Raw genomic sequence first — 110940 nt, 5'->3', positions numbered from 1 at the left:
ATATGCAGAGTCTGAGATTAAGAAATACTGTGCTGCTCTCGTTGATGCCACCCGGAATCCTGACAGATACGGACTTGATGCCGGAAATTATATCTCATGCGGTGCATCCCCGCGGGCCTCAATCTATCTTGTACTGGGTGCAAAGGCGTATGCTCTGCTTAAGGGCAGGGGTTATGTCACCCCGCAGGATGTAAAGTCAATAGCCGCTGACGTGCTCAGGCACAGAATCCTGCTGACATATGAGGCCGAAGCCGAAGAGGTCACAACTGACGACCTGATTGAGAAGATTCTTCAGTCAGTGCCTGTGCCATGAATATCTCTGTGATTATCCGTTTTCGTGGGAGGTCAGAAATGTATGAAATTTAAAATTCCCGGATTTAAAAGAGAGGCTGTTTCAGAGACGGTGGCTGCTCCCGGGAGGGATGTCAGGGACCTGATAAAGAAGATCTCAGATGTGGAGTTATATACAAAAATATATGTTGAAGGCCTCCAGTCCGGGCAGCACAGATCTGTATTTAAGGGCCAGGGTATTGAGTTCACTGATATAAGGGAGTATGTGCCTGGTGATGACGTCCGGGCTATTGACTGGAATGTCACTGCGAGGCTCAACCATCCATATATCAAGGAGTTTACCGAGGAGAGGGATCAGACCTTCTACCTCGTGCCGGACTATTCAGGTTCCGGAAGTTTTGGTTTGGTTGTTCCGAAATATGAACGTATGATTGAGATCTGCGCCTCGATTGGATTTGCGGCAATTAAAAACAATGACCGTGTGGGCCTCTGCATATTCACTGACAGGGTGGAGAAGTTCATCCCGGCAGGGCGGGGGCGAAAGCATCTGATAAAGATACTTAATACAATGACTGAATTTGTCCCCGAATCTAAGGGTACTGATATATCACCGGCCATCTCCTTCCTCTCAAAGACTGTTAAGAGGAAGAGTTCGGTCATTCTGATCTCTGACTTTTATGCCGAAGGCTATCGGAAACCGCTTAAGATTATGAAAGGACGGCATGAGGTTATTGCAATCCGGCTTACTGATCCGAGGGAGTCAGAACTGCCGGATGTCGGCCTTATTGAGCTGGAGGACCCTGAAACCGGTGAACAGATTCTCATTGACACCTCGGACGAGTCTGTAAGAATTCGGTTTGAGGAATCTGTCAGGGAAGCGGATGAGAAGGTTTTTAATTCTTTTAAGAGGTGCAGAATCGGCTGTGTTGACCTTAAAACCACCGACAGGTATGATATAGTTTTAAAGAAATTTTTCTCCGGTGAAATTAAGAGAGGTGTGTGATATATGGCAGGTTTTTACAGCCCGGAATGGTTACTCGGCCTTCTGATTCTTCCGGTGTGCTGGTATTATATTGAAATTTCGGCGAGGAAGAGAAAGCAGGAGGCTATGGCTTTTTCCCGGGTGAGTTTTTTAAAGAGCACTCTTGGTGATCTCTCTAAGTCAAGGAAGCCGAAAATTCTTGTTATTCTGATTCTTGCGGCAATAGGATGTATATTTATCGGGCTTGCCGATCCGCATATCCCGCTTGAGCAGACTAAGGAGGGTGTAAGCGTTGTCCTTGTGATGGACAATTCCGGAAGTATGCAGGCGACCGATTATTCCCCAAACCGTCTTGAGGCTGCAAAGGGAGCTGCTGAAGAGCTGATTAAGGATCTCGATCCAAAGGACTATGCCGGAATTGTGGTCTTTGAATCCGGAGCTTCGACTGCGAGTTATCTTACGCCGGATAAAGAGAGGGTTATTGAAAATCTGAATGACATTATGTCAAAGGACGGCGCCACTGCTATAGGTGACGGACTTGCCCTTGGCATAAATATGGCAGATTCGATTCCAAATCAGAAGAAGGTTGTAATTCTTTTGTCTGACGGTGTCAATAACGCCGGAGTCATCTCACCGCAGGAGGCGGAAGCTTATGCAAAGGAGAGCAATATTCAGGTCTTCACTATCGGAATGGGATCTAATCAGCCTGTAGTGCTTGGATATGACTGGTTTGGCAACCCGCAGTATGCCGAACTTGATGAGGCCACTTTACAGGAGATTGCGGACTCTACAGGCGGAAAATATTTCAAATCGGTGGATGACAGGACACTTTCGGATATATATTCGAGCCTGAATTCTGAGATTAAGCGTGAGAAAGAGGATACAAGCATAGCCTTTGTATTTTATATCATCTCGGCAGTTCTTCTCCTGGGTGAGATTTACATCAGATATGGAAGGGGGCGTATTATACAGTGAAAACGGATTTAAGTGCTGAATCATCCGGTAATTGTCGGATTTCCGGGTCTAAAAAATCCATCATTCTTTTTCTGCTCTTAATCTCCCTCCTTGCAGTGCCCGTACTTGCGGATGAGATTACCTTTCAGAGTGGTCAGAAGGATTATTATTTCAGCACCGGAAGTGAGGCAGAGATTCCGATAGCATACGAAAACAGTCTTGGAAATGCAGTCTCCGGGCAGATGGTTTACAGGACGACTGAAAAGGTTCAGTCCGGTGGATTTTCATATTCGTCCTCCAATTCCCAAAGTACTCCGCTGACACTCCCTGCCGGAGACGGGAAGTTCACCTTAAACGGACTTGTATCTGAGAGCCAAAAGACCATTGACGTGGATATTTCATTTCAGTATTCAGACGACAGCACTTCAAAGACTGTGACGCTCGGCACAATAACGGTACACTTCACTGATGATACTTCAGGTAAGAACCAAAAGAATCCTCAGACCAGTACTGAATCGCAGTCTTCTTCCTCAGGTCAGCAGAGTTCATCTTCCGCTCAGCAGATGGCGAATCAGATGCAGCAGCAACAGCAGAGCCTGATCAATCAGATGATGAACAGTCAGGCGCAGCAGCCGGTTTCATCTCAGCAGGCACTGCAGAATTCTCAGCAGTCCTACAATCCAGAGTCTTTAAAGAGACAGATGGAAGAGAAGACGGAGGAGATTGGCAGAGAGATGGAAGCCCTCTCTGAGGCGATTTCCGGTGATGAACTGCTTAGCAGTGCTGAGGAGAAACTTTCAGAGGAAGGTTATGAACTCTCGGCAGAATCAGTAAACCCTGAGAGTATGGATGAAGGCTCTTTTAGAAGGGAGTATAAGAATCAGGCAGGGGATTTGGTAACACTTTCAGGCAATGTGAATGATGGTGAGGTTTCATCTGTAGAAGAGATTTTTAACCCTGAAGAGCAGGAAAGCCTCATTCCTGAGAGCCTCCTGAATAATGAGACATATCAGAACTACCTGGTTACTCTTCAGAATGATGGTTTTGCCCCGGTTTCTGCCTCGGTCAATTACACTAAGGACGGGGCATTATTTGAGCAGATTTTCAACCCCTCTTACGGAGATCCGGGTGCTCAGAATGAGGACGAATCTGATAACAGTCCAAAGATTACTGCGGATTTAAGTGCTGATCTCGAGGTGGTACATGAGGTCAGGCTGATTCGTGCTGATGATTATTCGTGGCTTTTCCCGTTTATGTTGGTTCTGCTGATTGCAGTTCTGGCTGTAATTGGATGGTTTGTCTATAAGAAATACTGTTCAGGCACTGCGGAGGGCGGATCTGTTATGGCTGATGTGGTTAAGGTTCCTTTTGATTACCGGAAATATGCCTTAGGGCTGCTTGATGAAGCTGAATCAGCTTTTGCAGAAGGTGATTATGTCTCTGCATATGGAAAGGCCGGGCAGGCTTTGAGGATATATCTCTCGCACAGTTATTATGACGGAAGTGAGGTTACAAATGAGGAGCTTATGGATATTATAGGTCACACCGGCAGTTATTCCGGTGATAAACTTTATCTTGGAAATCTGCTTGAAGCCTGCTCGGCGGTTGAATTTGCAAAGGGCAGTGCCGATAAGGAACAGTTTGATGATTTCGTCCGGTATATCCGGAATATTATTGCGGAGAAGAAGGTGTGACCACTGCACCGGACATATATCTTTTCCCTAATCTCCTATGAAACAGTGCACTGTTTCATTCATTATCTGTGAACCGGCTGGTTCATGAATGACTATTTTTATTTTTGTTTAAAAAAAAGTTTGAATCTGCCGGAATTTCCGGATTACTTGACCATCGGAATTATCTCTTTATGGGGAATAAGACTGTCGTAGATTACATATGATCCAATAGATCCGTCATATGTTACTGTAACCTTTATTCTGTCCTGTGTCTTCTGGCCGCCGTTAAATGTTACCGTATCTCCAACTTTGTCTGCACTAAGTTCTTTTGTCTCGTGGCTGCCGTCTGCAAAGTAACAGTCCACAACAATGTTGTTAACAAAGTTCTGGCCCATGCCACCCCTGAATTCTACAGAGATTGTGCCATATACCGAGTCCTTGTCAACACCTACTGCTACCTGATATTTGCCCTCCGGCTGGTTGGTAGGTCCGGGGATAAGATCAGGGCTGACTGTCGGTTCTGCTGCCGCAGTTGCTGTTGCGGTTGGCTGAGATGTTGCTGCCGGGGTTGTACTGCTGCTGTCTGATCCTGTGCACCCTGCACAGAGTATAAGGGCTGTTGCCATAAATATAACCAGAATGGCTGTCCATTTTTTCATAATACTCTGTTAATTGCTATGAAGGTATTTAATATTTTAGCGTAAATCCCCTTTGTCTTTAGCCCGGAGGTAGTTTACAATATGAACATAATCCTGACAGCTCCGGGAAGTATTTCATCAGGGAAAAATTCTCCGGATAAAAAGTCTGTGAAAAAAAGTGTATTTATTGCGGGTTTTGCCCCGTGTTCTTTCCTCTGTTCAGTCCCAGGTGAGATCAGGTTTTGTCTTGAGAGCCTTTACAAGAAGTTTTACTGAGGCTTCAACGTCTTTCATATCAACTACCTCAACAGGGGAATGGATGTACCTTGCCGGAACTGAGAGCGGAATGCTTGGAATTCCGTCCCTGACAAGATGGATGATTGTTGCATCGGTGTTTCCGCCTTCTCCGACTTCAAGCTGGTATGGTATTTCATTCTCCTCAGCGGTTTTTCTCAGCCAGTCTGATACCCGCCAGTCTGCCATAAGTCCTCTGCCGGCGGCGCTTGCAAGGACAAGAACAGGCCCTTTGCCCATCTCTACGGTTGCGTCCTTCTTTGTTATGCCGGGGTGGTCACCAGGTATTGTCACGTCAGTTGCAATGGCACAGTCCGGAGCAAGTGCAAATGCACTGACCTTTGCACCCTTAAGTCCAAGCTCTTCCTGCACTGTAAAGACACCATATATAGTATGCGGCGAGTCTGTCTTTTTTAGAGCCTCGATGAGAACTGCAACGCCCACCCTGTTGTCCATAGCCTTTCCGGTGACGCGGCTGTTTGCAAGGTCAGTAAATTCACGGTCAATCGTAACCGGGGATCCGATCTCAATACCGAGTTCTTTTACTTCCTCCTCACTGACAGCACCTGCATCGATGAACATATCCTCGGTTTTGATCTCTTTTTTCCGGTCCTCCGGACTCATCTTGTGGGGAGGTTTTGCTCCGGTTACGCCGGTAACCGGTCCTTTTTTACCGTGAATTATTACCCTCTGTGTGTACAGGACAGGGTTGAACCACCCTCCGACATGGACGAATTTTATAAAACCCTTCTCGTCTATATGCTGGACCATCAGTCCGATTTCATCCATGTGGGATGCTATCATGAATTTAAAGTCATCTCCGGATTTTACAGCAATGAGATTGCCCATCTTGTCTGTATAGATGTCATCGACATGGCCGGCAAGTTCCTTCTTAATTATCTCCCTGATATTTCCTTCATAGCTTGATACACCGTGTGCATCTGAAAGTCTCTTTAACAGCTCTTTTACCATATTATTCTCCTCTGATAAAATTTTTGAATTATTTTTATGGGGTTGTTATTTAATCGATCTGATTTTTATTTCAGATCATCTGATGCCGGACTTAAAGCCCGGATTTTTTTAAATCTCAGATTATATTTTTCATTCTGAGCAGTGCCTCTTTTATATTCTCTTCTGAGGCTGCATAGCTGAACCTTGCATAATTTTTTGAATTTTCACCGAATGCATCGCCCGGAATTGCGATAACTCCTGCATCAATGATCTTTTTGAACGTCTCTTCATTCATCGGGACAAACAGATAAAATGCACCGCCGGGTTTCTTAAAGTCAAAGCCGAGATTGGTAAGTCCGTCATAAAGCAGGTTTCTCCGGGCTTCATATTCGTCCCTCATCTCCCATACACAGTCCATACTGCCGGTGTACCCTGCAATTGCGGCATACTGGGAGATTGAGGTTGCGCAGGTCTGGCAGTACTGGTGCACCTTGACACTCTGCTCGATGAAATCCTCACTTCCGGCGATGAACCCAAGTCTCCACCCTGTCATTGAGAAGGTCTTGCTTGCAGCATTTATTGTTACGACATTATCCCCGAATGCTGCGGCACTGACATGTTTATCCCCGTCATAGATGAAATGTTCATATACCTCATCAGATATGACAGTTACTCCTTTGTCATCCGCATATTCGACCACTGCTCTGATGGTATCAACGCTTTCAACTGTCCCGGTCGGATTTCCGGGTGAATTGAGCACAATTACCTTTGCATCATCGATCATCGACTTTAGAGCTTCAGGATCTATTTCAAGGTCTTCTGTAAGTGCAAAAGGCTCTGGAATTCCTCCGGCGAGGACAGCACATTCCCGGTATGATACAAAACCGGGATCAGGGAATAATACTTTATCTCCCTCATCCACAAGGGTCTGCATTGCAATATGCAGAGCTTCACCAGCGCCTGCGGTGACAATTATCTGATCTGCACTGTATGAGAGGTTATTCTCTCTCTTAAACTTCTTTGAGAGTGCCTCTCTTAACTCCGGTACACCGTAATTGAAGGTGTACCCGGTGAGGTTATTCTCAATCGCCTCAATGCCGGCTTTTTTTATATGTTTTGGGGTTGGAAAATCAGGCTGTCCGATTCCAAGATTGACCGAATCCGGTTTTGCCTTCTGGAAGAATTTTCTTATGCCGGACATCTCAATTCCGGTCACCCTTCTGGAATATTCTGTCATATTTGTACCATTACCTGTATTTTACGGTTTGATCTGTATGATAGTAATCTTTTCCAAAAAAGTTACACCTCCGGGAATTGTCATATAAATTCAGTGGGGCTGTGCTGCCGGAGATGAGCCTGAAAAAATATTATTTTGACTCTTCTCCAATTTTCAGAAAGGGTATTTTTTATCTGTTATGCCCGGAAGTCTGGATTTATTTATTCATTCGATATTTGCGTGCCGGCATTTCAGGTCAGACTCTTCACATTCGATAATTTCCATAACTGCGGAGATTATTGAGTCTGCAAATACCATTGAGCCTGTCTCGAAGAGTGTGCCAAGCGGTGCAAAGGATTTGTGATCGCCCATCATCTGCCTGATCTCATACTCTGCTGATTCATCGTCCACCTGATCCCTGTGACTCTCGATGACCACTGTAGAGTTGGCAATCTTTCCAATTCTTGAGTCCTTCTTTGATGTGACAAGACATATTCTGCCGTTGAGTGCCTTTGCGGTCTCACAGAGTTCTGCGATTGTCTTTGTTTCTCCTGACCCTGAAAAGGCGACCACGGTATCTCCGTCCTTCATCGCCGGAGTTATAGTCTCACCTATCACATATGACTTCAGTCCGAGATGCATAAGCCTCATTGCAAAAGATTTTGCAACAAGGCCTGATCTTCCGGCGCCCATTACATAGATGCTCCTTGCACCCAGAATCTCGTCTATAAACTGTTTGACCTCCTTATCTGAGAGAGAGTCTGCCATCTCTTCCAGTTTGGATGCCATGAGGCGGATCATGTCCTGCACATTTTCACATTCTGTCATAAAAACCATCCTTATCTATGGTGATCAATTATGATTAGGATGCCGATCGTTACGAAAAAAAGTAATGCGTCTGTAATATGTATTTCCGGTATGCTCTGTTTTTTGTAGATATTTCCGGACCTAAAAATCCGGTGAAAAAAAGTTCTGGTTTATTTTTTCATCTTCTCAATCTCTTCTTCAACTTCCCCGTAACCTTCGTCATAGAACTTCTGCTCGTCAGGTGCGAGGTGGTGGAGAAGTCTTAAGAATTCGCCTGCATGGACTCTCTCTTCATCTGCAATATCTTTTAATACTTCTTTTGCAAGTTCATTGTCTGTTGACTCTGCAAGCTGCATATAAAGCTGAATTGCCTCATACTCTGCTGAGACCATGAAGCGCACAGCCCTGATTAGTTCCTCATCTGTCAGTTTTCTGTCGTTTGCAAGACCTGAGAATGGTGATCCAAATTCCGGCATATTTTCTTAAACTCCTTATATCTTTAATTACGTTTCTTGGTTGAATTTATTTATATTTTAATATTCCGGATGATTTTAGTATACATTATCACTCACTTTTTTAATTCCCAAAAATCATAAATTACCCTGATTATTGTGGCTAAGAAAAATTTTACAGACCTGCCCGGCGATACGACAGAGGAGAAGTTCTCTTCAATGGGCATTATAAAAGGTAAAAGTTACGATGTTCTTGATCTCAGAAAATGGGGGAAATTGTTCTCTGTTGAGGTTGTTCTATATTTTGAGCCGGAACTTGCAGTAAATTCATCCTATGGAAAGGATCTCGCTGATTTTGCAGATGAACCGGTGGAGGGCAGACCTTTTGTTCCGGTTGATTTCTTCCTGAATTTTGGGGAGGAGAATGATCCCACATTCAAAGGGCGGCTGAAGGAATTCCCTCTTATGATAAAAGTGGTTGATTTTGGCGCAGTCAAAAGTCCGGGCGGCGATTCATATTATATCAAGGGCGTCATGCCATTCCTCGATGAATTTGATGTTGATGTGGAGCCACAGTCCGGCCCTGTGTTCCGGTAAAATGACCTGATTTTGCAGGTGGTATTTTTCACTTTGAAATTATCCGCCGGAGAAATAATCCGGCGGAATGATTCTTATTCTTCCCTGATCAGGTCTTTTTTCTTTTCAGTACCGGAAGTTTGCCGGCAGCCTTCAGGAAATTGAGGACTAAAAAGCGGTCTTTGATACCGGGACTCTCCTCAACACCTGAGCAGACGTCAACGGCATAGGGGCTGAGTTTCCGTATCGCCTCACCTACATTTTCCGGATTAAGCCCTCCTGCAAGTATTACCGGAACATCTGAATTTTTTATGACTTTTTCTGCAAAATCCCGGCTGAATAAACTCCCCTCCCCCCTGCTTGAATCTATGATTATGGCATCACAGTTTTTGGGAAGTTCTTCAGGATTATGCTTTTTATCAGATACAACGCGGATAATCTTTCCCCGGTATGAATCAGGAATCCTGACATCTGTTGAAACCTGTATTGCAGACGGGTTTACCTCTGCAATCTCTCTCATCTCATCTTCTGATTCTGTATGGGTCACAATCACGGTTGAGACAAACGGTCCAAGTACTGAAAAGATCTCTTTTGCCTCACCGGCTGTGACATTTCTCTTCGATTCCCCTGATATTACTACCCCTACTGCATCCGCGCCTGATGTTTCTGCAAATAACGCATCGTTTTTATCTGTAATTCCGCAAATCTTGACTCTCATTGGATATTTCCTGTTAATTACTATTTATTCTGACCAATAAAGATTATCTGAAATGTTATGTTATCTATTTACAGGAGGTTTTTGTCCTGATAAAAAGGCTTGTCTCATGGAATGTTAATGGAATACGTGCTGTGCATAAGAAGGGTTTTTTAGATTTTGTAAAGGAATACAGTCCTGATATACTCTGTATTCAGGAGACGAAGGCGCATGAGGATCAGCTGCCCTCAGAGCTCAGGCATCCTGAGGGTTATTTCTCTTACTTCTCCTCAGCAGAAAAGAAGGGCTACAGCGGGGTTGCACTTTATTCAAAGGATGAACCGGAATCTGTCAGATTCGGATTCGGCTCTGATCGATTTGATACCGAGGGGCGCATAATCATAGCTGATTATCCTGATTTTTCACTCTTTAACATATATTTCCCTAACGGAAAAGCATCTGCTGAAAGGCTTGATTTTAAACTTGATTTTTATAATGAATGCCTGAACCAGGCAGAGAAGCTTCTTGCTGACGGCAGAAATGTCATCATCTGCGGTGATGTCAATACTGCTCATAAGGAGATTGATCTCGCAAGGCCGAAGGCAAATGAAAATGTTTCGGGTTTTCTTCCGGTGGAGAGGGCCTGGATTGATAAGCTTCTTGATGCCGGTTTTGCCGATTCGTTCCGGATGTTTACAAAAGAGGGCGGCTACTATTCCTGGTATGATTTAAAGAGCCGTGCAAGGGAGAGGAATGTCGGCTGGCGGATAGATTATTTCTTTGTCAGTAAAAAATTTTTGGAGCATGCTGTAAGTGCTGAAATTCTTGCACATATTTACGGTTCGGACCACTGTCCTGTAACGCTTGAGATTGAGTTGTAATCCGGAGTTTTGACCTGAAAAAAAAGATTTTTGGGTTGTTTTTCTGTTCTCTGTTTATGATCAGTTTCCGTTGTAGATCTTAAGGGCAGCTTCGACATCTGCGTTGTCAATTGTTATTGCAGAGATGGCATTGCACATTCTTACGGCTTCTTCCAGTGATTTCTGGTGGATGTTTCTTCCGGTTGCGTTTCCGGATGCTCCGCCGGTGTGGATCTGGTCGTATAACTGCTTCAGGAAATCTTCGGCTGAGGTGCTTGAACCGCCTGCGCATACAACCTTTGTTCTTCCGGCTGCGACAGTTGCCTCCTTTAAAATCTCAGCAGAGTTGAATCCTTCCTTTTTGGGAGCGTTTACCTTGACAAAGTCGGCGCCAATTGTTGCTGCCACTCCTGCTGCGCCTGCGATTAGATGCGGGTCCTTCTCGTCTGCAACTGCTTTTCCTCTTGGGTATATCCAGAGAACAACGATAAGGCCGTGGATGTGTGCTTCAAAGATGATGTTTGCCGCTTCAGCGAGCATTTTGTCCTCATATTCGCTGCCCAGGTAGATTGTATAGCCTACTGCTGCGATATCAAGGCCTGAGATTTCCCTGAATTTTGCTACCTGACCGACTGTGTAGAGCTGCGGGCTGTAAGGGTCCTTCTGTTTTGTCTTTACGAGGTTTGTCTTTGAATTCAGTTTTACCAGATATGGTATGTCACTGTAATCTCTGCCGTACCTTGCGATAAGGCCGAGCTGTGTTGCAAAGACTCCGATTTTGCCCTGTGAAGCAATCCTGAAGAGGTGTTCGGGGTCAGCATCGTCTTCGTGAATGTCCTCGCCGTAAAAGTCGCTGTTTAAGTGCTCTACCTTCTGATCGCCTGCAAAGAGCATGAGTTTGCCGCTTGCGTGGGTGATCATCTCATAGTTTTTGATATAAGTCGCTTTTGCGCTCTCCGGCACATCTGCCGGAACTTCGATATCGTATGTAAAAGACATACATATTCCTGTATTTAATAAATAAAAAACCTTGCTAATAACCAAAAAGTACCTCCCGGAAATGTCCAGGAAGGCGTATATTTTTCCGGCAATGTTTTAGCCTATCTTAAAAGATGGCGGGATAACTGATCAATACAAAACCGAGAAGAAAACCACCCATACTATTTTTTAGTCCGGCAGATTATATACTGTTAATATATCGACGGCAGGTGATAAGATGAAGATAAAAATAAATTTTCTGATGCTGATAATCGCATCCGCACTATTAGTGTCCGGAGCAAGCGCATTTGATTCGCACGATCTGAATATAGATGTTCAGGCGGACGGCAGTGCAGTAATTAATTACGATTATTCACTCTCGTGGGGTGAATCTATAGCTTTTGCATTATTCCCTAATAAGGAGGGTATCTTAAAGGGCGGGCTTACCGATGCATTCGGAGATGGTGCCGAAGTGCTTGATTTGAGTTCAAAAGAGGTCTCGTTTAAGATTCCGGGTTTTGCAAAAGTAATATCCGGAAATTTGACTGCATATAAGACTCCTTCACTTCCGTATGATAAGGTAGAGAGTTATACAAAGAAATTTTCAGGCAATAATGCTGTAATTGGCGCCTATATTCCTGAATCCGACAGACTTGTTCCTGATAAGACAACAATCACATTCCCTGACGGATTTACAGAGACATATAATAAGCCGTATCCGGATGGAAAGCTTCCGTCTGTAACCCATACGGTCTGAATATCTTTTTTTGAATTTTGATCCGGTTTATAGTGCATGCCGGAATCATAACAGTCATTCATGAACCAGCCGGTTCACAGATAATGAATGAAACAGTGCACTGTTTCATATGAGTCTGATAAGTATTGCCTGACAGACTGAAAGTTTAAGGGCCTGTGCTTAATCTCTCCGGAATATTTTCCCGGAAAAAAAGAAGAAATCTGAATCTAATCAGCTGAAGTGTGCTTCATTGACTCTTTTGTGTCGTATTCAAGATAGCCGGTCTCAGATTTTATTGCCCCTCTTCCGTAGATTGTTATCTTCATCATCTTTCCTTCATATCCGGGGTACTTCTCTTCAATTGACTTTGAGTCAAATACAGGCCCCATCTGTTCAAATGAGTTATCTTTTAAGAGGTATGGTTCGCCGTTTTCCGGTGGAAGGATCAGGTTTCTGAAGTAGTATTTGTTCTGTTTATGATCAACTTTTGTGATTATTCCTTTCGATTCGCCTTTTGCATCTGACAGTATTGTTCCGGCCGGCCAGATTGGTCTGTATTCTACAGGAGTTATGTTTTCACAGACTACAACCGGAAGATAGGGGTTGCTCTCTGATGAGTTGGATAATTCTCCTGCGGCAGGTTCTTCTAATCCGGAATTATCGTTGGTTTCTTCTGATTCAGTTTCATCTTCTGCTGTGGCAGTTGATTCCGGAGTGTTTTCAGGGTTTACAGTCTCCTCTGCTGTAGCAGTTGATTCCGGAGTGTTTTCAGGGTTTACAGTCTCCTCTGCTGCGGCAGTTGATTCCGGAGTGTTTGCAGGTTTTACAGTCTCTTCTGCTGCCGGGGTTGTCGGCTCTGCATTGTTCTCCATTGCCTGTGACTGCAGGCATCCGGCGCACATGATTATGGCTGCGGATAAAAGGAGCATAAGAATAAGTATTGTATGCCTTTTTTGCATGAATATATTTTAATTCGTAGATATAAATCTCTTCTCACTGTTGCATTGCAGATTAGTCTGTTCATTTTTTGTGTCTGCCGGCCAGAATTCATTTATTGACCTTTTTGCCTGATTATCCTTTTATATCTCTCAAATTGCGGCAGAGTGTCAAGACAAAATTGCTTTAAACATACAAATCCCAATATTATTCATTAATGTGGGGCGATAAGAAGAAACTGACTCTTTTGGTTCTGTCTGTATGGCTGGCTATAGTGGTAATTTTTATGGCCCTCGCGAATATACTGAATGTTGAGATACTTTTTGTGCTCTGGCTTATAGGCATTCTTGTAATAATTGAACTGATTGACTCACCGTATCTGAGCACGTCATATATCAGGAATCTGAAGGTAGTTATCTCGGCAGGGGTCGGAGTGTTTGGACTGATTGTTGCATTTAAGGTTCTGGAGATTATCAGCAGATGAAGAGGTTTCATTCTGCACTTATTCTTGCTGTGCTTGCTCTCTTTTTCATATCTGTTCTGTTAAGTACTGTTGACTCAGCAGAACTTTTCACCCCAAAGGACATCCCCGGAACGGATATGCATAATAATCCGGATGCACTGCGGCAGATCTCAAGGGAGGAGTCTGCCAATGCCTTTGGCATGATGCAGGATTTCATCGATCTCTCTGATTCCATTGTGATTAATCTTAAGATTAAAAATCTTGATGATGCAAAAGAGGACTTAGAGGAGTATGCACGCCTGGCCTCAAGATATGACAATCTTATAATAAACCTGGATATGGATGACTCTGAGATTGAGGAGTTCAGGCGGAATAATAAGGAGCAGCTTGAAGCCTTAAAGGAGACTGTGCAGGATTCTGAACTGCTGGAGGATTTAAAGACGCTCCAGATCCAGTACCGTGAGTCCGGAGATTCCAATAAGTTTTACTCTGTCACTTATGAGATTGAGGCTTTAAAGAAGAAGATGGGCATCGATACGGCAAGGCTTGAAAAAAGCACCAGGGATCTGACTGAGTCTTCAAAGAAGTATGAAGTTGAAACATCACATCTTGAGGAGAGTTCCAAAAGCATTCATGAGATTGGCGGTGATGATGAACTGAATCCGGAGGATTTCGTACCTGATGATGTAAGACCTGATGATGTAAGACCTGATGATGTAAGACCTGAGGATGTAAGACCTGAGGATATTTCTATAGATGTATCTCCTTTGGTTGTTCATTATGGAGATCTTCTTAATATCTCAGGAGCAGTTGAGTGGGTATATGATGAAAAGGCAGTTGAAATATTCATAGACAGCAAAAAGGCTGGTGAGACTGGTGCTGAACCGGATGGTGGATATATATTCAAATATCCTGTCAGGAGTATTAAGACCGGAAAGCATACTGTATATTCAAAAACAGGAATTTCATATTCTGATGTTTTTGAATTTGAGGTCAAAAGCCTTCCGGGCCTCTTAAGTCTTGATTATTGTGAGGCAACAGATGAATCAGGCAATAATATTTATCGGCTTTTTGGAAATCTGACTGCCGATGGCATTCCTGTTTCAGGTGCAGCTGTCGGACTTCTCTCCGGTAATAAAAAGATTAAAGATGCAGTTACAGGTTATGATGGTAATTTCAGTGCAGATATTTCTCTTAGAGAAGGTCTGCACATTATAAATGCTGTATTTGATAATCCTGCATATCCGGTTGATAAATCAGAGAGCCGGGAGATTCAGATATATATCCCCGGTTCGTTTTCTATAGAGATCATTGTTATTGTGGTCTTCTTCTCATTGTTCTTTGGCTATGCCGGATATTATATATTAAATCACAGAAAAGATCTTCCTAAGCTGTCAAAGTTTTCTGAACTGTCTTTACTAAAGATCAGAAAAGATTCCGGAAGAGAAGATGAGGATAATACTGAAGAAGATCTGAAGAAATCTCCTGCAACAAAGAAAACAATTCATCTGGTGGAAAAGAGAGATAAGTCCGTTAAAAAGCGATATCTGGATGTCATTTCACAATCGGGGTATTTTGAAGGATATCACTTCCTTATTTCAGTGCTCTTTGGTGTGATTGCCGGAAAATATAATATTTCCTATAAAAAATCAATGACTGCAAATGAGTTTATGCACAGGTTATGTGGCATATGTGAGAGAGAAAGCGGCGGTTCATCTCCGGAAGTTATGGCCGGAATTTCTGTGAAGGTTCATGAATCTGTAATCAGTGATACTGAAAGCTTCATCAGGCTTTATGAAAAACTGGTTTATCAGGGAGTTTATGACAAAGGTGATGAATTGTCATTATATCATATATTTGATAAAATCACTGATGATCTGGATGCCGGTGAAAATTTCAGAGAGTTCTATGCTGAGGGTGAATCATGAGATCATGGCATATTGCATTCTTCGGTCTGCTGATTTTAGCCCTTCTTGTTGCTGATGTACATTTCTCCGGCAATGACACTGAATTCAGCCATTACAACTACAACTGGAACGGGACATCGCAGTTTTATGACGATGCCGGTTCCAAGATCATTACTGATTATTCAAATCTATATGGGCGAAAGAACAGCACCCTCCTGATGATAGAGCCGGACGGCAAATTTACTTCGTCTGAGATTACTGCTCTGATGAGATTTCTAAGGGATGGGAATAAGATCTTTATATCGGATGAACCAGGAAATTCCAATACTCTCCTTGGTATCCTTGGAACCGGGCTGAGTGTCACTCCCGGAAATCTTTCCAGTGCTGATATGGAGTACAACAATAAGCGTTTCATCATCTGCTACCCATATAAAGAGGACGGGATCACAGCCGGAGTTGAAAGTGTGGCACTGAACAGTCCGTCGGTTGCAGAAGGCGGTATAAGCCTGATGAGGTCTTCTTTTCTCTCCTGGATTGATACGAACGGAAACGGTAAGGCAGATGCCACAGAACCACTTGGGAAGAGATCTGTTATGGTGCGGGACGAGGCAGGGCAGGTTTATCTGTTATCTGATTCAAGTCTTTTTATCAACCGGATGTACGGGTACAAGAGACTGAGGGATAATGACAGATTTATTCAGAACATTATGGGTCTGTCAGATAATCTGCTTGTTGAGTACAGGCACTCTGCCGCAGCATCTGCTGACGGCCTCTCCGGAATACTTGGTGCACTTAAAAGCACAGATTTTATAAAAATATCAGTCATAATTATTGTAACGCTGCTGACAATATTAGCCCTTGCAAGGAAAGAGAAATGAATAAAGAATCAATAGAAGAAGGAATAAAAGATATCGCATCCGTCTGTGCTCAGGTACGTGAAATTACCGGTTCATATATTGTAGGCAACCAGAACCTTGTCGAGACTATCCTCATCGGAGTTTTAAGCGACGGGCATGTCTTAATCGAGGGTGTGCCGGGCACAGCCAAAACAACGATTGTAAAACTGGTATCAATAATGCTTGGATGTGAGAGCAAAAGGCTTCAGTGTGCGGTCGATACCCAGCCGTCAGATATTATCGGTATCAGGATCTGGAACCAGAGGGAGAATGAGTTTGAGTTTAAGAGAGGGCCTGTATTCACCAATATTCTGCTCATTGATGAGATAAACCGTCTTCCGCCACGGAGTCAGAGTGCATTTATTGAGGCGATGAGCGAGAGGCAGGTCACTGTTGACGGCCGTGGTGTAAAGCTCAATAAACCGTTCTTTACAATTGCTACACAAAATCCCTTTGAGCAGGAGGGGACATTCCCGCTCATTGAAGCGCAGAAGGACAGGTTCATGTTCTCAATCAATTCAAAGTATCTTGATGCGGACGATGAACTTGAAATTATCTCACGTGAGCAGAAAGGATCTCTTAACTGGAGCTTTATTTCAGGTAAGGTAAAGCCGCTGCTGTCCGCAGAGAAGATAGACAGGGGCGCTGAAACTGTAAAGGAGATCACGGTTGAACCTCCTGTTCTTGGGTATATCCGTGATATTATAATTGCCACCAGGAATCATGGCGATGTCAGGCTTGGTGCAAGTTCGAGAGGTTCCATTGCACTTCTGAGAGGTTCTAAAGCCCTTGCAGCAATAAACGGGCGGACATATGTCACTCCGGATGATGTCAAGGCAGTTGCCCACCGTGTCCTTCAGCACAGGGTTATTCTTAAGTATGAATCTGAGATCAGCAGTATAACCACGGCTGATGTCATTGATCAGATCCTTGGAACTATAGAGGTGCCCTGAGTTTGAGAATTAAAAATCCCGGACTGACTGTTGTACTGTCGGCAGTTATCTTAGCTGCGGCAGGTGTTTTCTTCCGGGATTTTAATTACACCATTTCCGGATTTTTCATATCCGGAATTCTGCTCCTGAATTATCACTATCTTCTTTTTAATCTGAAGAGGGCTGCATCGGCTGCTGAGATAAGCCGCAGTCTGGATAAGAAGTTTGTCCGCCGGGGTGAGGTTGTAGAAATATCGGCAGATATTACTGTTCCGGGAGATTATCCTTTTGACATAAGTGCGGAGGATGTAATTCCGGTGGGAACTGAGATGTTTACGGGCAGTAACACCTGCTTTGTGAGAGGTTCTGGTTCTGTCAGATATAATGTCACATGCCTTGCACACGGCAGTATATCTCCTGTAGGGATGAGGCTTATTCTTGATGGATATTTCTTCTCAGCCGGAATTTTAATTCCTGAAAGTGGTCTTGATGACATCACGGTATTTCCCTCACTTAAATTTTCGGATGCCAAATCCCGGCTCTTCGGTGAGAAGGAGGTTGACAGGATACGTCCAATTAAGGGTTCGGGTATCAGGGACTATCGTGAATACACATACACCGACGATATACGAAGCATTGACTGGAAGGTATCTGCCAAGCAGGGCAAACTCTTCATCCGGGAATATACCGGAATTGAGGGTGAGGGTGATATGTTCATTGTGGACCTCCCTGATGTTGAGGAGTCTGGCCGGGATATTGAACCCTTAAAAGGTGTTGTGGGTTCGGTTCTCTCATCCGGAGATTACAGGGACAAAATACTGGTCAGAATTTCCGGCTGCAACCTCGTGGGCATCCGCAGGATCAGGTCGGGTGCAGTTCCGGTTAAGAACATCTTAAATGACATCGGCCCTTCTGTCAGGGATGTCCATATGTACAGGTACAGAACCGGCAATATCCGGGGCGATCTGACTGAGAGATATTCTGAGGTTAAATCTGCATTTTCTGGTTATGAGCGGGCATATTCCTTTGAGGAGGAGGTCTTTGCACTCTTTGAGAAGAATAATCCGGGCGGGATTAAGATTATGACCGGAGGTTGTGGTGATATGAGTCATATCGGGGTTATTGCAAAGGCTGCATCCAAAAGAGGCATAAAAACGCATTGCTGCATTCCGAAATCTGCCGGGTTTGAGGAGAATCTCAAAATTCTCAGGCAGTTTAAATTCGATATTCTGGAGGCATTATGAATATTATCTCAAAGGATTATGCTGATTATCTGATTGTCGGAATTTCCGTAATTATCTTTGCGGTTTCTGCATATCTTTCAGGAAATATGATTTATCCTCTGCTGACGCTGGCCCTTTTTGCCGGTCTGTTGTTTTATATGCGGAGCGGTTATTATTCCGGTATTGTAAGTCCTTTTTTTGTGATTCTTGCCGGGCAGCCGTTTGTATTCTCACTTGCAGAATCCGGGGTTTTTTACAGTTTTTTTATGGAATTTGCTCTCGGATTGTATTATATCTTCATGGTAGTCGGGGAGAGGAAGGATATTGCTGTTTTTTCAGCCGGAATTTTTGTCTTTCTTGCGGTTGGGTATCTTCCTGCCGGGTTTTTGAATATTTATCTGTTTACGCTGTTTGCCGGCGGAATTCTGGCTGCGGTTTTTGCAGCCGGAATTTTCATTGAGCATGGTGCGGGGAAGAATATAAAGGGCAGGAGTTAATTATGGGTATTTTTGGTGATGTTTCAGGGATTGTATCAGGTATTGCGGATGATATTAAGAAGAAGTCTGTGAGAAGAAAGGACTCACTTTCCGGTTGGTTTTCGTCTTCCGGTGAGCTTAATTCATACTTTTATGCAGCAGTTGTTCTTGTAGTTTCATCCCTTGTAATGCTTGTTCTTGGGCTTTTAACAGACCGTGGCGATATGACCTCATCAATGATGATTGTTCTCTCTGTTGTTTTGTTCCTCTCAGGTGTTGTCTTTGCGACTTTTACTAAAGATGAAGGGGTTGAACCCGGTATGGCGGCTATGCTCTATCCGGACTCTTCGGTAAATTTATCCAGAATTTTTGCTGACCTGAGGGTGCATGGTGATGCACATTTTATTCCGGCTGAAGATGGATTTGTCCAGTTCAGTCCGGTTGCGGCCTTTAAGGGATATCCTGAGGGCGGGTCTGATGTCTTCAGGGTTTCTGGTGAGTCTGCCGGAATTTCAGTACGGCCTGCATGCTCTTCACTGTATGAGGCATTGTGTGAGGATTACGGGTTTATAGTTCCGGATGAGATGACACCTGATGTATATTCCGAGATTTTAGGGAATGTTTTTGTGGATCATCTGAGGGTTGCCGGAAAGGTTAGTGCTAAAAAGGCCGGGGATGACTATGAGATTACTGTTGAGGATTTCATGCTGAAGGATGCCTGCAAAAAAATCCGTGAAGAGTCTCCAAAATGCTGCACTTCTTCGCCATGTCCGGTATGCAGTCTTTTTGCATGTGTGCTCTGTAAGGGCCTTTTAAAACCTGTTGTTATTCTGCATGTCTCTTTGGAGAAGAATAATCTGAAGGTTGTTCTGGGTGCTGTTGGTTCAGATATTTCGGGTGATAATAATGGATTATAAAATCTCAGTTTATGAGGAAAACGGGGTATATGTTGCCAGATGCTTAAAACCGGAGATTGCCAGTTGTGGTGACAGCCGGAAAGAGGCTCTGTACAATATCAGGGAGGCAATAGATCTGTACCTGATCAATGCCCGTGAACTGGGAATTATTGATGAAGAATGAATCTTCATATGCTAACAGGGTTTAAAATTTCAGGCTTGAAAGTTTTTTTCTGTAAATGAGGGTGTTTCCAGATATTTATCCGGTTTTTATCGGTTCTCTTACATCAACCCAGAGGTGCAGATCTCTGTAGCTCTCGTTTATTCTTTCGAATTTTGTGACTGAACTGTTTGGGTATGAGTCTGCAAAGAGGAGGAACTGTATTTTGTTTACATCCGGATCTTTGACTGTGAAGGTGTAGTCGAATTCTTCTGTGGTGTTGTCTGCAACTGTTATCTCTTTTCGTCCCAGAAGTTCCATTGTATTTATCTTTGATGTGTTTGTCTTTTCATTGAATGTCTGGTTTACTGCGAAAAGTTCAACAAAGTAGTTTATATCTCTGTATTCGTGGTTGCCGACTCCGATTGTGATATTCTGAGGTGTACTGGCGTAGAATTTGGTCGGGTAATCGGCTGCCATGCCTTCTTCTCCGAGTATGTAGAATTCTGTGAACTTCTCGCCCTCTTTTGGAACAACTATTACAAAGATTGTTGTTCCTATTGCGGCTATAATTGATATTATCAGGACTATTGAGAGTATCCTGTCCAGTTTTGTGCTCTCCTCCGGAAAAAGCTCTCCTTTAGCCTCTTCTATCATCGGCTTTAAGGGTACATGGAACTGCTCTTCGTTTGGAATTATGGATCTTCTGTACTGGGCAATGAGAAGCATTGCGGTTGTAAAGATCACAAGGGAGGTTACAATCGGGTCAAGCCTGATGCCCCAGGGGGTGTAGTTGAGGCCGAGGCCAATGAGCGGTACTACTGCAATTGACAGTCCGAATGAGAGTGCTGTTCTTTCGATTCCGTCTATGTCTCTGTTGCCCGGAAAAAGGGCTGCTATTAGTGCATATCCCGGGATGAATAAGACTACCGGAAGTGCAAATACGACTCTTAGTGGTGTCTGGTTCAGGATTGGTACATAGATGAATATTACTGCAAGTATCAGCCAGACGAATATGACAATTATGTCTTTGAATATTTTATCCGGCGAGAAGGCTGTTATTATATTGTCAAGTCTTTCGTCTTCGTTCATTGTATTTTTCCGGTAAAGTTTTCAATTGGTTGATCCTGGATTATCTTTAAAGATGCTATTTAAGAAATTCTGAGATCCTGCTCTGATATCTTTTTAGTTCTTCAGTGTTCATTCGTTCTATTGTCCATGAAATATCAGAGTTGAATGATTCAGCATCTTTTATCATTTCGCAGACATCATGTGAACTTATTGTAAAATCCACGTAGTATTGTTTGTCTATTCTCTCTTTTTTTGCCTCGAAAATTTTAGAATTATCAATCTGAAATACTCTGTTTAGTAATATTATTGATGCTGAATGGTTTTCACATTTTATTCCGGTTTTAAAGAGCAGTGCCATAAGCATGTAATACATACTGTAATATGCCATTGAAACCGTTTCTTCAAGTTTTCCGTTTTCAAAGAGAATTTTTGCAGAAATCAGATAACTTTCTGATTTATTTTTATATGATAATGATACATTATCGTTTGATTCAACGATCTGAATTTTGCCTTCATGAAATAATTTATTTAAAAAAGCCTCTTCTCTCGTAATATTTTTCCACACCCTTAATTATTATATGATCCTTAATAATCTCCTGTATCAGGAGATTATTCTCGTCCCAAAGGCCAATTTTTATACTTAATTTAGAATTTAATCTTTCAAGTTCTTTTTTAATTAATCTGTCTTCTGTTTCAATATAAATATCTATATCGCTTTCTGAATTGCAGGTTCCTTTTGCATAACTTCCAAACAATATTGCAAGTTCGACATCTTCATTATCCTGTATTTTATTGATTATCGGCCTTAGTATTGGATAATTTAAAACAACCCTTTCAAGTTTAGAATATTCGGCCTGGTAAATATTTATCCGGCTTTCTATAGTATTTTTGAGATGATATACTTTATTTTTACCAACATTCCGGTAATCAACGACATTTTCATCAAGTAGATTTTTCAGCCTTCTGATTATTGTTGTATGAGATACTCCAAGCCTTTTTGCCATCTCTCTTGGATAGGCCGGAGATTTTAATAGTTCTGATATTATCTGGCTGGTCTGAAACTGTTCCACATGGAACATATTTGTTCCAATCAGTAATAGATTTTTCCGCAGGAAGTCCACAAATTCTGCATGAACTGGAAGATGGAATAAAATTAATAACTTATGGCCGAATATAATTTCAGAGTAAATGTTATGGGCATGTCTGAAGATGTAAAGAAAAGGCGTGAAGAGATCCTTGAGATAGCAGCATCTCATGGAGTGCGCAAAACGAGGATTTTCGGCTCGGTTGCCCGGGGAGAAGACACTCCTGAAAGCGATATTGATTTTCTTGTTGAATTTGAACCGGATAGATCGCTTATTGATCAGGTTGCGTTAATTAATGATCTTGAGGAACTTCTTGGAAGAAAAGTTGATGTCGTAACTGAAAAGAGTCTTCACTGGTTCATCAGGGATGATGTATTAAGGGAGGCAATATCACTTTGAATAGCGATAAATTATATCTGTTCCACATATTATAATCTATAGATTACATAATCTAATCTGATATGGCGTTGTATTTAATTATTTCCTGTTAAGCACCAGTTTTTTCTTAGATAGTTGTCTTATCTTTTCTTCCCTTTCTGCAGAGGATTTAGACTTCATTTCGAGATATTTTTCCGGTGTCAGTGCATAATTAGCTGCGTTTTGCATGAATGAATTAATTATTACTGCCTGTTGGCTGCTCCATACTTCATTTGGAACACTTCTGACCCACTCTGCATATTCTCTGACAGATTTAAGTCTTTCCTGCCTGTTTTTTTCCCTGTCAAACTTCAATTCCATATTATTCTACCTTTTCTCCCGGAATTTGTAAGGACAGGAATAACACAACATCTCATTGGTCTATTATTTATGACCTGCTCTAAGAAATATTATGATCCCTCAATTACTTCAGCTTAAATCCTGTCCCTGACAAAATTCCGGATTGGGTTTTTATATTTTTCAGTCGAAAAGTTATCAATGATTTGCATTATTCTTGGGACAAGACCGGAGATTATTAAGATGTCACCTCTGATTAGGGAGTGTGAGAAGAGGGGACTTGATTATTTTGTCATACATTCCGGTCAGCACTACTCATTTGAGATGGACAGGGCTTTTTTTAATGATCTGAATCTGCCTGAACCGGAATATAACCTTGATGTCGGATCGGGGACGCAGGGGGAGCAGACTGCAAAGATTCTCACTGGCATTGAAAATGTCTTAATGGCTGAGCAGCCTGACGTGGTTCTTGTTCAGGGAGATACAAATACTGTCATGGCAGGTGCCCTTGCGGCTTCAAAGCTTCATATCAAAGTCGGGCATGTGGAAGCGGGCCTTCGGAGTTTTGACCGGAGGATGCCTGAGGAGATCAACCGGGTGGTTGCAGATCACATCTCGGATTATCTCTTTGCACCGACCGGAGAATCTGAGAAGAACCTTATTTTAGAAGGAATTCCGGGGGAGAAGGTTTTCGTCACCGGAAATACAGTCGTTGATGCTGTGTACCAGAACCGTGAGATTTCAAATGAGAAGTCTGAGATTATGAATACTCTTGGACTTAAGTCTGGAAAATATCTGCTTGTAACTGCACACCGTGCTGAGAATGTGGATGATAGGGTCAGGCTGTCCGGTATTATTAATGGCATAAATGCTGTATCTGAAAAATATCGCCTGCCTGTAATCTTCCCGATGCACCCAAGAACTGAGAAGATGATGAAGGAGTTTGGGATAAGTCCGGGTAATATCAGGATTATCAAACCGGCAGGTTATCTTGACTTTCTTCAGCTTGAGGCACATGCCAGGCTTATTCTGACTGATTCAGGTGGTCTTCAGGAGGAGTCATGTATTCTTGGAGTGCCGTGTGTGACACTCAGGGATAATACCGAGAGGCCGGAGACTGTTGAGTGTGGCGGGAATGTTCTGGCCGGAACTGAGAGTGCGGAGATCCAAAAAGCGGCTGACAGGATGATTAATTTTATGGACTATAGGAAGACGGATGATTCAGCTAAGCCTGAAAGTCCGGATAATAAACTATGGCAGAATCCTTTCGGTGATGGCAGGACTTCTGAGAGGATTATTGAGATCTGCCTTAAGGACTGAATTTTTTCTTTTTTTTGCCGGAAATTGCTTTATTTCTGCTTAGGGTATGCTAAAACAACGACCAGTAACACACATAAATATATATCATATTAACTAGGATAGTCTATTCAGATGAAATTTAATGTTGTTATCGAAAAGGATGAAGAAGGAGGATATATTGCTGAATGTCCCACTCTCCCTGGCTGCATTACTGAAGGAGACACTCCGGATGAAGCCATTGAAAATCTTAATGAGGCGATTATCGGCTGTCTCAGATCAAGGTTAACTTAAAAGGATAATCAAAATGGCCGGAATGACAAATGAAGAATATTGTAACCTCTTTAAAAGCAGATGATAACTTACACTTCGATTTATACTGATGTTTGTCCTGTTCATCTCTGACTGTGTTATTCGGAATTTTTTCGCTCATATTTTTAACTGACGGATTGGGAGTATCATATGCAGAAAAATAATTATATCTATAATGATTGTAAATATAATCATTGTGATTTTTTACGGCAGAGAAAAAGAGCTGAAACTTCTGCAGAAATTATATGATAAACTTCCCGGCATGGTTGTCATTAACGGCAGAAGGCGGGTAGGGAAGACTTCAATAATCAGGGAATTTATTAAAGATAAAAAATCCCTGTATTTCTTTGTTGACAACAACAAAACCATCGATATTCTTATTCAGGATTTTTATCACCAGATCAGCGATACTCTTGATCTTCCCGGTTATGTAAAAATTAACTCGCCGGAGGATCTTCTTGATTTTCTTTTTTCCTATGGTGAGGACCTGATTGTTGTCTTTGATGAGTTCCAGAGATTTTATGATATTTATCCTGCTTTTATAACGCAATTGCAGAATAAATGGGATATGATGGGAGAATCATCCCGGCTTTATATTATCGCCTCCGGATCTTCAGTCGGTATGATGAATAAGATATTTATTGACGGAGGTGCACCGCTTTTTAAGCGTGCAGATAACATTCTGACCATTAAGCCTTTTACTCCAAAAGAGATCTGGAATTATCTTGATGAAATCGGGATAATTAAAAGAGAAGAGAAGTTAAAGCTGTATCTTCTCTTTGGCGGGATGATATATTATTACAGGCTGGCTGAAAAATATGGCTGCACTGATTTTGATTCAGCACTTAAAAATCTTGTATTTGATGAATTCGGACCATTAAAGAACGAGGTTAAGGATGTGCTTGTTGAGGAATTCGGCCGTCTTCATCCGACATATTATGAAATTATATCTGCACTTGCCAGGGGAAGGTCAACACAGAAAGAGATTGCTGATATGACACATATAGCGCCCGGTTCTCTTACTGTATATCTGCATAATCTGATAAATCTCTTAGGCATTGTTGAGTACAGAATTCCGGCTACTGATGATCCAAACCGCTCTAAAAAAGGCAGATATGTACTGAAAGATAATTTTTTCAGATTTTATGCATATTTCATATATCCCAATCTGAGCATATTTATGAGAGATGGGAATAAAGGCACCATAGAAAGCCTTGTACATAAGGAATGGCAGCCCTATTCCGGACTTATGTTTGAAGATCTTGCCGGAACACTTCTTTTAAACCGCTTCTCCGGGCAGTATGAGAAAATGGGTGGCTGGTGGAACAGAAGAGGTGATGAGATTGATTTCATTGCAATTGGGAGATCTGAGATTCCGGTTGCGGTTGAAGTTAAGAGCAGGGATATGACAGCAGAAGATGCTCTGTCGGTCCTTAAAAGGCTTGACAATAAGATAAGCCTTATCCCTGAATTCTTTGGTTCTGCCGGTGATTTTCTCACTTTGGAAAAGTCCGGAAATGTCGTTTCCGGAGATTTGGTTGCGAAAGTTTCCGGGGATTTCACTCCCGGAATTTCAGAGGCAGCAATAAAAAGAGGGTATATATCCGGAATTGTGGCAAAAGGCATGGATGTGTCTGACAGGAGATTACTTGAAGATGAAGGATATTTATTTTATGACATATTTGAAATGACTGAAAATTATGGCTGATGCAGATAACGGTTCAACTGAACATTGTGACCTGATTGTCTGATTTGCTGCATTTCCCTACCTCATTTCCGGACCACATTTCCCAACCACAAAGGAATTGAATCTGCCGGATAAAAATAAGATATGAATTCTCCGGGTGAAAACAATGGCGACAACTCCGATGATGACGATTACCCTTCAGTAAAAATCTGGTCGTATATTGTTGTGGAGGGTTACTGTATGCTCAATCTCCGGTACTCGTCCTGTAAGGATCCTCATATGTACAGACTTAAGGACAACTTTTCTTCCGGAGATGATGATCTATTGGATTCTTTTGAGGAAGTCCCGAATAAAGACTATGACCCTGGTGCAGTGCCTGAACCATATCCTGACGGCTGCCCGAAAAGAGTATCTCCTGACTGCATCAGATGCCCCCACTTTGGATGGTGTAGTCCGGACGATGATATTGCTGAAAAGATAGATGCTGTAATCAGTCAGCATACTGAAGAAGATGAAATTCCGGATGAGTGAAGGATTTACAGAGTACGAATAATTCCGGATTTGAAATCCTTTCTGTTACTCCTTCACTCTTCTTTTCTGTATAATATTGTCTTTAAGTAATCCTCAGTGTTCTCAAAGAGAGGCTTAGTTCCGTTTATCTTTTTCATAAGCGGGATTACCTTTGTCCTGATACCCATACCACGGTAGTCTACATAGCCGTAATCTCTTAAAACTTCCACAATTATGGTGTTTCGCGGGGACCTCTGACCTGCGATCATCTTCTCTATTGTCATTGAATTGGGAAGGCTTCCGGGGCTTATCAGTTCAAATCTGTCTGAATATATCCCAACCTCAATTTCTACAAAGCGTGTCCAGTCACGGTGTGCAAGTGCATTAATTACAACTTCACGTATAGCATCATATGGCCAGAGCCATTGTTTTGTCCTCCGGAAATTTTCATCAATTCCGGGTTCTTCTTTTGATATGAATGGTTTTATGGCTTCTGTAAACCGTTCAATCAGTCCACGGTCAAGGAGTGTTTTTCCGGAGTCATCAAAATCAAACCTGCCGACAAGAGGGCCATCAAGAATATCATCCATCAGTGCATCATATTCCTTATCTCTCCCTTTAAAGGCAAAGACCCTAATCCCTGCCTGTTTAAGATATTTTCTTGGTGTTTTACCAAATAGAACAAGGCCTGCAATTGTACAGTATATGCTGCCGGATGCTTCGGTCAGAAATCCAAGACCAAGGAGTCTTGAATGCCATTCTTCTTCTGTCTGTGGAATATCAGGATCATGGATGATCTCTTTTAGGTAGTTCACGATACGGACCTGATCAAGGCAGGACATATCAGTGCCGGGTACAGGCATTGTCTCCGTATGAAGTATTCCTCCGAGTTCAAACAGACGCATCTGCTGCTCTCTTGTTGCAGGACGTGACGTTGAGCCGACACGGATGAATATCTTCTCATTCCCACCTTCACGGACAACATAAGGCTTTGAAATTCCGGGGGGAAACGTAATGACTGCCACTCTTTTGCCATTGACTGTGATTTCCTCGTAGTAGGGAAGGATTACCGGGTGGACCTTATGGCTTATTACATTCATAACCCACTCTTCGGTATCTCCTCTTTTAAGCCCGGAAATACTGCCGTCGTCCTCAACTCCGAGAATTACATGGCCGCCCTGAAAATTTGCCATGGCTGCTATCTCTTTTGCAAGTGATTCCGGCCTTACATCATCACGCTTAAATTCCACTCCGGAATTTTCTCCGTTTTTTATTATCTCCAGAAGTTCTCCAGACAGCATGATTATCTTTTGTTGGCGTTATGTTGTCTTATTATTATGGGATTTATTTTGTTGTGCAGTAAATGTTCAGTCTTCTGAAGCAATATCCTAATTTCCCATTTTTTTGAATCACTTTTCTGGAAATATCGCTATTTTGATTCAAATCGTAAGTTATATATACTTTAGATATCTAATAGATATCTGTGAAAAAAGTACCAATTGTTGCAGAAACTGAACTTAATGTCAAAAACATTGAGGGGTTCTACATTCGAAAAGTTACACCCTTTGGAACAAGTGCGAAGGTTGATTGTCCAAAGGAACACCTTGGAAAGAAAGTCTATCTTGTAATTGTAGGGCCTGAAGACTGATATCAGATGAATTGCGAAAGTATCCGTAATTACAACAAAACATACAGGTACAAGAAAGAAATAGCCAAATTATCTCATGATATTATTCAACTGAAGGTCGAAAACGAGAAGTTGAATAAAAAATTGAGTCAGGCTAATTCCACCAACATAGAGTTACTCTACGAAAATGAAAAGCTGAAAAAAGAATTCAATGAGTACAAATTCAGGCATCCACCAACTACAGGAGAAAAAGGTGGCAAACCATATGCCATAAAAAAAGAGTCAAAAAAAAGCACAACTAAAGATTCCAAGGATCCAGATAATAATAAAACAGAGAAGAAAAAGAAGAGAGGGGCACAACCTGGACATAAGGGTAATTTTAGGCCAAAACCGGAGAAGGTTGACATACATAAGACAATTGATGTGGCTGAATGCCCTTACTGCGGCAATACCAAATTGAGCAAAGTGCAGGAAGAAAGGACAAGAATTGTTGAGGATATCCCCATAGTTAAACCAATTGTTACAATGTATCATATCCCTCGGAGATATTGCTCAAAATGTAAAAAAATGGTTGAAGGAGAAGTTTTAGATGCTCTTCCAAACGCAAGGATAGGTTTAAGGGCTATGCTTACTGCGGTCTGGATGGATGTTGTAATGAAAGGTACTGCAGTTGGAATACCTAAAATATTTAAGAACTTTACCGGTTTAAAAATCAGCACTGGTGAAGTCAAAAAAATGGGTGAATTGATTGCAAAGGAATTCTCTGAATATTATGAGGTTCTCAAAGAGATGGTCAGAGAAGCCGATGTCAGATACATGGATGAAACTTCCTGGAGAGAGAGTGGAATTAACAAATGGTTGTGGGTTTTTGTTGCGGAAGGTGTAGCACTATACATGATTGCAAAAACCCGCAGTCACAAGGAACCACTTTCTATTCTTGGAGAAAACCCAAAAGGAATAGATGTTCATGACCGATTCTCTGCGTATAATACATTGGCAAGAAAAACCGGAAACAGAGCACAACAGATTTGCTGGTTTCATCTTCTTGTAGATTCTAAAGATCTTTCAAAACTTTATGGTGAAGAGGGCAAACATATCCATGAAACAATGAAGTACATCCATGCTAAAGCAAAATCATTCGAGGGAAAAGGCCGCCCGGAGGATGTTGAAAATTTAATCTCAGAATTGCAGGATAAATTAGACCGACCTTATAAAAATTTAAAATGCAGGAAATTTGGGGAGAGTTTAAAGAGAGTTAAGGAAAAATTATTTCAGTTTGTGATTAATCCGAAAGTAGAGAGTACTAACAATAAAGCTGAAAGAGCTGTTAGGCCAATGACTGTAAAAAGGAAAATTTCCGGAGGAACGAGATCACCAGAAGGTTCTCGGACATTAGAAATACTTGCATCTGTACTTTTTACCAGTCAGAACAATGGTGCAGATTTAATTGAAGATTTGCTTAATTTGATTCATCCTTCACAACACTGAATATATACGTTGTGCAAAAACTATTCATCTTCTTTTATGCTCTCCTGTCCGGCTGATCTGATGTTAAATCTGATTCTTCTTCAATGAGCCGTTTATACCTAAGCCACCCGAAGTCCATCTTTTCATCCATAATGGCAATTTTGTTAAAGCCCTCATATAGTTCATAACAGAAATCTTCACGGACCAGCTCAAAATATGAGTATTCGCCTTCTGATTCCTCCCATTTCTGAGTTATTTCTTCAACGTAAACTGGTCTTTTTCTGACTTTTATATCCTCAAAGAACTTCTTTAGGTCTGATTCTTCTCCTTCAGCTACGACTTCAACTGCATGTGGGTAACTGTTGTTAGCCGGAATTTTGTTATGTTGCTTTTCTGGATTATTTTCCGCATTCTCATCATAGTGTGAAGACTTGGTTTCAGGCTGCTTCTTAATTCCTGATTCCGGATCACCTTTTTCAGGTACGCACCCGTCAGGACGAAAATCAATGTATTTTACATAGCCGTGTATGTTATTTTGGTAAGCTGCATCATCCACGATATTTCTGTAACCGACATCACACACCCTGCCGGTTATCTTTGCAGTGACCTTCTTCATAATTGATAATCAGCATTCCGGGTGATAATTCTGTTCGTTGAAAGGGATTGCTGTTATGACAGGTAAATGCACTGGAACATAAACTGCCTCTTATTAGAAGAAGAGATATTTTGGAGTAGATTAGGAATAATTTTGGGCGTTTTGAGGCAGTTAGGAATTATACACGGCAATAACCTATATAACTCCCCGGCATTTAAGCAGGAATTCATCCGCCATTTCGTATGCTTCCTCCGGCGGGGTTTTTGGGAGGGGTGAATTCTCCAGTGCATTGTCAAGCTCTTTCCAGAGTTTTGAGATTAGGGATTCTGCTTCTTCTGCGGAGTAGAGAAGTTCTTTTTCACTGCCGGATTTTTTTATGGCTATCAGGTTGTCTACAACCGGAAATTTGAGACAGGAGTTTAGTACAGTTATGTCGGGTTCTATTTTTCCCTTTTCAAGGGCATATATTCCGGCCATCTGGCTCCTTAGGACATAGAGATATTTTTTTACAGTGGGGCTTCTGCCATTTTCTGTATTTCTGTCTGCCTTCTCTGGAATGTGTTCTTCAGATGTCTGTCTTTCTTCGGAATTTCTGAGTATGTATTTCTCATAATTGTGCACTGCAAGGCCGTGATAGGGTTCATATATCTTTTTGGATAAGGAGATTTCCGCAATTCTCCTTAGTTCCTTAAATTCAGGCCCTTCTGTCAGGGGTTTTGCAAAGATGTGCTCAAGGACGTTTGAATTGTTCTTTAGGAGGAGCAAAAGCTCTTTTTTTATGTCAAATGAGACAAAATCAAAGTCACCGTCCATCTTTTCGATAACATCGCGCTCTTCTTTAAGCCTGCAGATGTCTTTTAGGCTTAGGATATGGCAGCCCCTGATGTCATAATCCGAGTCTTTTGATGGAAAGCCGTAGAGGTGTGCACCGGAAAGAGTATAGAATATGAATTTTCTTCCTGAAAGCTCCTCTTTAATTCTGTCGATCATATATTGTGGTATATTCATGATGGTTTCACCGGCAAATGTTGTAATAAATGTTTTATCCGGAATTTTCCTGCCTGTTTTGGGCAATTAAGATGATATTATCACTCCCGGCTGTACTTCCTGTGGATAATCACTTTAAAGAGGCTGTTTTCACGGTCATCAGTGAAATCTATGTCGGGCCATTCTTCAACTGCACGTTTTATTCCGGAGCCAAGACCCCTGTATGGTAAAAGCCCTTTCGCAGCAAATGATGTCAGAACCGGATTTCTGATATTTGAGTTTCCGGTTTTAATCTTTGCAACAGTGAGGTTGCCCGGCAGATTTCCGGGACTGATGATCTCAATTCTGTTGTCAAATATAAATATCCTGACCGGAGCACTGATGAAGTAATCCCTGTGAATAAGTGCATTTACCAGGAGTTCTTCAAATACAATCTCCGGGACTTCAGGTATTCCGGGTGTATTAATACCTCTTCCGGCCTGGATTTTATGCAGGTTCCGCATGATAAACGATAATGCCTTTTCAAATATCTCAGGAAGTGTCCCTGAGAAGTCTTCCATATCATGATAACTGCTGATATGGAGATCATTGCCGGGATAACAGACGCCCTTAACTATGAATTCCGGTTTAATCCATTCGGGATTTTCTGCGAAGAGCAAAACCCCTGCAAGGTTTAGCTTCCCGGAATCTGTTGCAAGGTTCATATTCTGGAGAATTCTGAGCAGCTCATCATCAGATTCAGGATATGGGATGTCATATTTTTTTTCAAGAAACATTCTGAGACGCAGCCTGTCAATTCTGTCAGTTCCTGCTTTGGTTGGCAGTTCATCTGCATGAAACTGATCGGCACTCTGAAAGAGTCTGCATAATTCCTCTTTTGTATTTACACGCCTTTTATCTGCCCCGGTCTTTAGCCAGATAACTCCGTTTTTATCAAAGTATGGTTTGTCTATGCCTTTTGGGACTGTAAGGACTATTACAATCCTGTTCTTTTCCATACAGACATTCTCTGTCCTGACATTAAGCGGGCTTTTTACATGCTGCGAAGCTGAATTGCTTATTAGCTGATTTAATCTTCCGACATCCTTTAGGGTCAGTCCGGGCACTGTTCCGTCATCTGCAACACCTAAGAATATTGTTCCCCCTTCACTGTTGGCAAAGGCTGCCATCTCTGCTGCAAGTGCATCTGCATTGGTTATATCCTGCTTAAACTGCTTTTGAATGTCTTCGCCTGCAGATATTGCAGTGATTAATTCTTCGGGTGTCATTATTTCTCCGGTTTATTGACCTGCTTTTATTGTTGCTATTTTAAGTCTCAGATCTCTGAGAATATATCCGTTTGTTACAACATTGTATTTTGGTTATGAAATTCTTTTGCTGTATTTTAGCCGGAGTTATTGTCCGGTGTTAGTAACTCCGGGAATTATACCAGAATATTTTATATCTCAGTTATATTATTGCTGCATTCTGCCGGAAATATTGATTAAATTCCGCAGAACCATTTCCATAACGGATAGTATTCTATTTTTATACCGTCTGCTTCTGTGGTATCCTGGTAGTCTTCAGTCAGAATCAGTCCGCTTTTTAGGTTAAATTCTGTGCATGCCTTTACAATTGATCTCTCTTCGCGGGATTTTGTTTTATCATTTTTGGGGTCCCAGCAGACCTGAATAATCTTTGATATATCCATTCCTTCTTTTATCAGGAAGTCGGCTTCAAATCCGCCTTTGTCCTTCCAGTAATAAATATCATGACCTCTTCTTTTAAGCTCAATAAATACTGCATTTTCTGCAAGTTTTCCAATATCAGACGAAAAACTGAATGAAACTTCATTTCTAAGCCCGGTATCTGTTGCATATATTTTTTTATTCTGCTTATACTGCACTTTCAGCTTGTATGAGAATAATGGAAGTTGTAGAATCATTAGTGAGTCTAACAGGTATCCTGTATATTTTTCAGCCGTTTCTACAGTTACATCTGTATTTTTGGAAATTCTGCTGTATGAATATTCTGATGTTGTGTTTGTAAGCATGAAATGGGAAATTCTTTTGGTGATATTGTAATCCGCACCAAACCTGGAGGCTATATCTCTTGCAATGATATCATTGTAAAGAGAGGTTAGAATCATTTTATGGATGTAATCTTCTGTTCCTGCGGATTCAGGAAATCCTCCTTCTTTGAGGTATTTAGTGAGGTGATAAAGGAGTCTTTCTCTGTTGTTTAGAAGGTAGTCCTGATCTAATCCTTTAAGGCCGGATATTTTAAGATATTCCGGAAATGATAATGGAAAAACTTCAGATGTAATGTGTCTTCCGGATAAAACTCTTCCGGTTTCCTGTGACAGCAGGCTTGCAGATGAGCCTGACAGGAATATCTGTGAGAATTTTTTTGTATCATACAGCATTCTTATCCAGTTTTCAAAGCCTTTCTTCTGCTGAATTTCATCAAGGAATATGTGTGATATTTCAGGGTTTATTTTGTATATTTCTTTTAGGATTTCATCAAAAGAGGCTGCATTTATTGTCGGATCGTCAAAATTGATGAATATTATGTTCTTTGGGTCAGTCCCTGTTTTGATCAGGTAATCTGCTGTCTGATAGAGTACTGTTGTCTTGCCGGAACGCCTTACGCCTATGATGTCTTTTATATGCGGTGTTTTCAGTGTCTTAATTATTGAATCTGTAATATCACGATGTATTCCTAAGATTTGGTCCGGGATTTTTTTCTCAGCCCACCAGGGGTTCCATCTGCGTACAGCCTCATCTATCATTACAGATAATGTTTCTGCAGACTATTTAATATGTTCTTATGTTGACTACAAAATGTATCATTTATTGTCTATGACTGAAGATAATAATTAAAAATAATCCTATTGTTTAGCCGAATGAATGTTGCTGTGGCTTCGTATTAATGTTATTGTTTCAGTAATTATTTTGTATTCAACAAAACTGATATAATAATGATAACATGGCAAAGGATAAGGAAGCGGTAAAGGAGAAGACTGAACAGCTCATTGAGATGACAGCCGGGTTCTGCGATGAATGCCTGGATGAGGAGTACAAAGAACTCTGTGAGAAGCTGATCCGTAAGATGTCGAGGAAGAGGACTGTTCCTTTCATGACCGGAAGAATGGATATATGGGCTGCATCTGTTATTTATGCACTGGGGAGCATTAATTTTCTCTTTGATAAAAATACACAGCCGTATGCGACTGCGGATGATATATGCGATTATTTCGGGACAAAGAAGAGCACGACCTCACAGAAGTCCAAAGTAATCCGTGATCTGTTTAAGATGTCTTATTTTGATGATGAGTTCTCCACCGGAAGAATGCGTGAGAAGAATCCGTTTAACAGCTTTGTGATGATAGACGGCATGATTGTTCCAAAGAGTGTGCTTCCGCCTGAACTCCGGGAAGAGATTGAGATTATTGAGGAGCTAAAAAGGAAGTAACATGGAGAATAATCTCCATGAAGCTTTTAAGTGGCTAAAACAGGCTGAAGGAGATCTTAAAAGTGCAGGGAACAGTGTCAGCACATCTGATTTCAACTGGGCATGTTTTCAGGCACAGCAAAGTGCTGAGAAGGCCTTAAAATCTGTTCTTTACGGGAGAGGGTACAGGAAAATTCTGACCTATTCAGTATTTGATCTCATTAAAAAGACCGGAAAACTGGATGAATCTTTTTTAGATCTCAGAAAAGAGGGCAAAGTTCTTGATGGTTATTATATGAGTACCAGATATCCCGATAGTATAGTCAGTGATTTGACACCGTCAGAATATTTTGAGGAGGAGGATGCAGAAGAATGTATCAGATGTGCAGAATTAATATTGAAGAAAGTGAAGGAAGTTTTGAAAGCCTGAAACTGGAAATAAAGAGACTTGCAGGAAAAATTCGCTTAAGGTGGAATGTTGAGAGAATAATACTTTACGGCTCTGTTGCACGGGGGGACTATAATGAGGCAAGTGATGTCGATCTCCTTGTAGTTGCAGACTTTAAGGAGCGTTTTCATAAAAGGCCCGGTGAGATTATGGAGATGACCGAACTTCCGGTTGAGGCCATATGCTATACAAAGGAAGAGTTTGGTGAGATGCTAAAGCGACAGAACTCTTTTGTCTGTACAATCCTTGATGAGGGTATTCTTATCTGAGTCATCCGGAAAAATACCTGCATCATGACCATTATCTCTGTGTTGATATATAGCAGACAGGACCTGTAATCACAGCCATGAAAGTTATAATCTCTCACAGGTTTTTGTAATATTACTGCTAAAAGCTGAGGGAATTTCCTGGAATGAGATTTAACATCGATAATGAAGTTATTGCGATAATTGGAAATAGTTATTTTCTGGCAGAGTCAAAATTAATAATTATGGCCGGAAAAAAGAAGACTGCCTCAACACCCCTGCTTGATTCCCTTGACCTGTCAGGGAGGAGCACTGTTCTTTATAACATAATCCGTGAATATCCTGATATCAGAGCTTATGCTGAAGAGATTGCAGAAGGTCTGTTATGTGATGTTGATATTGATGATATTGCAGAGTCTCTTGCTGATGAACTTGACTACCTGAAGGTTGAAGAGGTCTGGGACAGTTCCGGGAGAACACGTGATGGTTATGTTGATCCTGGTGAGAGGGCATATGAGATGCTTGAGGAGATAACTGATGAATATGTTATGGAGATGAATAAATACATTGAGAGGGGAATGCCCGATCAGTCCCGTGATTACTGTGCCGGAATTCTTTATGGGCTGTATAAATTTGAAAAAGATTACCATTCAGATGTTCTTGAGGAGACTCCTGATTATTGTCATGACAGGTTTTCATGGATTAGAAAAGAGTGGGAGAAAAAGATTGGCGATGATAAACAGGTAAAACTTCTGGCAGATATTTTAGAGGAGAAGGGAATGGCAGAATGGTGAGATGAACATAATCTTTCACATGAAATATTAGACCGGCAGGGATTACGGCAGATATTTGATTTTATGATAAATTATAAGTTCCCGGAATTATAATTACTATCATGAATCTTCGTGTCATTCTTGAGCCAGGTGATGAAGGAGGATATACTGTTTATGTGCCATCTCTGCCAGGCTGCATAAGTGAGGGAGATACAAGAGAAGAGGCACTTAAAAATATCAGGGAGGCCATTGCATTATATCTCGAACCTGTTCCTGATGATATGTTATTGAATGATAATGCAGAACAGGTAGAGATCGCTGTGTAAATCAGGGAATTATCATTCCATTCAGGCATTAGATAATTGTAGGTGCATTGCCCCTTGATTTTTAATTTTTCCGGTATTTCCAATGGATAAAGTACCTTCAGTTAATTATGACAGACTAATTGTTGCTCTTCAGAGATATGGTTTTGTTGTTGTCAGACAAAGAGGCAGTCACATGCGTCTGCAAAAACATCTGCATAATAAAACTCTGAAAATAACTGTTCCTGCACACAAACCATTGAAACGTTCAACTCTTTCACATATTCTAAAACAGGCCGGTTTAACTGTTGAAGAATTCAACGATCTTCTCTAATCAATTGCTCAAATGGATTCACCCCACATTACATTAAATTTCCTTCTTTAGCTTTTCTGCTTCTTCCTCTAAGAGATGATACTTTGCTTTTCTGAGAACTTCACCAGCTTCACTATATTTGGGAGAATGCACCGGAGCATCCTGAGTCTGTTACTTCTGGCTAAAAGTGGATCAGTTTTCATGACCATTTGCATGCCAGTCTGATTTTTTGAAAATGAATATATTCTGTCGGAGTTAAAACTAATTATTATGGCCGGAAAAAAGAAGACTGCCTCAACACCTCTCCTTGATTCCCTTGACCTGTCCGGGAGGAGCACTGTACTTTATAATATAATCCGTGAATATCCTGATATAAGAGCTTATGCTGAAGAGATTGCAGAAGGTCTGTTATGTGATGTTGATACTGATGATATTGCAGAGTCTCTTGCAGATGAACTTGACTGCCTGAATGTTGAAGAGGTCTGGGACAGTTCCGGGAGAACACGTGACGGTTATATTTACCCCGGTGAGAGGGCATATGAGATGCTTGAGGAGATAACTGACGAATATGTTATGGAGATGAATAAATACATTGAGAGGGGAATGCCCGATCAGTCCCGTGATTACTGTGCCGGAATTCTTTATGGACTGTATAAATTTGAAAAGGAATACAGTTCAGATGTTCTTGAGGAGATTCCTGATTTCTGTCATGACAAGTTTTTCTGGATAAAGAAAGAGTGGGAGAAAAAGATTAGTGATGAGAAACAGGTAAAACTTCTTGCAGATATTTTAGAGGAGAAGGGGCCTTCTGAATGGTGAGAGTAATATTATTTTTTTTACCGGAATTTCTGTACTTCTTTTGTAGTCTCTTTGCTTTCGCTCATTTCAAAAGGTAAATGATCAAATTGAACCTTAAATCCTCACATTTGGATTATTTTATACATTAAGACTATATGCATTGATTATTTTTGAACGTATCCTTAGCATATTTATCTGCCCTGGTCATGCATAGTATTTCATTGTTTATGGACGATATAATTAATGATTGTGTAGTTTATATTTGATAAATCTTAAACAATTTGTCGTTTATATTCGATAAATCTCAAACATTTGTCGTTTGTATCCGATAAATCTTAAACATTTTGTCGTTTGTATCCGATAAATCTTAAACAATTTGTCGTTTATATTCGATAAATCTCAAACATTTGTCGTTTGTATCCGATAAATCTTAAACATTTTGTCGTTTGTATCCGATAAATCTCAAACATTTTGTCGTTTATATTCCGGGAAGAACTGAACAGTTAGTCCGGTCAAACTGAACACCCTTTCCGGAGATATTGAACAGTTCAGGTCTTAAAGTGGAGTTTCCTGAAAGTTATATGCTTACCGGTGTCTTATAATGATATTTGTGCTTACAGGGTGAAATGCGGCCGATTTGATAGAGTGCCTACTGTGGTCGGCCTTTGACAGTTGACTTATGATACAGGATATATCCGTTGTGGCAGGTGTTCAATGTCAGCAAAAGACTGTTTCGGTACTGCCGGACTTTGGTGTTCAGTGTCAAACTGAATTAATGTTCAAATGAGGCAGGATATACACACAATATTGCCGGTTAGGAAAATATGAATTTCCTGAAGAGATTTTCCAGATGCCTTTATAGCTCAACTTCAGACCTTAGCCTGGCTATTTTTTCTGCCGGAAGTTCTGTGATCTTCATTATAATGTCATCATCCATCCCAAGTGAAATCATTTTTTTTGCGTCATGGATAATTCCTTCTTCTCTCCCTTTTATTTCTCCTCTCTCCTCAGCTGCCTGCATCCTGAGATCAACCTCGATTATCTCGGTTATTCTCTCTTCATATGCCCTTCTGCTCTCTTCATCTTCACTCATATCACGTAAGCGGTCATATGCCTTCGCGACTTTGGGTTTTCCTTCTGCGGCCATTATTAATTCCTCCTTTGTTGCTGCATTAAGAAACATCATTCAAAGGTACTTCGGGATTGTCTTTATTAGCCCTATATGAATATCTGGAAATCTAAAAGGTCATAGGATACGCAAAGGACAATGGAATCTTTAAAAAAATATATTTCCTGAGGATTCTGGATTAATTCCGGGTTCTCACTCAGACTTTTCTTCAGACCTTAGCCGGGCTATTTTTTCTGCCGGAAGTTCTGTGATCTTCATTATGAAATCATCATCCACTCCAAGTGAAATCATTTTTCTTGCGTTATGGATTATTCCTTCTTCTCTCCCTTCTTCCCTTCCTTTTATTTCTCCTCTGATTTCTCCTCTCTCCTCAGCTGCCTGCATCCTGAGATCAACCTCGATTATCTCGGTTATTCTCTCTTCATATGCCCTTCTGCTCTCTTCATCTTCACTCATATCACGTAAGCGGTCATATGCCTTCGCGACTTTGGGTTCAGCTTCTGCGGCCATTATTAATTCCTCCTTTGAGGCTGTTGCGTGAATAAAATTTGATGGACTGATGATAAATTATTTGTATTTATTGGTTAAAAATTGTCAAAAAAATATCCGTTTGCCAAATAAAATTATCTTATTATCTACAAAAAATAACCGTGCAACAGCCTCCTTTGTTGCTGCATTAAGAAACATCATTCAAAGGTACTTCGGGATTGTCTTTATTAGCCCTATATGAATATCTGGAAATCTAAAAGGTCATAGGGTACGCAAAGGACAATGGAATCTTTAAAAAAATATATTTCCTGAGGATTCTGGATTAATTCCGGTTTCTCACTCAGACTCTTCTTCGGACCTTAGCCGGGCTATTTTTTCTGCCGGAAGTTCTGTGATTTTCATTATAATGTCATCATCCATCCCAAGTGAGATCATTTTTTTTGCGTCATGGATAATTCCTTCTTCTCTCCCTTCTTCTCTCCCTTCTTCCCTTCCTTTTATTTCTCCTCTGATTTCTCCTCTCTCCTCAGCTGCCTGCATCCTGAGATCAACCTCGATTATCTCGGTTATTCTCTCTTCATATGCCCTTCTGCTCTCTTCATCTTCACTCATATCACGTAAGCGGTCATATGCCTTCGCGACTTTGGGTTCAGCTTCTGCGGCCATTATTAATTCCTCCTTTGTTGCTGCGTTTAAAAACATTAGCCACGGGATTTCCGGATCGTCCTTATTATGTTCCTGATGATATTTAAGTTTTGGTAGTTCGACAATGTGCACTTCCTGGGCATCTGCCAGTTCTATCCCGTACCTCAGGTCAGAAGGCCTGAAAATAGTATGCATATATTCAATATCAAGGAGGTTATAATCGAGAATAACCAGAGATATAGTCTTATTAAGCAGGTGATACCCGTCTCCTGCTGAGATCTGTGATGTATACAGCTTTGAATTATAATACAGAATTCTCCTCCTTATTGCCGGATGATCCCTCAACTGAATTTCCACATCCACCTGAACCCCTGAATCCAGGACTATCCTGATGTCCAGTATTCCGGTTTTATCTCCGGCCTTCTGCTTAAGAAGAAAGGGATCTTTAATTTTGATGTCTTCAATTGGGATCTGAAGCATGGCCCTTAGAAAGGCTATTGTGATCTCTTTGTTCTTCTCATCTCCAAATAACAGCCTAAAGGCAAAGTCGTTTTTTGGAGACATGATGAAGGAGCCATCCGGTGTGGCTATTTTAGGTGGGAAGTTACGTTTTGTCATGATAAAAATGGGTGCCTGGCCTGCTATTCTGTGACCATATTTCAAATGGAGTGCGTAGAAGGGAAGGGTCCTTCCCTTCTCTTGTCATCAATTGCTTTGTGTATTTCACAGGTTTAAGCAGGTAATATTGCCGGTTAGAAAAATATAAGTCCCGAAAGGGATTTTGCAGATGGCTTTATGGCCCAACTTCAGATCTAAGTTGAGAAATCTTTTCCGGAGATAACTTAGTTGCTTTTATTATAATATCATCGTTCATTCCAAGCAGTATCAGGTTCTTTGCAGTATTAATAATCCCTTCTTCTCTTCCTTTTATTTCTCCTCTGATTTCTCCTCTCTCCTCAGCTGCCTGCATCCTGAGATCAACCTCGATTATCTCGGTTATTCTCTCTTCATATGCCCTTCTGCTCTCTTCATCTTCACTCATATCACGTAAGCGGTCATATGCCTTCGCGACTTTGGGTTCAGCTTCTGCGGCCATTATTAATTCCTCCTTTGTTGCTGCGTTTAAAAACATTAGCCACGGGATTTCCGGATTGTTCTTATGTTGAACCATCCATATGATATGCCTGTCATGGATGGTGTGGGTAATACGGGGATAACGAAAAGTATTTGGATAAGATATTTTTCAGAAAGTTAAAGGTTAATCGCCGCTTTTTATTTTGATTCAACTTCAGATCTTAGCTGAGCTATTTTTTCTGCCGGAAGTTCTGTAACTTTCATTATGATCTCATCATCCATCCCAAGTAAGATCATGTTTTTAGCATCACGATTACCTTTATTTTCCTCTCCTCTCTCCTCAGCTGCCTGCATCCTGAGATCAACCTCGATTATCTCGGTTATTCTCTCTTCATATGCCCTTCTGCTCTCTTCATCTTCACTCATATCACGTAAGCGGTCATATGCCTTCGCGACTTTGGGTTCAGCTTCTGCGGCCATTATTAATTCCTCCTTTGTTGCTGCGTTTAAAAACATTAGCCACGGGATTTCCGGATCGTCCTTATGTTGTTGTCGATAATATTTAAGTTTTGGTAGTTCAACAATATGCACTTCCTGGGCATCTGCCAGTTCTATCCCGTACCTCAGGTCAGAAGGCCTGAAAATAGTATGCATATATTCAATATCAAGGAGGTTATAATCGAGAATAACCAGAGATATAGTCTTATTAAGCAGGTGATACCCATCTCCTGCTGAGATCTGTGATGTATACAGCTTTGAGTTATAATACAGAATTCTCCTCCTTATTGCCGGATGATCCCTCAACTGAATTTCCACATCCACCTGAACCCCTGAATCCAGGACTATCCTGATGTCCAGTATTCCGGTTTTATCTCCGGCCTTCTGCTTAAGAAGAAAGGGATCTTTAATTTTGATGTCTTCAATTGGGATCTGAAGCATGGCCCTTAGAAAGGCTATTGTGATCTCTTTGTTCTTCTCATCTCCAAATAACAGCCGAAAGGCAAAGTCGTTTTTTGGAGACATGATGAAGGAGCCATCCGGTGTGGCTATTTTAGGTGGGAAGTTACGTTTTGTCATGATAAAAATCCGGTTGAATAATGCCTGAATTTCAAAACTTCATTAATATCTCAGATATTCATTGATATAGCTCTTCTCAGGATTTCTGAGATGGTATATGGATCAGGTCTCTGTGGTATTCATAGCAACAAAAAATCAATCAGGGAACAGAATGGGTGTCTGTCCACCTCTTCTGTTTCATTTCCCTGTGCTCTTTTTCTGCCTTATTTTTCTGTGCTATCTCTCTGCAATGGTGAAAGAGATCTTATAATTATGCCGGCCCGTTCTTCTGATATTCATCGTCCGGAAGTTGTTGCCGTGTTCTTTAATGATGTCTGACACTCTCTTTGGAAGTAAAAAGAGAGGATACATCCCGCCGTCAAGTTCTTTTCCGGTATCAGCTGCTTTATTGTAACTGCTTACAGAACTGGTTGCCTTGCCTGAGCTTTTTGCAGGACAGGCTTTCTCGTTAGGATCGGTTTCCTCATTAGGACCGGTCTCCTCCTTAGGGCTGGTTATGAGTTCTTTTCCTGGATCAGAAATGTAATATTTTTCTGAATCTGTTATGGATTTGAGGTTGGAGTTCGGTTTGTATCCGAAGTTGTTGCCGTAATTCCTGCCATTATTACTGGCCGGATATGCCGTTCCGGTTCCTGCCCCACATCCGGCACAAATTCCGGTATCACTCACGATCATATCTCCTGTTTCAGCCTCAAAGTCATAATAGACAGCTTTTAATCTCTCTCTCACTTCTCCTTTATCACCTCCCTTTAATTCCTCTGCTCTCTTTTTTCCTGAACTTTCTGCTTTTTTTAATTCCTCTGCTCTTTCTTCTCTTTCACTTTCTCCTCTTACGTTCAGGTCCGCTGATTCATCATCCACATTTACTCTCATATTTTCTGTCCCCTTTTTGACTGATTTTTCTTCAACCGATTCTGACACCGTTGATTTCACTGCCGTTGATTCAACTGCCGTTGATTCGTCTTCCGGCCCTTTTCTTCTCTCATCTCTCTTCCCTTCCGGTTCATCATCCACATTTACTCTCATATTTTCTGTCCCCTTTTCGGCTGATTTCTCTTCAACCGATTCTGACGCTATTGATTTCACTGCTATTGATTCAACTGCTGCTGATTCTAACGTAATTGATCCAACTGCCTTTGATTCGTCTTCCGGTCACTTATTCTCTTTTCAGTTTCCGGTTCCGTTGATCTCTGATTATCATAATCTGTTAATCTCCCAGGTCTCACTGCCGGTTCTCCTGATTGTGTTTGTCTCTTTTGTATAAGAACTGTTTCCGCGTGGAGTGAAAGTAAAAACTCAATTTTTTGAGTTTTAAATCCTTAAAAGCTTCATTAAAAACTTCATTAAAAGAATATATTATTTATGGGCTGTGTATATTGCCCCTGAATTGAACACATGTTCAGTTTGACACTGAACATCCTTTCCGGCAGGTCATGTCTGTAAATTGTCTTTACATAATCTGTGCATATCCTACACCTCATCCATACATGATCTATACCTCATCTATACATTGCCAGTACATGAACTTCTTTTTGGATTGTGGGTATATTATGGTTCCAGCGGTTTCTGCCTGCTGTGAATACCCGGAAGGGTATTCCTGATGGCTGAGTTGTTGGCTGAGTTGTTAGCCGGGCTGTCGGTTATTGACTATTGTATTTGCTGTTGGCTATTAGCTGTTGCATTAGCGAAAAGCCCTGAGGTCAGGGCGTGTCCTCAAAGTGATACTTTCACAGGGTTTCACAGGGTTTCACAAGGGCCGGCAGGGATTCACAGGGTTTTGCAGGGGTTGCCGGAAAAGTGGAAAAAGGGGTGCCTGGCCCATCCCTTTTTGGTACATATCACATGAGGGTGGGTTCAAGGTAGGATCATCCTCTCTCCCGTAATCAGTTACTCACTCTGCAACATTGAATTTGTAATAATTTCTGAGGCTGTTGCGTGAATAAAATTTGATGGATAAATGTATAAATAATTAGTGGCTGTGGGACAATATTCTCCAAAAACCAGACAATTGTCCTGTAAAATTATCTTATTGTCTATAGAAAAATAACCGTGCAACAGCCTCTTCTCATAAGTCCATTACACTATTCAATGTAGTCGATTTTATTTTCCGGAGGATTCTCTTTCAGATATTTTTCTCCATACCAGCATATTAAATAAAGGCCACCAATGTAGATAACTGCAAAGAACAGTAACAGCGTTGTATTCAGCTCAATTTCATATTGTACATTAAGGTAGGCACCATAACAGAAAGAAAGAAGAGCAATTATGACCTGAGCTGCTATTAATGAGAAGATAAAGGATAATATTCTTTCCCTGTGCTGTTCAACAATTTCGTGTCTTTTTCCCGGAGGAAACAGTTTCTTAAAAGAAACCTGATCTTTGGAAGGATTTCCATGAATTCTGATTACAAGCAGCGTACCCATTGTCGTAGCTACAATTGTGAATGCAATGAATGCATCAAGCGTAATCTGCAAAGAATTCAGTATTAAGATGTACGATGACATCAAAGGTACAGAAACTAAAAAATAAACCTTTAATATCTTCTTTTTCCTTTGCTTTTCATTATTTGTTTTGTAATTATGATATACCCCTATAAAAGAAATTTGCTCTGATAACCAGGGAAGAACATAAAATATTGTCAGACAGAAAAATATTACAAGCAATAAGGATATTGTTGGAGGATATAAAAAACCGGATAGTTCATCCATCATAACTACTTATTATGAATTACCTGACTCTTTTTGCTTATATATACATTAAAAAGTACAAATGCATACATAAATCCAAGACCTATGAGCAATGAATTCGACAGCATTGCAATTATACTTGCAGAGCCTAAAAACAATTGTAATCCAGCTGTAATTATATTTGATAATACCATAGCAATCAGAATTTACAGATATATATATTGTATTTTCTATTATTAATTCTTTGCTTGTTCTTCAAATATTTTCTCCCGGTGATTGATATTATTGGATTATTATGGGTAAAACCCAACCCTTTGAATTTGAAGATCCAGCCTATACCTTTGAGTCTCATCTGAAGCTATTTATATATAATTAGTTTTTTGCCAAAAGAAGTTGTTTTTGCAGTTAATTTAAATGACTCTTCTCCAATTTTCTGAAAGAGTATATTTACCTGATATTTGTAGCGTTCATAGCGACAAAAATTGACCCGGGCACAGAAGGGGTGCCTGTCCACCCCTTCTGTGACCTATCCTATTGGGGGTGGGTTCAAGGGAGGGGTCTCCCCTCCCTTGCATTGGATCCCTCTTAATTATGGAAGAGGAGTATTGACCGGAGGTTATTTTAATTTGTCCCTTATTCAAACTATCATTTATGTTTAAGGACTCTTCTCCAATTTTCTGAGGAAACATATTGGTTAGATCTTTGTAATGTCCATAACAACAAAAATCAATCCGGGCACAGAAGTGGTGCCAGTCCACCTCTTTTTGTGACCTGTCGCATGGGGGTGGGTTTTAGGAGAAGAGGGAGATTCCTTTCTCCCGTAATCAGTCACTCACCCTTTAATGTTTAACAGAACTTTTCACAAGAGCAAAAAATAGAATATGTCCTGTTTTGTCAGTAGAATATCACAAATTGTATATTCTGTAGCAATTGAGGCTGTTGCGTGAATAAAAATTAATAGACAAATGAATAAATGATTGGTACATTTGGGTAAAGTATTGGCAACAAAAAAACAATTGTCGTGCGAAATTATCTTATAGTCTACAGAAAAGTTACCATGCAACAGCCTCAATTGGACAGTAAATCCGTTTAGGATAGCCGATTATATGATCCTGAACAATAATTCCGGCAGTATTGCATAAGTCCTGCTTTGATGGTTAAATTAATATCGGTCCTTTGCATATAATATTATAAGTGAAAAGAGGATGGGTGAGCCGACTATGAATAAAGTAATTAATAAATCAGAATATAACATTTCACGGGGCAAAAGAACTGTAAAGCCGGATGAAGGGCTAAACAAATTTGAGAGAGAGGCCCTGCAGGATACTTTAAGACGTCATAAAGTTTCATTCAGAGAGCTTGCAAAACACTAAAGTTCTTTTCCGGGTTCTTCCTTAACGTTATTTTTAAGCCATTCCTCTACATCATCAACTGAAAGTTCATATCCACATTTTTTTACGTTATATGTTGCAACATTTATTGTAAAATTTTTAATTTCTTCCTCCGAAGCCGAAATTAACAGGTTTTTTGTGGCCAACACATTTTCAGCAACTGCTGTTCTTTTGTTCCCCTGAAAAAAAGGATGTTATGTAGTAATTTTATAATATAGCCAGGCTGCATGTTCAAAGAGATTATTCTTCCAGTTCCATTCATTGACGATATAATCCAGTGTTCCCTGATCCCGGATTTTGCCCTCCATCCCAATATCTTCAGGGAGATCACTACTTAGAATTATCTGTGACTGAATATCAGTCAATTTCCTTGCAGTTGGTTCAATCATAAATATACCACTTATTTTATCCCTATAGTCTCTCCAATAATCAAAATTTTAGTTTTTAATCTGTTTTTATTTATTCTAATCACTTTTAATCATTATAACTCTTCTCAAATTTTATGAGATAATATATTGACCAGTTCTTTTTAGTGTTCATAACGACAGAATGAGCACATCCGGGTATAGAATGGATACCTGGGTCTCCTTTTTGGGACATATCGCAAGGGGAAGTCAGGTGGGGGAGTCTTTTTCTCCGCTTCTACTACCTGACATCCAGTGTTTACAGAGTGTTTCAGCAGGACATATGGAAACCAGATAAAGCACTTCGGTGCATATATGAGGTATCACAGACATGAAACCATAATTTCCGGATGTGATTCGTCAAAAAAATGATTGGATTGATGTCTGTAATGTTAATGATTAATAATCTCAAGTGTGGGCACTCTTGAAAAATCTTTAGTATTATTTGTCAAAACCTTTGCACCGTGATAAAGGGCAATGGCTGCAATCAGTTTGTCAAATTTACCAATCGGAGTTCCTTTCTTTTCAAGCCTTGCTGATAGTTCCCCATATGCCGGATAATAATCATTATTGAATTCAAAAACAGGGATTACACTCAGAATGTCATTTATTTTCTTTATATGGATAAGCATAAAACCCCTTGGTCTTTTGCCAAGAAGCTCTTCTGAATTCCCATCTTTTCATTTCCGCAAGTTCACAGGTTTTTCCGGACGGTAATATTCCCCTCTGATACGGGGCAAGTGCAAATTCCTGCTTAAGCTCTGCCTGTAAGTTATCCGGAGGAAGGCTAATGCCTGGATGATGTGCTGAGGGACTGTTATGGTTATTTCTGTCATTTTTGTCTCTCTGAATATATTAGCTGGTGAATTAGACTCACGAATTAATAAATATGACTCTCTTCTGACATACTGCAATGCTCTGAATTCTGAGCTATCTTTACTCTTCTGAGATGGTCAATTATATAGCATTCATAACGACAGAATGAGCTTATCCGGACACAGAATGGATGCCTGGGCCACCCATTTTGAAACTTATTTAATAGGGTGGATTTTAGGAGACCTTTTTCTCCGCTGACACAGCTTTTGCAGCCATCATTAATTCCTCCTTTGTTGCTCTGATTAAGAAATATCATTCATAGGTATTTCCGGATTGTTCTTATGTTGTTTATCATCTGAAAAGTGAGGGTGTAGAAGGTCCGGAGAAAGTATGAACAATGCCGGGATATAAAAATGTCTGTGAAAAATATATTTCCGGAGGATTATAGATTAACTCCGGGTTTTTATTCGGATTCAACTTCAGATCTAAGGTGTAATATTTCATCTTCAGAAAGTTTAGTCACCGTCATTATGAAATCGTCATCCATTCCAAGTGAGATCAGGCTTTTTGCCTGATTGATGCGTTCTTCTATAATTCCTTCTTCTCTCCCTTTTATTTCTCCTCTAAGCTCTCCTCTCTCCTCAGCAGCCTGCATCCTGAGATCAACCTCAATTATCTCGGTTATTCTCTCTTCATATGCCCTTCTGCTCTCTTCATCTTCACTCATATCACGTAAGCGGTCATACGCCTTTGCGACTTTGGGTTCAGCATCTGCGGCCATTATTAATTCCTCCTTTGTTGCTGCATTAAGAAACATCAGCCACGGTATTTCCGGATTGTTTCTATGTTGTTTCTGATGATATTTAAGTTTTGGTAGTTCAACAATATGCACTTCCTGGACATCTGTAAGTTCTATCTCATTATCCTGGTCATAATGCCTGAATGTAGTATGCATCGGTTCAACCTTAAAGAGATTATAATCGAGAATTACCAGAGAGATGGTCTTTTTAAGTAAATGATACCCGTATCCGGATGAGAGCTGCGATGTATACAGCCTTGAGTTATAAAACAGCACCCTCTCCCTGATTGCCGGATGATCACTCAGCTGAATTTCCACATCCACCTGCACTCCTGAGTCCAGAACAATCCGGATGTCCAGTATCCCCGTTTTATCTCCGGCCATCTGCTTAAGAAGAAAGGGATCTTTTATCTTAATGTCCTTAACCGGAATTTTAAGCATGGCCCTTAAAAAGGCTATTGTGATCTCCTTGTTCTTCTCATCCCCAAACAGCAGCCGAAAGGCAAAGTCGTTTTTAGGAGACATGATGAAAGAGCCATCCGGTGTGATAATTTTGGGTGGAAAGTTTTGTTTTGTCATGATAAAATCCGGTTGAATAATATTTTAGTCTCAAAACTCCATGAGAATTTCAGATATGCTTTAATATTTCAGCTATACATTAAAATCTCAGATATATATTAAAATCCCGGTTACATATTTAAATCTCTTTTCTTTTGGCAATCCAGGAATAAGATAATCCAGAGAGGGTTTAAAGGAGGAGTAAACAGATTCAGAGCCGGTTGGGGATTTTTAATACGTCATTAACATTAGTCCCGTTACACGAATTAACAGATAAGCGTTTTTATTATCAAAACCCTGACACATACGTGGGCGTATGTGCGTATTGTTGGGATTAATCAGTGATTGATTATTTCTGAAGGAGAGAGGACTCTTTCAAAGTCTTTTGTATTGTTGGTAACAAGCTTTGCGTCATGGTAGATGACAATCGCTGCCACAAGCTGATCAAACTTACCTATAGGAGTTCCTTTTTTTCCAGGTTTTGCAGATATATCTCCATATATACTATAATATTCATCGGAATGATCAATTACACTGATGTCAGCCAAAATCTCATTTATAACCTAACTTCCCGCCATTGTTAGGCACAGCACCTTAAAAAATGGCTAATTTACAGGCCATTTCTTAGGATTAAATGCGTTATAGGGCACGAAATTTAAATAAGGCAACTCATATCATGTGCCTAATTTATAAGCGCATTATTTTGTAAATGACGAGCAATATACCAGCATTATTCAATTTCAAGCCCATTTTAGATCCATGTGCTTAAATTTCCGGGAGTTCAGGTTGGAGACATGATGAATGAGCCGTCCGGTGTGGCTATTTTGGGCGGAAAGTTACGTTTTGTCATGATAAAAATGGGTGCCTGGCCTGCTATTCTGTGACCATATTTCAAATGGAGTGCGTAGAAGGGAAGGGTCCTTCCCTTCTCTTGTCATCAATTGCTTTGTGTATTTCACAGGTTTAAGCAGTTAATATTGCCGGTTAGAAAAATATAAGTCCCGAAAGGGATTTTGCAGATGGCTTTATGGCCCAACTTCAGATCTAAGTTGAGAAATCTTTTCCGGAGATAACTTAGTTGCTTTTATTATAATATCATCGTTCATTCCAAGCAGTATCAGGTTCTTTGCAGTATTAATAATCCCTTCTTCTCTCCCTTCTTCCCTTCCTTCTTCTCTTCCTTTTATTTCTCCTCTGATTTCTCCTCTGATTTCTCCTCTCTCCTCAGCTGCCTGCATCCTGAGATCAACCTCGATTATCTCGGTTATTCTCTCTTCATATGCCCTTCTGCTCTCTTCATCTTCACTCATATCACGTAAGCGGTCATACGCCTTTGCGACTTTGGGTTCAGCATCTGCGGCCATTATTAATTCCTCCTTTGTTGCTGCATTAAGAAACATCAGCCACGGTATTTCCGGATTGTTTCTATGTTGTTTCTGATGATATTTAAGTTTTGGTAGTTCAACAATATGCACTTCCTGGACATCTTTAAGTTCTATCTCATTATCCTGGTCATAATGCCTGAATGTAGTATGCATCGGTTCAACCTTAAAGAGATTATAATCGAGAATTACCAGAGAGATGGTCTTTTTAAGTAAATGATACCCGTCTCCGGATGAGAGCTGCGATGTATACAGCCTTGAGTTATAAAACAGCACCCTCTCCCTGATTGCCGGATGATCACTCAGCTGAATTTCCACATCCACCTGCACTCCTGAGTCCAGAACAATCCGGATGTCCAGTATCCCCGTTTTATCTCCGGCCATCTGCTTAAGAAGAAAGGGATCTTTTATCTTAATGTCCTTAACCGGAATTTTAAGCATGGCCCTTAAAAAGGCTATTGTGATCTCTTTGTTCTTCTCATCTCCAAATAACAGCCGAAAGGCAAAGTCGTTCTTTGGAGACATGATGAATGAGCCATCCGGTGTGGCTATTTTGGGCGGAAAGTTACGTTTTGTCATGATAAAAATCCGGTTGAATAATATTTTAGTCTCGAAACTCCATGAGAATCTCAGATATCCACTAATATTTTTGGTATTCATTAATATAATATATAGTCGCCGATATTTCAGCCAGTCATTAATATTTCAGGTATGCTTTAAAATCTCAGTCTTATATTAGAATCCGAATTGTATATTTACATATCTTTTCTTTAAACAGTTCCGGGAAAAATATATCCGGATACGGATTGTTGCCTGCCTACCCCCTTTTAAGACCTATCACATGAGAGTGGGTTTTAGGAGAAGAGGGATATTCCTTTCTCCCGTAATCAGTTACTCACCCTGTAATGTTTAACAGAACTTTTCACAAGAGCAAAAAATAGAATCTGTCCTGTTTTGTCAGTAGACTTTCACAAATTGTATATTCTGTAGCAATTGGACAGTAAATCCGTTTAGGATAACCGATTATATGATCCTGAACAATAATTCCGGCAGTATTGCATAAGTCCTGCTTTGCTGGTTAAATTAATGCCGATCCTTTGCATATAGTATAATAAGTGAAAAGAGAAAGGGTGACCCGACTATGAATAAAGTAATTGATAAATCAGAATATAACATTCCACGGGGCAAAAGAACTGTAAAGCCGGATGAAGGGCTAAACAAATTTGAGAGAGAGGCCCTGCAGGATACTTTAAGACGTCATAAAGTTTCATTCAGAGAGCTTGCAAAACACTAAACATTTTTCCAGGTTTCTTCCTTAAAATCAGAACCAGGAGAAGTATTGATAAAGCATTCAGGCAAAGAACTTCTCCGCTAACAAGAAACAGATAAAATAATTAAAGAGATTGAATGATGGTTATATGTTTCAGATGAACAATTGAACATTGAGTTCTCCCGGAGATAATATGGAATATATAATAACAGAACAGGAAATTGAGAAACTAATCAGCGAGCGAAAAATTATTCCGGCAGATTTTCATAAAATACTTGGAAATGTGAGAATTAAAGGTGGCCATAAAGAATGTTCATATAAGTCAGTTTAAGGGATCTGGACTGAAAAATTGCATACATTTTTGAGTGTACGTATTAATTAGTAATATTTTCCGATTAAATTAACAGGATTTAGAAATTCTAAAAGAAGATACTTCGCGCAGATTAGGAAATAAGAGGTAAAATGTTGCTATCTCAAGCCATTTTCTAAGCTGTATTATGTCAAATGTAAAATAATGGCATATTAAACGTATTTTTAGAATTTTTGAATACAGCTATCGCTAAGGCTAACGACTCAAATATTGTTGGATTGACTTCTACTCTTTAAAAGCCAACAAATTTGAGTGAAATTCGGTCGTATCCTTTATGTCGGCTACATGCAAGTCGCCGCAATGAATCTTCCAGTTTTTTCCATCTTTCACCAACACTCTCTTTTCCAAAGATACTCTGATCAATGATACTCAGGAACTCGTGAGCTTTCTCTGCAAAAACTTTAGACCATAACAATGGACCATAACGAGGTTTTTCATCTTCATCAAGTGATGCTACCATTTTTTGTACAGATTTCTGCTCAAAACAAGCCTTATTAACATAGAATAGGCATGGATCAGAGCAAGCGGTTCCCTGGCTAAAAGAAATTTCCCAAGATCATAGTCACTTTTCATCTCCTTGAATAACAGCTCAATTATCCATCGATACCGATATAGCTGATAAATCTCGTCCTTTTTGTAAGCATCACCAGGTAAGTTTGTTACATAATTATGCCAAATCTTGTCATTTTCATCCCAGAAACAGACGACTCTGAAATCTGCATTAATTCTTTTTTTGCCCCATGGTTTTTCTTTATCTCTTCCAGTAAAGGTGCATATTAGCTCAATTTCATCGCTTTTTGGAACTTTCTCAAGAAAGTCTCCTAAATTCATTCCTTTTTCAAAAATACTATCAAAAATCTTAGATTCTGATACAATTTCTTTTAATTTTGGTTTTGGCTGAATTCTTGACCCGACTACAAAAAATCCTCCTCTTTCATTGATGTTTGCCAAAACATAATGCGAATAATAGCCTAAATCAAAAAGGAAAAGAACGTCTTTTATGTTCCCATCAATCCTGATTTTCTTGTAGTCATGCGTTTTTTCATCAGTAATTTCAAATGATTTAAGTGAATGTGATACAGCACTATATACTGCATGAATTTTCAATCCCGCAGCTTCACTACGTGATCTTGCCGGTGGAAATTCCTCTGCAAGTTTTTTGCTCAATCGAACGATGCTGCTGTCCTGTATCAAGATATCTTTCAGGATCCCAACCGGACCCTTTAATCTTGCAGGTGAATCTGCAAAGGTTATATTGATATAGTGATCCAGCATCGCTCGTAAGAAAGAGCCATATTACTGTCAAAACGATTGTGAAAACTCTGATATCTAATCTCTTTTGTCCCTGCAGATTTCCCACCCAGGTCTTGATAGTCACGATGAATTTCTTCAAGTGTAGGTTTACAGTGACTACTGATTCCAAAAATAAGGACGTATAAGAGATATGTCGGATCTAATTTCCTCATTCTCTTAATAAATCCATTACTGCGTGCCTTTTCCATAATAACTTCAGGAGGGAGTAATTTCTCCTGCCAATTCCTCAGGGAATTGTTATCATCTTTTTGCTGATGATTCATATTTCCAGGTTCCGCGAAGCGGCGCGCGAAAGTATATAAAGGTTCCGATCTGTTGTGGGGTGTGGGATTATTGGGGAGTAATACTCAAAAATGAAATATTGATGACTTCACGCTAAAAGTGACTTATATGAAAGAATGTTCTATGGAAATTTCCGGAGAATCAGGCTCTAAGTTCAGGTTTTTATTTCGTCAGAGCAGATTCAACCAATTTGATTTTTCTGTAATTCTTATGTACTACATACCAAACACAAATATATTATTCAGGCTAAGAAGGTACAATGGTAAGAGCCACCAGCATGAAAATCATATAGAGCATGACGGAAAAATATATGGTTTCCACATCCATAAAGCGACTCAGAGATATCAGGAACGTCCCGGGCTAAGAGAAGATGGATTTGCTGAAATTACAGACAGGTACTCCGATTATCGTATGGCTGTGATGTGTATGATTAAAGACTGCAACATGACTTTTGAAGATGGATCAAGACCTGTATCACTATTTGAATGGAGTATAAATGATGATGAACATTGATTCAGTTCAGTCGCTCTTCAGGGAATCAGTATGTAGCCGGATATCTCTGGAGGCTGAAGGATTAAACCGTTACAGGGTATTTACTCCCTTTTGTTTTGATGATGGTGACTATCTTTCAATAGTACTTAAAAGAGAGAGGGACGGGAGAACTGTACTTTCCGATGAAGGCCATACATTAATGCATCTCTCCTATGATACAGAATATTCCAAAATAATGAAAGGAAACCGGCTAAAGTTAATTAACAATGCCCTTGCAGCTTATATGATTGATGACCGGGATGGTGAGCTGATAATTTATGTTGAAGATGATGATTATGGTGGTGCATTTTACAATTATATCCAGGGCCTCTTAAAGATAATAGATACTTCATATCTCAGCCGGGAAATTGTCAGGTCCACATTTCTGGAAGATGCAAAAGATATGTTTCTTAGCAGAATTAATAAGGAGTATTTATCGTTTGACTGGCATGATCCGGTGTATGATAAGGATAAGATTTATTCTGTTGATTGTAAGATTGAGGGGCATGATGAGCCGATATTTGTCTTTTTCCTCAATTCTGATACTAAAGTCAGAGACTCAACCATTACCATTCAGAGGTATGAGCAGATTGGTGAGAATTTTCATTCATTGTGCATATTTGAGAACCAGGAAGAGATTAATAGAAAGGCCCTTGCAAGACTCACAGATGTCTGTGAGAGACAGTTTTCCAGTCTGTCTATGAATCAGAACAGAATAATTGATTATATAAGTCGCTTTATGCCAAAATCAGCTAAGGTTTAAATTATTGATTAGGACCGGGTTTGAATCATTAATAGAGGCAACCATGTCATAAGAATCATTTCTCTTATCATCGTTGCCTACTTACGGATTTTACCGGGAGTGGTTTTAAGTATGATTCTTGTTGTCCCTTCAACATTTCCTGCTGGTTTTGCAATTATCGGAAGAATTTTACCGGAGAATCTTTTTTTATGGAGACTCTTTGTTTTCGGGATATAGTTTACAGCCGGAAAATTTGTTCCGGGCGGGTTTTCATCTGTAATATCTGGCATGATTATTCTGTTACACGGAGTAACAGATATACATTTTTATCAAAACCCTGACACATACGTGGGCTTAAGTGTGTATTGGTGGGATTAATCAGTGATTGATTATTTCTGAAGGAGAGAGCACTCTTTCAAAGTCTTTTGTATTGTTGGTAACAAGCTTTGCGTCATGGTAGATGACAATCGCTGCCACAAGCTGATCAAACTTACCTATAGGAGTTCCTTTTTTTCCAGGTTTTGCAGATATATCTCTATATATACTATAATATTCATCGGAATGATCAATTACACTGATGTCAGCCAAAATCTCATTTATTTTCTCTATTGAATTCCGGACATCCTGTGTTCTGTAGGCTCCATAGTATAGCTCATAAACATTGACAAAACCTGTATTGTATGTTTCCCCACTCTTTAACAAATCATCAGGAAAGTTCCGGGCCTCCTTTTGTCTGGTATTATTCCGGCTTCTGATTAGATCGATTAAAAAAGTACTGTCAGGGACGATCATTCAGTCATTACTCCTCTATTAATTAGTCTTCTTCAACGCTTTTGGCCATAATGTCGGCATCTTCGTCAGAGAGATGACCAATTCTGTCAAGAGCTTCCTGTAATTCTTCCGGAGTTCTGATCCCTGGAATGGTTCTAAGAATAACACTTGAAAAGCTCTCTTCCTCACTTTTTTTCCATTTATTTAATCTCTCATATGCTTCTTCTGAAAGACTTACCGTTTTTGATGCCATAGAAGCTGTTGCATGGTTCTTTTTCAATATACAATGAGGACAATTTGTTTAATAAATGAGTAATTATTATCCAATTTCAGCTAATATACTTCAAATAATTGATACTATTGTCCTCAAGATTTCATTCGTGCAACAGCCACTGTATATACAGTAAATAATCTAAAAAAGTTTTTTCCCTAAGTGAACATATAGCCTGACTGGCATAGAAGGTGTCTGAAACATCCCTTTTTGCTACCAAAATGCTGCGGGGGGAGGGTTAGTTTAAAGGATAATGATCATTCTTAATTCTCACTAAATGCCTGTGATTTTTTATAGATCGGACCTGCGCAATATTGCCAATTAGAAAATCAAAGCATTTTAGCAGGACTTAAGCAGCACCATCATCAGGGACAGTGTAATTATTTACGCCAAGAATCCCTTAATTGTGTCAAATGAAGCTGATATGAAAGAATATAGTGAATCATATTCCATTTGAACGATAAATGTTGCTGCTGTGGCAAGGAGTGTTAAAAGAGCAATGATTCCAACATAAATTGATATTCTTTTCATTGATTCGTTAATCTGTAGTGTTTCTTCAACACACACATTAGAATATATGTTCTTTAATTCCTGGGCAAGAATATCTACAGACATTATGGCATTTTCAAATATTTTAGGGAGCATATTACTTTCATTAGTATCATTGCCATAAAAATAGGTTACAAAGTTCTGACCATACAAGTATTCTCCTTTTGCCTGACGTATGAATTTTTCTGCCACAGACATATACTTCAAACGGTTTTTTGCTATACTTTTTTCATTTTTAAGCTTATTTCCAACCATTTTGAGATAATCCGGAATCCATTCGTGATAATATCGTATTTTGTCAAGATACCATTGAACAACTCTTTCGCATGCTTCTTTTTCAGTCTCAACATAATAAAGGCGTGTCATGATTGAAGATGATTCTGTCATTTCCGGAGTGTGATGTGTATGAGTGTGATATATTTCCCTTAATATCTCAAACGCCTTCCCCATTACAGTTTTTTTGATATTAAGTATGATTTCAGAATTCTTACCATCGTCCGATAGAAAAAAGTAAACCATTTTTAATGTAATAAGCCCTTTGGGGTTTATATTTTCGACCTTAACTGTGGCTATTCTGAGTAACTCCGGATTTCCATCTGTAAAAGAGGCATTTTGGAATATATGGACAGAATTAATATGTTGATTTTTGTTTTTCAGAGAGAAAATGAAGAGACCCGGCATATTAGAATTTTCACCTGTCTCAAATAGAGGATACTTGAGGGTAAGAAAATTTTCATCATCTGTTCCACCTGTTCGTAACTTATCTAAATCAATATTGATTAATTCATTTTCTTCAGTAAAAAGAGATTTTTTTCTAACAAATGGATTACTTAGTGATATGTCACCATTTAGATTCGGAATCCAGCCTATACCTTTGAGTCCCATCTGAAGCTATTTATATATAATTAGTTCTTTGCCAAAAGAAGTTGTTTTTGCAGTTAATTTAAATAACTGGGGATTAACTCCAATTGACATCATACCCATGCTGGCAAGACGTTCTACATCATCTTTATCCTCTGGCTTAAGGTAGTCTCCTGAGCTATATCTCTCTAAGATTTGCATATCTTTTTCAACTGTCCTAAAAGACATATCAATCACTTACCATACTATTTTTATTCAATTATGTCGTATTAATGTATAAGACTTATGTTAAAGCATCAGAATTTTTAAGGTAGTGTCTAATTCAGAAAAATTCAATATCCTTCTTCATTTTCTCAGCCTCTTCCTCTGATAGGTGATACTTTGCTTTCCTGAGAACCTCACCAACATCCCTGTGTTTTGGGAGAAGCCTTAAAACTTCCTCTGAAAAACTCTCATTATCGTTTATCTTCCACATTTTTAACCGGTTGTATGCCTCCTCTGTGAGACTTACTGTTTTTGATGACATATTTACATATAATGTATTATCTCTGAAATAGTATTTACCTTAATGACCGGCATTGACAATATTGTTGGGGGATATAATAACCGAATTGTTTATCCATCATAGCTACTTATTCTGAATTACCTGACTCTTTTTGCTTATATATACATTAAAAAGTACAAATGCATACATAAATCCAAGACCTATGAGCAATGAATTCGACAGCATTGCAATTATACTTGCAGAGCCTAAAAACAATTGTAATCCAGCTGTAATTATATCTGATAATACCATAGCAATCAGAATTTAAAGGAATATATTGTATTTATATTGATCATTGTCTGTTCTGTTCTTTTAGAAGTTTATTTATTTCTATTTTGAATTCCAAGTAATGTTTAGTTTTATTTTCCTTTATTCTCTCCTCAATGAACTTTTCAATGCGGGAATTAATAAACCTTTCCAACGTTATTCATATAATCTCTTCTGCATTACTGGTCTCTTCCCAGAAATACATCTACATCTTTATTTGATATGTTCATTTTGCCAAACATATGACTTTTAGAGAATATCTGGTCTCCCCATTGATCTAATATATATCTTAGAGCGGATAACTCCAGACCTACAACAATTAGTGCCCCCGCTATCGGATTGAATGAATAACATTCACAGATATTATATGCACCATATGCTGATACAAGGATTGATCCTGTATATAGCACCATAAATATTATTGTTTTTGGAAATGAGTTTGCTTCACATTCAAATATTGGCATTTATTTCTCCACAAATAATGTGGATATGCGGTTTTCAATCATATATACCCATTACCCTGTCCGTGCTGAAACTATGCAAAGCGAACTCAGTTACCTGAGAAGTAGTTCTCATTACAGCCACCTGCATAAGATTCTGGAGAGGTGCTCCCGATATTAAAACGGTTGGTTCACTCATTGCATAATTTCCGGCTTCTTACTAAATCAACCAGAAAAATGCTGTCAATTACGATCATTTAATTCTCTTCGATGTCTTCAATCATTTTATCGGCTTCCTTATCAGAAAGTGAACTTTCAAATTCATCGAAGGCTTTCCGCAATTCTTCAGGGGTCCTTATTTTTGGAAGAACTCTTAAAATTACATCTGAAAAGCTTTCAGCATCATTTACTTTCCATTTCTTTAATCTCTCGTACGCTTCTTCAGAAAGATTTACCGTTTTTGATGTCATAGTTTACATATAATGTAATTAAGCTAAAAAATGCTTTTTCCCTCAGCGATCATATGGCTTGCCCGGCATAGAAGGGGTGCCTGGCCCACTTCTTTTTGCTACCAAAATCCTGGAGGTAGAGAAGATTGGCTTAGAGGTAGTGAACTTTCTCTATTTTCAGACTGCCTGTGATTTTTTATAGGTAGAACCTGCGCAATATTGATGGTTAGGAAAATCTTCATTCTCTGGCACAAAAAAATAATTGTGCCTTTTAATCTCTTAATGATTAATTATTTCAGGCATGGGCACTCTTGAGAAATCTTTAGTATTATTTGTCACCACTTTTGCTCCATGAAAGAGAGCAATAGCAGCAATCAGTTCATCGAATTTTCCTGTTGGTGTTCCCCTATTTTCAGGATACGATGACAGTTTACCATATTCTGAATAGTAATTTTCGTCAAAACCAAGGACCGGAATTTCACTCAGAATATATTTGAGGGAATCGATTGTTTTTGATTTAGCTTCTGACTTATATATCCCCTTGTACATTTCAAAAATATTTACAAATGTTGTAGCATAAGTTTCACCGCTGCCCTTTATTTCCTGAAAAAGGAGATTTGTTCTTCTGCGATTAGGGTTATTTGAACTCTTCATTAAATCTATGAGGAACGTTGAATCAAAAATAATCATTCAATGTCCTTCTTTAGCTTTTCCGCTTCTTCTTCGGATATTCCAAGGCCTTTTTTTTCAAATTCCTCAAGAATTTTAGAGATGTCACGATGTTTTGGAAGAACTCTGAGTATTATGCTTGAAAAACTTTCCTCATCTGCATTTTTCCATGTCAATAATCTCTCATACGCTTCTTCTGAAAGGCTCACTGTTTTTGATGTCATAGTTTACATATAATGTACTATCTCTGAAATAGTTTTATCCTTAATTGCCGGACACCACAGTCATGCACAGATGAGGTAACCAGACCCACCCATTTTCGGGACATATCACATGAGGGTGGGTTCAAGGTTGGATCATCCTCTCTCCCGTAAACAGTTACTCACTCTGCAACATTGAATTTGTAATAATTTCCCATAAGTCCATTACATTATTCAATGTAGTCGATTTTATTTTTCGGAGGGTTCTCTTTCAGATATTTTTCTCCATACCAGCATATTAAATAAAGGCCGCCAATGTAGATTACTGCAAAAAACAGTAACAGAGTTGTATTCAGCTCAATTTCATATTGTACATTAAGGTAGGCACCATAACAGAAAGAAAGAAGAGCAATTATGACCTGAGCTGCTATTAATGAGAAGATAAAGGATAATATTCTTTCCCTGTGCTGTTCAACAATTTCGTGTCTTTTTCCCGGAGGAAACAGTTTCTTAAAAGAAACCTGATCTTTGGAAGGATTTCCATGAATTCTGATTACAAGCAGCGTACCCATTGTTGTAGCTACAACTGTGAATGCAATGAATGCATCAAGCGTAATCTGCAAAGAATTCAGTATTAAGATGTACGATGACATCAAAGGAACGGAAACTAAAAAATAAACCTTTAATATCTTCTTTTTCCTTTGTTTTTCATTATTTGTTTCGTAATTATGATATACCCCTATAAAAGAAATTTGCTCTGATAACCAGGGAAGAACATAAAATATTGTCAGACAGAAAAATATTACAAGCAATAAGGATATTGTTGGAGGATATAAAAAACCGGATAGTTCATCCATCATAACTACTTATTCTGAATTACCTGACTCTTTTTGCTTATATATACATTAAAAAGTACAAATGCATACATAAATCCAAGACCTATGAGCAATGAATTTGACAGCATTGCAATTATACTTGCAGAGCCTAAAAACAATTGTAATCCGGCTGTAATTATATCTGATAATACCATAGCAATCAGAATTTACAGATATATATTGTATTTTCTATTATTAATTTTTTGCTTGTTCTTCAAATATTTTCTCCCGGTGATTGATATTATTGGATTATTATGGGTAAAACCCAACCCTTTGAATTTGAAGATCCATCCTATACCTTTGAGTCCCATCTAAAGCTATTTATATATAATTGGTTCTTTGCCAAAAGAAGTTGTTTTTGCATTTATTTAAATAACTGAGGATTAACTCCAATTGACATCATACCCATGCTGGCAAGACGCTCAACATCATCTTTATCCTCTGGCTTAAGGCAGTCTCCTGGGCTATATCTCTCTAAGATTTGCAGATCTTTTTTAACTGTCCTAAAAGACATATCAATCACTTATTATACTATTTTTATTCTGTTATGTAGTGTTGATGCATCAGAATTTTTAAGGGATTGGCCAATTTAGAAAATATCCAATAAACTGAAGTAATTGAGAATATTAAACAGGAATTGGCATTATTTGGGCTTTTCATTGCATCAATAGGAAAAGTGGAATCAAATATAATCACTTACTCAATATCCTTCTTCATTTTCTCAGCTTCTTCCTCTGAGAGATGATATTTTGCATTCCGGAGAACCTCACCAACGTCTCTATGCTTTGGAAGAAGCCTTAAAACCTCCTCTGAGAAGCTTTCATTATCGTTTATCTTCCACATTTTTAACCGGTTGTATGCCTCCTCTGAAAGGCTCACTGTTTTTGATGACATATTCACATATAATATATCATTTCTGAAATATTTTTTCCTTAACAACAGAATGAACTTATCCCGGCACAGAATGGGTGCCTGAACCCACTCCATTATTAGATATATCACATGGGAGTTAGAGCCAAGGGAAGGGTATCCCCTTTTTTAATTCGCAATAAACCATTTTACTCACTTCATTACAGGAATCCATTTCACTTTTTTTCCGACAGTTCAGGTTCAGGGACCAAGAATAATCATTAATATTACTCCGGATATCAACCCTCCTGCAAATGAGATGATCAGTTCTACAATGTTCTTTTTTATTCCAAGAAATTTAGAATATCTGTTAAATTGCTCTTTTTTATCACAATCTACAGAATTAAGGATTGAGTGACCTTTCTCCAGTAAATGATAATAGGATTCTATAGATTTTAGTGGTTTTTTACCAATATTGTTTATTTCGTCTCTTCTTGCTATTTTCGCAAGCTCGAAAAACTCGTTGCATTCAGCTAAAAATGATTGTTCTGTGGAATTGGTACAAAATTTTCTGAGATTTGGATCTTTATATATGCCTTCGATCAACTCATGCATCTGAAGCCAGATTAATTTCTGGCAGTCAAGAGTTGCTCTCACGATATGGTTATATGCTTTCTGAAGATTCTCAGCCCTGATTTCCTCATTTTTTTCGTTGGAATATATTGAAAAGTGCATGAAAGCACTTTCCATTTCTATTAATACTTCAACTGGTTTTTGCCCAAGGTAAGCGAGGCAATCTGCATATACAATCAAAAAATAATTGTTAATGAGATAGTTATAATCTTCAGCTGAGATCATGTATGGTGTATGGGCAAAATATTTATTTATTCTTTGATATGAGTTTATCCATGATCTTTCCGGGATTTACAGTCGTTAATTTAAACACACTGCCTCCTTTTGCCATTATAAGATTATCTGAACGTTTGTACTCCAGTTTTTTACCAGTTTTTTCCTGAATGAAACTGTCAATCTCCTCAATAGTTTTAAAATCCTTAATGGTCGCATTATATTTCTTTTCAAATATTAGTGATTTCATATGCGCCTGCACTCTTCCTTTAGTAACTGGATCTATTGCTTTACAATGTCATATAATTTATCAATGGCACGTGTTTTTCGCTATTCTGAAAGTGTTATTGTCAGTATTTTATAAAATATACTGGGGAAGGATATAATCCTGATTTGTCCGGGCGGGTACCGAAGGGATGCCGCTCATTTCCTTCTGTGAACTGGTGTGTATGGAGCGGGTTTCAGCGGAAGTTACCTTCATTCCTCTGTCATTAGCCACTTTGTAGTGCTCAACAGGACTTACGCAATATTGCCAATTGTAATATTGCCAATTAGGAAATCCGGCAATGAGAATGAAGACAAAACCCTGATGCGCACCGGTAATTGCACTGGTAATTGCACCGGTAATTTGTGTGTAGATTTTGTTTTCCAACATTGTTTGTTAAATTTGTTTGTGGGCTTTGTTTTTGGGCTTTGTGCCTGGATTGTGGACTTTGTTTATTTATGCTGGAGGGCTGCGGGGGGTTTGCCCGCACCGCCCTGCGGAGCCTGCGAAGCAGGCGGAGCTGGCGGTGTTGATGGCGTGGCTGATATGGCTGACGTGGTAGCGGAGCGAACAATTGTTAACATTATGGGTGTTGTGAATATTATGGGTGTTGTGAGTGCTGTAAACATTGCGGGAGTGCGTGCTGAGGCACCCTGACTGCTTCCTCTGGACTATTTCCTCTGTTATTGCATATGATGGCTTTTGAGGTTTTGTTACATTATGTTACTCGTCCATTATTCTATGACATTTAACTTGTGGCTATGGTTATGGCTGTGGCTATGGCTATGGTTATGGCTGTGGCTATGGCTGCTATAGCTATGGGTGTGTCCATGTTCAGCTGAGATTGTTTGGTTTTGTCCGGTTTGTCAGGTTTCCGGGGTCGTCTGTGGTCGTCTGTGGTTGCATGTGGGTGTCTGTAACAGGCCTCGCGTGACTTACTGTAACTTTTTGTAACTGCCGTTCTGTCTATTCTTCCTATCCCACGGATGTATTGCAGACGCTTGCAGACGATTGGAGATGATTACATATTTATTGTGCACCGCAGGCAGATTGGAAGTATATGTTGTGGTTCCTGTGGTTTCCGCGGTTTATGTGGTTTCTGCCTGCTGTGAATACCCGGAAGGGTATTCCTGATGGCTGTTGGCCGGGCTGTTTGGCCGGGTTGTTGGTTATTTGCTGTTGTATTTGCTGTTGTATTTGCTGTTGTATTTGCTGTTGTATTTGCTGTTGTATTTGCTGTTGTATTTGCTGTTGTATTTGCTGTTGTATTTGCTGTTGGCTATTAGCTATTGTATTAGCGAAAAGCCCTGAGGTCAGGGCGTGTTCTCGAAGTGATACTTTCGCAGGGGTTGCCGGAAAAGTGGAAGCGGCATACTATAGTTGTGTCAGTGGGTTTATTCATCCGGGTTGTTGTGTCAGTGGGTTTATTCATCCGGGTTGTTGTATCAGTGGGTTCATTCATCTGGTGGTGTCTGAATGAATCAGTTGAGATGGAACAGGGAGCAGGAAGCACAGAGCAGAAATACAGGAGCAACCGGAATACCTTTTATTGGTTATTGTGGTTTTTGCGACTTTTGCGATGATTCCTGTGAGTTGTGACAACTCCACTGATTCATTCAGACACAACCCGGGTGGATGAATCCACTGATACAACTATGATGGGCCATACTTCAACTGCGATGAGTCATGATGCAGCTATAATGCAGCGATAACTCAACCTCAACCTCATCTCAAACTTAATCCTGACTTCGATATCAACCCCTGACTCCAATATCAACTTCTGAATCTACCTAAATATCAAAAGCATTTTTAATTCTTAAGTAGAACATAACTGGTAATAGTCTGGTATATAGTATTGATTGGCATAACCGGGTTACAATGCTATGATATATCCGGAGAGTGATTTCATAATATTTGGTTGGGATAAGTCATTGATTGGGCTAAGTCAGGATAAAGGGGGTTTCAGGGGCAATTGTCTGGCAATCTGACAGGACTGGATGGGAAAGATTCATGCTCGGATGGGGAATATTCATCCTTTGATGGGAATAATTCATACTCATATGTGGAAAATTCATCCTTAGGTGGGAAAGATTCGTCCTTAGATGGGAAAGATTCATCCTTTGATAGGGAAAATTCATCCTTTGATAGGGAAAATTCATCCTTTGATAGGGAAAATTCATCCTTTGATAGGGAAAATTCATCCTTTGATAGGGAAAATTCATCCTTAGGTGGAAAGAGTTCATGCGTCTGTGCAATAATTCCCTGCCTCAATGAAGAGCTTGTCATAGGCAGCCTTATCCTAAAAACCCTGCCGGAGGTTGACAGGGTAATTATAGTGGATGACGGCTCAACTGACAGAACGGCAGAGGTTGCAGAACTTGCCGGTGCCGAAGTTATAAGGTACGAAGAGAACCAGGGCAAAGCCTATGCATTAAAACGCGGCATTGAGGCAGCGCTAGAGAAAGGCTGCACAGCCGCAGTCCTCCTTGACGGTGACGGCCAGCACCACACAACTGATATTGAGAGGGTTCTGGCTCCGGTTATCGCCGGCGAGGCTGATCTCGTAATAGGATCCCGCTTCATAGACTTCGATGATGAAGACGAGGAAGCTGAGGGGGGGAAAGATGAGAGTGAGAAAGATGATGATGGAAATGGAACCAAAAACAACAATAAAGGTAATAACAACAAAAAAACTAAAAGCAGAAGCAATCAATGCAGGAACAAGGTCCCAAAATACCGGCGCCTTGGCCAGGTAACCCTTGACTATGCAACGAACCTGACCTGTGATAAAGAAATCAGACAAAACTCAAACTTCAAATCCACAGATTCGCAGTCCGGCTTTCGTGCCCTTGGCCCCAATGCCCTTGCAAACATGGATTTCATGTCAAACGGATACAACATAGAGTCTGACATGATAACCCACATGCTTGGAAAGGGTCTTAAGATCTGTGAGGTGCCCATCTCAGTCAGATACGATGTCCCAAACAAGCACAAAAAGAACCCAATTACTCATGGTTTTGGTGTCCTGGGAAGTATTGTGGGCAAGATCGGTTACAGCCGGCCCCTGCTAGTATTCGGCATACCCGGCCTCCTCCTATTCCTGGCAGGCCTCGTAAGTGGCGTCTTTGTAATATCCGAATACTACCACTTCGAGATATTTCACTACCTGATGCTGTTTATAAGCTTCAACTGCATTGTTATAGGCATGCTTCTGATAACGTCAGGGTTGATACTAAACTCTCTCTCATTAATGATGAAAAAGGGTTAATTCATTAAATTTAATTAATTTCCAAGAAAATAAGATATTCGAGGACTTTTGATGGTCGGGATTAATAATAAAATTATGGTTCTGGGTGCAAATGGCATGCTGGGACATAAATTAATACAGGTTCTTTCCAGGGATTTTGAAGTAGTGGGTACAATCAGGAAAGGTTCAGATAAATATTCAGAATATCCTTTTTTTAAAGATGTTAAATTAATAGAAGGGATAACAGCAGACAGATTCAATACTGTTTCAGAAGTGATTCAAAGAGAAAATCCAGATTTTGTTATTAATTGCATCGGAATAGTAAAACAGTTACCTGAAGCTCAGGATGCCATTCAGTCAATATCAATAAATGCTCTATTTCCACACCAATTGGCCAGTATTTGTGAGAGTACTGGTGGAAAACTAATTCATTATAGTACAGATTGTGTATTTTCGGGGAATAAAGGTGGGTATAAAGAGAACGATTTTCCGGATGCAAATGACCTTTATGGCAGAACTAAATTTCTTGGAGAAGCTAATTATCAAAATAGTCTTACACTAAGAACTTCAATTATTGGAAGAGAATTAAATGAAGGGCACAGTCTTGTGGAATGGTTTATCTCTCAAAATGGTGGGTCTGTTAAAGGCTTTAAAAAAGCGATATTCAGTGGTTTAACAACTCTTGAGCATGGGAATATTCTATGCAAAATAATAAATGAATCCCCGGATTTAACTGGCGTCTGGAATCTGGCTTCAGAACCAATAAGTAAATTTGATCTTTTAGATTCAATAAAAAAATACTATGGTTTGGATATCACCATTGAGTCAGATGAGAGTTTAGTTATTGACAGAAGTCTTGATGGGTCGTGTTTTAGAAATAGAACCGGAATAATTGTTCCCAATTGGGAAGATATGATTTCGGAAATGTACTTGGATGAAGTAAATTACAATATATGAGGTTTTTAAATGCTTAGTAATAAAACAATATTAGTTACAGGTGGTACCGGTTCTTTAGGTAAAGTATTAATTCGCAGACTTTTATCCGGTGAGATGGGTAATCCAAAAAAAATAATTGTTTTTTCACGTGATGAAGCAAAACAGCATGAAATGCGTGTAGATTATTTAAAAAAATATTCTGCAACAGATGAGATAATATATAACAATTTTAAACGTCTTCTGGATTTCAGAATTGGTGATGTCCGTAATTTCCATAGTGTAAGTCAGGTTCTGAAAAATGTTGATGTTGTATTTAATACAGCTGCTTTAAAGCAGGTTCCTTCATGCGAATACTTCCCATTTGAGGCAGTTCAGACAAACATTGAAGGCCCTCAGAATATAATCCGTGCAATATGTGAGCATAATCTTCCGGTTGAAACAGTAGTTGGGATTTCTACTGACAAAGCGTGCAAACCTGTGAATGTAATGGGAATGACAAAAGCAATTCAGGAAAGAATTTTTATTCGTGGAAACCTTGATACAGAAAATACAAGATTTATCTGTGTGCGGTATGGAAATGTTTTGGCATCCCGTGGTTCGGTTATTCCATTATTCCATGAGTTAATCAGGAATGGTGGACCTGTTACAATTACAACTCCTGAAATGACCAGATTTTTATTAAGTCTTGATAATGCTGTAGATGTTATTTTTGCTGCGGTACGGGAGGGTAAGAGAGGAGAAACATATATTCCCCGTGTACCATCTGCAAAGATCACTGATCTTGCTGATGTTCTTATAGGTGACAGGCCAATAAAAATAGAAGTTACTGGTGTCCGACCTGGTGAAAAGATCCATGAAATTTTGGTTTCTGAAGAAGAAGCTCACAGAACCATAAGAAGAGGAGATTATTATGTAATACTCCCTATTCTCCCTGAAATAGTGGATAATATTATTGAAACTGAAGTGCTTGGTAATGAGTACAGTTCTGCTGATAATCTGATGACAAAGGATGAAACCAGAAACCTGCTGAAATCATACAATCTTCTCCTTGAAGACAATAAAATCCAGGAAGGAGAGCTGATTCGTTGAAAATTATTACTGTTCTCGGAACTAGACCGGAAATAATTCGTTTAAGCAGAATTATTGAAAAACTGGATAAAATATGTGATCATGTTTTGGTTCATACCGGGCAAAATTATGACAAAAATCTGAATGATATTTTTTTTGATGAGCTAAATGTACGTTCTCCGGATTACTATCTTGGAATTCAGGGTAAAACATCAGGTGAACAGATTGGTAAAATCATTGAAAAATGTGAAAAGATTTTCTTAGAGGAAAAACCGGATAAACTTCTTATTTTAGGAGATACTAACAGCAGTTTATCTGCAATTGTTGCAAAAAGGCTGGGAATTCCTGTATATCATATGGAGGCCGGTAACAGATGTTATGATGACAGGGTCCCTGAAGAAGTTAATAGAAGGATTATTGACCATAGTAGTGACATTTTAATGCCATATACTGAAAGAAGTCGTGCTAACCTTTTGCATGAAGGAATTCAGGGTGAAAGAATTTTTGTAACCGGTAATCCAATAAATGAAGTTATTAATTATTATCAGTCTTCAATCGATTCATCTGAAATTTTAACGAAATTGGGTATTAAAAATAATGATTACTTCCTTGTAACTATGCATCGTGCAGAGAATGTAGATTCAGAACCACGTCTTAAATCACTGACTCAGGCACTCCAGAAGTTAAGCGATAAATATGGAATGAATGTTGTATGTAGTACACATCCACGGACTAAAGATCGCATGGAAAAGTATGGTTTGTCGCTTGATAATGACAGAATCCGGTTTTTAGAACCATTTGGTTTTTTTGATTTTGTAAATCTGGAAAAAAATGCTTTCTGTGTGATCAGTGACAGTGGAACTGTTCAGGAGGAGTGCTGCATATTGGGAGTACCAAATGTTACAATCAGGGATGTAACAGAAAGACCTGAAACAATAGAATGCGGCAGCAATATTCTTGCAGGTGCTGATCCCGAGACTATTGAACAGTGTGTACGCTGTGTGATGGAGCAGGAATCAGAATGGATAGTTCCGCCTGAATACCTTAAGAAAAATGTCAGTGACACAGTTATAAGGATTATATTTGGTTATAATCGCCGGACAGCATAATATTTTAGTGGCATAATATGAAAATCCTATTAGTTCAGGAAACAGACTGGCTTGAACGATACCCCCATACACAGCACCATCTGATGGAAAGGCTATCGCTTAAAGGACATAGTATTAAAGTAATAGATTATGCTTTCGACTGGAAAAAGGATAAAGATAAAAAAATCTTTCAGAGTAAACAGGAATTTCATGATGTAAAAAAGATATATGATGGTGCAGGAGTTGATGTGATTCGTCCTTCTGCACTGAGGATCCCTGTTCTGGAATATCCTTATCTTATTATTTCACATAATAATGAAATTCAAAAACAGATCCGGGAATTTAAACCTGATATAATAATTGGGTTTGGAATTCTTAATGCATATGTTGCATCCAGGCTTGCTAAAAAGTATAATATTCCATTTATTTACTACTGGATTGATGCTCTTGATACTTTAATTCCGGAAAAGACATTCCAGACTTTAGGAAGAATAATTGAAAGGAAAAGTATCAAGAATTCCAGGAAATATTTTGTCACAAATGAAAAACTTAAAGATCATATAATTGACCTTGGTGCAGAGAAAGATAAAATCGAGATCTTTAGTTCCGGCATTGATTTCAATGTGTTCAATGATAAAATTGATGGTTCAGCTATCCGTAAGCAATATGGCATAAAAGACAATGAAATAGTTCTTTTCTTTATGGGCTGGATTTATCATTTTTCAGGGCTAAAAGAGATAGCAGAAGAACTAGGCAAAGAGAAAGAATCGGGTAAGTATTCAAACATAAAACTGCTGGTTGTTGGTGAAGGTGATGCATACCCGGATCTTCAAAAACTGAGAGACCAATATCATCTTGAAGATCAGCTCTTCCTTACAGGAAGACAGCCCTACGAAAAGATTCCGGAGTATATTGCTTCATCTGATATTTGTATTCTCCCGGCCTACACTGATGAACCAACAATGAAGGATATTGTCCCAATTAAGATTTTGGAATATATGGCAATGGGTAAACCAGTTATTACAACCAGACTCCCCGGACTAATCAAAGAGTTTGGAGATGATAATGGTATTATTTATGCTAATTCACCAGACGAAACCATGAAAACTGCACAAGATTTTCTCTCTAAGGTTAATTGTCATGAATATGGGATAAAAGCGGGTGAATTTGTAAAAAAATATAATTGGGATTTAGTTATTAAAAGATTCGAAATAATTCTTTTATGTCTTATATGATTAATCAATAAATAATTTAAGAGTTAATTGGCAATTAATATTGTAAAATATGAGTGAGATATTGTTTTGTGGTAAATTATGAAAATATTACAAGTAATTCCTTTTTTTTCACCTATGTTTGGGGGTCCAGTTACTTCTACAGCAAATATTTCAAGTGAACTTGTCAAGCGTGGACATGATGTTACAATAATTTGTTCTGATTATATGATCGATATGGAATATCTATCTAAAATTAGAGACTGTGGTATTGATGTTGTGGTTTTCTCTTCTAAATTTAATTTAGGATTGTATATATTCTCACCTGGCATCAAGGTTTGGCTTATTAAAGAAATTCGAAAATATGATGTAATTCATATGCAACAGTATAGGGCGTATCAAAATGATGCTACTCGGAAATATGCTATTAAATATGGTATTCCATATATTGTCCAGGCCCGTGGTTCGGTACTGCCTTTTTTTGAAAAATCTATTGAAAAAAAGATATATGATCACATTTTTGGATTTAGACAATTAAGTGATGCATCTAAGGTTATTGCCTCAACTGAAATTGAAAAAAAACAATACATGCTAATGGGTGTTTCTGAGAATAAAATATGTATTGTTCCGAATGGTATAGATATAAATTATGCCAATTATTTACTGCCCAATAGTAGTTTTCGGGAAAGATTTGGTTTATCAACAGATGAAAAAATAATTTTGTCCTTAGGGAGAATACATAAGATAAAAGGTCTCGAATTTTTAATTTTGGCATTTTATGAGATATCAAAATCTATAGAAAATGTTAAATTAATTATTGCAGGACCTGATGAAGGAGAATTAAATAATCTAAAAGGATTGGTTGATGAATTAGAACTTAATACAAAGGTATTATTTATTGGTCCACAATATGGTACTGATAAAATAGAGGCTTATTGTGATTCTGATCTATTTGTTGTTTCATCAAAATATGAATCCTTTGGGAATACGATTATTGAATCATTAATATATGGAACACCAGTTATTTTAACACGGGAATGTCATATTTCAGAAGAAATTTATAAAGAACATTGTGGATATCTTGTTGATTATGGAAATGTTATTCAATTAAGTGAGATGATTAGATATGCAATAGAAAATCCTGAGGTCAATCTAAGAATGGTTGCAAATGGAAGACAGTACATTAGGAATCATTTTTCTTGGGATGTCATAATTAATAAATTAGAATATATTTATGGTGGAAAATAAGGGTGTATTTTGCTTGTATAGGTTTGAAATTAATTATAATTTTAACCCTAGATAATATGCATACTCATATATGTTTGCATGTATATGGGCTGTGTATTTAATGGAAACGATTATATTTCTAATGTGGAGGAAGAAGAGGGATTTATATGATTAAAGCTAATAACTATGGAAAATATTATATTTATTTTGAATATTTTTCAGCCTTAATCTGTTTTGTATTTTTGTTAATTTCAGTTATTTTATTTATTACTAGTGAACTTAAAACACTTGGAATTCTAATGATTGGAGTCTCATTTTTTTCATTATTGGGAGTAATTAATTATTTATTTCGAGATAATAGGTGTAAATATAATTGGACATTAGCTCGAAGTGTATGTTTTGGGAAGAATAATATTTATTATCTGATATTTATTGCATTATATGTTGGGTTGTTGGGTATACTTTACTTTGCAACTTATATTAAACCAATAGAATATTACATTTTGTTGTCTTTATTCGCATTGATGGTTATAGCAAATATATTATACGTTAGTAAAAAGTCAAGCTATAACGTATGTGTCTTACTCTTATTTATATTGGTTTTAGCTATTGTTGCTCGTGCATCTACATATTCAATAAATCCTTATATTACTGGGATAGATTCATATTATCATTTTAATAATATAAATTCCGTAATTGTTAGTGGTGAAATCAGTAGGGATTTTGATCAATATTATCATTTTCCTTCTTATTATTATTTATACGGAATTTGTGGCAATCTATTATCATTTTCAAAAAATACATTTCAGATTTTAAATATATCATTTTCTGTTGTATCAGTATTATTAGCATTTTCTATTGCAAGGTCTACATTCAATAGTAGTAAATCAGGTTTATTAGCTGCACTTTTAGTATCAATATCTACACTTAGTATTTATTGCGTTACATTTAATCAGGGGAAAATTGCCGGTATTTCTTTATTATTGTTGGTAATATTAATTTTGATTTCAATACATAAATATAAATCTCCTAAATACCCTATAATTCTTTGGTTTTCATTGATTGCTCTGTATTTCTGGCATCCCGAAGTGTCATTACCAGTAATTTTAATATTAGGTGCATATTTCATATTGTGCTTTGTATATAAATTATTTTTTTGCAAAAACTTTTATAATACTCCTTTTCTTAATATTTTGATTGGAGGGCCTTTGCTAACATATATCTTAATTTATATGTACCATTTATTTGTAATAAATACCTTCTTATCAAATTTAATAATTCATGAAATTTCCAAAGAGGGTTCAACTGGTTCAATGATGACAACTAGTAAATTATCAATTTTGGATATGTCTATTAATTTTTTTCTTCAACATTTTGTTTCATACCTTTGTATTTCATTTGTCATGTTCTTTTTAGTAATACAATTATTACTTTGGTTAAAAAAGCCGTCTAAGTTAAATATTTTATATTCCAGTATTGTAGTTTCTATTTTTCTAACACCTTTATTGGGTCTTGTAACTGGTAAAATGTCTCTAGGTGGTGAGAGATCTTTGATAGTAATATCAACAATTATACTAGTTTTTTCTTCAAATTCAATACTGAGGATAATATGTTCTCTGAGGAAAAAAAATCTCAATTTAATCAATAATAGAATTCCTATTATTTCAGTATTTCTAATCTTTTTCTTTTTTTTCTTTTTTACTACTACGTCATATTATAATTTTGATGGGAATAAAATATTCAACGATGAAATAAATATAGATAAGATCTATCTTACATATGAAGATAGATCTGCACTAAATTTTAGGAAAAATAATATTTTATGTATTGAGTGTGTGGAATATATGGTTTATAATGGTAATCTAATGCAAACAAAAAACCAAGCAAATTTTGTTTATAATAATGGAGAGAAATATTTTTTTGAAGACCTAAATAGTTCTTTGATTACAGGTCCTTATTATTTTGGGCATTGGCTCAGGTCTTGACGTGCCCATAAATTAGTGGGGCTATATTTTTATTTTAAATATAATCTTATTTATTATAATATCCTTCAGTATGTAATAGGGACTCATAAATGTTGTAATATTTCTCATTTACTAATTCGAAAGAAAATTTTTTGCTTAAATGTAGTGCACCCTCCATCATATTTTTTAACTTATCTGGTTCTTCTAAGAGATCTATTACTCCTTGAATAATTTCTTCTTCAGAAGTATTTCTATTGAACATTAGTGAACATTTCGCAAATTCATTCGAATGATCAACATCAGCTCTTATTACTGGTAGAGCACCACACATTAAATACTCGTATGTTTTATTTGGAGAAGTACGTACCCAATGAGTATCAGGTTTCATCAAAAGAAAACCTATATGTGAATTCTCTGTTATTTCAGCAGTTTTTGAGCGAGAGATCCTTCCTAAGTAGTTAAATTTATTTCCAAATTCTTGCTTTAAATCAGCCATTTTTTTGTTTATTTTTGGATCATTACATGTTCCACCTACATAACAGTTTACATTTGGAAACTTAAGCAGGACCTCCTTGTAAACAGCCAAAAGTAAATCTATATCTCTATTATAGTTATTTGCTAAAGATCCCACATATACTAAATTAATATCATTTTTTGAATTGGTTTCATCTATTTTATTATATATGTATTTTATATTATAATCTGATGTGCTTGGATAATTTGGAATTGTCGATATCTGAGCCATTGGAAACATATCTTTTATTTTTTGGTTGTGTTTTTCTGAAACAGAGATTATGCCATTAATATGTTTTTTTGCTCTAATTTCATATATTCTAGATAGTTTAGTAATTTTTATGCCTTTTATATTGATTTTTTTTTCATACACTTCGTGTCTATCATAAATGATTATGGATTTATTAAATATATTTTTCTTTAAGATTTTTGCAAGGTTCAAAAGAGCAGGATCATGAACATGAATTATTGTGGGTTCATATTTATTAATTTTGAGAGTTTTAATAGCTTTTTTTACATCCTTATATATTAAGTAACTGGAGTAATAAAACACTAAATATGATGAATATCTCTTTAAAAAGTTCGAATTACAATTAACATTAATTCGATAGCTTTTTTCTCCAAATTGGGAGTATAAACCAGATTTTAAATTAGGTTCACACCTGTTAAAATGTAATCTTGTAGTATTGATATTTTTAGATAATATATATTTTAAATGTCTCTCTATTCTACCATCCGATAAATAATGGTGATCCAATAATATTACTTGCATATTTTTAAATCCTCAACACTGTATTGGACTATGTGTGATAAGGATGCACGCTTAGAAATAATTTCTATTTCATTCCGATTAATCCTAAAAATAAGGTTATGCGCCACAATAATCACACTATAGAATTTACATGCCTAATGTTTGTCTAAATTAATTATAATTTTTTATAGTTGCTTCCTTCAATAATGTTATTGGGAATTTTGAATGAACCTGGTATATCCACTAATACAAATTTATCATCAATAAAAGTCAATAAACTTTCGATTTGTTGTTTTTGGAAAATATCATGTGGGGTGTTGAATATAATACAATCTATCACTATGTTATTTTTGTTCATTCTCTTACTTTCAAAATGTTGTGCCCCTAGTTTATTTATGCTAGTTAAAGAAAGAAGAGGATCATAACCATAGACTTCAATGCCCCATTCTTTAAGCTCCTTGATCATGTCTTCGACAGGGCTTTCTCTGGTGTCAGCGACATTTTCTTTATATGTAAGGCCCATTATCAGAACTTTGGCACCTTTTATGACTTTTCCGGCTTCAATTATGCCCTTTATGGCCATTTCAGCAACATGCTTTGGCATGTAGTCGTTAATGGCGCGTCCGGCAAGAATCACCTGTGGATGATAGCCAAGCTCCTTTGCTTTGTAGACTAGATAATAAGGATCAACCGGAATACAGTGACCACCAACTAGGCCGGGCCTGTACTGATGGAAATTCCATTTGGTTGATGCTGCATCAATGACTGCTTTTGTGTCAATATCCATCCGGCTGAAAATTAATGAGAGTTCATTCATCAGGGCAATGTTTAGATCACGCTGGATGTTTTCTATGACCTTTGCAGCCTCGGCAGTTTTGATATTTTGTGCTTTGTAAACTGTTGTTATAAGTCCGTATATCTCTGCAAGAGTTTCTGTTGTTTCCTCATCCATTCCGGAGATAATTTTTGTTATTTTGTCCAGAGTGTGTTCGTCATCACCGGGGTTTATTCTCTCCGGAGAATAACCTACTTTGAAATCCTGTCCGCATTTCATTCCGGATTCTTTCTCAAGTGCTGGAATTACTATCTCTTCTGTTGCACCGGGATACACAGTAGATTCAAGAACAACAATTGCACCGGCCTTGAGGTTCTGACCAACGGTGGTGGCTGCGGATTTAACATATGAGAGATCAGGCTCTTTGGATTTTAGAACCGGAGTTGGAACACATATTGCAATCATATCAGCTTCCTTTATCATTGCAGGATCTGATGTTACAATAAGTGGTGTTTTGGTTGAATCAGCTATCTGTTTTGCTTTTGCTTCAACAATTTCATAACCAATTGTTCTGATCTTCCCGGCAAAAGCTTCTGCAAGAGGAAGGCCAACATACCCAAGACCTACCACACAGATGGTTAGCTCATTTACTTTTTTTTCTTCCATTTTTGGCTCCTATAATTTATTTTATTAATATTAATTCATTTTACTAAGAATAAATCCAATTCTTCCATATCGTTTTATTCCCAATAAAGCCGTTTTATATGACTTTTTCCATTCATATTTGTAAGTTTTTTCAATTTTGAATCCAGCATCATTTATTAATTTTTCTAATTCATATTTTGAGTAAAAACAAACATTGAGTCCTAAAAGAAAATTATCATCTTTAAATTTATATCCTAAAATATTTTGAATTTTCAAAAGATAGAAAATAAGAAATTTTGAAATAGGGGGATATATATGTCCATCATAAAAAATATCCCCGAAAAGTAATTTAGAATCTGAATTCATAGTATCTTTGATATTTAATAATGATTCATATACTTTTTTTTTAGATAATTTTGGACTGGTGTCTACAATATGGTGGATAACATTGTTTATATGTACCGTATCATACGTCTCAGTAACATTTAATTTATTTGGAAGGCCTCCTTGAATTTTAATAATATTAATATTGTAATCATTTGCAGAATCTAGCATTTTTTTAGAGGGATCAACAATTGTCACTTTACAATTTGGCATATTTTTAACACAGGAATTAGCAAATTGTCCTCCTCCTCCCCCAATATCTAAAATCATTAATTTCTTATTTATATGGAGGAGAAGATAATCCATAAAATACTTGTCTATACGATCTATTGGAGATATATATGTTGAAAAATTTTTATCAAAAAAATCTCTTTCTGTTTGTTCATCTAAACTGATCATATTAAATCCTCTTAATTACTATATGTATAACTATTATAATGTGAAAAATACAACTATTAATCTGTTTGTTCTTAGATTAATATATAATTTTTGATAAAATTTACTCTAGATATTGTACCATTCTATTGTCTCCCTAAGCCCATCATTAAGACTGTATTCCGGTTTGTAATTGAATGCATTATTTGCTTTGGAAATGTCTGCAAGTGAATCCCTTACATCCTCCGCCCTTGGCTCTTTATATATTGGTTCTGTATGGAAGTTTAATATTTCCATTATGTTTTCTGCAAGATTATTTAGTGATATTCTCTCACCACAGGCTATATTGTAAAATCCGGTTGCATCAGACTCCATTGCTTTTACATTTGCCTGGATTACATTTTTGACATATGTAAAGTCACGGGTCTGTTCGCCGTTTCCGTAGATGATGGGCGCTTCATTGTTTAGAAGTTTCTTAATAAAATTCGGAATAACTGCTGCATACTGTGAATTAGGGTCCTGCTTTGGGCCGAAGACATTGAAGTAACGGAGAGCAACAGTGTCAAGGCCGTAGATATCTGTGAAGATTCCACAGTAGGTCTCACCTGCAAGTTTCTGGAGTGCATATGGTGAGAGGGGTGAAGGACACATTGTTTCAACCTTTGGCAGTGTTGGTGTATTGCCGTATACTGAGGATGAAGATGCGAATACTACCTTTCTGACACCGCAGTCACGGGCTGCAATAAGGACATTTAATGTACCTTCGATATTGACATTACTTGTTCTTGCTGGATCTGCAACTGATCTTGGAACTGATGGTATTGCTCCCTGGTGGAAGATTCCGTCTGCACCTTCAAACTCTTTTTTGAGGAGTTCCGGATCTGTTATGCTCCCCTTTACAAACCTCACAGAATTATCCAATCCTTCAGCAGATCCTGAATTGCCGGTTCTATTTTCAACAAGGTTTTTAATATTGACATATCGCCCGGTTGCCCCGTCATCAATTATTGTGACATCATGATCTTTCGCCAGATATTCCGAAAGATTTGAACCGATGAATCCCATACCACCGGTGACCACATAATGCATGGTATATATTGTTTTTAATAGTGTTTTGAAGTTTTGGTTTTGAATTCAGAATAGGCTTCAAATCTGTCCTGCCAACCCAAATCATCTCGGTAGAAAAACCGAAAAAGGAAGCCTTTATTCCAAAATAAATTAAAATCTTTATAATATCTAAATGCACCACAAAAAATTCATAAAAGATGTTGGTATAATCGGCATAACACAGGCAACAACGTCACTTGCAGCATTCCTCCTCCTGCCGCTCATAACAAAGACACTTGGCCCATATGACTACGGTATCTGGGCACAGATCTCAGTCACAGTCTCCCTGCTGACACCTCTTGGAATTATGGGCCTTCAGATGGCAGCTGTCCGGTTTCTTTCAGCCGAGAAGGATAAGCAAAAGATTCAGGAGAGTTTTTACTCAATACTCCTCTTTGTATTTGTAACAGGCCTGGTTATCTCGTCAGCTGTCTTTTTACTATCAGACAATATTGCATCCTTTATGCTCCAGGACGAAAGTGCATCATATTATGTAAAAGCCGGCGCCGGACTTATTCTTCTTGGGGCTGTCGGACAGATTGTTACATTTTACTTCCGGATTTTCCGGCAGATAAATTTCTTTGGTGCTCTTACTATTTACAAGTCGGTTGGACATCTTGTTCTGACAACAGTTCTTCTCCTGAATGGTTTTGGCCTTATGAGTGTCATAGGTGCAAACCTTATTGTAATGTTTACATTATTCCTTCTGGCGTTATTTTTTATCTACCGGCAGATTGGAATAGTTGTTCCAAAATTTTGTTACATAAAAGATTTCTTAAAATTCGGGGCACCGTTGACCCCAAATGGATTAATTCGATGGGTTACTGATTCTAGTGACAGGTATATAATTGGATTTTTACTGGGAGCTACAATGGTTGGTATTTACAATGCTGCTTATGCTATTGGTAGTTTAATCCAGTTATTTATCACTCCTCTACAGATGATCCTCTATCCGGAACTTGCACGATTATATGACGAGGGGGATCATGATACAGTCCGGCTGTATCTTTCAATGGCGGTCAAATATTTTAGTATGATTGCAATACCTGCTGTTTTTGGATTATTTGTGATTTCTGAGCCTTTGATTCTTTTGTTCACAACTGAAGAATTTGTTGAGGGCGCAGGTGTGATTCCTGTTGTTGCTTTAGGAGCTTTTTTTGCTGGATTATTTCAGATATTAATCAATATTCCATTATTAGTAAAGAAGACGAAATTAAATTTATATATACAACTATCTGCTGCAATTGCAAATTTGGTATTAAATATTATATTGATTCCAATATTAGGAATAATAGGTGCGGCATATGCGACTTTATTATCATTTCTCATTATGTTGGCATTATGCCATTGTATTAATGTTAATTATTATATGATAAACTATGATTATATTGCATTTTTGAAATGCATAATTGCATCTGGATTTATGTTATTTCCTTTATTAATATTTAATAATAATTCTTTTGCTTCCCTTATTGAGGCAATAATAATTAGTATGATTGTTTATTTTATTTCACTGGCGCTATTAAAATTTTTCTCTATAAAAGAAAGAAAATTTATAATATCAATATTTAAGAGGTAATCTGATAGCTATTTAGATCTTTTATAATACAAATATTCTTGTTACTAATGTAATAAAAATAGATCTCATATTTATCCTTATTTGCAAATTTGGTGATAAATAATTTAAAACTCTCAGGACTCCAAAAATTAATATGTCCTAAAAAAGTATCCTTTCTGCCATCAGGGACACTTATTATTAATTTTCCATTTTCTTTTAGGGAACTTAACAAGTTTTTTAATGCATTTTCAGGATTTTCAAGGTGTTCTAATACTTCTGTGCAGATTATAACATCAAACAAATTATTCAATAGAGAATATATATCATGTACAAAAAAAGAATCCATTTGATAGATTTTTTTACATTTTTCAATTTTTTCCGAGGAAAAATCACATCCATAAACAAATTTTGAGACATTCTCTTTCTTCAATTTATTGACAAGAACGCCTGAACCACAACCAACATCTAAGATCTCCAAGTCTGGGTTATCAATATTTTTTTTGATTAGAGGATAGATTTGTTCAATAAATTTTGTATCACTTTGAATGTTTTTAAGAAAATGGTTTAGATTAGAATTCAATTTGTTTACATTTTCAAGTTGATTGTGCTTTATCGCAGACATATTATTATTTAGGGAATTTTCTTCAAATATACATCTATTTAAAAGAGAAAAGTTCTCTTTGGCTTTCTTTTTTACTTCCGGTATTTTTTCTTCAAGAAGAACTTTTATTTTATCTTTATTAATCCAGCATTTGTCAAATTTATTGATCATATCTTCAGTTGAAGCTGGATTGCATATATATTCTTCAACACCTGCAAGCCGGGCAAATCCCCTTAACTTGTGGGCCTTTGGTTCATGCCCATAATCAATAATTACCGTTGGAATACATTGAGAAAGACCACCTACTGCTCCATGGATTCTTCCGCTGATTAGCAGATCGCACTCACCAATTATTGCTTTTGACTGTGCTGCATTGTATAGTCCATCCAGCTGAATAATTCTGTTTAAATCAATATTATCCCTTTTTAATAATTCAATAATTTGAGAAATGATGGCATGATCATTACCTTTAATTAAATTATTTTCAGCATCAGTTCTATTCTGATGACTCATTAAAAGGACATTTACATCTTCTTTTGATATAATGTGTTTTATCAATTCAACAAATGGAATCAACTCATATTCCTCTCTTGGAAGTTTGTTGAATGGTGCTTCTGCCATGTTCCATCCGCATATAATCATACCAACAAGAGGTCTTTCCTTTGGAATGATTCCTTCCTTTTTTAGAATGATTTCAGCATCCTCTTTTGGGAGAGGTTTAAACAAAAAAGCGGGGCATGCAGTACTATACATATGGTCTTCCTTTACACCAAGTTCCTTTAAAATTTCAGTACTTATGGGATCCCTGTTGGTAATTAGGTCAATACTGTTTAATGCTTTTTTAGCAATGATTTGTCTCCATTTGGATGAAAAAGGCCCTGGAGATCCTATAAATGCTACAACTGGTTTACCCAACATTTTTGAAATAAAGATCTCTGCATTGTCCTCCAAAAATTTAAGATTAGAAGCATTGTCTCCATAAACATCGCCGCTGAAATCTATGATTAGATCAGAACTATTAATTTCTGATAGTAATTTGCTTTTTTTAACCAAAAAAATACTATTCTTCTTTTTTAGATTTTTATAACCATAATTTAAAGAACTCAATATGAGATCTTTAGATGTAATTAAACCTGTACGCGGTCCATAAGTCCAGAATCTTTTATCATGTATTGATGAAATTTCAAAATTATTACAAAATTCATCAGACATCTGAATAGACGTTGAGATTTCAGCCTCCGGAAATTTTGTCTTTAATTCAATTATCAATGGTTCCATAATAGCATAGTTTCCTAGATTATGGTATTCCATTCCTCCTAAACCTGAAGATGTTAATCCTAAGATAAGTATTTTCATAAATTCCCTCATTGTTAAATTCAATCTTTAAAACATAATTCCATTAAGTAACAGTTCTTTTTTAATCCACAAATATTCTCTGTTTCACCAATAATTATAAATCCATATGATTTGTATAGATTTATTGCAGCTTGGTTTTTGCAGTCCACATATAGTGCTATTTTTGAAATATTATTAAATTTTAATTCGTTAATACTCTCTTTTAATAATATTTTTGCAAATCCTTTTTTGCGTTCTTTATGTGTTATAGCAATTGAATATAATGTAGCCTTTTTAATTAGCTTCAAATTTTCTAATTTTATGTGTATGTAATATATACAATACCCCACCACATCACCATCATATTTTAAAATATAAAATGTATGATTAAATAATTTACAATATTTTTTTATCTTTTTTCCAGCATTACCACCAAAAGATTCTCTATAAATTAACAGTACATGTTTTAAACTGTTCAAATCACATTTGGAAATACTATTACAAGAATTTATATAATGATAACTGGAAATAATGCTTCCAAAACAATCTTTTAAATTGCGATTAATATTATTAAGTTGATTAATTCCAATAGAGAATAGTCTTTTATGATTCATTTTTTTGCCATTGAAATTATATTTGATTTTTTCTCTATTGAAAGATAAGTCTTTAAACTAGGGTTAAATCCAGTGATGAACTCAGTTAATTGAGTTGTATTTCCGGCCATAAGGTTCATTGTACCAAATCCTTTCTCTTTGAAATAATTGAATGCATGGTCAAGTAATAGATGATATCCTCCAGTTTTTCTTAAGTTGATGTCTGTTGCAGCTGTCCACCTATGAACATAATTACTGTCATGAACAAAAATTTCTGCTGCAACCCATTGATCCTCCTTTGTTTTTGAAACAAACATTTTTCCTTTATCATTATCTGAAATATATTTGAACATCTTGCTAAGATAATTATTATCAACGGGCGTATTTAGGCCTTGGTGTTTAAATGTATGTTCAAATAATGAAAAATATGCATCAATGTCCTTGGATTCTTCAATAAAAATTTCATTTCCAAGTGCTTTTTTAATATTCCTTTTAACATCTCTTGAATAATTTAAATTATTTAGGTCTAATAGATAGGTGTAATATACTTTATCATTCCAATTATTCCACTTAAATTCTCTTATATCAGAAATACCAATAGGGTTTTTAATTATAATGTAGGGAAGATTTAACTTTTCAAGATGAATTCTTAAGGCTCTAAGGATATCATTTTGATTTCTTTCATATTTTCGAATGTTTTCCTTAGGGTAATCCTTAATTACAATTCCACTATATGGCATCATGCCTTCCGTGTTTGAACCAATTTTTAATAATTTTTTATACCTCTTTGTAAATATTGGACAGCCAGCAACAATATCATTTTCTATAAAACATCCATATATTGATAAATCAGAATTCAGTGATTCACTTGTTAGTTTTAACCATTCCGAATTAGAAAAAATTGTTCCTGAGGATGATTCCTGTACTAATTCATCCCACGCTTGATATTCGGAACTTTCAAGAATTTTAGTATAGTACTTTTCTTCAGACATATGTTGTCTCCAGATGTTCAGATATTGACAACCCATCAGTTATCCAAGCGTTTTTTTGATTGCAGTAGTTCAGTATTTCCTCGTAGAATCTGAGTTCAGGCGTGTCACTTTGCAGGTATGTGTTGTGCCATAATAGGGTGAAAACACCGTTTAGCTCTGCAACTTTATCTATCATGCTCTTTGCAAGGTTCATTGCTGTGTCGTAGTTTAACTTCATGTATGAGTGCAGGATTGTACAGTCCATGACAGCCAGTGGGATTTCTGTTATGTTGATGAATTCATTTGTGTTTAAGTTGTATGGCCGGAAAGGATGGCACATGCCATTCCTGAAACCAACACAGTCAGCGTAGCCAAAGGTTGTATCATATTTAAACCCGGCATGGGCAAGGTGCTCCCAGGTATCAGGTGTTTTGAAATGAAGGAAATGGTTCCGGTAGCCTATGACTTCTGAACCAAGTGCATCCTCAAGTCGCTTTTTTTCTTCGCAGATCTTTTCATATAAATTGTAAGCATCATGTCCACCGTGAAGACCTACTTCCAATCCCCGATCTCTTATGTATCTTATATCATCTTTAAAGTCCATGATGTCATATGTGTAATCCTGATCACCGGGTTTTAAAGCAAGGAAATAAAAACTTGACTTTGCACCATATTTCTCTTCGACATCCATTATTTCTTCAAAGTTGCAGAGAGGTTGCTTTTTGTTGCAAATACTCTTTAAATTTTTAGAAAATTCAGCTTTGTCTTTCTTATATGTGGATTTGGCGATATGAAAGCACTTGCCCGGAATTTTTCTGTAAACACTGTCAATATCATGAGTTAGGCAGACTGCGAATTTTTTCCCGTCCGGATATTCTGGTTTATATCCTGATTTAAAGAGAAATTCTGATACATCAGGCTCAAAGATGTTTCTGGTTTTACTCAGATAATATGGAAATCTGTCAAATCGGTCCCTGAATATAGGTTCATACTCCTCCTTTCTTGTAAAATGATCCCACAAATCCGGCTGGCTTTTTAATAATTCAAAATATTTATTGTCCATTTATTTGCCTGACCCCTTTATTTTATCTCAGTGTAAAAGGAATTAATTTCATCAACAATATTAGATGCAGAATTACCTATTCCAAATATATCATGGTTAAAGGATAACTCAGATTTACAATCCAAAGTGCCTGATATTATTTTATCTCTATCAGCTCCGGTTAGAATGTTCATTCCATCTTGGAGGGTCTCAACCCATTCTGTATTTTCTCGGAGGGTTATGCAGGGAACATTAAGGATATAAGCCTCTTTCTGGATTCCACCGGAGTCTGTCAGGATTATCTTTGCATTTGACATTAAATGTAGCATGTCAAGGTAAGGCAAAGGATCAAGGATGATAAGGTTTTCCGGCATTTTTTCATATAGATCGTATTCTTTGAGGCACTTTACTGTTCTGGGGTGTACAGGGAATATTATTGAAGTTTTTTCAGAATTGATTATTTCAGAGAAGGCCTCAATGATGTTTGTTAAGTTTTCTCTGGAATCAGTATTGGCTGGTCTGTGAACTGTTGCAACGTAATACTTTCCTTTTTTGTCCTCAAAATTCAATTCATTGAGTATTGTTGATTTTTCCCTGGCAATTTTTAGATTGTATTGGAGGGCATCAACCATTACATCGCCGGTAAGATAAACTCCTTTACCTTTAACTTTGCCTTTACTGCCCTTCCCATTGGTGTCTTGCGTTATTGACGCACTGCTGTCCTGTGTTATCCCTTCCTTGGCGAGATTGTCAACGGCGGTCTGGGTGGGGCAGAAGAGAAGGTCCGATAGGTGATCAGTCATAATCCGGTTAATCTCCTCGGGCATTGTTCTGTCAAAGGACCTCAGGCCGGCTTCAACGTGGGCTATAGGAATGTGAAGCTTTGCTGCTGCAAGGGCACCGGCAAGGGTTGAATTTGTATCGCCGTAAACCAAGACCATATCCGGCTGCTCTTTTATGAGGACTTTTTCAATTTCAATGAGCATCTTTCCGGTCTGCTCTCCCTGGCTGCCGGAACCGATATTGAGGTTGTAATTCGGCTTTGGGATATTTAACTGCTCAAAGAAGATGTCAGACATATTGGCATCGTAATGCTGGCCTGTGTGGACTAAGATCTCCTGGTGCTCTTTTCTAAGCACCCTTGATACAGGCGCACACTTGATAAACTGCGGGCGGGCACCGACTATTGATACGATTTTCATGATTTTTCAAAACACCCCTTAATTGTTATCTTTCTTATGGGTTATGCCATTTATTTTTTTGATCATCTTCTATGTCACCGTAGAGTTCTTTTAAGATAGGCATTATTTCATCTTTTTCAAAAAGTGTATGCTCTTTTAAAAAAGATCCTGCTCCGTTGTAATCATCGGGCGTTTCAGGACTGATGAGAATTTCATTGTCCATTATGTCCCTTATTAGAATTTTCATGTAATTGTGCTTATACTCACCATATTTGGCATTCCAGAAGAGACTTAAAAGGACGGGGGTAACAATAACTGAAAACAAAAAAATTACTGTAAGTGAATTTTTTAATAGTTGCATTAACTGATCTAATTCAGGATAGCCTAAAGCTAATAAAACCGGAATAAAAACTGCAATCAATGTTGTTAAATATGCTGTAAGAAATGTATTCCTCTGTCTCAGGACATTCTCAGCTTTATTTTGATAAAGAGTAAATAAAATCTCACTTTTCAATGTAATCATCACCCTTTGCTGCGGAATTAATGTTCTTTATTGGTCCTGAGCGATTTATTTAGTTTGATCTTTCCAAATTTTTCCATATCTTCCCGGTTCATATAATATGCAGGGTCCATAAGGAGATAATTACCATATTGGTCCAATACATAAAGAAGTAAAACTATTCCAATACCAATCACTCCGATACCTGCTATAATTCCCATAGCTAAAGTTGCAAGAAATGAAGCAAGAGTAAGGATTAATATTACTGATACTGCAAAGGTTATAAATTTCCTAAGACAATAAATTCCGTTGAAGATTGGCATTTTACCCCTGATTACTTTGTAATATCTACTTCTGAACTTAAATAGATGACTCTTCTCCAATTTTCTGTGACAACCTTCAAAAATCAGGAGATATTTATTCACCCCTAAATCAATGGACCTTAATGGTCATCCGGATCAATTCAATGAATCAGCTCGTGGTTGTTCTTGTCACCACGCCCAATGCCTTTGTAGATGAAGCCACCGCTGATCCACGTATCCGGGTCAATAACATTCCGGCCGTCAACGATTACAGGGCACTTCACTCCTGCTGTTTTAATAACCTCCTCCGGCTTCAGGCTGAAATACTCCTTATGCCCGGCAAGAACAGCAATGACATCAGCACCGGCAATGACTTCATCAAGATCCTGTGAGATGTTGTCACCATCATCAAGTCCGGGATAACTGAGGACATGAGGGTCATGGATGCTTACGTCTGCACCGGCATCTTTGCAGAGTCTGTAGTAGATCTCTGCCGGAGTATCTCGTGCATCATCAGAATTGGCAAGGAAGGCCCAGCCGAGTATAGCTACTTTGATTTTCCGATTGCCTTTTTCATTTGCTCTGTCAGTGTCATTGAATTCTTTACTGGATTTACTGAATTCTTTTCCGGCACGCGCAAGAGCAGCCTTCGTTAACGTAAGCATGTGGTGGGGCATGAAGTCGTTTATCTGCCTTGCAAGGACGTAGAGAGAATCTTTTCCTTCAGGGAAGTCCAGAGGTTCGAGTTGTCCGGCATTGAGATCCGTGTTGACAATCTTTACTCCACGCTCCAGGTGATAGGTGTCCTTTGTAAGACAATGCCCGCCAACACCGGCACCGGGCCAGAGCATTGCCCTTGTTATGCCTTCTCCCTTCAGGGAGTCAACGCCCCTTCTAACGTCATAGAAGTTTATGCCCATTGCCTCACAGTAAAGTGCCAGCTGGTTGGCAGCTGCGATCTGTAAGTCCCTGAAGGTGTTCTCGGCAGTCTTTGTGGTTTCTGCGGCTGTTGCAGACATTGGAATTAATTTTCCTTTGGTAAGCACAGGGCCGTAGAGTTCCATCGCACGCTTTGTGCTTGGTGAGTCAATGCCGTCCAGAAGGATTCCGTCCGGGCCGTAGCTTTTAATCCCGCCGACAATTCTGTCATGCTCACGGATATTTCTAAGGAGGCGCCCAACCATTACCCTCTCAGGTGCATGTGCAAGGCAGAAGTCCTCCCCGGCAACAAGTCCGGATTCTTCCTCAAGAATCTTCCTTGCCATACCTTCAGTCGTTCCTGGTGTGATTGTTGACTCAAGGACCACAAGGGTTCCGGGTGTTAAGTACCTGCCGGCATTTCTTATGCCCTCAATTAACGGTTCAAAGTTTGGAATCAGATCTTCCCTGCTCTCAAAAGGAGTCTGGATTGCAAGGGTTATAGCATCGCATTCAGAAAGCTTTGAGAAGTCAGATGTGCATTCAAACTTTCTGATTCCTTCACCTGCACTATCTTTATCCCCTGTTTTACCTTCTCCCTTTGCTTTCACAGAATCATTTCCGGTAACTTTACTGATTAACTCCTCAAGGCCGGGTTCCTCGCCTTTTAGAGGACTCTCACCCGAGTTGAGCATATCTATCTTATATCCGGATGTTTTGGAATTCCGCTGAAAACCATATACCTTCTCAAAATGGGGAACGTCTGCAAAGAGGACTGCGGCAGGGATACCTACATATCCCATGCCTATTACACCAATCTTCTTAACCGGGCCTCTTTTGCTGATGATTTCGCTTAATTTGTCACTCATATTTTCTCACTTTTATTGTATGCCTGCTCATCGTGTCTGAACTGTAATAATACACAGATTATTGCATATATTTCATTGTTTATCTGATTAATTCCAGCTATCTGATAATTGTATATATTTTATCAGTAATCTGATTAATTTCAGTATCTCATTAATTCAGGTTATCTGTGATATTTCCGGAATTCAGCTGAATACAGTTATATTCTGCATCTCTCTTTTAGTTCTTCGCATATTCTGAGGTTGTTATTCCCCTGCTTTGGAGTTACGGGAAAAGGCTTTCCGGTTCTGACACAGTCAACAAATTCTGAAAGTTCAACCTTAAGCGGCTCAAGCTTGTTGACCATGACCTTCTCAACGATATTCTCCTGGACATAACGGTCATCATCTATGCTGTAGTGCTCAGGCTTCCTGTGTATGTACACATCCCTGGACATGAAATCCCCTTCGATTGTGTAATCCTCCTCCTCAATGTATATCGAGCGGATCTTCTTTGAGGACTTCCGGCTGGCAGAGAGTGATATTGTCGTGCCGTTGGATTCAAACAGACCGGAGAATATATCAAAACTGCCGGAGCACCCGACTATTTCACATCCCATATCTCCGGTAAAGACATTCTCAATCAGATCAATGTCATGGATCATAAGGTCCTCAAGAACAGAACTGCCTGTAACCCTTGCAGAGGCCGGATTGTGCCTCTTGATCTCGATATATAGCGGGTCCCTGACAATTCTTTTTATCTCATTGATGATAGGATTAAACCTCTCAATATGCCCGACACCTACAACCAGGTCATCAGGGATAATTTTAATCAGTTCATCACCCTCCGCAGCTGTAAGACAGACCGGCTTTTCAATGAGCATATTTACTCCGGCATTCAAAACCTCTTTGGCAGTTGCAAAATGGTATGGTGTCGGCACAGCCATGCTGACGCAGTCAACCGATTGTAACATCTCACCCATCGAAGATGCGCATTCAGCTCCTATGCCCTCAGCAACATTCTCTGCCGCAGCCGTATTTAAATCAAAGACTGTTACAGAATCAACGCCTTTAAGCTCGGAATATACGCGGGCATGGTTTCTGCCCATAACTCCGACTCCAATAACCCCAACATCCATGTTAATTTACCTCATTAATTATATCGCATATATATTCACATTCTTCAGGAGAAACTCCGGGGTGAACAGGCAGGCTCAGCACCTCAGAAGCAAGCCTCTCAGAGACCGGACATCCGGATTCTGATATTTTCCTGTTTATTGATCCTGAATCGCTGTACATCGGCTGCATGTGAACCGGAATCGGGTAATGCACTGCTGAACCTATCCCCTTCTCCCGGAGATAAACCATAAACTCATCACGGCTCATCGGGAAATTATCCTTCACCTCAATGACATACTGGTGCCAGACATGTTCTGAATCACTCATGCAAAACGGAGTTTTGATGCCTTCTGCTGAGATGTTTTTATTGTACACTTCAGCATTAGCAGCTCTCTTCCGGTTCATACCGTCAATTTTTCTGAGCTGGACATTACCTATTGCAGCAGAGATATTTGACAGCCGCATGTTGTACCCAAGCTCAGTATGTAAGTACTTCTCACTCTGCCCGTGATTGATAAGCCTTCTTATCTTCTGATCAATATCCTGATCATTGGTGGTTACAATTCCCCCTTCTCCGGTGGTCATATTTTTGGTCGGGTAGAATGAGAAACATCCGATTTTCCCAAAACCACCTGCTCTTTTGCCTTTGTACACAGCACCGTGAGCCTGCGCGGCATCCTCTATCAGGTACAGGTTATGCTCATCACAGATTTTAAGCACAGAATCAACGTCAAAAGGCTGACCGAAGAGATGAACGCCGATTACTGCCTTTGTTCTGTCAGTAATATTTGCGGTAATTTCTTCCGGATTTATAGTGTATGTATCCTCCGTTACATCGACAATGACAGGTGTTGCCCCGCACATGCTGACCGCAGTTGCGGTTGCGATAAACGTAAAAGACGGGACGATAACTTCATCCCCGGCTCCAATCCCAAGGGCTAAAAGGCCCATGTGAAGAGCGGCTGTTCCGGAATTAACTCCCACTGCATGTGAAACCCCGCAGTATTCAGCAAAGTTATTCTCAAACTCAGTGGTTACACTGCCCTGGGCAAGCATACCTGAGCGCATAACCTCCGCAACTGCTTCTATCTCCTCTTCGCCGACAGCCGGCTGTGCAATATTAATCATATCTCAGCACTCTTAGTAATTTATTGTTCATGCAGGTATATTCTCTCATTGTTTTGCACCCTTTGGCAGTTCCCTAAACCGTGCAGGTGAACCGACTGCCAAAACCCCGTCCGGTACATCCTTTGTCACAACCGCTCCGGCGGCGACAAGTGCACCCTCACCAATTACAACTCCCGGAAGAATCGTTGCATTGGCACCGATTGAGGCGCCTTCCTTTATCACCGGACCTTTGATGCCACCACGTGGCGGGTACGGGTCATTAGTAAGTACTGCATTTGGGCCGATGAAGACATCATCCTCAATTATTACATCGGTCGGGATGTACACAAGGCTCTGGAGTGAGACATTATTCCCGATTGTACAGTTGCCTTCAATTATTACAGAACTGCCGACAGAGACATTATCCCCGATAGTCGTCTTCTCCCGAATCATCACCGAATGCCCGGATGAGAAATTGTCACCAATTGTAACATCACTGTAGATGATTGTCCCCGGTCTTAAGACAAAATTATCACCGATGGTAACCCCGGTGAAATCCTCTCTGCCGATATTTTCCCTTGAGGGAAAACCAAGGGTAACACTCTTAAAAATATGCCCCCCGTCCCCTGTTTTGTTTATGCCATATGTGTCAGGCATATCGGTTTTATTGATTGTGTCAGGTATATCTCTGTCCATCTTACCCATTTAGTCACCACATATTTAATTGCCAGATTTAGAAATAATCAGTCAGATTATTAATAATTATTCGTGTTTTATTGTTTTTAATTGATTGCATATCAAAATTATCAATCGTAAAAAGCTCTACGATGAAAAGCGGTGATGACTGAAAATAATCTGCATATGTCAGATAAACTGAGGAGTTTTGCAGCCGGAATCATTTTTCCATACCATCAGGTATCCTCCGGCCTCTCTTTAAAACCTGGGTGCCGGTGCAGCGACAGCCAGCATTCCTGCCGGCACATTTTTTGTTACAACCGCACCGATGGCGATATATATTGAAATGCCTGGACATACATTAGTAAATCCTCCGGATCTAAAATAAAATTGTCATATATTGGCCAATGTTAAAGCACCCCTTACCTACCATATTCTTCAAGAAATTTTGTCTTCGCATCCTCTGTTCTGACAAAGAGAAGTGGCAGCAAAGGCTCTCTGTTCTTATGAATAGTTCCTGTAAATATCTTCTCAAAAGTAACAGGTTCACCATTTATGATTATGTATACCGGATGTCTTTTATTCCTGCTGGCAGTCAGACCAAAGGGTTCAAAGGGTTTGAAATCTGCAACTGAAATGAGAATATCCTCCGGTTTAACAGAAATTTTTTCTGCGATTACTTCTTCTGCTGAATCCGGGTCCTGAAGGTTTTCACCGATGATGGACTTGAAATCATTCTGCCTTACTTCATTTGGTATACATTTATTGAATTCAGGCTCATTCTTCCAGACTGATTTAAAGAATTTTCTTGAGAACAACTGCTCGTATAAATCCCCGATTTTCTGATCTTCAGTTCTTTTTGACCGGATAAAAGAGACAATATCATGATCATCGACAAGTCTTTCAGAAACTGCATTGTATGAAAAATAATCGGCCTCATCTTCTTCTGTCTGAAAGGCAGTTTTAATTAATTTAGTAAGAACACGACCGGTATAGACATTTACATGGTGATTTACAATCCAGGTGTATACAGCTTCTCTTCCATAAATCAGATTTGATATTGTGCTTAGCGATTTTCCTGAAAATGCAATCCTTTCATCATAGATCATATATGCCGATATCAGCCTGTCTACATCCAGGACAACCAGTTTAGCACCTGACATATACGAATCACGGAGTACATAATCAAGTTTATCCACATCAATATTTGAATTCAGAATGTCTATAAGCAGGTTTCTGTAATCGTTTTTCTCAGGAGGATAATACATTCCAATTATCATCCTGCAGAAAAGTTCCAGGTCAACACCAATATTTTCAAGAAGATCGCCATACTTATCCAGAGATAAAATGCAGCTGCAAATTTCGTGGGGTGCGCCTGCATTTTCATAAGCAATAGCTTTATCTATATCCCTTTCTTTGAGTTTTTCTGAAAATAAATCCTTTAATTCGTCCCTGTCAAAAAATTGTTCTCCATAGTGTGAGAATGGAGCGTGGCCGACATCATGTAGCAGACAGGCATATTTTACTGTCTTCTCAGATTTATCATTCAGGAGATTTTTATTATTCTCATCTTCTTTCTCCTTAAGTGATTTGAAAACTTTTACACCGAGGTGCATTACACCAAGTGAATGCTCAAAGCGTGTATGGTTTGCACAGGGGTACGCAGAAAAGGGATTATTTTGTTTGATGGACTTTAAACGCTGAAAATGTGGAGTATCAATTATTCTGATGTCATCGTCACATAGTTCAATGTAACCATGGACAACATCTCTTATAACTTTCATGCCTTAATGAACGCTTGAAGGTATTTCTTTTATGATTTTTGAAAGAATTCTCAGGAAATCAAGACGGTTATCTTCTGTGCCCCATTTTATTGCCTTCATATTTTTGCGGATATTTTCAAGTTTATACTCCTCAAAATAATCAGGTTTGCTGATCTCAAGACAGACATCATCTTTTTTTGGGTAATCACATTCACCAATGAATCTGTTTGATATCCAGTACCACAGTTCAGAGTCAACAGTTTCGCTTTCAATACCTAAATCAGGATTTTCCATATGTCCTCTGAATACTGCGTTTATCCTTACATTGGTACCATCCAGTTCTGACGACACTTTATAGACAACCTTTGTGATGTCATTCCTGGTTGCTTTTTTATGCTCTGCAAGATAAGAAAGGATTATAGGAGATGGCGGGACCATGATTTTTCTCCTGTTATATCTAATAGGTTTCAGCGTACTTTCAGCCATATAATTTCCCCACTGCTATAGGTATGTAGGGTATAAATTATTAATAATCATCTGTTTTGAACCTCACATCCACGACCTGATGTCACTGCCGGTTTAATTTTCCCCAAGTCTGCCGGAATAATAATCCGCCAATATTATATCCGGATTTTATACCTGATTTTAACAGGGAGTTGTTGCATTGGCACCAATAGAAGTGCCTTTCTTTATCACCGGACCTTTGAGCCTTCCGCGTGGAGGGTACGGGTCATTAGTAAGTACAGCATTTGGACCGATGAAGACATTATCCTCAATTATTACATCAGTCGGGATGTACAAAAGGCTTTGCAGTGAGACATTATTCCCGATTGTGCAGTTGCCTATCAATTATTACAGAACTGCCATTACTGAACTGCCGACTGATACATTGTCATCGATTGTTGTCTTCTCCCGAATCATCACTAAAATGTCCCGATGAAAAATTGTCACCGATTGTAACATCACTGTAGATGACTATTTACAATAATTAAATAATATTGTGTCATACAAGTACAATTATGACTCATTGTGGTAAGGCAGCTCTTCTTTCAGTTAAAGCACCCTATGCAGAGATTATTCAGGGAAAAAAAGAATCTGAACCTGTAAAATGAGAAATTGAGATCGGCCTTAAAAAGAAGAGTATTATGAAGATTTAAACTAAATTTCCCCCACACTTAACATCAGTTCTTTTCGTTCTAAGCCCACATAATTTATCCGGTTTTTCTGCAGTTTTATTCAGAGCAAATTCATGAATTCATCAGGAGTTAAACCAGCTTCTCTTATGATTGCTCTAAGCGTACCACGTGATATTTCATTGTGATTTGGAATTGTCAGAGGTCTTTTTTCCGGATGCCGAAGATGAATATGACTTTCTTTCCGGTCATGAATATAATATCCCACTTTAGAAAAAGCCTTTATAACCTGATTCCCTGACAATACCGGAACTTTAGAACTCATACATTTACTGCAACAAAAGCTTCAGTCATACCATTCTCCGGTCTTAAAGGGATTCCTTCTTCTGCAAGGGATTTAAGATGAAGTTCTATGGCTTCTGTTATATTCTCTTTTGCCTCTTCTTCTGTCCGGCCCTGCGATATACATCCGGGAAGGGAAGGGACAGTTGCAGTAAACCAGCCGTCTTCATCTTTTTCGAGAAGAATTTTAAACTGAATCATTTTTCCAGATCCTAAAATGCCTATGTAATAACTAATGTCTTACATAAATAATATATTTTTCATGCCTTGTCACAGTCGGATTTTTCAGTGATGTATAAGTAGGAAACTGATTCTGCCTACTCAAATCAGCCGGAAAAGGAACTGGTCAGTATAAATGATCAGTCATCACTGGATTTTCAGGCAGTGCCGTATTTTTGTCATTATCATTAAAATAAATTACTGCATTTACCAATCATTAAAATCTGTTATATGACCCGCAAGTAACTTCCTGGTCCGGTGCCGGTGCACCTGAAACCCCGGGCCATCCTGCCGGCACGTTAATCAAAAGATTATATTTTCACCATATTTTCCTGTTGTTCTATCTTCCTAATCATCCATGAATATCCGGGTGATAAATTATTTATGTGTCCGGGTGCAAAAATAACAATTGTTGGGACAAATCCGGATTAAAATTCCGGATTTGTCCGATAAAGGAGGATAATTATGATCAAAAGGGAAGCCGAAGAGAAGCTAAAGGAACTTGCAGCCGGATTTCCGGCAGTAAGCGTCACAGGACCAAGACAATCCGGAAAGACAACTCTTGTCAGGTCAGTTTTTCCGGAAAAACCCTATGTATTACTTGAAGATTTAGACATTAGAGCATATGCAAAGGAAGACCCCAGAAGTTTTCTCGCGCAGTATACAGATACAGGAGCAGTAATAGATGAAATTCAGCATGTCCCTGAATTATTCTCCTACCTGCAGGGAATTCTTGACAGCTCAAAAGAACCGGGCAGATTCATTCTTACCGGCTCACAGAACTTCATGCTGTCAGAGAAGATATCACAGTCCCTTGCAGGAAGGGTGGGAATTCTAAAACTTCTTCCACTGTCAATTTCGGAGATAAAAAATGCCGGCCTGGCGAAAAAGTCATATGAGGATTATCTGTTCACAGGATTTTACCCGCGAATTTATGCTAATGATATTAATGCGGCAGATTACTACTCATCATATATTCAGACATATATTGAAAGGGACCTCAGGCAGTTAAAGCAGATTAAGGACCTTTTTTTGTTTCAGGACTTTCTGAAGATGTGTGCAAACAGAAACGGTCAGGTTGTAAACTTCTCCTCACTTGCAAATGACTGTGGTATCTCAGACAAAACAGCAAAGGAATGGGTCTCTCTGCTTCAGGCATCGTTTACAGTATTTTTAACAAGGACTCACCACAAAAATTTCAACAAAAGGCTTACAAAAATGCCGAAACTCTACTTTACAGATCCCGGTCTGGCATCTAACCTCGCCGGAATACAAAATCCCGAACAGTTAAATTACCATCCGCTAAAAGGAGGACTCTTTGAGTCGATGATAGCAGGTGAACTGTTAAAGTTCAGGTTCAACAGATCAAGGGAGAACAATCTTTACTACTGGAGGGATAAATCAGGTCATGAGATAGACTGCATAATAGATACAGGACAAAACAATCCTGTTCCCGTTGAGATAAAGGCCGGCAGGACAATAAGTAAAGATTACTTTAAAAATATTTCATACTGGAATAATCTATCAGGAAACACTCCGGAAAGGTCTTTTGTTGTTTATGGCGGCGATAACTCCCAGAACAGAAAAGCCGGGCGAGTAATATCCTACGATGATATTGGTGAGCTGACCGGATATCTGTAATTGAAGAGATGGAAATACCCCCTTATAGCACTGCGTGAGGCTGTTATCAATGCCATCTGCCATCGTGATTATAGGGTGTCCGGAAATGTTCAGGTCAGAATATTTGACTCAAGACTTCAGATCTGAAAATCCCGGCCTTCTCCCGGACGGGATAACAATCGCCATCCTTAAAATGGAGCATGCTTCACACCCCCGTAACAAAAAAATTGCATGGCTGCTGTTCCTTTCAGGGTACATTGAACAGTGGGGTTCAGGTACTTTAAATATGCTGAATGCCTGCGGAACGGAAGGTTCACCAGAACCGGAATTTAAGGAGGCCGGTGACGATTTTGTAGTCACATTTGATAAATCTCCTGCGCTCAATCTGCTAAAAAACCCTGAATTTTTAAATGAAAGGCAAAACAAATCAATACAGTACTTAATGGATCACGCTGCAATAAATTCTAAAGATTACAGTGATCTGTATGAATGCACCAGCCGGACAGCACGCCGTGATCTGTCTGAACTTGTCCGGTTAGGTATTGTAACAGCTATTAAAATAGGAAAACAGGTTGAGTATTCTCTTCATGACTCTTTGCGGACAAACGCGGACAAACACGGACAGGGCGTATAATCTGTAATTCTGCTGTGACATATTGGCGGTTTAGAAACAGGATTCTTCTCAAGATTTAAAGCACCCGGAGAAGAGTCAGTATTATATTTCATGTGAGGTAATCTATAAATCATGGCATCCAAAAGTATCAGTATCTCTGATGAGGCATATGAACGCCTTAATGCATTAAAACAGAATGGTGAAAGCTTCACCGATGTAATAATCAGAGTCACTCCCAAGAAGAGAAAACTCTCTGAGATCCTAAAAGACCTGGAACCTATCGATGAAAAAGCCGCAGAGGAGATGAAAAAGGCAATAGAAGAAAGCAGTGATTAAATGATAATTCTTGACACTACTTTCCTTATAGACCTGTTATCAGAAAAAAAGGGAGCCATCAGATTTTTAGAGGAGATAGAGGATAAAGATGAATTAATCACAACAACATTTGTAAATATCCTCGAACTCCATAAAGGAGCATTCAGATCAAGACAGACAATAAATGAACTTGATAAAATTGATAAATTCCTGGAAAAGTTTGATTACCTCGACTTTACGGATGAAATATTCATCATATTTGGAAAATTATCTGCATATCTTAAGAGTAATGGGAGACCAATTGGACAGTTTGACGAACTGATTGCAAGCATTGCACTATACAATGACGCAGCGGTTGTAACAAATAACACAAAAGATTTTTCCAGAGTGCCCAACCTGAAAATAATCAATCACTAAACAACTTTGGACACAATCCGATTTTTCAGTGATGCCTGGAGAATTCCCCATCACTATTTTTCAGACTGTTTTGAAAACCGGAATCATTCTTCCACACCCTCTTCAGGCGACTCCTTAAGATCTGTGCCAGTGCACCGACAATGAGCATTCCCACTGGAGCATCATTTGTTACAACCTTCGCCAATCACAATTCCGGGCAGAACTGTTACACTGGTACCAATAGAAGCATTTTTTTCATCGGATGGTTGCCATGGGGGATGCTACCGCGTGGAGAACAGGAGTCATTAGTAAGTACTGCATTTAGCTCTATGAGATATTATCTTTAGACATAATCACCAGCAAATTCTTTATTGTCTCATACTCCAACATGTACTTAAAGTTGAAAGTCAACATGCCAGACAATCTTATATCCGTTGTGGAAGAATCAGAGGGCTTAAACAGCAGCCTCATCTCAAAGATACGCCTGGAAATTCTGTGGGCACTCTCCGAACTTGGCGAAGATGGAGCCACAGCACGGCAACTTAAGGCCGGACTGAACCTGAGCGACGGCGCAACCTATACAAACCTGAAAAAACTTGCAGGAATGGGTTATCTCCGCTGCGAAAAAGTGATTTTCGAAGGAGAAGAACTGGAACTTTATGCTATAACCCCAAAAGGACTGACTGAATGGCAGCGTGTCCGCAACTGGCTCTGCAAACTCCTGGAATGTGAAGGTGACACCTGTGAGCGATAGAAGCAAAGCAATTGCCTGGCTTTCGTGAAGCAGATTTTCAGATGGAAAAAAACCTGTTTGAACACCGGCTCATCGCTCAAAAGATCATCTATCTGCTAAAGCTAAAGGGAATCACATTTAATTACCCTTTTCACCTCTACGTCAGAGGACCCTACTCACCAGCCTTTGCGTGGGATTACTACCATTATGCTGATGAATTTCTGCTGTGCAAAACAGAGGACATACTATCACCTGACGAAGTGGATTACATTGTTGAACTTACCGGCCTCTTTAATAAAAACCCCGCCCTGCTTGAGATCGGGGCGACTTACAGCCATCTGGCCTTCGAGATGCACAACCCACCGCAACAGGCATACAAAAAAGTCAGGAGAATGAAATCTTTCTACTCCAACGAACTGATTATCAAAGGTATCAACAGAGCAAAGCAGTACCTCTTTATCCCCACCGAAGATGAGAAGAAAGCACTCGAAACCGAGCTGAATAAATGGCAGCTGGCCGGAATTCAGTCAATGAGGCATTAAAATGCAAAGAATGAGAGGAGACATCTGGTTTGTAGACCTCACGGGGGCACGAACAGGGCGGGCTACGACCTGCCATAGTGCTTGCCGTTGCACATGGAGCATAACCATTGTAGTCCTACTCACAACAACTCAGGCAGCATTTTCATTCCCATACAGTCATGGCATAGAAAAAAGTTCACAAAATAAAACTTTCCTGCAATAGTGCAGCACTGATATTTCAGATTGTTGCCCTCTCTAAAAACCGTTTTGTCAGAAAGACCGGAAGATGTTCAGCTGAGGATATGGACGCGATAAACATTCTTTTAAAAGATCTGCTATCTCTAAAATAACTGATATTTCCGTGTTATAAGATATTGACTTATATCCCGAATGTAAATTTCCAATTACTTCTTCAAAGGGGTTCACGCAACTCTTCAGTTGTCAGACCGGCCTGAGACAGAATAGACTGAAGAGTTTTTGGTGGAGGAATTTTACCAGAGTGGACAGTTACAATTGCACCGTTTTTTTGGTTATGAAAATAGTGATGACTCCCTCTGACATCTACAGGCTCAAGACCAGCCTTTTTGAGGGCTTTAACTACCTTTTCCCCGGAAATTCGCGGGAGCTTCATATTTCGGCTTTTGCAGTATTCATTGGGACAGTTACTTCAACCGGAATTGGTTTTCCGAGTTTTTTTGCAACTTCAATATAACCGGCAATTGCCTCTTCTATATTTGCCAGTGCTTCGTCCCAATCTGAACCCTCACTGATACATCCGGGCAGAGATGGTACTGTCACAGTATAACCTCCATCCTCATTCTTTTCCATCATTACAGTATATCGAAGGCAATTGTATGACATATAAAATTCCTCTAATCAGATAATTACTTTATAGGCATATAGGTTTTCTCAAGGACCTTAAAATAATCTCCGGCTATCACTGATTTTTCAGACTGTGCCCATTATATCGCTATTTCATATATGACATACTGATAATGTCAATGGCGGTTTAGAAATAGGGTTCTCTCAAGATTTAAAGCACCCGGAGAAGAGTCAGTATTATATTTCATGTGAGGTAATCTGTAAATCATGGCATCCAAAAGTATCAGTATCTCTGATGAGGCATATGAACGCCTTAATGCATTAAAAAAGAATGGTGAAAGTTTTACCGATGTAATTATCAGAGTCACTCCCAGGAAGAGAAAACTCTCTGAAATCCTAAAGGACCTGGAACCTATCGATGAAAAAGCCGCAGAGGAGATGAAAAAGGCAATAGAAGAAAGCAGTGATTAAATGATAATTCCTGACATCACTTTCCTTATAGACCTGTTATCAGAAAAAAAGGGAGCCATCAGATTTTTAGAGGATATAGAGGATAAAGATGAATCAATCACAACAACATTTGTGAATATCCTCGAACTCCATAAAGGAGCATTCAGATCAAGACAGACAATAAATGAACTTGATAAAATTGATAAATTCCTGGAAAAGTTTGATTACCTCGACTTTACGGATGAAATATTCATCATATTTGGCAAATTATCTGCATATCTTAAGAGTAATGGGAGACCAATTGGACAGTTTGACGAACTGATTGCAAGCATTGCATTATACAATGATGCAGCGGTTGTAACAAATAACACAAAAGATTTTTCCAGAGTGCCCAACCTGAAAATAATCAATCACTAAACGACTCATGACAGCGTCATAAATCTAAAACACCAGAGAAGAGTCATAATATATTTTTCATGCCTGTTCTCATAACCCCGGCAAATACCACAATCCCACCCCTTACAAATTGGTTTTGAAAACCGGAATCATTCCACTTCACCCTCTCATCTATCTCCTTAAGACCAGTGCACCTAAAACCCCAAACATTCCTACCGGAAACATCTGTTGTCACAATCACACCGAATGTGGTATAAGTCGTCTGAAAAGATACATTTATTCATATTGGTGAGATATATAACTCCTGTCTTCGAAGAGATCATTTTAATCATTAAGAATATTTAAACGCATAAGTATTTTTCAAAACAGAAAAAAAAGGGAGAGCACAATGAAAGCACAGGACAGAATTATAAAAAAAGTGAGAGAAGACTTTTTATTCATCAGAGACAGATGCTTTGCTGTCCTGATTTTTGGCTCATATGCACGCGGAGAAGAAAGTCCATGTTCTGATATCGATGTCTGCATTGTATTAAAAGAAGGAAGCATAAACAAAGGTATACTATATCAGGACGTTTATGAGAATGTCAGAATGGATGAATACGATGTGGTAATCTTTGAAAGCTGTGATGAGCACCTGAAATATGAGATTTCAAAGGATTATATCATTGCTTACTGTAACAATCCTGAAGAGTTAAAGAAATACTTAACTCCATCTTTCGGTTATACCCCGGTAAAGAAAACAAGGGAAGATCTGTTGAATGAACTCGGGGCTGTACTGAATGCAACAGGACAAAATATCCCGGAAAACTGATTTTATAATCGGCAAACTCAGGTTTTTAAAAGAGAACAAACCTGAAAGCTCTGAAGATTTCAAAAATGACGAGATATTGCAGATGGCAGTTCTTTATGGAATTCACACAGCAATTGAAGCGCTTGTTGATATGACAGTAATAATTGAAATATGCAGAAACAAAAGCCAAAATCCCGGAGATTATGAAAGAATAGCCTCATTATTTGAAAACGGACTTATTGATGAGGATGAATATGACGGACTCCGGAGATTAAATGGTCTTAGAAATGCCATAGTCCATGCATATGACTCGTTGATACTTGATGAGATCTATAATAACTATGAACCAATCATAAACGACATTGGAAAGATAACTCAGTCTTTCTGTGAAAAATACTGATGACTACCAAATCCGGCCTAAGTGTGGATTTTTGAACCGGCCCGGCTGGGCATTTTTAACAGTGGATAAATATCAAATTATTCGTGCCCGTTGAGAACGAAAGCATAAGCACAGTCAGGTTTAAATCCGGATCATGAATGCCTGAAACCATTATATTCTCATTGGAATAGGGATTAGCTCTTTTTCCTATACTAAAAATATATATTTTAATCTGACATAGTATATCATATCATGAAGACCATCATTGAAGTTCACAAAGAAGGGAAATATTTCGTTGCAGTGGATCTTCTCTCAAATGTTGCAGATCAGGGTTTATCAGAAGAAGAGGCAGTAAATAATCTCCGGAAAGGTCTTGAAGAGCATTATCGGATTTTAGTGGAACTTGCACCAGACAGACATAAACTCAGAGCATTGGAAATAGATGTGGACAGCCTTGTCGAAAATACCTCTGCTGTCAGCACTTAAAGTTATTAAAACGCTTTCTGCTTTTGGTTATGAACCGATACGCCGGACCGGGAGCCATATCCATCTGCTGCATCCGGAAACAAAAAGGCTTGTAACAGTTCAAAATCATCCTGGAATCGCTATTGGTACTCTTATCTCAATACTTATACAGGCAGATATTGAAAGAAAAGATTTTCTGAGTCACCTGAAGTGACTAAAACTTTATTTTGTGATAAAGATGCTCAGAGAGTTTTTCAACCGGAATTACTCCCTTACATCTATCCTGGCATCTCCTTAAGACCTACTGCCGGTGCACTTAAAACCCAAGGCATTCATGCCGGAACCTGGCACGTCTTTTGTTACAACTGCACCGGCAGTCACCAGTCGTCTGAAAAGATACATTTATTCATATTGGTGAGATATATTCCTGTACGCAGGTTTATTTTATGTCATCGGTAAAAGATAAAATGACAGAGATTATTCATTCACAGCCTGATGATTCATCATATGATGAGATATTACGTGAGTTAATATTTGAGCGGATGATTGAAAGAGGTCTTGATGATTCCAGATCCGGAAGAGTAATCTCAGATGAAGAGATGAAAGAACGGATATTATCATGGCAGAGATAAAACAGACATTAACCATTATCTGTTTAAATCCGGACATAAAAGAGCCATAACCGGAGAATAATATGAACAGCAACAAACCTGAGATAAATAGTCCTGACACCTATAAAATTAAAATTGAAAAAATGAAGATGGCTGCGCAGGATAAACTCTTTCTAAAAGACATTGCTGAGGTATCAGAGGATTATAAATACGTTGATCTGGAAGGTTGGGAAGAATAACTGTGGGATGAAGTATCCACAAAGTATTACAGCAGGCAAACAACAGACCAAAGTGAGCAGCAATGACTAAACCAATTGAATCGGGACTAATCTTAAAAGGTGAGGATGCCCGGAGATTTCATAAATATATGGATAATCCGGAATATTCAAAAGATGGAAAAGATATGATCCGCCGTGCAGTAAAAATAGCTGAAAAGAAGCGTGCCAATACAATAGCTGACTAAATTCATCAACAGGACAAAAATTATATCGATATTTCATATATAACAGACTGATTAAGGAGAATTATAAATATGAGAGTTCATGAATCTGAAACGGTCGAATTCAAAAAATCCCTCTCCCAGACAGAACCTGCTCTTAAAGCAGTCTGCGGCTTTCTGAATTATCACGGAGGGATAATATCTTTCGGAAGGGCCAATGACGGAACAATAACCGGAGTTGAACCAACAGATCATACACTGCGTAAACTCTCCCAGCAGATATCCTCAAGGATAAAACCGGAAATTACACCGGACATCCGTGTCATTAAAGAAGATGAAAAATCCATCATCGTTGTCACAGTTCCGGAGGGAAACAACAAACCATATTTCCTTGATGGTATTGCATATGTCCGTTCTGGAACTGAAAATAAAGTCATTTCCCCGGACGAACTAAAACGGATAATTCTAAACAGCTATTCTCTCCCCTGGGATGAACAGGCATGCCACGGTGCTACAGTTAATGACATCGACCAGGATGCAGTCAGAACATTTCTAAAAAAGGCCAATGAAGAGAGGCGCTGTAATATCAATCCGGAATTACCATTGGAAATTTCGCTTGATAAACTCGGAATAATCAATAATGGCATACCAACCAATGCCGCAGTACTCTTCTTTGGAAAAGAACCACAACGCTTCATCATTCAGTCCGAAGTGCGTTGTGCCCGTTTCAAAGGTGAGGAAATCTCCGGCACATACATCAGTATGAGTGTCTTACGGGGCCGGCTTGACCAGATAATAGAAGATACCAATCAGTTTATCATTAAAACCATCAACAAATCTGCACAGATAATTCCGGGTAAAATGCAGCGGGAGGAACATTGGGAATATCCTCTTGTAGCACTGCGTGAGGCTGTCATCAATGCCATCTGCCATCGTGATTATCAGGTATCCGGAAATGTTCAGGTCAGAATATTTGACTCAGGACTTCAGGTCTGGAATCCCGGCCTCCTCCCGGACGGGATAACAATCGCCATCCTTAAAATAGAGCATGCTTCACGCCCCCGTAACAAAAAAATTGCGTGGCTGCTGTTCCTTTCAGGGTACATTGAACAGTGGGGATCAGGAACATTAAATATGCTGAATGCCTGCAGAACGGAAGGTTCACCAGAACCGGAATTTAAGGAGGCCGGTGACGATTTTGTAGTCACATTTGAGAGATCATCTGCATTCGCTCTGCTAAAAAGTCCTGAGATTTTAAACGAAAGACAGCATAAATCAATACAGTACCTAAAAGACCACACTGCCATCTCCATTAGAGATTACAGCAACCTGTATGGCTGCAATATTCGGGCAGCACGCCGCGACCTGTCCAGACTATTACACCTCGGCATTGTAGCAGCTGTAAGGAAAGGAAAACAGACAGATTATTCCCTTCACGAATCCTTGCGGACATTACAGATGTGACTCTTTAGATGGTTCAGCTTAAGATATCTATAAATAAATCTTAATATAATGCTTTGTGTGGACAAATCCGGAATGTAGTTCCGAATTTGTCCGAATGCAGAGGATGATTATGATCAAAAGAGAGGCTGAAGAAAAACTAAAAGAACTTGCAGGTGGATTTCCGGCAGTAACTGTTAAAGTTCAGGTTCAACAGATCAAGGGAGAACAATCTTTACTACTGGAGGGATAAATCAGGTCATGAGACTGACTGCATAATAGATACCGGACAAAACAATCCTGTTCCCGTTGAGATTAAGGCCGGCAGGACGATAAGTGCAGATTACTTCAAAAATATCTCATACTAAAACAATCTCTCAGAAAACCCTCCGGAAAGGTCCTTTGTTGTCTATGGCTGCGATAACTCCCAGAACATAAAAGCCGGGCGAGTAATATCCTGTGATGATCTAAGTGCGCTGACAGCATATCTGTAATTTCTAATGAATCATCACATTAGACATCACAATATTTCACTTTATTACCCGTTTGAATGTATAGTCCCGGCACATGAGTGGCTTTTTAATTTCTGTAAATACTGCCATGCTTATCCATCTTTGGATTATTTGCTTTTCATGGCTGTTAACACACGATTCAAAACTTAAGGTCTGGTTTATTATTATGTTTCAGATCTTCTAAACCCATCCTGGCATTCACTTTCGTTAACAATCAAAACCTGTTTTGCATATCCGTGAAAATATTATAACAATTAATTTCACTTTGATCCCAATCGATTCCCTCAAATATATTCTGAGTGAAATTTCGGTTCCTGGTTTTGACTGAAAACTACTATTCAGAATATGGTGAACTGTCCTCTTATCTTGAAAATAAAGGAACAAAGGTAATTTCTGGAACAATGAAAAACTGTACAATCTGATATTAAACAGAGAAAATAAGTAGTGTCACCGTTGGTTTAATTCTTCTGGCAAATTTCTGAAAGATAAGGCAAAATGTCAGTTATTCCTGACTGTAATATGATCTGTCAGTTAACCAGATATATGATTAATTACAATAATATCCTGTGCGTAGAAATAACAATTTAAAACTCTCTGTTAAAAATATAAAGGGCAAAAACTACCTATATATCATTAAAAGCTTCAAAGTTAACCAAAAATCCATTAGTATCAACAAATATGTCGGAAATATTGAAAATATCAACTTAAATGACGTATTTCTAAAATTGTCTGAACTTGACTATCTAAAGTTAACAAAGATAACCGATTATTACCTCAAAAGCAATAAAGAATCAATCCTCAGAGAAGAACAGATAAAAGAACTTGAAGAGCTCAAAATTCTATTCGAATACTTTGCAGATGAATTTCCGGATGAAAACGAGAGATATGCCATGGAAAATTATGTCAGATACGTCCATGGAACAACAGCAATTGAAGGCAATACCCTGACGCTTCAGGAGTCAAAAATACTTCTCCTTGATCGGATCTCACCTGCCGGAAAAACAATGAGAGAAATATATGAAGTTGAAAATTACGGGAGATTAAAGGAATTTTCAAATGGTTATCACCCGGAAATCTCAGAGAGTCTCATAAAAAAAATTCATGAAATACTGATGGATAACATCCTGAGAGACCCCGGGGAATACAGAAATGTATCAGTATTTATTGAAAAAGCCGGACACGAACCACCGCCTGCAATACTTGTTCCGGAGGAAATGGATACTCTGATATCCTGGATTAATAAAAATAAAAGTATCATGCACCCTTTTGAACTTGCAGTAATCACACATGCAAAATTTGAGGCAATTCATCCCTTTGTAGACGGAAACGGGCGTGTGGGTCGTGCCCTGATGAATTTAATATTGCAGGAAAACGGATTTCCCGAACTTTTCCTTGGGACCAAACACAGGAACGATTATCTTAATTCGTTTGAAACGGCAGATAGAAACGACTACAGAGACATGGTATCAAAATTAATCTCAATATACAAAGAAGAGCACCAGAGAATAATATCTGAATTGAGGTCAAAAAAGGATTTGACTGACATATCAGAGCTAAAACAGAAGTACCCGGAGATCACTGCTGAGTTTTTCAGGCTAAAGAAGAGGTACAGAAATTCCGGGGAAAAATAATACTCATCTCACCATTCTGTCAGTCCCTCCTCCTCAAAAATTTCTGCCAGAATTTTTGTTTGCTTTCCATCCCCTATCTTTTCCTCCCACTCATCGGGATGGTATCATGTCTGTCTGCAAAAGGGCCTGTTAAGAGATTATTCTGGGCATATTTTTTCTTTAAAATGTCCTTTCTATCAGGTTTTTTTAGTTCCCGTTTGAACCTGTTTGACCCTTTCAGGTGATATATCATAAATACTCGTCCCAGTCAATCTCTGTAAATTCCTCGTTTTCATAGATTTCCCTGTACTCCTTATTCTGCATCTGAATGCAGTGTGATTTTACAAGTCTCATGACGATCTCATCATATGTATCCCCTTTGCTTCAAATCTGCTTTAAAAGGTCTCTTGTTTCCGGTTTAACTGTAATAGATGCCATAACAGTATAATTGAGCTGATGGATAATTAATATTGTTTCAGATGACTATTTGCACAGATGCAAAAATGTAATAGAAATAATTCTGTAAATTCGGTCTGTGACACAATGCCTGATCGTTACAAAAAAAGTTCAATATGCTCTCCAATCAGGGGTGTGCCTAAATAACGTAACTTTGTTATTTTAGTTCAGTCACATCCTGGCACAGTCGGATTTTTCAGTGATATGAAAATATGAACTGATTCTCCCGGTTTAAATCAACTGAAAAGTGAACTGGTAATTACGAATGGTCAGCCATCACTGAATTTTCAGACAGTGTCCTTATGTGGATGATTATATTTGGGCAGAAAACAGCAGCTATAATAAGTTATTTATGTTTTCAGTTCATATTATGCAGTTAATGAAGAGGGTTCAGGTCATCGCTGACGGGTATGTCCAGAGGGTGGGCTATAGGGATTTTGTCCAGAAGGAAACTTTCTGCCGGGATATTACAGGATATGTTAAAAACCTCGATGATGGCAAAGTTGAAATTATCGCTGAAGGAAGTGAAGAGGAACTTCAGGCTTTTGTTTCACGAATCAATATAACAAAATATCCAATTAACGTTACTGAATGCAATGTTTCATGGCAGGAATCAAAAGAAGAATTTAAAAAATTTGAGATTAAAAGAGGCGATCGGGAGGAAGAAACTTTTGAGAGACTGGATTACGCCGGGAAAATGCTGTATGAAATCCTTGAGTTCTCAAAAGAAACCCTTGATGTCTCAAAAGAAACACGTGATATCTCAAGAGAAACTCTTGAAGTCTCAAAAGAAACCCTGGACAATTCAAGGGTTTCTCTCAGACTTCAGAACAATATGCTGGATAAACAGGATCAGATGATTGAGATTGGAAAAGAGACAAAAGATGAGATTGCTGAACTTAGAACAAGTACTGGTAAATATCTTGATGAGGAATTCAAAGAGATCAGGAAGGAACTTGTCTCTATAAAAGATGCCCTGGCAAGAGCGGGTATTAAAGTCTGAATTATGATTGCCGGTATCTGAAAAACAGTTATATCCTGGGTTTATTCTCATGCGCATGCAGTTCTGCGGTTCCTGGGTTAATGCGGCCCTTTTTTTTCCTATAAATCCGGAAAATTCCTTCTTTAATTCTGAGACAATAAACCCTGGGGCTATCATTCCTGTTCTTATAACCTCTGAAACTGCCTTTATTTCCTCTTCACCGATTAAAGGGTTTTGCAACCGGAATCATCTTTTGACACCCGCCGGACAGCACGCTGTGACCTGCCGGACATGTTCAGTTGGGCAAAACCTATTGTAAAAGGCAACCGGAGTATTCTCTTCATAAATCTTTGTGGACAGATGTGGAGATGAAACAAATCTGTAATTACTGCATTAAGGCTGGAAGACATCATCTTTTGATTACCGTGCCGGCAGGAATGTACACAGGACTCCGGAGTGAGATATTATTTACTATTCCACAGTTTCCTTCAATGGTTATGGAAATGTCAACTGATACATTGTTTCATACAGCCATTGAGGCACTTGTTGACATAGCTATAATTATTGAAACAAGCATGAGTGAAAGTCAGAAGGTCGGAGATTATGAAAAATTTGCTGCTTTATTTGATGGTGGATTTATTGGTCTTGATGAATATAATGGTCTCCGAAGACTAAATGGTTTTAGAAATGCGGTTGTTCATGCATATGACTCTCTGATACTTGATGAAATATATGATAATTATGAATCAATCATCAATGATATTGGGCAAATAACTCAGCTTTTCTGTGAAAAATTATGATTATGATTTCATTTCCGGAGATTTGGATATGTGCTGCCTGGATAAAATTAACCTGTGAACATTCTTATCACCACGCCCAATGCCTTTGTAGATAAAACCTGAATCAATCCACATATCAGGATCAATAACATTCCGGCCGTCAACTATTGCAGGACATTTTACCCCTGCTGTTCCGGATATTTCCTCCGGCTTCATACTGAAATATTCCTTATGTCCGGCAAGAACAGCGATAACATCAGCACCGGCAATGACTTCATCAAGGTCATGTGAGATGTTGTCACCTTCGTCAAGTCCGGGATAACTGAGAACATGAGGGTCATGGATGCTCACTTCTGCACCGGCATCTTTGCAGAGTTTGTAGTAAACTTCCGCCGGAGTATCCCGTGCATCATCGGAGTTGGCAAGGAAGGCCCATCCGAGCAGGGCGATTTTGATCTCGTTTTCCGGCCCCTCTAAAACTTTTCCGGCACGCCTGAGGGCCGACTTTGTCAGGGTAAACATATGATGGGGCATGAAGTCATTTATCTGCCGGGCAAGAACATACAGTGATTCCTTTCCTTCCGGAAAGTCAAGAGGGTCAAGAGGTTCAAAAGGCTCAGGTGTTTCAAAGGGTTCAGTATACACGGAGGCATCAGGTGTTTCAAAGGGTTCAGTAGAAACGGAGGCATCTGGTGTTCCGACACTGAATTTTAGTTTTAATCCCTCGTTGACGATCTTTACTCCACGCTCCAGGTGATAGGTGTCCTTCGTTAAACAATGGCCGCCGACACCGGCACCGGGGAGAAGCATTGCCCGTGTAATTCCCTCACCTTTAAGTGAGTCAACACCTCTTCTGACATCATAGAAGTTGATGCCCATTGCCTCACAGTAAAGTGCCAGCTGATTAGCTGCTGCAATCTGCAAATCCCTGAAGGTATTCTCGGCAGTCTTTGTAACCTCGGCTGCCGTTGCACTCATAGGAATCAGCTTACCCTTTGTCAGAACCGGACCGTACAACTCCATCGCACGCTTTGTGTTTGGTGAGTCAATGCCGTCCAGAACTCTTCCGTCTGCATCATAACTTTTTATTCCGCCGACAATCCTGTCATGCTCACGGATGTTTCTCAGAAGCCGGCCAACCATAACCCTCTCCGGTGCATGGGCAAGGCAGAAGTCCTCACCTGCAACAAGTCCGGATTCTTCCTCAAGAATCTCCCTTGCCATACCTTCAGTTGTTCCTGGAGTAATAGTTGACTCCAAAACCACAAGAGTTCCGGGAGTCAAATACCTGCCGGCATTTCTAAGGCCCTTTATTAATGGAGTAAAATCCGGGATGAGATCCTCTCTGCTCTTAAAAGGTGTCTGTATTGCAAGGGTTATAGCATCACACTCGGAAAGCCTGGAAAAATCAGAAGTACATTCAAACTTCCTTCTGCCAGCAGATTTTCCGGAAGATTCCCCATCTCCACCGGATTCTGCATTCCCTGTGACCTTTTTAATTAGCTCATCAAGTCCCGGCTCCTCACCTTTAAGCGGGCTTTCGCCGGAGTTGAGCATATCAATCTTATATCCGGAAGTTATGGAATCACGCTGAAATCCATAGACATAATCAAACTCCGGTGCATCAGCGAAGAGCACTGCCGCCGGAATTCCGACATAACCCATACCGATTACCCCGATCTTTTTAATCGGCCCTCTGGCTCTCAGAAGACCTTTAATTTTACTGCTCATAGATGGACTTTTCCTCTTATGTGGTACCAATAACTTAAAACTGGTTTATTGTATAATATTTTGCTTCAGTTCAGTGTTATAATATGATGGCATCTCATCCGGAGATTTCGTTGATAACCTCACAGATATACCTGCACTCATCCTCACTCACACCCGGATGTACAGGAAGGCTCAGAATTCTTCTGCTTAAGTCATCTGCAACAGGACATTTCGGGTTTGGCATATCTGCATAAACCGGCTGCCTGTGAACCGGTACAGGATAATGAACTGCTGAACCAATACCATTAGAGGCCAGATATTTCATAAGCTCATCCCTTTCCATCGGGAAATTATCTTCCACCAAAACCGCATACTGGTGATACACATGCAGACAGTCCGGGTTATTAAATGGCTTTGTAATTCCCTGATGAAGAATTTCCGAGTCATAAATCCCGGCATTTCTCCGCCGGAGCTTATTCATCACAGAAAGCTTTGAGAACTGCACCCTGCCGATTGCTGCATCAATATCAGACATTCTCATATTGTACCCGATTTCAGTATGTAAGTACTTCTCACTCTGCCCGTGATTGATGATTCTTCTTATCTTATCAGATGACTTAGAATCATTGCAGGTTATCATACCACCTTCTCCGGTGGTCATATTTTTGGTGGGATAAAACGAGAAGCACCCGGCATCACCAAAAGAGCCGACTTTTTTGCCTTTATATTCTGCACCATGTGCCTGTGCACAGTCCTCAATTAAGAGAAGATTATTGTCCTCACAGATCTCCGTAACAGGCTTTAGATCAAAAGCCTGCCCGAAGAGATGGACACCGATTACAGCCTTTGTCCGGAAGGACAGATTCTCCATAATCTCATCCGGACTTATATTAAATGTCTTTTCATCAACATCCACACAGACCGGCTTTGCACCGCAG

At 38.9% G+C, this 110940-nt stretch carries 139 protein-coding genes and 2 pseudogenes (2 of these 141 only partly in view); 66 read left to right on the top strand and 75 right to left on the bottom strand.

The window, feature by feature from the left end:
• The 4 genes in view from METLIM_RS01625 to METLIM_RS01610 are tightly spaced (at most 42 nt apart) and all read left to right on the top strand, a layout consistent with a single transcriptional unit that may run on beyond the window.
• Positions 1–313, top strand: partial view of an AAA family ATPase gene (locus METLIM_RS01625; RefSeq protein WP_004076116.1) — the end only. Its footprint begins 674 nt before the window's first position; 313 of the gene's 987 nt are visible here — the last part of the coding sequence; the start codon falls outside the window, past its left edge; it ends in the stop codon at positions 311–313.
• 42 nt (positions 314–355) lie between these two features.
• Positions 356–1294 (top strand): DUF58 domain-containing protein, encoded by a 939-nt coding sequence (locus METLIM_RS01620; protein WP_004076115.1) that lies wholly within the window; start codon positions 356–358, stop codon positions 1292–1294.
• Positions 1295–1297: 3 nt separating this feature from the next.
• The gene (locus tag METLIM_RS01615) at positions 1298–2248 is read left to right on the top strand and encodes a vWA domain-containing protein (protein ID WP_004076114.1); all 951 of its coding nucleotides are present in this window, start codon (positions 1298–1300) and stop codon (positions 2246–2248) included.
• The gene (locus tag METLIM_RS01610; RefSeq protein ID WP_004076113.1) at positions 2245–3921 is read left to right on the top strand and encodes a hypothetical protein; all 1677 of its coding nucleotides are present in this window, start codon (positions 2245–2247) and stop codon (positions 3919–3921) included. Before METLIM_RS01615 ends, METLIM_RS01610 begins: the two co-directional genes overlap by 4 nt.
• Positions 3922–4064: 143 nt before the next feature.
• Here the strand turns inward: METLIM_RS01610 and METLIM_RS01605 are convergent, their stop codons facing one another.
• From METLIM_RS01605 to METLIM_RS01585, 5 genes are all read right to left on the bottom strand, one after another.
• Positions 4065–4559: a hypothetical protein gene (locus METLIM_RS01605; protein WP_004076112.1), complete on the bottom strand. Its 495-nt coding sequence runs from the start codon at positions 4557–4559 to the stop codon at positions 4065–4067.
• 198 nt (positions 4560–4757) lie between these two features.
• Positions 4758–5804 (bottom strand): M42 family metallopeptidase, encoded by a 1047-nt coding sequence (locus METLIM_RS01600; protein ID WP_004076111.1) that lies wholly within the window; start codon positions 5802–5804, stop codon positions 4758–4760.
• 115 nt (positions 5805–5919) lie between these two features.
• Complete coding sequence (locus tag METLIM_RS01595) at positions 5920–7020, bottom strand: pyridoxal phosphate-dependent aminotransferase (protein WP_004076110.1); 1101 nt, start codon at positions 7018–7020, stop codon at positions 5920–5922.
• 204 nt (positions 7021–7224) lie between these two features.
• A complete protein-coding gene (gene hxlB / locus METLIM_RS01590) occupies positions 7225–7827 on the bottom strand; it encodes a 6-phospho-3-hexuloisomerase (protein ID WP_004076109.1) in 603 nt (200 codons plus the stop codon).
• 149 nt (positions 7828–7976) lie between these two features.
• Complete coding sequence (locus METLIM_RS01585; RefSeq protein WP_004076108.1) at positions 7977–8282, bottom strand: ferritin family protein; 306 nt, start codon at positions 8280–8282, stop codon at positions 7977–7979.
• A 135-nt stretch (positions 8283–8417) separates the two neighbouring features.
• Here METLIM_RS01585 and METLIM_RS01580 point away from each other — a divergent pair, with 135 nt between their 5' ends.
• Positions 8418–8855 (top strand): hypothetical protein, encoded by a 438-nt coding sequence (locus METLIM_RS01580; RefSeq protein ID WP_004076107.1) that lies wholly within the window; start codon positions 8418–8420, stop codon positions 8853–8855.
• Positions 8856–8943: 88 nt separating this feature from the next.
• On the opposite strand, the gene METLIM_RS01575 is transcribed toward METLIM_RS01580, so the two are convergent.
• Entirely contained in the window at positions 8944–9552 is a 609-nt protein-coding gene (locus METLIM_RS01575) for a phosphoribosylanthranilate isomerase (RefSeq protein WP_004076106.1), read from the bottom strand.
• 26 nt (positions 9553–9578) lie between these two features.
• Between METLIM_RS01575 and xth the strand changes: the two genes are divergently transcribed.
• Positions 9579–10409: an exodeoxyribonuclease III gene (xth, locus tag METLIM_RS01570; RefSeq protein ID WP_394295889.1), complete on the top strand. Its 831-nt coding sequence runs from the start codon at positions 9579–9581 to the stop codon at positions 10407–10409.
• A gap of 60 nt (positions 10410–10469) precedes the next feature.
• Here the strand turns inward: xth and METLIM_RS01565 are convergent, their stop codons facing one another.
• The gene (locus METLIM_RS01565) at positions 10470–11387 is read right to left on the bottom strand and encodes a beta/alpha barrel domain-containing protein (RefSeq protein WP_004076104.1); all 918 of its coding nucleotides are present in this window, start codon (positions 11385–11387) and stop codon (positions 10470–10472) included.
• A gap of 217 nt (positions 11388–11604) precedes the next feature.
• On the opposite strand from METLIM_RS01565, the gene METLIM_RS01560 reads away from it, so the two are divergent.
• On the top strand, positions 11605–12123 hold the full coding sequence (locus tag METLIM_RS01560) for a hypothetical protein (protein ID WP_004076103.1): 519 nt from the start codon (positions 11605–11607) through the stop codon (positions 12121–12123).
• Between the two features lie 206 nt (positions 12124–12329).
• Here METLIM_RS01560 and METLIM_RS01555 read toward each other — a convergent pair whose 3' ends face one another.
• Positions 12330–13061 (bottom strand): hypothetical protein, encoded by a 732-nt coding sequence (locus METLIM_RS01555; protein ID WP_048145468.1) that lies wholly within the window; start codon positions 13059–13061, stop codon positions 12330–12332.
• Positions 13062–13255: 194 nt separating this feature from the next.
• Between METLIM_RS01555 and METLIM_RS01550 the strand changes: the two genes are divergently transcribed.
• The 8 genes from METLIM_RS01550 to METLIM_RS16385 are packed head-to-tail and all read left to right on the top strand — an operon-like array spanning position 13256 to position 20015.
• The gene (locus tag METLIM_RS01550; RefSeq protein ID WP_004076101.1) at positions 13256–13522 is read left to right on the top strand and encodes a hypothetical protein; all 267 of its coding nucleotides are present in this window, start codon (positions 13256–13258) and stop codon (positions 13520–13522) included.
• Positions 13519–15429, top strand: coding sequence for a hypothetical protein (locus METLIM_RS01545; protein ID WP_004076100.1), 1911 nt, complete (start codon positions 13519–13521; stop codon positions 15427–15429). Before METLIM_RS01550 ends, METLIM_RS01545 begins: the two co-directional genes overlap by 4 nt.
• Entirely contained in the window at positions 15426–16286 is an 861-nt protein-coding gene (locus METLIM_RS01540) for a DUF4350 domain-containing protein (protein ID WP_004076099.1), read from the top strand. Before METLIM_RS01545 ends, METLIM_RS01540 begins: the two co-directional genes overlap by 4 nt.
• Entirely contained in the window at positions 16283–17257 is a 975-nt protein-coding gene (locus tag METLIM_RS01535) for an AAA family ATPase (RefSeq protein ID WP_004076098.1), read from the top strand. Before METLIM_RS01540 ends, METLIM_RS01535 begins: the two co-directional genes overlap by 4 nt.
• A 2-nt stretch (positions 17258–17259) precedes the next feature.
• Positions 17260–18480 (top strand): DUF58 domain-containing protein, encoded by a 1221-nt coding sequence (locus tag METLIM_RS01530; protein WP_004076097.1) that lies wholly within the window; start codon positions 17260–17262, stop codon positions 18478–18480.
• The gene (locus METLIM_RS01525; protein WP_004076096.1) at positions 18477–18956 is read left to right on the top strand and encodes a hypothetical protein; all 480 of its coding nucleotides are present in this window, start codon (positions 18477–18479) and stop codon (positions 18954–18956) included. The genes METLIM_RS01530 and METLIM_RS01525 overlap by 4 nt, the downstream gene beginning before the upstream one ends.
• A gap of 2 nt (positions 18957–18958) precedes the next feature.
• A complete protein-coding gene (locus METLIM_RS01520; RefSeq protein ID WP_004076095.1) occupies positions 18959–19852 on the top strand; it encodes a hypothetical protein in 894 nt (297 codons plus the stop codon).
• Positions 19842–20015: a type II toxin-antitoxin system HicB family antitoxin gene (locus tag METLIM_RS16385; protein WP_004076094.1), complete on the top strand. Its 174-nt coding sequence runs from the start codon at positions 19842–19844 to the stop codon at positions 20013–20015. Before METLIM_RS01520 ends, METLIM_RS16385 begins: the two co-directional genes overlap by 11 nt.
• A 75-nt stretch (positions 20016–20090) precedes the next feature.
• Here METLIM_RS16385 and METLIM_RS01515 read toward each other — a convergent pair whose 3' ends face one another.
• Genes METLIM_RS01515 through METLIM_RS01505 form a run of 3 tightly spaced genes read right to left on the bottom strand, consistent with a single transcriptional unit; the run spans position 20091 to position 22141 of the window.
• On the bottom strand, positions 20091–21083 hold the full coding sequence (locus METLIM_RS01515) for a DUF1616 domain-containing protein (protein ID WP_004076093.1): 993 nt from the start codon (positions 21081–21083) through the stop codon (positions 20091–20093).
• Positions 21084–21138: 55 nt separating this feature from the next.
• Complete coding sequence (locus METLIM_RS01510) at positions 21139–21627, bottom strand: HEPN domain-containing protein (protein WP_004076092.1); 489 nt, start codon at positions 21625–21627, stop codon at positions 21139–21141.
• Entirely contained in the window at positions 21587–22141 is a 555-nt protein-coding gene (locus tag METLIM_RS01505; protein ID WP_004076091.1) for a nucleotidyltransferase domain-containing protein, read from the bottom strand. Before METLIM_RS01505 ends, METLIM_RS01510 begins: the two co-directional genes overlap by 41 nt.
• Before the next feature lie 84 nt (positions 22142–22225).
• On the opposite strand from METLIM_RS01505, the gene METLIM_RS01500 reads away from it, so the two are divergent.
• Positions 22226–22546, top strand: a complete 321-nt coding sequence (locus METLIM_RS01500) for a nucleotidyltransferase family protein (protein ID WP_004076090.1) — start codon at positions 22226–22228, stop codon at positions 22544–22546.
• 78 nt (positions 22547–22624) lie between these two features.
• On the opposite strand, the gene METLIM_RS01495 is transcribed toward METLIM_RS01500, so the two are convergent.
• On the bottom strand, positions 22625–22885 hold the full coding sequence (locus METLIM_RS01495; protein WP_004076089.1) for a hypothetical protein: 261 nt from the start codon (positions 22883–22885) through the stop codon (positions 22625–22627).
• A gap of 177 nt (positions 22886–23062) precedes the next feature.
• Between METLIM_RS01495 and wecB (METLIM_RS01490) the strand changes: the two genes are divergently transcribed.
• From wecB (METLIM_RS01490) to METLIM_RS01480, 4 genes are all read left to right on the top strand, one after another.
• Positions 23063–24181, top strand: a complete 1119-nt coding sequence (gene wecB, locus METLIM_RS01490; RefSeq protein ID WP_004076088.1) for a non-hydrolyzing UDP-N-acetylglucosamine 2-epimerase — start codon at positions 23063–23065, stop codon at positions 24179–24181.
• A 111-nt stretch (positions 24182–24292) separates the two neighbouring features.
• On the top strand, positions 24293–24451 hold the full coding sequence (locus tag METLIM_RS15950; protein WP_004076087.1) for a type II toxin-antitoxin system HicB family antitoxin: 159 nt from the start codon (positions 24293–24295) through the stop codon (positions 24449–24451).
• 193 nt (positions 24452–24644) lie between these two features.
• Positions 24645–26177, top strand: coding sequence for an ATP-binding protein (locus tag METLIM_RS01485; RefSeq protein WP_004076086.1), 1533 nt, complete (start codon positions 24645–24647; stop codon positions 26175–26177).
• 123 nt (positions 26178–26300) lie between these two features.
• Complete coding sequence (locus METLIM_RS01480) at positions 26301–26687, top strand: hypothetical protein (protein ID WP_004076085.1); 387 nt, start codon at positions 26301–26303, stop codon at positions 26685–26687.
• A gap of 53 nt (positions 26688–26740) precedes the next feature.
• On the opposite strand, the gene METLIM_RS01475 is transcribed toward METLIM_RS01480, so the two are convergent.
• Positions 26741–27967 carry an RNA-binding domain-containing protein gene (locus tag METLIM_RS01475; RefSeq protein WP_004076084.1) on the bottom strand — a complete coding sequence of 409 codons (1227 nt, stop codon included), beginning with the start codon at positions 27965–27967 and terminating at the stop codon, positions 26741–26743.
• A gap of 182 nt (positions 27968–28149) precedes the next feature.
• On the opposite strand from METLIM_RS01475, the gene METLIM_RS15945 reads away from it, so the two are divergent.
• Positions 28150–28314 carry a DUF2080 family transposase-associated protein gene (locus METLIM_RS15945; protein ID WP_004076083.1) on the top strand — a complete coding sequence of 55 codons (165 nt, stop codon included), beginning with the start codon at positions 28150–28152 and terminating at the stop codon, positions 28312–28314.
• A 6-nt stretch (positions 28315–28320) separates the two neighbouring features.
• On the top strand, positions 28321–29781 hold the full coding sequence (gene tnpC / locus METLIM_RS01470) for an IS66 family transposase (RefSeq protein ID WP_004076082.1): 1461 nt from the start codon (positions 28321–28323) through the stop codon (positions 29779–29781).
• Between the two features lie 34 nt (positions 29782–29815).
• Here tnpC and METLIM_RS15320 read toward each other — a convergent pair whose 3' ends face one another.
• The 4 genes from METLIM_RS15320 to METLIM_RS01450 all read right to left on the bottom strand — a co-directional run bounded on the left by METLIM_RS15320 (position 29816) and on the right by METLIM_RS01450 (position 34112).
• Entirely contained in the window at positions 29816–30376 is a 561-nt protein-coding gene (locus METLIM_RS15320) for an acylphosphatase (RefSeq protein ID WP_004076081.1), read from the bottom strand.
• Positions 30377–30550: 174 nt separating this feature from the next.
• Positions 30551–31363 carry a nucleotidyltransferase domain-containing protein gene (locus tag METLIM_RS01460; protein ID WP_157202198.1) on the bottom strand — a complete coding sequence of 271 codons (813 nt, stop codon included), beginning with the start codon at positions 31361–31363 and terminating at the stop codon, positions 30551–30553.
• 80 nt (positions 31364–31443) lie between these two features.
• Positions 31444–32610 carry an RNA-binding domain-containing protein gene (locus METLIM_RS01455; protein WP_004076079.1) on the bottom strand — a complete coding sequence of 389 codons (1167 nt, stop codon included), beginning with the start codon at positions 32608–32610 and terminating at the stop codon, positions 31444–31446.
• A 215-nt stretch (positions 32611–32825) separates the two neighbouring features.
• Positions 32826–34112 carry an ATP-binding protein gene (locus METLIM_RS01450; protein ID WP_004076078.1) on the bottom strand — a complete coding sequence of 429 codons (1287 nt, stop codon included), beginning with the start codon at positions 34110–34112 and terminating at the stop codon, positions 32826–32828.
• Between the two features lie 197 nt (positions 34113–34309).
• Between METLIM_RS01450 and METLIM_RS01445 the strand changes: the two genes are divergently transcribed.
• The 7 genes from METLIM_RS01445 to METLIM_RS01415 all read left to right on the top strand — a co-directional run bounded on the left by METLIM_RS01445 (position 34310) and on the right by METLIM_RS01415 (position 37674).
• Positions 34310–34795, top strand: coding sequence for a DUF6398 domain-containing protein (locus METLIM_RS01445; protein WP_004076077.1), 486 nt, complete (start codon positions 34310–34312; stop codon positions 34793–34795).
• Position 34796: 1 nt separating this feature from the next.
• Positions 34797–35204 (top strand): HEPN domain-containing protein, encoded by a 408-nt coding sequence (locus METLIM_RS01440; protein ID WP_004076076.1) that lies wholly within the window; start codon positions 34797–34799, stop codon positions 35202–35204.
• On the top strand, positions 35156–35491 hold the full coding sequence (locus METLIM_RS01435) for a nucleotidyltransferase domain-containing protein (RefSeq protein ID WP_157202197.1): 336 nt from the start codon (positions 35156–35158) through the stop codon (positions 35489–35491). The genes METLIM_RS01440 and METLIM_RS01435 overlap by 49 nt, the downstream gene beginning before the upstream one ends.
• 143 nt (positions 35492–35634) lie before the next feature.
• Positions 35635–36261: a hypothetical protein gene (locus tag METLIM_RS01430; protein ID WP_004076074.1), complete on the top strand. Its 627-nt coding sequence runs from the start codon at positions 35635–35637 to the stop codon at positions 36259–36261.
• A gap of 101 nt (positions 36262–36362) precedes the next feature.
• Positions 36363–36566, top strand: a complete 204-nt coding sequence (locus METLIM_RS01425) for a type II toxin-antitoxin system HicB family antitoxin (RefSeq protein WP_004076073.1) — start codon at positions 36363–36365, stop codon at positions 36564–36566.
• 82 nt (positions 36567–36648) lie between these two features.
• A complete protein-coding gene (locus METLIM_RS01420; RefSeq protein WP_004076072.1) occupies positions 36649–36876 on the top strand; it encodes a type II toxin-antitoxin system HicA family toxin in 228 nt (75 codons plus the stop codon).
• Between the two features lie 249 nt (positions 36877–37125).
• Positions 37126–37674 carry a hypothetical protein gene (locus METLIM_RS01415; RefSeq protein WP_004076071.1) on the top strand — a complete coding sequence of 183 codons (549 nt, stop codon included), beginning with the start codon at positions 37126–37128 and terminating at the stop codon, positions 37672–37674.
• A gap of 835 nt (positions 37675–38509) precedes the next feature.
• On the opposite strand, the gene METLIM_RS01410 is transcribed toward METLIM_RS01415, so the two are convergent.
• From METLIM_RS01410 to METLIM_RS01375, 7 genes and pseudogenes are all read right to left on the bottom strand, one after another.
• Complete coding sequence (locus METLIM_RS01410) at positions 38510–38839, bottom strand: hypothetical protein (protein ID WP_052300863.1); 330 nt, start codon at positions 38837–38839, stop codon at positions 38510–38512.
• A gap of 135 nt (positions 38840–38974) precedes the next feature.
• A complete protein-coding gene (locus METLIM_RS01405) occupies positions 38975–39292 on the bottom strand; it encodes a hypothetical protein (protein WP_004076069.1) in 318 nt (105 codons plus the stop codon).
• Positions 39293–39607: 315 nt separating this feature from the next.
• Positions 39608–40534 (bottom strand): Rpn family recombination-promoting nuclease/putative transposase, encoded by a 927-nt coding sequence (locus tag METLIM_RS01400; RefSeq protein ID WP_004076068.1) that lies wholly within the window; start codon positions 40532–40534, stop codon positions 39608–39610.
• 175 nt (positions 40535–40709) lie between these two features.
• Positions 40710–41081: pseudogene (locus tag METLIM_RS01395) on the bottom strand (Rpn family recombination-promoting nuclease/putative transposase); the annotation flags it as partial.
• Positions 41082–41188: 107 nt separating this feature from the next.
• Entirely contained in the window at positions 41189–42067 is an 879-nt protein-coding gene (locus tag METLIM_RS01390; protein ID WP_004076067.1) for an Rpn family recombination-promoting nuclease/putative transposase, read from the bottom strand.
• Between the two features lie 216 nt (positions 42068–42283).
• Positions 42284–43153 (bottom strand): hypothetical protein, encoded by an 870-nt coding sequence (locus METLIM_RS01385; RefSeq protein WP_004076066.1) that lies wholly within the window; start codon positions 43151–43153, stop codon positions 42284–42286.
• Positions 43154–44148: 995 nt separating this feature from the next.
• Entirely contained in the window at positions 44149–44778 is a 630-nt protein-coding gene (locus tag METLIM_RS01375; RefSeq protein ID WP_004076065.1) for a hypothetical protein, read from the bottom strand.
• Positions 44779–45974: 1196 nt separating this feature from the next.
• Between METLIM_RS01375 and METLIM_RS16820 the strand changes: the two genes are divergently transcribed.
• A complete protein-coding gene (locus METLIM_RS16820; RefSeq protein WP_004076063.1) occupies positions 45975–46127 on the top strand; it encodes a hypothetical protein in 153 nt (50 codons plus the stop codon).
• Here METLIM_RS16820 and METLIM_RS16380 read toward each other — a convergent pair.
• From METLIM_RS16380 to METLIM_RS01345, 7 genes are all read right to left on the bottom strand, one after another.
• A complete protein-coding gene (locus tag METLIM_RS16380) occupies positions 46124–46291 on the bottom strand; it encodes a hypothetical protein (protein WP_157202196.1) in 168 nt (55 codons plus the stop codon). The two genes, METLIM_RS16820 and METLIM_RS16380, sit on opposite strands and share 4 nt — an antisense overlap.
• Before the next feature lie 48 nt (positions 46292–46339).
• Positions 46340–46534 carry a hypothetical protein gene (locus METLIM_RS01370; protein WP_048145453.1) on the bottom strand — a complete coding sequence of 65 codons (195 nt, stop codon included), beginning with the start codon at positions 46532–46534 and terminating at the stop codon, positions 46340–46342.
• Between the two features lie 407 nt (positions 46535–46941).
• Positions 46942–47181 carry a PIN domain-containing protein gene (locus METLIM_RS01365; RefSeq protein ID WP_048145451.1) on the bottom strand — a complete coding sequence of 80 codons (240 nt, stop codon included), beginning with the start codon at positions 47179–47181 and terminating at the stop codon, positions 46942–46944.
• The gene (locus METLIM_RS15935) at positions 47153–47341 is read right to left on the bottom strand and encodes a UPF0175 family protein (protein WP_245543618.1); all 189 of its coding nucleotides are present in this window, start codon (positions 47339–47341) and stop codon (positions 47153–47155) included. Before METLIM_RS15935 ends, METLIM_RS01365 begins: the two co-directional genes overlap by 29 nt.
• Positions 47342–47828: 487 nt before the next feature.
• Positions 47829–48743, bottom strand: a complete 915-nt coding sequence (locus METLIM_RS01355) for an Rpn family recombination-promoting nuclease/putative transposase (RefSeq protein ID WP_004076062.1) — start codon at positions 48741–48743, stop codon at positions 47829–47831.
• A 317-nt stretch (positions 48744–49060) separates the two neighbouring features.
• On the bottom strand, positions 49061–49270 hold the full coding sequence (locus tag METLIM_RS01350; RefSeq protein WP_052300861.1) for a type II toxin-antitoxin system VapC family toxin: 210 nt from the start codon (positions 49268–49270) through the stop codon (positions 49061–49063).
• Between the two features lie 477 nt (positions 49271–49747).
• Positions 49748–50683, bottom strand: a complete 936-nt coding sequence (locus METLIM_RS01345; protein WP_004076061.1) for an Rpn family recombination-promoting nuclease/putative transposase — start codon at positions 50681–50683, stop codon at positions 49748–49750.
• Positions 50684–51245: 562 nt separating this feature from the next.
• On the opposite strand from METLIM_RS01345, the gene METLIM_RS16375 reads away from it, so the two are divergent.
• Positions 51246–51398, top strand: coding sequence for a hypothetical protein (locus tag METLIM_RS16375; protein WP_004076060.1), 153 nt, complete (start codon positions 51246–51248; stop codon positions 51396–51398).
• A gap of 169 nt (positions 51399–51567) precedes the next feature.
• The gene (locus tag METLIM_RS16370) at positions 51568–51705 is read left to right on the top strand and encodes a hypothetical protein (RefSeq protein WP_157202195.1); all 138 of its coding nucleotides are present in this window, start codon (positions 51568–51570) and stop codon (positions 51703–51705) included.
• 271 nt (positions 51706–51976) lie between these two features.
• Here the strand turns inward: METLIM_RS16370 and METLIM_RS17275 are convergent, their stop codons facing one another.
• Genes METLIM_RS17275 through METLIM_RS17265 form a run of 3 tightly spaced genes read right to left on the bottom strand, consistent with a single transcriptional unit; the run spans position 51977 to position 53321 of the window.
• A complete protein-coding gene (locus METLIM_RS17275) occupies positions 51977–52204 on the bottom strand; it encodes a hypothetical protein (RefSeq protein ID WP_048145447.1) in 228 nt (75 codons plus the stop codon).
• Positions 52198–53019 carry an IS4 family transposase gene (locus METLIM_RS17270; protein WP_048145444.1) on the bottom strand — a complete coding sequence of 274 codons (822 nt, stop codon included), beginning with the start codon at positions 53017–53019 and terminating at the stop codon, positions 52198–52200. The genes METLIM_RS17275 and METLIM_RS17270 overlap by 7 nt, the downstream gene beginning before the upstream one ends.
• Positions 52995–53321 carry a hypothetical protein gene (locus tag METLIM_RS17265; protein WP_048145442.1) on the bottom strand — a complete coding sequence of 109 codons (327 nt, stop codon included), beginning with the start codon at positions 53319–53321 and terminating at the stop codon, positions 52995–52997. The genes METLIM_RS17270 and METLIM_RS17265 overlap by 25 nt, the downstream gene beginning before the upstream one ends.
• Positions 53322–53448: 127 nt before the next feature.
• On the opposite strand from METLIM_RS17265, the gene METLIM_RS15315 reads away from it, so the two are divergent.
• Entirely contained in the window at positions 53449–53853 is a 405-nt protein-coding gene (locus tag METLIM_RS15315) for a hypothetical protein (RefSeq protein ID WP_157202194.1), read from the top strand.
• Positions 53837–54634, top strand: a complete 798-nt coding sequence (locus METLIM_RS01320; RefSeq protein WP_004076059.1) for a DUF1828 domain-containing protein — start codon at positions 53837–53839, stop codon at positions 54632–54634. Before METLIM_RS15315 ends, METLIM_RS01320 begins: the two co-directional genes overlap by 17 nt.
• A 77-nt stretch (positions 54635–54711) precedes the next feature.
• Here the strand turns inward: METLIM_RS01320 and METLIM_RS01315 are convergent, their stop codons facing one another.
• The 15 genes from METLIM_RS01315 to METLIM_RS01250 form a co-directional block, all read right to left on the bottom strand.
• Positions 54712–54903: a hypothetical protein gene (locus METLIM_RS01315; protein WP_004076058.1), complete on the bottom strand. Its 192-nt coding sequence runs from the start codon at positions 54901–54903 to the stop codon at positions 54712–54714.
• A gap of 88 nt (positions 54904–54991) precedes the next feature.
• On the bottom strand, positions 54992–55405 hold the full coding sequence (locus METLIM_RS01310; protein ID WP_004076057.1) for a type II toxin-antitoxin system VapC family toxin: 414 nt from the start codon (positions 55403–55405) through the stop codon (positions 54992–54994).
• Between the two features lie 22 nt (positions 55406–55427).
• Positions 55428–55637: an antitoxin VapB family protein gene (locus tag METLIM_RS01305; protein WP_048145439.1), complete on the bottom strand. Its 210-nt coding sequence runs from the start codon at positions 55635–55637 to the stop codon at positions 55428–55430.
• A 402-nt stretch (positions 55638–56039) separates the two neighbouring features.
• Complete coding sequence (locus tag METLIM_RS01300) at positions 56040–57089, bottom strand: hypothetical protein (protein WP_004076055.1); 1050 nt, start codon at positions 57087–57089, stop codon at positions 56040–56042.
• Between the two features lie 6 nt (positions 57090–57095).
• Positions 57096–57293 (bottom strand): hypothetical protein, encoded by a 198-nt coding sequence (locus tag METLIM_RS01295; RefSeq protein ID WP_004076054.1) that lies wholly within the window; start codon positions 57291–57293, stop codon positions 57096–57098.
• 94 nt (positions 57294–57387) lie between these two features.
• Positions 57388–57591: an antitoxin VapB family protein gene (locus METLIM_RS01290; protein ID WP_004076053.1), complete on the bottom strand. Its 204-nt coding sequence runs from the start codon at positions 57589–57591 to the stop codon at positions 57388–57390.
• A gap of 464 nt (positions 57592–58055) precedes the next feature.
• A complete protein-coding gene (locus tag METLIM_RS01285) occupies positions 58056–58340 on the bottom strand; it encodes a hypothetical protein (protein WP_004076052.1) in 285 nt (94 codons plus the stop codon).
• 34 nt (positions 58341–58374) lie between these two features.
• Complete coding sequence (locus METLIM_RS16365; RefSeq protein ID WP_157202193.1) at positions 58375–58515, bottom strand: hypothetical protein; 141 nt, start codon at positions 58513–58515, stop codon at positions 58375–58377.
• 58 nt (positions 58516–58573) lie between these two features.
• On the bottom strand, positions 58574–58786 hold the full coding sequence (locus METLIM_RS01280; RefSeq protein ID WP_004076051.1) for an antitoxin VapB family protein: 213 nt from the start codon (positions 58784–58786) through the stop codon (positions 58574–58576).
• A 258-nt stretch (positions 58787–59044) separates the two neighbouring features.
• The gene (locus tag METLIM_RS01275) at positions 59045–59455 is read right to left on the bottom strand and encodes a type II toxin-antitoxin system VapC family toxin (protein ID WP_004076050.1); all 411 of its coding nucleotides are present in this window, start codon (positions 59453–59455) and stop codon (positions 59045–59047) included.
• Complete coding sequence (locus tag METLIM_RS01270) at positions 59452–59658, bottom strand: antitoxin VapB family protein (RefSeq protein ID WP_004076049.1); 207 nt, start codon at positions 59656–59658, stop codon at positions 59452–59454. Before METLIM_RS01270 ends, METLIM_RS01275 begins: the two co-directional genes overlap by 4 nt.
• Positions 59659–59864: 206 nt before the next feature.
• Positions 59865–60494: a hypothetical protein gene (locus METLIM_RS01265; RefSeq protein WP_004076048.1), complete on the bottom strand. Its 630-nt coding sequence runs from the start codon at positions 60492–60494 to the stop codon at positions 59865–59867.
• Positions 60495–61205: 711 nt separating this feature from the next.
• Entirely contained in the window at positions 61206–61403 is a 198-nt protein-coding gene (locus METLIM_RS01260; RefSeq protein ID WP_004076046.1) for an antitoxin VapB family protein, read from the bottom strand.
• A gap of 216 nt (positions 61404–61619) precedes the next feature.
• On the bottom strand, positions 61620–62216 hold the full coding sequence (locus METLIM_RS01255) for a hypothetical protein (protein WP_004076045.1): 597 nt from the start codon (positions 62214–62216) through the stop codon (positions 61620–61622).
• A gap of 22 nt (positions 62217–62238) precedes the next feature.
• On the bottom strand, positions 62239–62454 hold the full coding sequence (locus METLIM_RS01250) for a hypothetical protein (protein WP_004076044.1): 216 nt from the start codon (positions 62452–62454) through the stop codon (positions 62239–62241).
• A 495-nt stretch (positions 62455–62949) separates the two neighbouring features.
• Between METLIM_RS01250 and METLIM_RS16360 the strand changes: the two genes are divergently transcribed.
• Positions 62950–63126, top strand: coding sequence for a hypothetical protein (locus METLIM_RS16360; RefSeq protein WP_157202192.1), 177 nt, complete (start codon positions 62950–62952; stop codon positions 63124–63126).
• Between the two features lie 476 nt (positions 63127–63602).
• A complete protein-coding gene (locus tag METLIM_RS16355; RefSeq protein WP_157202191.1) occupies positions 63603–63755 on the top strand; it encodes a hypothetical protein in 153 nt (50 codons plus the stop codon).
• Between the two features lie 8 nt (positions 63756–63763).
• On the opposite strand, the gene METLIM_RS16350 is transcribed toward METLIM_RS16355, so the two are convergent.
• Positions 63764–63931: a hypothetical protein gene (locus tag METLIM_RS16350; RefSeq protein WP_157202190.1), complete on the bottom strand. Its 168-nt coding sequence runs from the start codon at positions 63929–63931 to the stop codon at positions 63764–63766.
• Positions 63932–64441: 510 nt separating this feature from the next.
• Here METLIM_RS16350 and METLIM_RS01240 point away from each other — a divergent pair.
• The 7 genes from METLIM_RS01240 to METLIM_RS01210 all read left to right on the top strand — a co-directional run bounded on the left by METLIM_RS01240 (position 64442) and on the right by METLIM_RS01210 (position 73231).
• Positions 64442–65737: a glycosyltransferase family 2 protein gene (locus METLIM_RS01240; protein ID WP_004076040.1), complete on the top strand. Its 1296-nt coding sequence runs from the start codon at positions 64442–64444 to the stop codon at positions 65735–65737.
• Positions 65738–65812: 75 nt separating this feature from the next.
• Complete coding sequence (locus METLIM_RS01235) at positions 65813–66673, top strand: dTDP-4-dehydrorhamnose reductase family protein (RefSeq protein WP_245543566.1); 861 nt, start codon at positions 65813–65815, stop codon at positions 66671–66673.
• 9 nt (positions 66674–66682) lie between these two features.
• Positions 66683–67741 (top strand): polysaccharide biosynthesis protein, encoded by a 1059-nt coding sequence (locus tag METLIM_RS01230; protein WP_004076038.1) that lies wholly within the window; start codon positions 66683–66685, stop codon positions 67739–67741.
• Entirely contained in the window at positions 67738–68829 is a 1092-nt protein-coding gene (gene wecB, locus METLIM_RS01225) for a non-hydrolyzing UDP-N-acetylglucosamine 2-epimerase (protein WP_004076037.1), read from the top strand. The genes METLIM_RS01230 and wecB (METLIM_RS01225) overlap by 4 nt, the downstream gene beginning before the upstream one ends.
• Before the next feature lie 83 nt (positions 68830–68912).
• Entirely contained in the window at positions 68913–70043 is a 1131-nt protein-coding gene (locus METLIM_RS01220) for a glycosyltransferase (RefSeq protein WP_217177992.1), read from the top strand.
• Between the two features lie 78 nt (positions 70044–70121).
• A complete protein-coding gene (locus tag METLIM_RS01215) occupies positions 70122–71267 on the top strand; it encodes a glycosyltransferase (protein WP_004076035.1) in 1146 nt (381 codons plus the stop codon).
• Positions 71268–71413: 146 nt separating this feature from the next.
• Positions 71414–73231, top strand: a complete 1818-nt coding sequence (locus METLIM_RS01210; protein ID WP_004076034.1) for a hypothetical protein — start codon at positions 71414–71416, stop codon at positions 73229–73231.
• Positions 73232–73277: 46 nt separating this feature from the next.
• Here METLIM_RS01210 and METLIM_RS01205 read toward each other — a convergent pair whose 3' ends face one another.
• The 4 genes from METLIM_RS01205 to METLIM_RS01190 all read right to left on the bottom strand — a co-directional run bounded on the left by METLIM_RS01205 (position 73278) and on the right by METLIM_RS01190 (position 77742).
• On the bottom strand, positions 73278–74495 hold the full coding sequence (locus METLIM_RS01205; protein ID WP_004076033.1) for a glycosyltransferase family protein: 1218 nt from the start codon (positions 74493–74495) through the stop codon (positions 73278–73280).
• A 154-nt stretch (positions 74496–74649) separates the two neighbouring features.
• Positions 74650–75915, bottom strand: coding sequence for a nucleotide sugar dehydrogenase (locus tag METLIM_RS01200; RefSeq protein WP_004076032.1), 1266 nt, complete (start codon positions 75913–75915; stop codon positions 74650–74652).
• Positions 75916–75945: 30 nt separating this feature from the next.
• Positions 75946–76677 (bottom strand): class I SAM-dependent methyltransferase, encoded by a 732-nt coding sequence (locus METLIM_RS01195; RefSeq protein WP_004076031.1) that lies wholly within the window; start codon positions 76675–76677, stop codon positions 75946–75948.
• A 105-nt stretch (positions 76678–76782) separates the two neighbouring features.
• Positions 76783–77742, bottom strand: a complete 960-nt coding sequence (locus METLIM_RS01190) for an SDR family oxidoreductase (RefSeq protein WP_004076030.1) — start codon at positions 77740–77742, stop codon at positions 76783–76785.
• Positions 77743–77893: 151 nt separating this feature from the next.
• Here METLIM_RS01190 and METLIM_RS01185 point away from each other — a divergent pair, with 151 nt between their 5' ends.
• On the top strand, positions 77894–79339 hold the full coding sequence (locus METLIM_RS01185; protein ID WP_004076029.1) for a flippase: 1446 nt from the start codon (positions 77894–77896) through the stop codon (positions 79337–79339).
• Here the strand turns inward: METLIM_RS01185 and METLIM_RS15310 are convergent.
• The 16 genes from METLIM_RS15310 to METLIM_RS01100 all read right to left on the bottom strand — a co-directional run bounded on the left by METLIM_RS15310 (position 79329) and on the right by METLIM_RS01100 (position 93945).
• The gene (locus METLIM_RS15310) at positions 79329–81275 is read right to left on the bottom strand and encodes a polysaccharide pyruvyl transferase family protein (RefSeq protein ID WP_004076028.1); all 1947 of its coding nucleotides are present in this window, start codon (positions 81273–81275) and stop codon (positions 79329–79331) included. The genes METLIM_RS01185 and METLIM_RS15310 overlap by 11 nt on opposite strands.
• Positions 81276–81295: 20 nt before the next feature.
• Entirely contained in the window at positions 81296–81733 is a 438-nt protein-coding gene (locus METLIM_RS01175; RefSeq protein WP_217177991.1) for a GNAT family N-acetyltransferase, read from the bottom strand.
• Between the two features lie 131 nt (positions 81734–81864).
• The gene (locus METLIM_RS01170; protein ID WP_004076026.1) at positions 81865–82839 is read right to left on the bottom strand and encodes a GNAT family N-acetyltransferase; all 975 of its coding nucleotides are present in this window, start codon (positions 82837–82839) and stop codon (positions 81865–81867) included.
• Positions 82832–83881 (bottom strand): polysaccharide deacetylase family protein, encoded by a 1050-nt coding sequence (locus METLIM_RS01165; protein ID WP_004076025.1) that lies wholly within the window; start codon positions 83879–83881, stop codon positions 82832–82834. Before METLIM_RS01165 ends, METLIM_RS01170 begins: the two co-directional genes overlap by 8 nt.
• 17 nt (positions 83882–83898) lie before the next feature.
• Complete coding sequence (locus METLIM_RS01160; protein WP_004076024.1) at positions 83899–85062, bottom strand: UDP-N-acetyl glucosamine 2-epimerase; 1164 nt, start codon at positions 85060–85062, stop codon at positions 83899–83901.
• A gap of 34 nt (positions 85063–85096) precedes the next feature.
• Positions 85097–85564, bottom strand: a complete 468-nt coding sequence (locus tag METLIM_RS01155) for a hypothetical protein (RefSeq protein WP_004076023.1) — start codon at positions 85562–85564, stop codon at positions 85097–85099.
• 17 nt (positions 85565–85581) lie between these two features.
• Entirely contained in the window at positions 85582–85863 is a 282-nt protein-coding gene (locus METLIM_RS01150; RefSeq protein ID WP_004076022.1) for a hypothetical protein, read from the bottom strand.
• 140 nt (positions 85864–86003) lie between these two features.
• Positions 86004–87629 (bottom strand): nucleotide sugar dehydrogenase, encoded by a 1626-nt coding sequence (locus METLIM_RS01145; RefSeq protein WP_004076021.1) that lies wholly within the window; start codon positions 87627–87629, stop codon positions 86004–86006.
• Positions 87630–87826: 197 nt separating this feature from the next.
• Positions 87827–88744, bottom strand: coding sequence for a Gfo/Idh/MocA family protein (locus METLIM_RS01140; RefSeq protein ID WP_004076020.1), 918 nt, complete (start codon positions 88742–88744; stop codon positions 87827–87829).
• A 1-nt stretch (position 88745) separates the two neighbouring features.
• The gene (locus METLIM_RS01135) at positions 88746–89852 is read right to left on the bottom strand and encodes a DegT/DnrJ/EryC1/StrS family aminotransferase (protein ID WP_004076019.1); all 1107 of its coding nucleotides are present in this window, start codon (positions 89850–89852) and stop codon (positions 88746–88748) included.
• A gap of 45 nt (positions 89853–89897) precedes the next feature.
• Entirely contained in the window at positions 89898–90536 is a 639-nt protein-coding gene (locus METLIM_RS01130; RefSeq protein ID WP_004076018.1) for an acyltransferase, read from the bottom strand.
• Between the two features lie 392 nt (positions 90537–90928).
• The gene (locus METLIM_RS01120; RefSeq protein WP_004076016.1) at positions 90929–92290 is read right to left on the bottom strand and encodes an HD domain-containing protein; all 1362 of its coding nucleotides are present in this window, start codon (positions 92288–92290) and stop codon (positions 90929–90931) included.
• Between the two features lie 3 nt (positions 92291–92293).
• Positions 92294–92707, bottom strand: coding sequence for a hypothetical protein (locus METLIM_RS01115; RefSeq protein WP_004076014.1), 414 nt, complete (start codon positions 92705–92707; stop codon positions 92294–92296).
• Between the two features lie 207 nt (positions 92708–92914).
• On the bottom strand, positions 92915–93118 hold the full coding sequence (locus METLIM_RS17260) for a DapH/DapD/GlmU-related protein (RefSeq protein WP_245543565.1): 204 nt from the start codon (positions 93116–93118) through the stop codon (positions 92915–92917).
• 387 nt (positions 93119–93505) lie between these two features.
• Positions 93506–93727 (bottom strand): type II toxin-antitoxin system HicA family toxin, encoded by a 222-nt coding sequence (locus METLIM_RS01105; RefSeq protein ID WP_004076013.1) that lies wholly within the window; start codon positions 93725–93727, stop codon positions 93506–93508.
• Positions 93724–93945: a type II toxin-antitoxin system HicB family antitoxin gene (locus METLIM_RS01100; RefSeq protein WP_004076011.1), complete on the bottom strand. Its 222-nt coding sequence runs from the start codon at positions 93943–93945 to the stop codon at positions 93724–93726. Before METLIM_RS01100 ends, METLIM_RS01105 begins: the two co-directional genes overlap by 4 nt.
• A gap of 483 nt (positions 93946–94428) precedes the next feature.
• On the opposite strand from METLIM_RS01100, the gene METLIM_RS01095 reads away from it, so the two are divergent.
• The 8 genes from METLIM_RS01095 to METLIM_RS17610 all read left to right on the top strand — a co-directional run bounded on the left by METLIM_RS01095 (position 94429) and on the right by METLIM_RS17610 (position 98511).
• The gene (locus METLIM_RS01095) at positions 94429–95604 is read left to right on the top strand and encodes an ATP-binding protein (protein WP_004076009.1); all 1176 of its coding nucleotides are present in this window, start codon (positions 94429–94431) and stop codon (positions 95602–95604) included.
• Positions 95605–95730, top strand: a complete 126-nt coding sequence (locus METLIM_RS17475; RefSeq protein ID WP_281034209.1) for a hypothetical protein — start codon at positions 95605–95607, stop codon at positions 95728–95730.
• A complete protein-coding gene (locus METLIM_RS01090; RefSeq protein ID WP_052300858.1) occupies positions 95708–96217 on the top strand; it encodes an ATP-binding protein in 510 nt (169 codons plus the stop codon). Before METLIM_RS17475 ends, METLIM_RS01090 begins: the two co-directional genes overlap by 23 nt.
• Before the next feature lie 111 nt (positions 96218–96328).
• The gene (locus tag METLIM_RS01085) at positions 96329–96532 is read left to right on the top strand and encodes an antitoxin VapB family protein (protein WP_004076007.1); all 204 of its coding nucleotides are present in this window, start codon (positions 96329–96331) and stop codon (positions 96530–96532) included.
• Positions 96533–96928: a type II toxin-antitoxin system VapC family toxin gene (locus tag METLIM_RS01080; protein WP_004076006.1), complete on the top strand. Its 396-nt coding sequence runs from the start codon at positions 96533–96535 to the stop codon at positions 96926–96928.
• 391 nt (positions 96929–97319) lie between these two features.
• The gene (locus METLIM_RS01075; protein ID WP_048145428.1) at positions 97320–97661 is read left to right on the top strand and encodes a transcriptional regulator; all 342 of its coding nucleotides are present in this window, start codon (positions 97320–97322) and stop codon (positions 97659–97661) included.
• Positions 97662–97702: 41 nt separating this feature from the next.
• On the top strand, positions 97703–98182 hold the full coding sequence (locus METLIM_RS01070) for a hypothetical protein (protein ID WP_004076002.1): 480 nt from the start codon (positions 97703–97705) through the stop codon (positions 98180–98182).
• Between the two features lie 182 nt (positions 98183–98364).
• A complete protein-coding gene (locus METLIM_RS17610; protein ID WP_342633010.1) occupies positions 98365–98511 on the top strand; it encodes a type II toxin-antitoxin system PemK/MazF family toxin in 147 nt (48 codons plus the stop codon).
• A 62-nt stretch (positions 98512–98573) separates the two neighbouring features.
• Here the strand turns inward: METLIM_RS17610 and METLIM_RS01065 are convergent, their stop codons facing one another.
• Together METLIM_RS01065 and METLIM_RS01060 are read right to left on the bottom strand one after the other, a co-directional pair.
• Positions 98574–98792, bottom strand: coding sequence for a type II toxin-antitoxin system HicA family toxin (locus METLIM_RS01065; RefSeq protein ID WP_004076000.1), 219 nt, complete (start codon positions 98790–98792; stop codon positions 98574–98576).
• Positions 98789–99022 (bottom strand): type II toxin-antitoxin system HicB family antitoxin, encoded by a 234-nt coding sequence (locus METLIM_RS01060; protein ID WP_004075999.1) that lies wholly within the window; start codon positions 99020–99022, stop codon positions 98789–98791. Before METLIM_RS01060 ends, METLIM_RS01065 begins: the two co-directional genes overlap by 4 nt.
• A gap of 228 nt (positions 99023–99250) precedes the next feature.
• Between METLIM_RS01060 and METLIM_RS01055 the strand changes: the two genes are divergently transcribed.
• Complete coding sequence (locus tag METLIM_RS01055) at positions 99251–99454, top strand: antitoxin VapB family protein (protein ID WP_004075998.1); 204 nt, start codon at positions 99251–99253, stop codon at positions 99452–99454.
• A complete protein-coding gene (locus METLIM_RS01050; protein ID WP_004075997.1) occupies positions 99455–99850 on the top strand; it encodes a type II toxin-antitoxin system VapC family toxin in 396 nt (131 codons plus the stop codon). It begins immediately after the preceding gene.
• A gap of 43 nt (positions 99851–99893) precedes the next feature.
• Here METLIM_RS01050 and METLIM_RS16345 read toward each other — a convergent pair whose 3' ends face one another.
• Positions 99894–100064 (bottom strand): hypothetical protein, encoded by a 171-nt coding sequence (locus tag METLIM_RS16345; RefSeq protein ID WP_157202189.1) that lies wholly within the window; start codon positions 100062–100064, stop codon positions 99894–99896.
• A 153-nt stretch (positions 100065–100217) separates the two neighbouring features.
• Here METLIM_RS16345 and METLIM_RS01045 point away from each other — a divergent pair, with 153 nt between their 5' ends.
• The 12 genes and pseudogenes from METLIM_RS01045 (at position 100218) to METLIM_RS01005 (ending at position 108313) form a co-directional block, all read left to right on the top strand.
• Positions 100218–100640 (top strand): nucleotidyltransferase family protein, encoded by a 423-nt coding sequence (locus METLIM_RS01045; RefSeq protein WP_004075996.1) that lies wholly within the window; start codon positions 100218–100220, stop codon positions 100638–100640.
• Positions 100609–101019 carry a type VII toxin-antitoxin system HepT family RNase toxin gene (gene hepT / locus METLIM_RS01040; RefSeq protein WP_004075994.1) on the top strand — a complete coding sequence of 137 codons (411 nt, stop codon included), beginning with the start codon at positions 100609–100611 and terminating at the stop codon, positions 101017–101019. Before METLIM_RS01045 ends, hepT begins: the two co-directional genes overlap by 32 nt.
• A 231-nt stretch (positions 101020–101250) precedes the next feature.
• Complete coding sequence (locus METLIM_RS01035) at positions 101251–101484, top strand: hypothetical protein (RefSeq protein ID WP_004075993.1); 234 nt, start codon at positions 101251–101253, stop codon at positions 101482–101484.
• Entirely contained in the window at positions 101441–101677 is a 237-nt protein-coding gene (locus METLIM_RS15920) for a type II toxin-antitoxin system HicA family toxin (RefSeq protein WP_004075991.1), read from the top strand. The genes METLIM_RS01035 and METLIM_RS15920 overlap by 44 nt, the downstream gene beginning before the upstream one ends.
• A 232-nt stretch (positions 101678–101909) precedes the next feature.
• Entirely contained in the window at positions 101910–102095 is a 186-nt protein-coding gene (locus METLIM_RS01030; RefSeq protein WP_004075989.1) for a hypothetical protein, read from the top strand.
• A gap of 62 nt (positions 102096–102157) precedes the next feature.
• Positions 102158–102313: a hypothetical protein gene (locus METLIM_RS16340; RefSeq protein WP_004075987.1), complete on the top strand. Its 156-nt coding sequence runs from the start codon at positions 102158–102160 to the stop codon at positions 102311–102313.
• Between the two features lie 62 nt (positions 102314–102375).
• Positions 102376–102537, top strand: coding sequence for a hypothetical protein (locus tag METLIM_RS16810; protein WP_004075985.1), 162 nt, complete (start codon positions 102376–102378; stop codon positions 102535–102537).
• A 69-nt stretch (positions 102538–102606) separates the two neighbouring features.
• A complete protein-coding gene (locus tag METLIM_RS01025; RefSeq protein WP_004075983.1) occupies positions 102607–103977 on the top strand; it encodes an RNA-binding domain-containing protein in 1371 nt (456 codons plus the stop codon).
• A gap of 230 nt (positions 103978–104207) precedes the next feature.
• Positions 104208–104321: pseudogene (locus tag METLIM_RS17255) on the top strand (hypothetical protein); the annotation flags it as partial.
• A gap of 710 nt (positions 104322–105031) precedes the next feature.
• Positions 105032–106096, top strand: a complete 1065-nt coding sequence (locus tag METLIM_RS15305) for a Fic family protein (RefSeq protein ID WP_004075981.1) — start codon at positions 105032–105034, stop codon at positions 106094–106096.
• Between the two features lie 787 nt (positions 106097–106883).
• Entirely contained in the window at positions 106884–107534 is a 651-nt protein-coding gene (locus tag METLIM_RS01015) for an acylphosphatase (protein WP_245543564.1), read from the top strand.
• Positions 107535–107812: 278 nt separating this feature from the next.
• Entirely contained in the window at positions 107813–108313 is a 501-nt protein-coding gene (locus METLIM_RS01005; RefSeq protein WP_245543563.1) for a HepT-like ribonuclease domain-containing protein, read from the top strand.
• On the opposite strand, the gene METLIM_RS15910 is transcribed toward METLIM_RS01005, so the two are convergent.
• Positions 108314–110023 carry a nucleotide sugar dehydrogenase gene (locus METLIM_RS15910; RefSeq protein ID WP_004075971.1) on the bottom strand — a complete coding sequence of 570 codons (1710 nt, stop codon included), beginning with the start codon at positions 110021–110023 and terminating at the stop codon, positions 108314–108316.
• Between the two features lie 94 nt (positions 110024–110117).
• Positions 110118–110940 carry the 3' portion of a DegT/DnrJ/EryC1/StrS family aminotransferase gene (locus tag METLIM_RS00995; protein ID WP_004075968.1) on the bottom strand. It continues 266 nt past the right edge of the window, so the window shows 823 of its 1089 coding nt (coding positions 267–1089); its start codon lies beyond the right edge, outside the window — the gene reads right to left on this strand; it ends in the stop codon at positions 110118–110120.

It is taken from the genome of Methanoplanus limicola DSM 2279, from assembly GCF_000243255.1.
Taxonomy (GTDB): domain Archaea; phylum Halobacteriota; class Methanomicrobia; order Methanomicrobiales; family Methanomicrobiaceae; genus Methanoplanus; species Methanoplanus limicola.
Note: the sequence above shows the minus strand (reverse complement) of the source record. Positions and strands in the feature narration are given on the sequence as shown.

What these genes read in the sequence shown, in the direction of transcription:
- METLIM_RS01145 (WP_004076021.1), bottom strand. Translation starts at nt 87,629, where the DNA reads ATGAGTGACAAATTAAGCGAAATCATCAGCAAAAGAGGCCCGGTTAAG.
- METLIM_RS01410 (WP_052300863.1), bottom strand. Translation starts at nt 38,839, where the DNA reads ATGATGTTTCTTAATGCAGCAACAAAGGAGGAATTAATAATGGCCGCA.
- METLIM_RS01070 (WP_004076002.1), top strand. Translation starts at nt 97,703, where the DNA reads ATGGAAAAAAACCTGTTTGAACACCGGCTCATCGCTCAAAAGATCATC.
- METLIM_RS16365 (WP_157202193.1), bottom strand. Translation starts at nt 58,515, where the DNA reads ATGAGTGAACCAACCGTTTTAATATCGGGAGCACCTCTCCAGAATCTT.
- METLIM_RS01115 (WP_004076014.1), bottom strand. Translation starts at nt 92,707, where the DNA reads ATGGTCCCGCCATCTCCTATAATCCTTTCTTATCTTGCAGAGCATAAA.
- METLIM_RS01190 (WP_004076030.1), bottom strand. Translation starts at nt 77,742, where the DNA reads ATGCATTATGTGGTCACCGGTGGTATGGGATTCATCGGTTCAAATCTT.
- METLIM_RS01440 (WP_004076076.1), top strand. Translation starts at nt 34,797, where the DNA reads ATGGAGAATAATCTCCATGAAGCTTTTAAGTGGCTAAAACAGGCTGAA.
- METLIM_RS15920 (WP_004075991.1), top strand. Translation starts at nt 101,441, where the DNA reads ATGTGGACAGCCTTGTCGAAAATACCTCTGCTGTCAGCACTTAAAGTT.
- METLIM_RS17265 (WP_048145442.1), bottom strand. Translation starts at nt 53,321, where the DNA reads ATGAATCATCAGCAAAAAGATGATAACAATTCCCTGAGGAATTGGCAG.
- METLIM_RS01450 (WP_004076078.1), bottom strand. Translation starts at nt 34,112, where the DNA reads ATGATAGATGAGGCTGTACGCAGATGGAACCCCTGGTGGGCTGAGAAA.
- METLIM_RS16370 (WP_157202195.1), top strand. Translation starts at nt 51,568, where the DNA reads ATGGAATATATAATAACAGAACAGGAAATTGAGAAACTAATCAGCGAG.
- METLIM_RS01305 (WP_048145439.1), bottom strand. Translation starts at nt 55,637, where the DNA reads ATGGCATCAAAAACGGTAAGTCTTTCAGAAGAAGCATATGAGAGATTA.
- METLIM_RS01535 (WP_004076098.1), top strand. Translation starts at nt 16,283, where the DNA reads ATGAATAAAGAATCAATAGAAGAAGGAATAAAAGATATCGCATCCGTC.
- METLIM_RS01585 (WP_004076108.1), bottom strand. Translation starts at nt 8,282, where the DNA reads ATGCCGGAATTTGGATCACCATTCTCAGGTCTTGCAAACGACAGAAAA.
- METLIM_RS01035 (WP_004075993.1), top strand. Translation starts at nt 101,251, where the DNA reads ATGAAGACCATCATTGAAGTTCACAAAGAAGGGAAATATTTCGTTGCA.
- METLIM_RS01595 (WP_004076110.1), bottom strand. Translation starts at nt 7,020, where the DNA reads ATGACAGAATATTCCAGAAGGGTGACCGGAATTGAGATGTCCGGCATA.
- METLIM_RS01235 (WP_245543566.1), top strand. Translation starts at nt 65,813, where the DNA reads ATGGTTCTGGGTGCAAATGGCATGCTGGGACATAAATTAATACAGGTT.
- METLIM_RS01300 (WP_004076055.1), bottom strand. Translation starts at nt 57,089, where the DNA reads ATGGGACTCAAAGGTATAGGCTGGATTCCGAATCTAAATGGTGACATA.
- METLIM_RS01270 (WP_004076049.1), bottom strand. Translation starts at nt 59,658, where the DNA reads ATGACATCAAAAACAGTGAGCCTTTCAGAAGAAGCGTATGAGAGATTA.
- METLIM_RS01525 (WP_004076096.1), top strand. Translation starts at nt 18,477, where the DNA reads ATGAATATTATCTCAAAGGATTATGCTGATTATCTGATTGTCGGAATT.
- METLIM_RS01105 (WP_004076013.1), bottom strand. Translation starts at nt 93,727, where the DNA reads ATGAGTTCTAAAGTTCCGGTATTGTCAGGGAATCAGGTTATAAAGGCT.
- METLIM_RS01405 (WP_004076069.1), bottom strand. Translation starts at nt 39,292, where the DNA reads ATGGCCGCAGAAGCTGAACCCAAAGTCGCGAAGGCATATGACCGCTTA.
- METLIM_RS01560 (WP_004076103.1), top strand. Translation starts at nt 11,605, where the DNA reads ATGAAGATAAAAATAAATTTTCTGATGCTGATAATCGCATCCGCACTA.
- METLIM_RS01605 (WP_004076112.1), bottom strand. Translation starts at nt 4,559, where the DNA reads ATGAAAAAATGGACAGCCATTCTGGTTATATTTATGGCAACAGCCCTT.
- METLIM_RS01445 (WP_004076077.1), top strand. Translation starts at nt 34,310, where the DNA reads ATGGCAAAGGATAAGGAAGCGGTAAAGGAGAAGACTGAACAGCTCATT.
- METLIM_RS01505 (WP_004076091.1), bottom strand. Translation starts at nt 22,141, where the DNA reads ATGTTCCATGTGGAACAGTTTCAGACCAGCCAGATAATATCAGAACTA.
- METLIM_RS01400 (WP_004076068.1), bottom strand. Translation starts at nt 40,534, where the DNA reads ATGACAAAACGTAACTTCCCACCTAAAATAGCCACACCGGATGGCTCC.
- METLIM_RS01310 (WP_004076057.1), bottom strand. Translation starts at nt 55,405, where the DNA reads ATGATCGTCCCTGACAGTACTTTTTTAATCGATCTAATCAGAAGCCGG.
- METLIM_RS01030 (WP_004075989.1), top strand. Translation starts at nt 101,910, where the DNA reads ATGTCATCGGTAAAAGATAAAATGACAGAGATTATTCATTCACAGCCT.
- METLIM_RS01600 (WP_004076111.1), bottom strand. Translation starts at nt 5,804, where the DNA reads ATGGTAAAAGAGCTGTTAAAGAGACTTTCAGATGCACACGGTGTATCA.
- METLIM_RS01215 (WP_004076035.1), top strand. Translation starts at nt 70,122, where the DNA reads ATGAAAATATTACAAGTAATTCCTTTTTTTTCACCTATGTTTGGGGGT.
- METLIM_RS01565 (WP_004076104.1), bottom strand. Translation starts at nt 11,387, where the DNA reads ATGTCTTTTACATACGATATCGAAGTTCCGGCAGATGTGCCGGAGAGC.
- METLIM_RS01435 (WP_157202197.1), top strand. Translation starts at nt 35,156, where the DNA reads ATGTGCAGAATTAATATTGAAGAAAGTGAAGGAAGTTTTGAAAGCCTG.
- METLIM_RS16355 (WP_157202191.1), top strand. Translation starts at nt 63,603, where the DNA reads ATGGCTGTTGGCCGGGCTGTTTGGCCGGGTTGTTGGTTATTTGCTGTT.
- METLIM_RS01195 (WP_004076031.1), bottom strand. Translation starts at nt 76,677, where the DNA reads ATGATCAGTTTAGATGAACAAACAGAAAGAGATTTTTTTGATAAAAAT.
- METLIM_RS01285 (WP_004076052.1), bottom strand. Translation starts at nt 58,340, where the DNA reads ATGCCAATATTTGAATGTGAAGCAAACTCATTTCCAAAAACAATAATA.
- METLIM_RS15315 (WP_157202194.1), top strand. Translation starts at nt 53,449, where the DNA reads ATGAAAGAATGTTCTATGGAAATTTCCGGAGAATCAGGCTCTAAGTTC.
- METLIM_RS16820 (WP_004076063.1), top strand. Translation starts at nt 45,975, where the DNA reads ATGAATAAAGTAATTAATAAATCAGAATATAACATTTCACGGGGCAAA.
- METLIM_RS01365 (WP_048145451.1), bottom strand. Translation starts at nt 47,181, where the DNA reads ATGCTTATCCATATAAAGAAAATAAATGACATTCTGAGTGTAATCCCT.
- METLIM_RS01390 (WP_004076067.1), bottom strand. Translation starts at nt 42,067, where the DNA reads ATGACAAAACGTAACTTCCCACCTAAAATAGCCACACCGGATGGCTCC.
- METLIM_RS01295 (WP_004076054.1), bottom strand. Translation starts at nt 57,293, where the DNA reads ATGTCTTTTAGGACAGTTGAAAAAGATATGCAAATCTTAGAGAGATAT.
- METLIM_RS01515 (WP_004076093.1), bottom strand. Translation starts at nt 21,083, where the DNA reads ATGAACGAAGACGAAAGACTTGACAATATAATAACAGCCTTCTCGCCG.
- METLIM_RS01165 (WP_004076025.1), bottom strand. Translation starts at nt 83,881, where the DNA reads ATGGACAATAAATATTTTGAATTATTAAAAAGCCAGCCGGATTTGTGG.
- METLIM_RS01480 (WP_004076085.1), top strand. Translation starts at nt 26,301, where the DNA reads ATGAATTCTCCGGGTGAAAACAATGGCGACAACTCCGATGATGACGAT.
- METLIM_RS16375 (WP_004076060.1), top strand. Translation starts at nt 51,246, where the DNA reads ATGAATAAAGTAATTGATAAATCAGAATATAACATTCCACGGGGCAAA.
- METLIM_RS17275 (WP_048145447.1), bottom strand. Translation starts at nt 52,204, where the DNA reads ATGGTAGCATCACTTGATGAAGATGAAAAACCTCGTTATGGTCCATTG.
- METLIM_RS16340 (WP_004075987.1), top strand. Translation starts at nt 102,158, where the DNA reads ATGAACAGCAACAAACCTGAGATAAATAGTCCTGACACCTATAAAATT.
- METLIM_RS01550 (WP_004076101.1), top strand. Translation starts at nt 13,256, where the DNA reads ATGTGGGGCGATAAGAAGAAACTGACTCTTTTGGTTCTGTCTGTATGG.
- METLIM_RS01460 (WP_157202198.1), bottom strand. Translation starts at nt 31,363, where the DNA reads ATGAATATACCACAATATATGATCGACAGAATTAAAGAGGAGCTTTCA.
- METLIM_RS01575 (WP_004076106.1), bottom strand. Translation starts at nt 9,552, where the DNA reads ATGAGAGTCAAGATTTGCGGAATTACAGATAAAAACGATGCGTTATTT.
- METLIM_RS01545 (WP_004076100.1), top strand. Translation starts at nt 13,519, where the DNA reads ATGAAGAGGTTTCATTCTGCACTTATTCTTGCTGTGCTTGCTCTCTTT.
- METLIM_RS01200 (WP_004076032.1), bottom strand. Translation starts at nt 75,915, where the DNA reads ATGGAAGAAAAAAAAGTAAATGAGCTAACCATCTGTGTGGTAGGTCTT.
- hxlB (WP_004076109.1), bottom strand. Translation starts at nt 7,827, where the DNA reads ATGACAGAATGTGAAAATGTGCAGGACATGATCCGCCTCATGGCATCC.
- METLIM_RS01095 (WP_004076009.1), top strand. Translation starts at nt 94,429, where the DNA reads ATGATCAAAAGGGAAGCCGAAGAGAAGCTAAAGGAACTTGCAGCCGGA.
- METLIM_RS01230 (WP_004076038.1), top strand. Translation starts at nt 66,683, where the DNA reads ATGCTTAGTAATAAAACAATATTAGTTACAGGTGGTACCGGTTCTTTA.
- METLIM_RS01065 (WP_004076000.1), bottom strand. Translation starts at nt 98,792, where the DNA reads ATGAAGCTCCCGCGAATTTCCGGGGAAAAGGTAGTTAAAGCCCTCAAA.
- METLIM_RS01250 (WP_004076044.1), bottom strand. Translation starts at nt 62,454, where the DNA reads ATGAAATCACTAATATTTGAAAAGAAATATAATGCGACCATTAAGGAT.
- METLIM_RS01540 (WP_004076099.1), top strand. Translation starts at nt 15,426, where the DNA reads ATGAGATCATGGCATATTGCATTCTTCGGTCTGCTGATTTTAGCCCTT.
- METLIM_RS15310 (WP_004076028.1), bottom strand. Translation starts at nt 81,275, where the DNA reads ATGAAAATACTTATCTTAGGATTAACATCTTCAGGTTTAGGAGGAATG.
- METLIM_RS01205 (WP_004076033.1), bottom strand. Translation starts at nt 74,495, where the DNA reads ATGCAAGTAATATTATTGGATCACCATTATTTATCGGATGGTAGAATA.
- tnpC (WP_004076082.1), top strand. Translation starts at nt 28,321, where the DNA reads ATGAATTGCGAAAGTATCCGTAATTACAACAAAACATACAGGTACAAG.
- METLIM_RS01015 (WP_245543564.1), top strand. Translation starts at nt 106,884, where the DNA reads ATGTTTTCAGTTCATATTATGCAGTTAATGAAGAGGGTTCAGGTCATC.
- METLIM_RS01475 (WP_004076084.1), bottom strand. Translation starts at nt 27,967, where the DNA reads ATGCTGTCTGGAGAACTTCTGGAGATAATAAAAAACGGAGAAAATTCC.
- wecB (WP_004076088.1), top strand. Translation starts at nt 23,063, where the DNA reads ATGATTTGCATTATTCTTGGGACAAGACCGGAGATTATTAAGATGTCA.
- METLIM_RS01045 (WP_004075996.1), top strand. Translation starts at nt 100,218, where the DNA reads ATGAAAGCACAGGACAGAATTATAAAAAAAGTGAGAGAAGACTTTTTA.
- METLIM_RS01420 (WP_004076072.1), top strand. Translation starts at nt 36,649, where the DNA reads ATGGATAAAGTACCTTCAGTTAATTATGACAGACTAATTGTTGCTCTT.
- METLIM_RS01345 (WP_004076061.1), bottom strand. Translation starts at nt 50,683, where the DNA reads ATGACAAAACGTAACTTTCCGCCCAAAATAGCCACACCGGATGGCTCA.
- METLIM_RS01210 (WP_004076034.1), top strand. Translation starts at nt 71,414, where the DNA reads ATGATTAAAGCTAATAACTATGGAAAATATTATATTTATTTTGAATAT.
- METLIM_RS01455 (WP_004076079.1), bottom strand. Translation starts at nt 32,610, where the DNA reads ATGACACCCGAAGAATTAATCACTGCAATATCTGCAGGCGAAGACATT.
- METLIM_RS01275 (WP_004076050.1), bottom strand. Translation starts at nt 59,455, where the DNA reads ATGATTATTTTTGATTCAACGTTCCTCATAGATTTAATGAAGAGTTCA.
- METLIM_RS01160 (WP_004076024.1), bottom strand. Translation starts at nt 85,062, where the DNA reads ATGAAAATCGTATCAATAGTCGGTGCCCGCCCGCAGTTTATCAAGTGT.
- METLIM_RS15320 (WP_004076081.1), bottom strand. Translation starts at nt 30,376, where the DNA reads ATGAAGAAGGTCACTGCAAAGATAACCGGCAGGGTGTGTGATGTCGGT.
- METLIM_RS01415 (WP_004076071.1), top strand. Translation starts at nt 37,126, where the DNA reads ATGGCCGGAAAAAAGAAGACTGCCTCAACACCTCTCCTTGATTCCCTT.
- METLIM_RS01375 (WP_004076065.1), bottom strand. Translation starts at nt 44,778, where the DNA reads ATGATGGATGAACTATCCGGTTTTTTATATCCTCCAACAATATCCTTA.
- METLIM_RS01055 (WP_004075998.1), top strand. Translation starts at nt 99,251, where the DNA reads ATGGCATCCAAAAGTATCAGTATCTCTGATGAGGCATATGAACGCCTT.
- METLIM_RS01555 (WP_048145468.1), bottom strand. Translation starts at nt 13,061, where the DNA reads ATGCAAAAAAGGCATACAATACTTATTCTTATGCTCCTTTTATCCGCA.
- METLIM_RS01265 (WP_004076048.1), bottom strand. Translation starts at nt 60,494, where the DNA reads ATGATGGATGAACTATCCGGTTTTTTATATCCTCCAACAATATCCTTA.
- METLIM_RS01620 (WP_004076115.1), top strand. Translation starts at nt 356, where the DNA reads ATGAAATTTAAAATTCCCGGATTTAAAAGAGAGGCTGTTTCAGAGACG.
- METLIM_RS01220 (WP_217177992.1), top strand. Translation starts at nt 68,913, where the DNA reads ATGGAAAGGCTATCGCTTAAAGGACATAGTATTAAAGTAATAGATTAT.
- hepT (WP_004075994.1), top strand. Translation starts at nt 100,609, where the DNA reads ATGCAACAGGACAAAATATCCCGGAAAACTGATTTTATAATCGGCAAA.
- METLIM_RS01500 (WP_004076090.1), top strand. Translation starts at nt 22,226, where the DNA reads ATGGCCGAATATAATTTCAGAGTAAATGTTATGGGCATGTCTGAAGAT.
- METLIM_RS16385 (WP_004076094.1), top strand. Translation starts at nt 19,842, where the DNA reads ATGGATTATAAAATCTCAGTTTATGAGGAAAACGGGGTATATGTTGCC.
- METLIM_RS17270 (WP_048145444.1), bottom strand. Translation starts at nt 53,019, where the DNA reads ATGCTGGATCACTATATCAATATAACCTTTGCAGATTCACCTGCAAGA.
- METLIM_RS01135 (WP_004076019.1), bottom strand. Translation starts at nt 89,852, where the DNA reads ATGATTAATATTGCACAGCCGGCTGTCGGCGAAGAGGAGATAGAAGCA.
- METLIM_RS01120 (WP_004076016.1), bottom strand. Translation starts at nt 92,290, where the DNA reads ATGAAAGTTATAAGAGATGTTGTCCATGGTTACATTGAACTATGTGAC.
- METLIM_RS01100 (WP_004076011.1), bottom strand. Translation starts at nt 93,945, where the DNA reads ATGATTCAGTTTAAAATTCTTCTCGAAAAAGATGAAGACGGCTGGTTT.
- METLIM_RS01290 (WP_004076053.1), bottom strand. Translation starts at nt 57,591, where the DNA reads ATGTCATCAAAAACAGTAAGTCTCACAGAGGAGGCATACAACCGGTTA.
- METLIM_RS01130 (WP_004076018.1), bottom strand. Translation starts at nt 90,536, where the DNA reads ATGGGTAAGATGGACAGAGATATACCTGACACAATCAATAAAACCGAT.
- METLIM_RS01185 (WP_004076029.1), top strand. Translation starts at nt 77,894, where the DNA reads ATGCACCACAAAAAATTCATAAAAGATGTTGGTATAATCGGCATAACA.
- METLIM_RS01150 (WP_004076022.1), bottom strand. Translation starts at nt 85,863, where the DNA reads ATGCCAATCTTCAACGGAATTTATTGTCTTAGGAAATTTATAACCTTT.
- METLIM_RS01425 (WP_004076073.1), top strand. Translation starts at nt 36,363, where the DNA reads ATGAATCTTCGTGTCATTCTTGAGCCAGGTGATGAAGGAGGATATACT.
- METLIM_RS01320 (WP_004076059.1), top strand. Translation starts at nt 53,837, where the DNA reads ATGATGATGAACATTGATTCAGTTCAGTCGCTCTTCAGGGAATCAGTA.
- METLIM_RS01485 (WP_004076086.1), top strand. Translation starts at nt 24,645, where the DNA reads ATGATTGTAAATATAATCATTGTGATTTTTTACGGCAGAGAAAAAGAG.
- METLIM_RS01355 (WP_004076062.1), bottom strand. Translation starts at nt 48,743, where the DNA reads ATGACAAAACAAAACTTTCCACCCAAAATTATCACACCGGATGGCTCT.
- METLIM_RS01495 (WP_004076089.1), bottom strand. Translation starts at nt 22,885, where the DNA reads ATGGAATTGAAGTTTGACAGGGAAAAAAACAGGCAGGAAAGACTTAAA.
- METLIM_RS01260 (WP_004076046.1), bottom strand. Translation starts at nt 61,403, where the DNA reads ATGTCATCAAAAACAGTGAGCCTTTCAGAGGAGGCATACAACCGGTTA.
- METLIM_RS01140 (WP_004076020.1), bottom strand. Translation starts at nt 88,744, where the DNA reads ATGGATGTTGGGGTTATTGGAGTCGGAGTTATGGGCAGAAACCATGCC.
- METLIM_RS15910 (WP_004075971.1), bottom strand. Translation starts at nt 110,023, where the DNA reads ATGAGCAGTAAAATTAAAGGTCTTCTGAGAGCCAGAGGGCCGATTAAA.
- METLIM_RS01060 (WP_004075999.1), bottom strand. Translation starts at nt 99,022, where the DNA reads ATGTCATACAATTGCCTTCGATATACTGTAATGATGGAAAAGAATGAG.
- METLIM_RS01315 (WP_004076058.1), bottom strand. Translation starts at nt 54,903, where the DNA reads ATGCCAGATATTACAGATGAAAACCCGCCCGGAACAAATTTTCCGGCT.
- METLIM_RS01085 (WP_004076007.1), top strand. Translation starts at nt 96,329, where the DNA reads ATGGCATCCAAAAGTATCAGTATCTCTGATGAGGCATATGAACGCCTT.
- METLIM_RS01280 (WP_004076051.1), bottom strand. Translation starts at nt 58,786, where the DNA reads ATGACATCAAAAACGGTAAATCTTTCTGAAGAAGCGTACGAGAGATTA.
- METLIM_RS01615 (WP_004076114.1), top strand. Translation starts at nt 1,298, where the DNA reads ATGGCAGGTTTTTACAGCCCGGAATGGTTACTCGGCCTTCTGATTCTT.
- METLIM_RS01080 (WP_004076006.1), top strand. Translation starts at nt 96,533, where the DNA reads ATGATAATTCTTGACACTACTTTCCTTATAGACCTGTTATCAGAAAAA.
- METLIM_RS01520 (WP_004076095.1), top strand. Translation starts at nt 18,959, where the DNA reads ATGGGTATTTTTGGTGATGTTTCAGGGATTGTATCAGGTATTGCGGAT.
- METLIM_RS01075 (WP_048145428.1), top strand. Translation starts at nt 97,320, where the DNA reads ATGCCAGACAATCTTATATCCGTTGTGGAAGAATCAGAGGGCTTAAAC.
- METLIM_RS16350 (WP_157202190.1), bottom strand. Translation starts at nt 63,931, where the DNA reads ATGAATGAACCCACTGATACAACAACCCGGATGAATAAACCCACTGAC.
- METLIM_RS01170 (WP_004076026.1), bottom strand. Translation starts at nt 82,839, where the DNA reads ATGTCTGAAGAAAAGTACTATACTAAAATTCTTGAAAGTTCCGAATAT.
- METLIM_RS01430 (WP_004076074.1), top strand. Translation starts at nt 35,635, where the DNA reads ATGAGATTTAACATCGATAATGAAGTTATTGCGATAATTGGAAATAGT.
- METLIM_RS16810 (WP_004075985.1), top strand. Translation starts at nt 102,376, where the DNA reads ATGACTAAACCAATTGAATCGGGACTAATCTTAAAAGGTGAGGATGCC.
- METLIM_RS01050 (WP_004075997.1), top strand. Translation starts at nt 99,455, where the DNA reads ATGATAATTCCTGACATCACTTTCCTTATAGACCTGTTATCAGAAAAA.
- METLIM_RS01155 (WP_004076023.1), bottom strand. Translation starts at nt 85,564, where the DNA reads ATGATTACATTGAAAAGTGAGATTTTATTTACTCTTTATCAAAATAAA.
- METLIM_RS01255 (WP_004076045.1), bottom strand. Translation starts at nt 62,216, where the DNA reads ATGATCTCAGCTGAAGATTATAACTATCTCATTAACAATTATTTTTTG.
- METLIM_RS01025 (WP_004075983.1), top strand. Translation starts at nt 102,607, where the DNA reads ATGAGAGTTCATGAATCTGAAACGGTCGAATTCAAAAAATCCCTCTCC.
- METLIM_RS01370 (WP_048145453.1), bottom strand. Translation starts at nt 46,534, where the DNA reads ATGATTGAACCAACTGCAAGGAAATTGACTGATATTCAGTCACAGATA.
- METLIM_RS15950 (WP_004076087.1), top strand. Translation starts at nt 24,293, where the DNA reads ATGAAATTTAATGTTGTTATCGAAAAGGATGAAGAAGGAGGATATATT.